The sequence below is a fragment of the Halobacillus dabanensis genome, assembly GCF_900114165.1.
In the GTDB taxonomy this organism is placed as follows: Bacteria; Bacillota; Bacilli; order Bacillales; family Halobacillaceae; genus Halobacillus; species Halobacillus dabanensis.
Genome location: NZ_FOSB01000009.1, coordinates 1 through 115,343, shown reverse-complemented (window position 1 = coordinate 115,343; position 115,343 = coordinate 1). Strand labels below are relative to the sequence as shown.

Here is a 115,343-nt window from a genome sequence, read left to right as displayed (position 1 = left end):
CGGTTACGGATGAGGACCTACGACCGACCCAATTAAATAGAAATGATCTTCACAATTGGCTACCCAATAGCGGATTGCTTCATTAGTTGCATCCTTCAAGGTTCCATTCCCACTAGATACGGGAACGACTTCCGCACCAAGCAGTTTCATACGGAAGACATTCAGCTCTTGTCTTCGAATATCTTCTTCCCCCATGAAAACTTTACATTGAAGACCGAATTTAGCGGCAACGGTCGCTGAGGCTACACCATGTTGGCCTGCACCTGTTTCAGCGATGATTCTTTTCTTTCCCATTCGTTTTGCGGGAAGCGCCTGCCCAATAGCATTGTTCAGTTTGTGTGCTCCCGTATGGTTCAAGTCTTCTCGTTTCAAATATACTTTAGCTCCACCAAGGTGTTCAGAGATTTTATCTGCATACGTTAAAGAAGTGGGACGACCTGCATACTCCTTCAACACATGATGGTATTCTTCTATGAAAGTTGCATCCGCCATAGCTTCATCCAATGACTGTTCTAATTCTTGCAGTGGACCCATTAGTGATTCCGGTACATATTTTCCACCAAAGTCCCCAAAACGTCCTTTTAGGTCAGGAAATGCTTGCAACATTTCGTTCCACCCCTTTCATGATTGCTTGAATTTTGCTGATATCTTTCTCCTCGCTAACCTCAATCCCACTAGATAGATCGATTCCTTCTGGTTGATAAGCTAATAATGCTTCAAGGTTATCCGGTTTGATTCCACCAGCAATTAAACACGGGACGCCTTGTTCATAAGCTTTATCTCGATAAAGCGGGACTGCTTCCCAATCAAAACTGATGCCTGTCCCGCCCGAAACACCATCCACCTTACTGTCCACGATATAGCCATCTGCAACTCCACTAAAAATCTCCATCTGTTGAAGTCCATCTGTCTGATGATGGATTACTTTCCAAACAGGTAAACCAAAGGCTTCCTTGATTCCTAACAATTGCGAGACTGTTTCATTTCCATGAAGCTGGATGACATCCAGCGGAACAAAATGAAGAACCTCTTCCAGCTCTTCGATCGTCGGCTCGATAAATACCCCGACAAGTTTTTGCCTCGGCCGGACCTTTTTCACCCAGCGTCCAACGTGTTCAGGGCGAACATAACGTTTTGTCCTCCCCACAAATATAAAACCGAGATGAGAGGCATCCGACGATGTTGTCTTTGCCAAATCTGAAAGGGATCGATTCCCACATAGTTTTACAATCGGTTCTCTCATGACACATTCACTCCTTCCAACAACTGACGGACCGCATCTTTGATATTTTCTTGACGCATCAAAGATTCCCCGACAAGGATACCTTCTGCACCGTATTTAGCAACCTGAAGCAAATCCTGGTGGGAGGAAATACCACTTTCGGAGACAAGTAAGCACTCTTCAGGGGTAAACTTCGCCATCCGCTCTGTTTGGGAAAGATCTGTTTCAAATGTATGAAGATTCCAATTGTTAATACCTAAGATTTGAGGTGTGAACTCGTTCAATACTTTTTCCAAAGTCTCTTCACTATGAACCTCAACCAGTACTTCCATACCGAGTTCATGAGCCTGGTTATATAATTCATGCAACTTCGTGGCTTCTAAAGCTTCCCCGATTAAAAGGATAGCGTCAGCCCCTATATAGGCACTTTCCGCTACTTGAAGAGAATCGATGATGAAATCTTTTCTCAATACAGGGACATCAACCACCTTCTTAATCATTGTTAAATAATCCCTATGCCCCTGAAAGAAATGTTGATCCGTCAAAACAGAGAGAGCATGTGCGCCTGCCTGTGTATAATCACGAGCAATTTTTACAGGGTTGAAGTCACCACGTATGATCCCTTTAGATGGGGAAGCTTTCTTCACCTCGGCGATAAGCCCTGCTTTATGATTACTAGATTTCAAAGAGTCATAAAGTGAATAATGAGGGAAAGTCTGCTCTTCTGGTAAAAATAATGTATCAATCTCTTGTTTTTTTACAGCTAAAATGGTTTCAAGCATATTGGCGATTCTCCTTTTCCGCTACAATCGATTCAAAATATTTTTGCACAACTCCTTCTTGAATCGATTTTTGAACTAGTTCGACACCTTCACCTAGATCAGTTGCTTTGCCAGCGACATATAATCCGGCAGCTGCATTCATTGTTACGATTGTTGCAGCACTTTCATTTGCTCTTCCATAAAAGACATCGCGAATGATCTCCGCACTTTGTTCTGTCTTCGTTATCCGAATATCTTCCAGATTCCCAACAGGCAAACCAAAATCTTCTGGGGAAATGGTAAATCTAGTAATCTTACCGTCTTTCAACTCGACAACATCCGTTTTGCCTGTCACCGTTATCTCATCGAGCCCATCTCTCCCTGTTACTAATAAGACATCAGTGGATCCAAGTTCTCTTAAAGTCTCAGCCATTTTTTCTGCGTAACTAGTGTCATAGATTCCAATCAGTTGTCTTTTAGCATTGGCAGGATTGGACATCGGTCCAAGCAAATTGAAAACAGTGCGGAAGCCGAGTTCTTGCCTGGCAGGACCCGCGTGCTTCATTGCCTGATGGTATAGAGGAGCAAACATGAAGGTCATTCCTTTTTCAACGAGTGCCTTCGCTCCTTGTTCCGGCGTCGTATCAATTGGAATCCCTAATGCTTCCAAAACGTCCGCACTGCCACTTTTAGAAGAAACTTTTCGATTTCCATGTTTAGCGACCTTCACATCCATACTAGCAAGGACAATAGATACAGCTGTAGAGATATTGAACGTACTCGCACCATCTCCTCCTGTACCACATGTATCAACGATTGTTGGATCTTCAAGGTCCATCTTTGTCATGTTATCACGCATAGCCCGAACAAACCCTGTCATTTCTTCCACAGTTTCACCACGATAACGCATGACACTCAACATGCTCATCAATTGACCAGTAGTTGCTCCGCCTTTCATAATCTGGTCCATCGTATCGAAAGCTTCCTGTTCTGTCATCTTCTCTCCGGCTACCACTTTATTCAATGTCTCTTTCATCTCGTCTCCACTCCTTCTCCACTCTTCTCAAAAATTCTCTCAGCTAATTGAATCGTCCTCTTCAAAGCACTCGCTTTGTTTAATGTCTCTTGATACTCTGCGTGCGGATCGGAATCTGCGACAACTCCTGCTCCAGCTTGTATATAAAGATCATTTCCGACAAGTGTCATCGTGCGGATCGTAATACAAGAATCAATGTTCCCATCAAACCCTAGATAAAGGATTCCACCGCCGTAAAGGTTCCTGGGGGTTGGCTCTAGTTCTCGTAAAATTTGCATCGCTCGTACTTTCGGTGCACCTGATAATGTACCAGCCGGAAAAGATGAAATGAGGGCATCAATCGGTGACACTTCTTCTTTCAATTGACCGATCACTTTACTGATAATATGCATGACTTTCGAAAAACGGCCGATTGTCATATATTCACTTACTTCCACAGTGCCGTACTCAGCAACACGGCCGATATCGTTTCTAGCTAAATCGACAAGCATACGGTGTTCCGCAAGTTCCTTTTCATCAGCTAATAGCTCTTCTGCAAGCCGGTCATCCTCTTCTTTTGTCTTTCCTCTCTTTCTTGTTCCAGCTATGGGATGGATTTCAAGCTTTCCATTTTGAACTTCTAACAAACGTTCAGGTGAACTGCCAATCACTTCGACTTCTCCCATTTGCAAATAAAACATATACGGAGATGGATTCACTCTTCGCAATACTCGGTATAACTCAAAACCGCTTCGGTCTGTTACTGTATGAAAGCGTTGAGATAGAACTGCTTGAAAAATGTCCCCGGCGTGAATATATTCTTTTATTCTTTCTACATCTGAGCGGAATTTGTCTGGTTTATAATTACTATCTAATTGGAAGTTCTCTTCTTGTTCTGAATAACCTTCTGTCAGCATGAGGTCTGATAAGCTTTTGGCGTTCATTAACTGGCGCGTAATATCACTGATTCGCCCGCATGCTTCGTTATATACCTCTTCTAATGGTCGTTCTTTTTCGGGCCTTCCGAAAGAAAGGATCGTCGTTTCTTTTGTTTTGTGGTGATAAGCGACTAATGTCTGACAAAACAGCAAATGGTAATTGGATAAGTTCAGCGCATCATTACCAGCTCTCTCCACGGGCTCATAATCGGAAATCGCATCATAGCTGATGTAGCCGACACCGCCCCCTTTGAAAGGAAGATCAATGGGTGCCTGTTTCACTTTAAGTTCTTCTACTACTTTTTCATAAGCAGTCTTAAAATCTGATACATGCTGTACATGGCCTTTTTGAAAATCTTCTATTAGAAATTGTTGATTTTCTTCTTTGATCTGAATCATAGGATCTAAGCCGATGAAGGAAAAGTTAGACCAGGGAGATTCAGGATCTTGACTTTCCAACATGTATACAGCTTCATCACTTAGTGCATGAAACATGTGAATCGGTGTTAACGTATCCGTATAAAATGATTGGATGACAGGGATTGTTTGATGCTCTACAGCATCCTTTTGAAATGCTTCAAAAGTGGTCATTAGGCTCACCTCTCCATAAAATTTTATGAAGAATGAGACGTTGAGGGATGAAAACGAGTGGATAGATAAGGGGGAATTTGGTCAGGCAATCCATCAGCTCCTTACGTCCGAAGATTCCTAACTCACTCAGCTCAGCTCATCTCATCTATTCCTCAACTCAACTCATTCTCTACTCAACTTGCTTATAATGTTATGTGTTTTAATGAATAACAATGATTGTTCAAATGCATTCTTTAAAATATCTTTCCAATAGTCTATAAAATTCAGATAATAAAGTCAACCACTCTGTTTAAACATTTTCCAGAGAGGGCAGTATCCTTGAAGACTCGATTCCGAGATGTTTGTGGGGGTTTGGGGATACTGGAAACGGTTCGCCCCCTTGCCTATATGTATTTCTCGAAATCACCTTACCCTAAACCTGCCCTATGTGGATAAAGAATCATACTTTAACGTCGTGGTTATAGCATTTTCAGCATCCAAAGCTCATCTCCTGTGAAGGTAGTTTCGAGCATCTCTCTATCGTATGGTGAGTGGGGAAAACGGGGAGCCTCCTGCGGGAATGGATGGGCAGCCGAGAACCCTCAGAGCTCTAGGAGGCTTGCCGCCACCCCCGTGGAAAGCGAGTCATTCCCCCACAGCACCTATCTACTCACAAACCATCTCGAAACTGAGTCTTACACAATAGGAAGATTTTTGGAAGAAAAAAATTTTAATTTGATTTGAACGAAAGGATAAAAAGATACGTCTTATAAGTAGGCAGAAATGAGGGATGCTTATGGATTCAGAAAGAATCAGAAGAGCTCAGGCTGGTGATCAACAGGCGTTAGCAGCTCTTTTGAAAGCTCACTACAGCTTTATTGTTAAATACGTGTGGAAAATGAGTGGTGATGAACAACTAGCTTACGATGTCACCCAAGATACGATAGTCAAAGCAATACAAAAAATACAGCAATTCAAACACAAATCAACCTTTTCCACATGGCTTATCCAAATGGCTACACATACCTATATAGACTATAAAAGAAAACAAAAACGCAGCCGAAGGATCGATGAAAAAGCCATACAGGAATGGAAGAATCCTCAAGCTCAGAATACCCGTGACGAGTTGTATGATGTTCAGGAGGCGTTATGGGTTCTCGACGATCATTACCGTATTCCCATCGTATTGAAGCATTATTATGGATATGATTATCAAGAAATATCTAGCATGACGAACGTTAAGGCAGGGACATTGAAGTCACGCGTTCATTACGGTTTAAAAAAACTCAGAAAGGAGCTGCTATCCCATGAAAGATGAGCAATCACCAGAAGACAAAGAGCTTGAAAGCATACTGAAACAAGCTAATCTACAGACAGATGATCGACTGCATGTCAACGAACCTTCCCTAAGATATTTTGAAGGGCTTGTTCAAGAGCAGAATGATACCTGGCACCGTCGCCTTTTGGTCGAGTTAGCCTGTTTGTGGGGGATCGCCTTTATTTTCATTAGTTTCCTTGGTCTCACCCTTTTTTATGTTCCACTCTTATTTATCCTTATCCAAATGATAACCACTTTGATTCTCATCGGATACTTTCTTAGAGAAAGAAAAGAAATGGAGGTAATGAGGCAATGAAACATTACGGACCGGACGAGGTGCCTCTTTGGGGATGGATCCTTATAGGAATGATCCTTTTAATCCAAAGCTCCATTTTGTACATTCAAGCCAAAAAGATAGGAAAAGCACCCTGGTTATGGGGAATCCTAGGCCTTGTGCAGTTTCCTGTTCCTAGCATTATTTTTATGATCCTTTGGAAAACAGTATGGAAAAGGAGATAAATAATAACTTGAAAATTACTCTTGTATGACTCAGTCTGTTTTTTCAAGTCGTTGCCTATATCTTAATTTTCTTTTATCTATGGCCAGGGCTTGCACTATTATTAGGTTCTCATCTGTTATTGGCCATCATTTTATTGTTATTAGCAAGAGAAAAAAAGGAGGAATGCAATGATGATTATCGTGACTACTGATGACGTAGCAGGACATGAAATTAAAGAAGTAAGAGGGTTCGTAAGAGGAAGTACTGTCCAGTCCAAAAATATTGGACGTGACATTCTCGCAGGTCTAAAGAATGTCATCGGAGGCGAGATAACTGACTATACGGAAATGATGGATGAAGCTCGACAAAAAGCAATTGGGCGCATGATTAAACATGCAGAAGAAAAAGGGGCCGATGCCATCATAGCGGTAAGACTTGAAACGTGTGCGGTGACAATGCCGCTTCTGAAATCATTGCCTATGGTACGGCAGTCACTATCGAATAAAAGGCTGGGAAACGGTCGTGTGATTAATTATAGGAACAGGAGGATGTTAGACAGTGATAATGACCCAAGATGTTATTCAGACTATCAATGAACATATCGCAATTATCGCTCCGCTTTTGATCATTCAAGCAATTTTAATAGTCACTGCTCTGGTTAGTCTAATACGTACAGAAGTGACAAACGGACCTAAGTGGATGTGGGCTTTGATCATTCTTTTCATCAGTACGATTGGACCGATCGCCTATTTCATATTCGGAAGGAGGAATGATACATGATTAAGGCGAAAGAATTAACCAAGATGTATGATAAAGGTTACGCGGTGAAAAACGTCTCATTCGAATTATCACCAGGGAAATGTGTAGCCCTTTTAGGTCCTAATGGTGCAGGTAAAACGACCACGCTCAAGATGATTTCAGGACTTATTGCTCCTACAAAGGGGGAAGTGAAATTTTCAGAGAAAAAAGGTGGAGACATCCGTCAACACATAGGCTATTTACCTCAACACCCTCAGTATCATGGATGGATGACAGCCGTGGAATTCCTTGTCTATGTTGCCCAACTCTCTCATATTTCTAAAAAAGAAGCGATCAAGCAGAGTGACAGATTATTGAAGCGTGTAGGAATTGCTGAAGCCAAGAATAAACGGATCGCTAAGTTTTCTGGTGGTATGAAACAACGGTTAGGAATCGCCCAGGCTTTGATCCACAAACCTAAGGTGCTCCTTTTAGACGAACCTGTCTCTGCCCTCGACCCCATCGGTAGACGTGATGTTCTGAACTTAATGGAAGAATTGAAACAAGAGACGACACTTCTTTATTCCACCCATATTTTGAGTGATGCAGAAGAAGCAAGTGATGAAATACTGCTAATGCATAAAGGTACCATTGTTGAATCAGGCCCCCTTCACCAGGTGAAGAAGCAGAATCAAATAGACAAAATATCACTAAGGTTCACAGAGAATATGGAAGTGTATGCAGATCAAATAGCTAATATGGAAACCGTCACTAAAACAGAGGTAAAAAAACAGGTCCTCCATGTGCATGTAAATAATATCCATTTAGCGCGTGAACAGTTATTAGAAAAAGCAAATGAAGAGAAATGGCCCCTCTTGCAATTTGAAGTCGGCCAAACGACGCTTGAAGATTTATTCATGAAGGTGGTGAACGAACATGCAATGGAGGACAATTTATAGAAAAGAATGTGTAGAATCTGCGAGAAATTTCAAGTGGATCTGGGTCCCTCTCGTCTTTATACTTTTCTGCATCATCGACCCACTCTCCACTTACTACCTGCCACAGATTCTCGAGTCTACGGGAGGGGTACCTGAAGGCGCAACATTTAATATCCCGACACCTCCTCCCTCCGAAGTATTCATGATGAGCATTTCACAGTTGAATACATTAGGTCTGCTCGTCATTTCTCTAATTACGATGGGGACTATTGCCGGTGAACGTAAATCGGGTGTTGCAGAACTCATCCTAGTTAAACCAGTTTCCTACATGGCCTACATATCAGCTAAGTGGGCGGCTCATGTGACTCTAGTGGTCCTATCTATTTTGATTGGCTTTCTAGCTAGCTGGTATTATACCCAACTCCTTTTTGGTGAACTCCAATTCTTGCATGTTCTTATCGCTTTCTTTTTTTACGGATTATATATGGTGTTCGTTATAAGTATTAGTATATTCATGAATACTTGGACGAAAATCCCAGGGCTTGTACTCTTCCTTACCCTCTGCACTTTAATTCTCATAAATCTTTTTACGAATTTACTCCCCCATTTCCTGGAGTGGAGTCCAACGATGATTACATCCTACCTGCCAACGGTACTCATGAATGGTGATATCGCCCAAAACCTTTGGATGGCTAGTGTGATGACCATCATACTCACAGCTCTTCTCCTTATGGGAGCAAAGATTGTACTGAGTAAAAAAGAAATCACATAGTGCTAGTATTTTATTGTTAGAGACTTGATCATCGATATTTTTGAATGGTCAAGTCTCTTTAAATTTGTACATCTTGATAGTTGGGTATAGACTGTTATCATCTATAACAAGAAAGAAAAAGGAGAGATTTTGATGAAACCAACTGCCCTTATTACCGGAGCATCTGGTGGGATTGGCTATGAACTTTCCCACCTTTTCGCTAAAGCTGGTTATAATTTAATTGTCATCGCGCGCTCTAAGGATAAATTGAATCAATTAAAAGAGGAATTAAATGGTCATCCGGTTACAATTATTCCACAGGACTTATCTGAACCAGGGGCAGCGGAAGTAGTATATGGCAAAGTTAAAGAACTTGGTCTTACAGTCACTGTTCTCATCAATAATGCCGGTTTCGGGCTGAATGGGATGTTTGCAGACTTGCCTTTAATTGATCAACAAAAAATGCTTCAAGTCAATGTAAATGCTTTAACGGAGCTTACTCACCTGTTCCTCCCAGAAATCAAAGCGGCTCGTTTCAGGTCAATCCCTAAAGGAGTAATGAATGTTGCGAGCACTGCTGCTTTCCAACCAGGCCCTAAAATGGCTGTGTACTATGCGTCTAAAGCATATGCCTTATCTTTATCCGAAGCTCTCGTGGAAGAGTTAAAAGATACGAGTGTAACCATTTCCACCCTCTGTCCAGGGGCAACTAAGACTAATTTCTTTAAAACAGCTCAAGCAGAACATACGAAGCTAGTCTCCAATATGATGTCACCTGCATCAGTAGCTAAAACCGGATTTTTAGGTTTCGTCAAAGGAAAACGGGTGATCATTCCAGGAACTATGAATCTAGGAATGGCTTATGCAACTAAGTTAATTCCTCGGTCTTTAGCAGCTAAATTAGCCAATTATGTCGATAGTTGAAAAGAATATTTATGAATACTACGTCTTCCTTCCTGTTTTGATCCCCTCCGACTTGCTTTATAATAGTAATAAATGGAAGACTAATGATCAGGAGGGGGCTATTCATGAAAAAAGTGATCTTTTTGCTATCAATCTGTCTATGTATCGGCGTTGCAGCAGGTGCTTACTTATACATTAAAACCCAGGGTCACTCCGAACAAGCTGTTGCAGGTACCATCAATGCTGAAGAATTACAAGCATACGAAAAAGACGGCAAAAATCCTTTCGGAGGAATGATTACTGGGTCCGAATTGACAGACAAAGAATATCAGAAATACATTCATGGTATGGCTCATCAAAAAGTGAAAGCGGATGAAAAGTGGACTTTTTTTGAAATTCACCCAGTCCGTATCTCCTGGCTGCTCGAGCATCTAGAAACAAATGAATTGGAACATAAAAATTTATACAAAAGTATATTATCCAGATGGGAAAAGGGTGACTTTTCCCGTGCTGTCCATGACCATAATACCATTTGGGAAATGCAAAGAGGGACAGTAGGAAAAGCGAAACGCCTCCTTTCTCCTGAAGAAGAATCGACCTACCTAAAAGAAAACAACTGACCTGGGACATCCAGATCAGTTGTTTTTCACATTTCTTCAGCAGATTTACGAAACCCGTAAAAAGCGCGAAATCCATTGTGGAGATAATACTCCTGGGAATCTTTCGATGCCAGCATTTCCACACGCGTACTCGGATAGCATTCATGTGCCATCCGGACGAGGCGCTCGGCGATCCCCCTTTTCCGATAGTTTTCTTTCACAAGCAGCTCACAGATGTACAAGGTAACTGTTCCATCTGTCAAACCTCTTAAATAACCGATGACTTCTCCTTCGTTAAGAGCTACGAATGCCGGCTCAGAATTCAACCAGGAACTAAGTGTTTCCTCCTCCCGCTCGACGAGCCCATGCCATCCCTCTTTCTTATTCAATTTTTGGATGGCGTCCATATCATTTGCATGAAACGTTCGGATTTGAATATTTTCCATGTCATCCTACCTTTCACCTTTAGGAAGTTTCCTCCCACCGCCTTAATACCTACTCAAATTTAAGTATCTTTCTCTGTATATTCACTTTTACGTTTAATTTCCATAAATGTTTCAAAATATGTGAGAAATTCGTCTATTCTTGATAAATAAGTATGATAAAATATGAGCGGAAGTTTTTTCTCTATCATTCAAGGAGTGGAATATATGAGGAAACACACCCTGTTTTTTATAATACTGCTTTTTTTAGCCGCTTGCTCATCTCAATCTCTTTCCTTTCAAGATCTAAAAGAAGCCTATCCTGACACATTTGCCGAACCAGTAGAATCCTTATCAGAAGAGAAGCAGGAAAAGGTCGGACTTCCCGATGACCTTCCATTCGAAGTCACAAACGTCCAAGCGGAAGCAACAGAACAAGAGGTTATGGTTCACTACCAATCGGAAAGTGAAGAAGAATTGACAGTCAAGACTCTTTATGCACCCGAGAACATTCTCCAAGATTCTGAGTTACAAATACCCTTGAATTCAGGTTCTGTGGCAGGTGTCCAAGAAAAAGAAGATTATGTGTTTGTTGAATGGTATGAATCGGATCTAGATGTAATCTATCAGCTCCAATATTACGGTTCTACGGAAGAACGAGCAGAAAAAGCACTTGAAGCCGCAAACGCTATATAAATAAACCTCTTTCTCCAATTCAATTACATTCAATTTAATGGCAATATGCTTGAAGACTCGATTCTGAGATGTAATTGAAATATGAGAGAAAAGCCTCTAAACACACCTGCAACAAAAACTTTTCATGAAAACTACTTCTCTTTGTTCTCACTGCGGTTTTCATCTACACTTATGGTAAGGGGCTAAGATGGGAGAGGGTTGATATGGAACAAAGAGGCAGGGACATAAGCAAAAAACAACTAGTTAGCAGTTCAATTCATGAAAATAAAAAACGCATGAAATCAAGATTTCACATCAGATTTCATGCGTTTTATTCATTTTAAAATAATTTTGTCCCAGCCTCATGTTTGTTAGAGTTTTTCAAGATTTTTAAAATTCCGGCTAATCGGTCTGGGTGCTTTCAATTGATCAAAGAAAATCATATAATTATTCTTCTTTTCATCGACTTCCTGAATCGTACCTTCACCGAAAACCGGATGTTTGACTCGGCTGCCGCTTTCATAAGAGGTTCCGCCTGACGTTTTCTCTATTCTATTTGATGCACGGATATAATCCTTTGTCTCTTCTATCAGAGCTTCATCCAACTCTCCCACCCGCTCATAGAGGTCATCCTCTACTTCAAAAATGAAGCGGGAAGGATACTTCTTCTGACCACCGTTTTGGAACCCTTCTGATTCCGTTAAATACAGGGCCCGCTCTGCTCTTGTCACGGCAACATAAGCAAGTCTGCGTTCTTCTTCTAATCCTCTTTCTTTTCTTTGTCTTAATGCTCGGACATTGGGCAGCACGCTTTCTGTCATACCGATAACGAAAACATAAGGGTATTCCAGACCTTTAGCCGTGTGAATCGTCATCATCTTGACAGAATCAAATTGATCTTGTCTATCATCATCCGTGTAAAGGGAAACCATTTGCAGGTACTCTTCTAAGTTAATCCCTTCCCCCAGTGTCTGCTCATACTGAACGATCGAGTGTAAAAGCTCCGCCATGTTATCCAACCGCTCCTGATCACCATCTTCTCGCCGATAAGCTTCATAACCCGTCACTTGCATCGATTCTTGAAGTAGTTCAGATACTTTCCGTTCTTTTCGGATGCTTTTCAAATACTCGATACTGTCTATAAACCCTTTCGCACCTGTCCTCCGCAAACGCTCATGTTCCACATATTTTTTCATGGTGCTATACAATGAAAGCCCATCTTCTTCTGCTTTTTGTCTGAGGAAGGCCATACGTTTTTTACCGATTTGACGCTTTGGGACGTTAATAATACGGCTGAATGACAAATCGTCACTGAAAGCGACCATTCTCAGGTGAGCAATGGCATCCTTAATTTCCATCCGGTCAAAAAACTTGAACCCTCCAAATATCGTGTAATCGATATTTTCGGCTATCAACTCTTGTTCAACGGAGCGTGAGAGGTAGTTTGCTCTATAAAGAATCGCAATATCGCTTAAATTTCGCTGTTTTTCTGCCATGATCTTTTTTATTTGCTGAACGATCCAGTTGGCTTCCTGTATCTCATCTTTACCATGGTAATGGGTAACTTTGACACCAGACGGATTTGTCGGCAACATGTCCTTATCCACTCTGAAATGATTATTTTTAATAAGAGCATTCCCTAACGAAAGGATCTCCGGCGTTGAACGGTAATTTTCTTTGAGGTAAATGGTTTGGGCATCAGGAAAATACTTTTCATAATCCACCATATACTTCGGGTCAGCTCCCCGCCACTCATAAATCGTCTGATCAGGATCACCGACGACGAAAAGATTTCCTTGTTTTTCAGAAAGCAACTTAACTAATTCAAACTGTTTTAAACTACTATCTTGAAATTCATCTACTTGCAAATAAAAAAGACGATTTTGCCATTTGGTCAAAACTTCTTCATATTGATCGAAAAGAGTGAATACAAAGTTGAGTAAATCATCAAAATCCAGGCCATATACTCTCTTCTGCTTCTTTAAATATCGCTGGATGATTTGACTGTCAAGATCGCCTGACTCCTCTACAGATGGCATTACCCCCCGTATGATCATCTGTTGTACGTAATGAGTATTACCTTTCAGAACTCCGATTCTATCCAAAATACGTTTGAATGTTTTATCATTCATTTTCAACTCCATATCTTCGAAAATCTCTCTTAAAAGGATTTTTTGATCCTCCACATCAAGTATTACAAAGTTTTTCGGATAAAACAGACGATGAATATCTTCGCGCAATACCCGTACGCAAAATCCATGATAGGTCGTAATGAAGCCCGTATCTTGTTCTCCTCCTATTAACTTCTTTACTCGACGTCTCATTTCATGAGCAGCTTTATTTGTAAAGGTTACCGACAAAATATTGGCAGGATCGACCCCTAATTCGTTAACAATGAACGCATATCTGTGAGTAAGTGCTCGCGTTTTACCCGAACCTGCACCGGCGATTACTCGCACATATCCTTCCGTAGAAACGACCGCCTCCTGTTGAGACGGATTGAGTCCGTCCAATAGTTCTTCCATATTACTCACCTTCCAAGAACATTTGTTTGTATTATAGCACATCATTACAAAGAGAGTGGGTCAAATTGCAGGTATGATAAAAAGCAGAAAAACAAGCCACCATATACACAAGATATATGGTGGCTTGCCTCCCTTCTCTATTCAAACCGGGGTTTCAGCCCGGTTTCTAAAAAATATTTCGTCGCTTGTTGTATATTCATAAAAGTACGTACCCCATCAAGTCGAATATGATTTTGAGCAAATTGCATCACTACTTCCGGCCTCATGCCTGCAAGGACTACTTCGATACCTAACAATTTTAAACTTATCATTAAGTCCTTCAGAAGGTCGGCCCACTCCTCATCAATAGAAGCGATTCCTGAAAATTGTATGGCTAACCGATCGACTTTTTGTTCCTGACACAATACCGGCACTTTTTCGATAAGAATATGCCTCTGTTCTTCTCTTAAAATCGGCTGAAGTGGAAGTAAAGCATAACCTTTGGCTATAGTCACGATATTCGCGGTCATTTCTTCAATCATATTAATCAATTGTTTCTCTCGTTTTGCTTGCTCTGTGATGTCGAAAATACGGATCATCGTATAATCCTCACCTTCATAGGTGAACCGCTTCGTAGAAATATGAAGCACCATGTCTTTTCCACGCCAGTGAAAATCCATTCCTTCATAATTAATATTTTCCTTTTGCTCTACCGACTTGGATAGTATTCTCTTTTCCGGAGCAAGGTCGGGATAAATGTCATTAAGTTTCTCTCCGACGATCCTCTCTTGTTCTAACTGAAACATCTTCACATAAGCAGGGTTGACGTAAGTGATCGTGAATTCCTCGTCCGTAATCACAACACCTTCTTCTAACAGGTCTAACGCATTTCGTAAAAGCATCAACATCCCCCCTGTACGATTCAACTATCTTACTATTATTATGATGCTATAATAAATAAAATCAAGATAATCCCACATTATTCTCAAAAAATTATATATAATCTATAATTTCATAACGATTTTCTTTAAACTTTATATCTCCCCCCATTATCTCCAATTAAATGGCAGTATTATGGAATGTAAGAACAATTAAAAAGAAGTGCGTGAACGGTCCAGAAATGAACCGCTGACGCACTTCTTCTTATGCTTTCTCCATCTTATTACACTTTGGAATAATGGCAACATGCTTCAAATTACCAATAGCATCAAATTCAATTTCCACATAGTCCCCAGGCTTAACAAAGCTGATCAATCTTTCTTTTAACACAGAGAGTTCATTCTTAAACTCGGATTCTTCTACCAAAATCGCATATGCACCTTCGTATCGCTCCAATTTGTATTGGTTCACCGATTGATTCCCCTTCAGTGTGTGTTTATTCATAAAGCTCCATACAAAGTTAAATAGCTCCACCTATTCAAAGCATTCCCTTACCCTTTTTTGCCTAAACATGTCGAATGCGTAACGGTTGGACAGTACCTATGCAATATGCTAAAATATACTAACGAACGTTAGTTAGTCAACAAGAGGTGATTTAATGACCAAAGAGAGAATAATGGAAGAGAGTCTGAACCTCTTCGCCAAGTACGGATACGAAAACACAACACTTGCAAACATTGCTAAGGCTGTTGGTATTAAAAAGCCATCCATTTACAATCACTTTAATAATAAGGAAGCTATTTTCCTGCATGTATTAAATAAAGTAACAACGAAAGAAAAAGACTTTTGGATGGCTTATTCAGAAGCTTCCTCCACACGATCTATCGCTGATCAATTGCACCACATTTATCGTGTGTATTTGGATCATATGGCAAATTCTACGGAAGGTTTATTTTTCAAGCGTGTCACCTTGTTCCCTCCCGAAGAGTTTGCTAGTGAAATCAAGGAAGCCTTCTGGTTGATCGAAGAATGCATGACAAGTATTATCTGCCCGGTTTTTGAACAAGGAATCGATCAAAAGTTAATTCGCCCCCTTTCTACAGATACGCTCACATCTGCTTTTTATACGTTAGTAGATGGATTGTTTCTTGAAGAGAATTTTTATGATCAGGATGTTTTCGAGCAAAGACAACAAGCAAGTTGGGAAATTTTTTGGCTTGGCATTCGAACTCCGGAAGATAAGGAGGGATAGGTCATGGCATGGATTTATCTATTTTTCGGTGCTTTATTCGAGATTGGATGGGCCATTGGTTTGAAGCTTTCAGAAGGATTTACAGATCCTCTCTTTTCCACTTTGACGATCATTTTTATTTTTATCAGTTTTCTTTTTTTCACAAAAGCATTGAGAGATATTGATATTGGTACAGGATACGCCATTTTCACCGGGATTGGCGCGGCAGGTACAACATTAATCGGTATGATCTTTCTTGGCGACGGAGGTGGAGCTGGGAAAGTCTTTTTTATTGGACTTTTGATTGCTGGAATAATTGGATTGAAAATGTCTGAGACAACATCAGAAAAGGTACAACAGGAGGGTTGACGATGGCATGGGTATTCTTATTATTAGCTGGTGCAGCTGAAATGACAGCAATGTTCTTTTTAAAACTTTCCGAAGGGTTTAAGAAATGGAAACCTTCGATACTTGCTATATTAGTAGGGTCTGCAAGTTTTTATTTCTTATCACTCTCTTTAAGAGAGCTTCCTATAGGCACAGCATACGCCCTATGGACAGGAATTGGTTCAGCAGGAACAGTCCTTCTGGGTATCTTTTTCTTCAAGGAAAAAGCAAATCCTAAGCGTATCATATTTATCCTTTGTATTATTACTGGAGTCATAGGTTTGAAAATGGTCTCATAGTATTATATTAGGCTTGCCATCTAGTATTTGTACGCTTACAATAGAATATGCAATAAACTACAACATTCGACAAAATCCACTTTTTTATGTCGTTTTTGTAGTAATGGAGGAAATGTAATGAGAAAAATATTACTTGCAATTCTTATGTTAATTGTTATTAGTTTCAGTTATGTAGGCTTTACAAACATGGATACAGATGCAAATCCTTCCATTCCACAAGAGACTGAAAGTTATTGATTGAATATCTTAACCCCTTCATTTTTTAACGAAGGGGTTTGTTTATTTCTTTGGAATTCTCGCCTAACGGTCATCTATTGATATGACTTCTAAATACCATCTCGATCAAGAGGTACCATAAGGAGGTTTATCTAATCGATGGGCACTGGATCCAGGTAATCCCTACTTAAATAGGGGATCCACCATTCACTTTTATCTTATAATTTTCCAGACTATAAAAAGCTACGACTGCAAATAAACAGTCATAGCTATAGCATACGTTCTTTCATTGCATTTGCCCCTCTAAAGGGAAGCTAATTAAATACAGGAACCTTCTTATGCTATTTCACAGAAACAAGTGTATCCCTTAAATACCAAACACTTCTGTTAGTTGATTTATATCCATACTTTTTGTTTCAGCGGATAAGGAACGTTTCATAATCCTAAGTGCATTGGCATTATCTTCCGATTGTTCAGAAGCCACTCCATCTTCGGGCACCCATAAATTATATTCGCGCATATACGCATCATTAGCTGTGAACAGGACACAAATATCTCCTGCTACACCTGTCAAAATCAGATTTTCCACACCCAATTGATTCAAAAGTATACTTAACTGTGTCCCAAAGAAACCGGAATGCTTCGGTTTTATAATGAAGTAATCATCTTCTTCTGGAATCATCTGCTCAATAACAGGTTTTCCGATTCCCTTTTTACATTCGTCTATTAAATCAGAAGCGTTGTCCTGCCAAAGGCCGAAGTTATCATTTACATAGATGACTGGAATACCTTCCTTTTTTATATCTTGTTTAATCGATTGCAAATTTTCTGTTATAGGTAAGGTGTTTTTGAGTAAGTTTTCTCCGCCTTCGAAATCCATTTTGTTAATCATATCAATTATGATTAAGGCTGTACTATTTCCCATAACCTGAATTCACACTCCTTCAAACTTATCCGGTCCTGCTGGTATCTGACGTTTATGTTCAGTTCTCTTATGACGGGCTTTCAAGTTCTTTTCATCTTCAGAATCGATAGCTTCCCCTCTCAAGTAAGCATCAATAGTATCGTAGGACATACCTAATTCTTCTTCATCTGTTTGCCCTTCCCAAAGCTCAGCGCTAGGTTTTTTATGAATAACCGAGTTAGGAACACCCAGAACCTTTGCCATTTCCCGTACTTCTTCTTTCTGAAGGTTTATAAGTGGTACGAGATCTACTCCACCATCTCCATATTTAGTGAAATACCCTGTATAATATTCCGGCGCGTTATCTGTACCAACAATCAGGTAGTTATAATTATTTCCAACAGCATAAAGGGTACTCATCCGAAGTCGAGCTTGAAGATTCGCTCCTCCTAACTGAGATTTACCTTCTTTCCAGTCCCCTTTTTCATCTAACTGCTTCTTTATCGCTCCATAAGTAGTTTCATATGCATCTGTTAATTCTATACCTACATAATCAAGGTCAGCTCCTTCTACCACATCAAGAGCATCTGTTTGATCTTCTACCTCTTGATTGATAGGTAATATGACTCCTAAAGAATTTTCAGGAAAAGCACGCTTAATTAAATACGAAACTACAGCTGAGTCGATACCTCCGCTTACCCCGACTAGTAAGCCATCCGCGCCTGCTTCTTTCGTTTTATTTCGTAGCCATTCCGTTAAATATTCGATTCGTTTTTCCATGAATAGAAGCTCCCTTCTTTTTACATTCTAAATATTGCTTTCCTTTAAAAGAGGAAAGATAAACCTCCCTTCCTAAATGAGCACTAATCCAGTTCTTTGATGTCGCAGTATACTTGAAGACTCGACTTCGGGATGTTGGGGAGTTTAAGGGTCGTTGGGGAAGGGCTCACTTTCCTGCGGGGGGGAACTGCGAGACCCCTGTGGGATGAACATGATAGGTGAGATTCCGGAAGACGATGTCTAAGGAAAGCTCACCACATGCCGACGGAAAGAGACACTGAGTCTTTAAGAATAGGGAGCTTAAATGATAAAAGAAACTTCACAACCCTTATGGAATGGTAACAAAACAAAATACTTTTCATTTTCCTTCATTTAAGCAATAATGAAAAATAGTGATCCTTTTAAAGGAGTGAATACAATGATTAAAAATGAAAGACATGTACTCGTCATTTTCCCCCATCCCGACGATGAAGCTTTCGGGGTTTCTGGAACGATTACATCTTATATAAAACAAGGAACTCCTCTCACATATGCGTGTCTTACGCTTGGAGAAATGGGAAGGAATCTCGGTAAACCTGCTTTCGCAACGAGGGAATCTCTACCAGAAATCCGCCGAAAAGAATTGCTTAAAGCAGCAGATGCTATGGGAATAGAAGACTTGAGAATGATGGGGTTGCGTGATAAGACTCTTGAGTTCGAGGACGACACTCAAATGAAAAACATGGTATTAGATTTAATTAAGGAATTAAATCCATCTCTTGTCATAAGCTTTTATCCAGGTTATGCTGTCCACCCTGATCATGAAGCTACTGCCCGTGCAGTTGTGAGAGCACTAAGGGAAATTGATGAAGGAAAGCGTCCTGATTTTCAAGCTGTGGCATTTGCCAATGACACAGAAGAAAACCTCGGTCTTCCAGATATCATAAACGATATCAAAGATGTTCAAAATGAGAAACTAAATGCTATGCGAGCTCATATTTCTCAAACGGCCCATATGCTGGAAATGCTTGAAGAAGGTATTAGGGTCAATGACCCAGAAGCGTTAAAATGGGTTACAGATGAAAGGTTTTACACATACGATTGGAATAATGACGAAGTCAAATAGAGGCCAGCTTTTGTAGCTCGGCCTCTTTCTATTGTCCTAAGAGTCATTTTGTCACAGGATAGTCTAAAAAAATCCCTCGATGGCTAAGCTGAAAATGATATCCTAGGTTTAGGCTTATGTAAAGGAGATGTCTTATGAAGAAAATTTTGCTATCTATTCTTTTATTAATACTAATGAGTGCGTGTTCTGGAAACAATGAGGAAAACAATACATCCGATCAGACCGACCAGACCAACGCAGCCACAGAACTTCCTGAGGTAGAAGTAGAATTTGAACATGAACCTATCCCAGTTAATGAAGAGACCACAATAAAAGCGATGGTCACTCAAGGCGATGAACCTGTACCAGATGCGAAATATGTAGAATTTGAAATTTGGAGCACTCAAGACGGACAAGACACATCAGAAACACTTGAAGCAAAACACGTGGAGGCTGGATCCTATGAAATTCAGTATACGTTTGAAAAAGAAGGCACCTATCAAGTTATTGCGCATACCCAAGTAGATGATCTTCATACTATGCCACAAAAAGAGGTGAATGTAGGACAAGAAGGACAAGCTAGCGGTCACGATCATAGTGATAACAGTGGTAAATTCATGGTCCACTTAATGACGGACCAACCATTTAAAGCAGGTGAAAATTCAACCCTCACTACTCATATCAACCATATGGAGGAGCCTTTCTCTGATGGAGACGTCAAATTTGAAATCAGCTCAGACCAAATGGATAAACACATCTATGTAGATGCTGAGGAAAGTGAACTAGGAGAATATACGGCTACCTACAACTTCCCTGACCCTGGCACATACAGAATAAACATCCACTATGAAAAACCAGAAGAGGATATTCACGGACATCAAGAACAACGAATAGACGTTGTACAATAAAGACCTGAAGCGCAAGTGCCCTGATAGACACGACAAGCATAAGCAAAACGGACGAAGGAAGTGAACTCCCCTCCCACAGGCCGGGTTGCTTAGTCGTGGTGGATGGCCGCTGGTACTACTGCCCCACCTCACAATTATAGTGATCACAATTAAAGATTTTATAATTTTCCAGACAACGAAAACGGCCGTCCCTAGAGGGACGGCCGTTCTTTATTATACTTCTGTATTTTGAAGCTTCTTCTTCTTCGCCATTTTTTCACGTTCATTCTTGTTCAAGTATTTCTTGCGAAGTCGTACGCTCTCAGGCGTTACTTCACAATATTCATCATCATCTAAATACTCGATGGCCTGCTCTAGCGTCATCTGGCGTGTCTTTTTGATTGTATTTGTTGTGTCTTTGTTTGCGGAACGAATGTTTGTCAGGTGCTTTTCCTTCGTGATGTTTACAGTAAGATCGTTTTCACGGTTGTGTTCGCCCACAATCATACCTTCATACACTTCTGTACCTGGTTCAACAAAAATTGTCCCACGATCTTCCAAGTTCATGATTCCATAAGTCGATGCTTTCCCTTTATCCAGAGATACCAGGACACCTTCACGACGGCCACCGACTTGTCCTTTCGTAAGTGGCGCATAGCCATCAAACGTATGGTTCAAGATTCCATATCCGCGTGTCTGGGTCATGAATTCAGTTGAATAACCAATCAAGCCTCGTGATGGAACTAGGAATTCCAGACGCACTTGACCATTTCCATCATTGACCATGTCCTGCATTTCACCTTTACGGTAACCGATCGATTCCATGACAGCTCCCTGATATTCTTCGGGAGTATCAATTTGAACACGTTCGACAGGCTCACTAACGACTCCGTCAACCTCTTTCAAAATAACTTTTGGCTTAGAAAGTTGTAGTTCATATCCTTCGCGTCGCATGTTCTCGACCAAAATGGACAAGTGAAGTTCACCACGACCAGAAACAGTGAAAGCGTCCGGAGAGTCTGTAGGCTCTACACGCAAACTGACGTCTGTTTCCAGTTGTGTCATTAAGCGTTCTTCAATTTGACGTGCGGTAACATATTTTCCCTCGCGACCCGCAAATGGGCTGTTGTTAACTAAGAACGTCATTTGAAGGGTTGGCTCATCAATTCTTGGAATTTCCATCGCTTCCTGGTGTTCAGGCAAGCAGACAGTCTCCCCGACGTTGATGTCTTCCATACCAGCCAATGCAATAATATCCCCTGCTTTTGCTTCTTCGATTTCAACACGCTTCAAGCCAATGAAACCGAAAAGTTTGGAGACACGGAAGTTCTTCACAGAGCCGTCTTTCTTCATCAGGGACACTTGCTGACCGACTTTGATCGAACCATTGAAGACACGTCCCACTCCAATACGACCAAGGTAATCATTATAATCAAGTAATGTTACCTGGAATTGCAATGGATCTTCCTTCGTATCTGCGGGAGCTGGAATGTTGTTCATAATCAATTTGAAAATTGGGTCCATTGTTTCTTGCTGATCCTCTGGTTCGTCTCCAGAAGTTCCATTCAATGCAGAGGCATAGACGACCGGGAATTCCAATTGTTCATCGTCGGCACCAAGTTCAATGAATAGATCCAACACTTCATCCACCACTTCATTAGGGCGAGCATTCGGGCGGTCGATCTTATTCAAGACAACAACAGGAGTCAATTTTTGTTCTAACGCTTTTTTCAAAACGAAGCGTGTTTGAGGCATACAACCTTCATATGCATCAACGACAAGTAGAACACCATCGACCATTTTCAAAATTCGTTCTACTTCCCCACCAAAGTCGGCGTGACCTGGTGTATCAAGAATATTTATACGCGCATCGTGGTAATTGATGGCGGTATTTTTAGCTAAAATCGTAATGCCGCGTTCTTTTTCCAAATCATTAGAGTCCATAGCGCGGTCATCGACATGCTCATTATCACGAAATGTTCCGGAATAGTGTAGCATTTGGTCGACCAAAGTCGTTTTTCCATGGTCAACGTGGGCGATGATCGCTATATTACGAATATCATCTCTGTGTTGCATGAAGCACACACCTCTTTCGTATCACAAATTATTCAACCCTTCTATTATAACACAGATGTTATTGTGTAGATACAAGTTTAACATAGAGTTAATATTAATATCACAAGTGTTATTAAGAAGGACATACAAAAAATACCAAAATCCCTTCTTTTTTCCTTATACGTAGTTATAAATAAAAGACGTCTCGTTGCGTAAACAATACATAAGCGAGTAGAATAAAGGATAGTTTGTACTTGGTATCATTATGTCTTCTATAGTGCCAAGTATTCAGTATTGAAAGAAATTGGGTGTAGTAATGAAAACAAGACGTATGGGAGATTGGCTTGAAGTCGTCATCCCTCATAAATGGGAAGGATACACGATAGAAAGAATTTTAAAAAAAGAATGGAACGTGCCAAGAAAGCTGATGCATAGTTTCCGCTCTAATCGAGAAGTTACCTTGAATAATGAAAACCCCCATTGGAAAACAACTAAAGTTAAAGCAGGGGATCAATTACGCGTACGTTTGTTCCGGCCCCAACCGCTTGAAGTCACTCCGACCTTCATGGATATCGACGTAATCTACGAGGACGATCATATTCTCGTTGTCAACAAACCCGCCGGTGTTTTCACCCATCCGAACACACCAAAAGACCATAATACCCTCGTCAACGGGGTTGCTTTTCACTTCCAAATGAATGGCATTGAAGCGACACCGAAATATGTCCACCGCTTGGACCGCGATACTTCTGGGGCTATTCTTTTCGCAAAACATGACTTAGCAATTGCTATGCTAGGGAAAGAACTTCAGGAAAGGAAAATAAAGCGGACATATCTCGCCTGGGTACACGGCAAAATGAAGACATCTCGTGGAAAAATCGAACAACCGATTGGGAAAGATCGTCATCACCCTGTAAGAAGACGAGTATCCTCTGGTGGTCAACATGCCGAAACCCATTATGAAGTTCTATTTTATGATAAGGATAAGGATCTTTCACTGGTTAAGTTACAGTTACAGACAGGCAGAACCCATCAAATACGTGTCCATCTCAGTTATATAGGGCACCCACTACTTGGCGATGATATGTACGGAGGAAAAGGTAGTATCAACTACAAGCAAGCTCTTCATGCAGCGCGCCTCACGTTGATCCACCCTTTCACCGAGGCAGAAATACACTGCTTAGCTATGCCTGCCGATCACTCTCCTTTGTTTACAAAACAACAGGTAGAAGCTTTGAGCAAACACGATTAAGGTGCTAGGGAAATAAAATCATAATAAGATCTCACCCCCAAAGCATAAGTCGATCATCATAGTAACATTTTTTCGCCGTAGGGAAGAAAACCATCAAAGAATATAAAATCTCTTACCATTAGAAAAACCGCTCCATATTCGGAACGGTTTTTCTAATGCTTTTAATTTGTAATGGAATCATATAATACATCATATTTCTCAGCACAAGAGAGATCCAGTTCAGTCAACCCTTTCGCATTCCACGAGGTGAGCTTAAGGGTGACCATCTTGTAATCGATACTGATAAACGGGTGATGTTGAATCTCTTCGGAGTACTCAGCAACATTGTTGACAAATTGTACTCCTGTCAGAAAATCTTGGAACCGATATCTTTTGGTGATGAATTTTTCATTCGACAATTTCCATCCATTCAACTGAGCGACACGATCTTTCTTTTCTTCTTCTGATAACAGCTTTTCTTCCATAATTCATCCCTCCATAATTAAACTAGAGACATAAACTCCTTAAGATCGCCTAAACATAAATCAAGTGCGTGTTCCCAGAATTCTGGTTCCTCCACATCGACACCGAGATGTTTTCGGGCCAAATCCTCCACAGTCATCCGCCCTGTATCTTGTAATAAAGCAATGTATTGCCCTTCGAAATCCCGGCCAATTTCCAAAGCTTTGGAGTATATACCCATACTGAATAAGTAGCCAAATGTATATGGGAAATTATAGAACGGAACATCAGTAATGTGAAAGTGAAGCTTAGACGCCCAGAAAGTAGGGTCATATTCTTCCAAAGTTTCCATATAAGCTTCTTTCTGGGCTTCCGTCATCAAAGTATTCAGTCGTTCTGCAGATACGACTCCTTGTTTTCTTTCTTCGTAAAAACGAGTTTCAAACAAGAACCTTGCGTGTATGTTCATAAAAAAAGCTACACTACGTTGAACCTTGTCTTCAAGAAGGGTCAACCTCTCCGCTTCATCAACAGCTTGTTTAACCGCCGCATCCGCGACAATCATTTCTGCAAATGTAGAAGCTGTTTCTGCGACATTCATGGCATACCCCTGGTTGAAGATCGGCAAACCATTCATGACATGCTGATGATACGCATGACCAAGTTCATGGGCGAGCGTGGCGACACTGGAAGGACTCCCTGAATAAGTCATAAATATCCTTGTTTCCCCACTATCAGGAAAACTTGTACAAAAACCTCCCGGCTGCTTTCCTGGTCGATCTTCCGCTTCAATCCAACGTTTTTCAAATGCCATTTCCGCAAATTCAGCCATTTTCGGACTGAACTTTCTAAATTGTTGAATGATGAGTTCTGCGCCTTCTTGGAAGCTCATTCGATTCTCTGTTTGTCCAATTGGGGCTTCGACATCGTAAAAGCTCATTTGATTAATGCCTAACTTTTCAGCCTTTTTCTTCATGTATGGAATGTAATGCTTTTTATATTCCGTAATGGTGTTCCACATGGCGTTTAAGGTTTTCTCACTCATGCGATTATATTCCAATGGTTCTTTCAGCACATTTTCCCAACCGCGGTGTTTATATGTCTGTAGTCTGAAACCAGATAGATGATTCAATGTTTCGCTGAAAAGATCAGCATCATTCCCCCACGTTTCTTGTAACTTCTCAAAAGCTTCTTTTCTTACGTTACGATCGGAGTCATCCAGCTTATTGGATGCTTGACCAACGGAAAGCTTTTCTCCATCCATGGTGATAGACAACTTGGCGACAATACTGTCATACATTTGTCCCCATGCATGGTATCCATCCACGCTCAGGTCGTTAATCAGTGATTCCCTTTTCACTTCCAGTTTGTCTTTAGCAAGTTGTCTTCTTTCGTCCAGAACAAAAGAAATGACTTTAAATGGCTTTTGATTAAGAATGGACTTCCAAACATCGTTATCTACTTGTACAAAAACCTGATCCAGTTCTGTAAGAGCATTACTCAGACGTGCGCCTAATTCACTCCTCTTGGATTGCCAAATATTCGCCTTTTTATCGTGCACGTTCTGTGCACTTAAACAACTGACAAATGCTCCGAATTCACTCAACTCTTTCGTGACTAGCTGCACCTTATCAAGAATTACGGATAAGTCCTCTGTTTGGTCTGTGTTTCTAGGTGGAGTGAAGGTATCAATGAGTTGTTCCAATTCATCAAGATTCTCTTCTGTTTTATGTACATACTTCTTTAACTCACCGGAATCACTTCCGCCTTCAAAAATGCTATCCAGATCCCATGTTAAGCGATAATTCGCCATACGCAATCCCCTCTCCGTTATGTAAAATCTTCAAAGTCTATTATCTCTCCTTATTATATCAGAATTTTCGTACCTTCCGAATCCTACTCCCTATTACTAATTTATAATGCTCGCAATTTGTCAAATTTGGTTGAAATAAAATTGATATGTTATTGTAATAAAAATGAAACCTTTCTGACTATTCAATCGTCTTAATAAGTAGAAGAAATAAACCGCCCGCTTTGATTGTTATTTCTAATATTTGAAAGGGGACTCAATATGAAAAAAAGAATTGAGTATGATGCGACCGAGATTGTTAGTGTAGCCGGAGGTTCTGCCTTTTTAACTTTTATCCTTTACTTAACTATTTATATCCTATAATTTATTTGTAAACGCCCTCCATGATGGAAGGCGTTTTTTTATTGAAACTGTTCTATTAGAATTACTGTTTTTTTCTCCTTATAATAAGACATACACGAACATGCAGAAGGAGGAAGCTTTATTGTTTTACAATCATCAGGGTTACCAGTCTATGTTGAAGGAAGATCATATCACATTCGGGCTTACTGTTCCTATGGATAATTACGATCAATCTCCTCCCAGCATGAGTGAACAAGTAAACAGATCCATACTGGCAGAAGAATTGGGTTTTCATTGCTTATGGTTACAGGATGTCCTTTTAGAAGATCCTACATTTGAAGACCCAGCCACCGGTCAAATTTATGACAGTCTCATTTATCTGACCTACTTAGCTTCACATACCAAATCGATCAATCTCGGGACAGCAGCTTTAGTCATGCCGCTGCGTCACCCGTTAAGGACAGCGAAAGAAGTAGCAAGCATTGAAAATCTTTTCCCTGAGCGATTAATGTTCGGTATTTCTTCAGGCGATCGGCGAAAAGACTTTGAAGGACTGAACATTCCCATTATGGAACGTAGTGAATGGTTTCGGGAAGCTTATTCCACTTTTAATGAAGCAATTTATAAGGAATTTCCTAACCTGAAATCACGCTTTGGGACATTAGAAAAATCCAACATTGTTCCTAAGCCTGCGAAACGTATTCCAACATTCATGACAGGTTATTGTCAGCAAACATTGGACTGGGTCGCTGAACATGGAGACGGATGGATGTTTTATCCTCAGCGTCCTGAACAGCAAAAGAGAACGATTCAAGAATATCGCACAAAAGTTAAACACTATCATGGCGACGTATTCCGTCCATTTATCATGCCGTTACCATTACAGCTGGAAGAGAATTCAGATGCACCAGTAGAAAAAATTCCTGCCGGCTACAAAGTTGGGCGAAATGGTCTCTTGCAACTGATTGAGCAATATCGCTCGATCGGAGTAAATCACTTGATGTTCGGTTTATCTAAAAACAAGCGACCAGTAGCAGAAGTTATGCAAGAACTCGGAGAAGAAATTCTCCCCCATTTCCGTAACCCTTAATCTCACAACGGATAAATAAGGAGAATTAGAATGAACAAACCTGAAATCATGCTATTAGGTACTTTTCACATGTCCATGGACCCTGCAAAAGTGAATGATCAACAAGAAGAAATTCACCAAGTAGTCCAATCCTTAAAAAAGTATCGACCAACAAAAATCGCAGTGGAAAAATCTTTTTTAATAGAAGAAGAGTTGGACCGGAAGTACCGTGAATATCAGCAGGGTCAGTTGATCCCAGCATACGATGAAGTCGAACAATTCGCTTTTCGTTTAGCTCATGAAATGGAATTGCCAGGGGTGCACCCGGTCGATGAAATCGTAGATATGTCCAATCCATCCTTAAACCAGGTGTTCGAATGGGCAAAAGAACACCAACCTAAACTTTTTAAAGAAATTCTAAATGTCCAAATGCGCTTAAAAGAGAAAGAGCAGGACCATTCAATCAGAGACATTCTTCATTACGTCAATGACCCGGAATATATAAAAGAAATGCAAAGAATTTATATGAAACTCACTCGTGTCGGCGACCGCCAACATCAAATCGGAGTGCAGTGGATAAAACAATGGCATCACCGTGACTTAGCAATTGCTGCAAATATATCAAGGATAACCAACCAGCAAGACAGAGTCTTAGTTATGATCGGCGGAGATCACTTGCACTTACTTCGTCAATTTTTAGAAGATAGCGGTGATTACCACCTTCCATATGTACAACCCTACCTTACTAAGTAGGAAATGGAACAAATAGCTGGACTTCGGAGCAGACCCACCAGCAAGATTTTATAATTTCATGGACGACAAAAACCCAGCCTTGAAGGCTGGGTTTTTTGGTTAATCTTGATCTGGTTTATCTTCAAGAGCCTCGAGTGCCGAACGCTTTTTCTTCTTCTTCCGTACTTTCCACCGTTTAATGTGAATCGTACTAGGCTCATAATCATCCGACTCGCGGATGTCGGTATTAGATGCTCTCATGAACGACCATGCCAATAAGAACATAATGAACAGGAGCGGGAATCCTCCCACAATACTTGCCGTCTGAAGTGTATCCAGCCCACCCAGGAACATTAGCGCTAATGGCATCAAGCACAACGCAAATGCCCAGAAAAGACGGTTCCAGCGCATCGGCTCTCCTTCTACGTTTTTCTGCACCACAGAAGCTAAAATATATGAGGAGGAATCGAAAGTTGTTGCTAAAAAGATAATAGCTAATACCGTAAAAAGCAAAACCATAAACTTAGCTAAAGGCAGCTGATGAATGATTTCTATGATTGTTGCAGGAGCACCATTTGCATCCATAAACGCTATGGCATCAAATTGGCCTGTCAATTGCATATACAATCCGAAGTTCCCCATGACACCAAAGAACAATACACAACCTAGCGTTCCATAAATCATTGTTCCGAGTACCATTTGACGGATCGTTCGCCCTCTGGAAATTCTGGCTACAAATAAACCGACAAATGGCGCGTAAACTAACCACCAGGCCCAATAGAAAACTGTCCAGTATTCAGGGAAGCTTGTCTTTTCGAATTGACCTAAGTCCCCGAATGGTTCCATCCATGTCGCCATTTTAAAGAAGTTATCAGCCAGAATACCAAGTGAGTTGAATGTGGTTTCACTAATGAATTTTGTCGGGCCGAAGATGAAAATAAAAGCTAACAAGAAAATAGATAGCCAGAGGTTTACGTCACTCAGTACCTTGATTCCACGTTTAAGACCAGAATAGGAACTGATTGCAAAAATAATGGTACACAGCAACATGATTACGGTTTTCATTCCTAAATTAGCTGGAATACCTGTCAAACTAGTAATCCCCTCAGCGATCATTGGTGTTCCAAGAGCAAGAGTCGTTCCTGCTCCCCCAAGCAAGCCAAACATAAATAGTACATCAATGATATTACCTAAAGGACCGTCGACAGATTTACCTAAGACAGGGCGCACAGCCTCGCTAACTTTAAGCACAGGTTTTTTTCTTACATAATAGAAATATGCAATCGGTAGTGCTGGCAGGGTGTAAATCGCCCATGCTATCGGCCCCCAGTGAAAAATACCATAAGCGGAGGCCCACTGGATCGCCTCTTTCGAACCAGGTTCTATACCAAATGGAGGACCTTGATAGTAATACACCCATTCAATAACTGCCCAATATAAGATACTAGAACCAATACCAGCAGCAAATAACATCGCTGCCCATGAAAATGTATTGAACTCTGGTTTCTCCCCTTCGTCACCCAATTTGATTGCTCCATTTTTGCTAAAGGCAACAAAAACCAGAAACGCAAATATGACAAAACCCATGATCATATAAAGAACGCCAAAATTCTCAGTCATGAATGTGTTCGCTTCTGCTACAAACTCTTTCCCTGTCTCAGGGAATAAGATGAGCGGTAACGTCACACCAAGTAAAAGAATTAATGCTCCGATAAACGTAGGCCAATCAATTAGTTTCATTTTCAAATGATATACATCCTTTCTACTTCGTCGATATTTAGTTTGTTCCTGTAACAAATAAATAATGCAATCTTACGAAGATATGTAGTACGGGAATTAAGACACAAGCTTCATTGTAGCATGTAGACAGAAGGCAAAAAAGGATGTATACCTTTCCCCCTGCTTTAAAAGGCGTACAGGAAACAGTTTCGAAGTTTGACATGTGGAAACAAAAAGAGGAAAGTAAATGAAGGATAAAGTAAAAGGAACGTTTGGAAAACAAATTATTCTTAAAGGGGATTGCTGGATGAGCGATAAGAAGAAGACATGGGATGATAAATTAAACCCGTTATATTTTCCGTTATTAACCGCCTTCCCGATTGGAGGATGGTTGTTATTTAAGTCTCCCCCAATGACAGGGGTTGAAATCACATTACATATTATTACGTTTCTGTTCTTGATTTTTTCTGGCACGGTGGAGACATACAGTGAAGAAGCGAAACAGCAGGTGTTCGGATATATCTATCTGTTATCTGCATTAATCTTCGGGGGAATCAGCCTTTTCCGTTGGCTCATTTAAGTCAAATAAAAAACAACCATGGTAAAATCATCGGAATCAGAATAATGATGGTTACAACTAGCCAAGCACTAGGGTTTTCACTTATTAATTGTTTACGATAAGACATTGTCCATGCTAATAAAAGCAAAAATGTCATCACAATACTTCGCAAGTGAAGTTCACCGTCTTTGTTATTCATAAAAATATAAACTGCCCCCTCTAGGACAATCAAAATACCAACAAGGATATTAAAAATATGGGTAAACCATCTACTCATTAGTTTTCCTCCTTTATAAATACGTAGGTAATCATATCCTTTCCAAGTATATTACAACCTCATCCGTTAAGAAAGTAACAAAAATTCAAGCCTAAGCAGGATAGCAAAAAGCTCCCCGCCCCATTCATTTCCTCTTCATAGTTCTCGAAGGGCACCTTCTGGGGAAAAGGACCTTAACGAAGGAATAGGTGTTTTACTCACAAAAAATGAAGGTAGAGGAGAAATCTCCTCTACCTTCGATCATGTCATCACCGATTATTTCGGATACCCTAAAATCGTTTTCACTTCCAGATATTCCTCAATTCCATAATCGCCCCATTCTCTTCCGAATCCAGATTGTTTATACCCACCAAATGGAGCTGCAAAATCAACTTCTGCATCATTGATCTTCACACGACCTGCTCTGATTCCAGAAGCCACTTTTGTCAACGTTTCTGTATCTTCACCAAATACGTAACCAGCTAACCCATACTTGGTATCATTTGCAATTTCAATTGCTTCATCTACGGAACCATAAGTTAGAATACATGTTACAGGACCGAATATTTCTTCTTGTGCAATGACCATGTCATTTTTAACATCCGTAAACACAGTAGGTTTTGCGTAATAGCCTTTTTCCAATCCTTCTGGCTTTCCGGTTCCACCTACAAGCAGAGTGGCACCTTCCTCTTCCCCTTTTTCGATATACGATTGAACAGTATCCCACTGTTTCTGGGAAACTAAAGGACCAACTTGGTTATCTTCACGTGGATTCCCAACGGGGAATTCAGGCAAGACTTTCTTGACAGCTTCTTCGAAAGATTCTTTCATAGCAGAAGGCACTAATACCCGTGTAGCCGCTGAGCAGACTTGCCCAGTGTTTTTGGCAATATGAGATACTGCTGCTCGTGCTGCTTCTTCAACATCAGCATCTTCAAGGACGACAAGTGGTGACTTTCCCCCCAGTTCAAGTGCTACATTAGCAATCCGTTCAGACGCGTATTGCATTATTTTTTGACCGACTGCTCCGGAACCAGTAAAGGAAACGAAGTCGATATCCGGATGAGAACTAATGCCGTCACCGATGACAGATCCAGAACCATTTACTAAGTTGAAAGCACCCTTTGGCACACCGACTTTATCAAAAATTTCTGTTAAGATGATGGCAGCGAATGGTGTCAATTCAGCTGGCTTGGCGACGACCGGGCTCCCTGCAGCAAAAGCGCTGGCAATTTTTGTTGATATCTGATTTGTGGGGAAATTCCACGGTGTTATCAACCCACTGACACCAGTCGTATCTTTCATCACTGTGTGCCCTCCGCGGTGTTCGATAAAGGAAAAATTTCTGAGAGATTCAGCTGCTTGGGAGAAATGGTTGTATCCCATCGTATAGTGCACATTCTCAGAGATTGTCACAGGTGAGCCTAACTCTTCAGTAATCGTGTCAACAATTTCCTGTTTACGGTTCTCATACTCTGCTGCTATTTTTTCTAGTAACTCAATTCTTTCTTCTTTTGTTGTTTGTGAAAATGAAGGAAATGCAGCACGTGCCGCTTTCACGGCTTTATCCAGATCTTCTTTAGTACCGAGACTGATTGTACCTATCACTTCTTCTGTAGCTGGATTAATAACTTCTTCCGTTTCGTTACCTGTAGATTCTACCCATTCACCATTTATATAATGCTTTAGATGGTTTTTCATATAATAGGATCTCCTTTTTATTAGAAGTTTTTATTTTTTCGTTACGGTTAGAATGTAACCTTATTTCAACCTTGTGAAACATCGATAAACTTTCCAAACAATTCCGGCTCTACTATAATTATGACTACGATAAGGAAGGATGATGGAAATGGATTCTAACAATCAACAAATAAAACAATACTTAAACACGAATGAGGATAAAGCTCGTTTGCTCGTCAGCTGCCCAGACCAACCTGGAATCATTGCCAGTATTTCAGCATTTTTGTATGAACATAAAGCTAACATCGTAGAGTCTAACCAGTTCACCACTGATCATGAAGAAGGCGTATTTTTTTTGAGAATTGTTTTTGCAGCGCAGGATATGAAATCCAAAGAGGAGAGGTTGAAAAAGGATTTTGAAGCACTTGCAGAAGAATTTCAAATGACTTGGCGTATGACTTTCTTACATGAATTGAAGAGAACCGCGATTTTTGTTTCCAAAGAACTTCATTGTTTGCGTGAGCTTTTGTATGAGTGGGAAAGTGGGGATCTCGTCACTGAAATCCCTTTAGTGATTAGCAACCACGAAACCGCACGAGATATTGTCGAATCTTTCGGCATTCCTTTTCACTATATCCCAGCGAACAAAGACATTCGTGAAGAGGTGGAAGCAGAGCAATTGAAATTATTGGAACAATACAATATCGACGTGATTATTCTTGCAAGATACATGCAAATTCTCACACCAAACTTTGTGGAACAACACCCATCGAAAATTATAAATATCCACCATTCGTTCTTACCCGCGTTCATTGGTGCCAACCCGCATAAGCGTGCTTATAAAAGAGGTGTGAAGCTGATTGGTGCAACATCTCATTACGTGACAGACGACCTTGATGAAGGACCGATCATTGAACAGGACGTCATTCGTGTAGACCATCGTAATAGCGTCAACGACCTAAAGAAAAAAGGAAGATTGATTGAACGGAGTGTTCTGAACCGCGCTGTCAAGTGGGCTCTCGAGGACAGAGTCATCGTTCACAAAAACAAAACGATTGTCCTGTAATTTTTCAGTGGAAATATAAAAGGATGAAAGAAGATTTATGAAAACTAGTTAGGGATGGACCGAAGTAGGTGGTCGATCCCTAACTCTAATTCAAAAACCGTGCTCCCTTCGATGATCAAATCGTTTTCACGAGCCTCCCCCGTAAACAATCCAGCAAAAAATTTACTCACTTACATAAAATGTGGTAAACCCTTTCATTGAGGTGAGTGTATGATTCATATTGTAAAAACGAAGGAAACCCTTGCACAGATTGCCAGAGACTACAGAACTCCATTAAGAGATATTTTGGCCGCGAACCAAATCGCCAACCCTAACCTGATCTACCCAGGACAACAAGTGGTCATCCCTGGATTACCAAACCCTGCGGATCTCCCCTATCAGATAGAAGTGTCCATAAACAACCGTCGTCTCCGGTTGTATAAAAGTGGATCCTTACAAAAAGAATATCCTATAGCTGTTGGACGCATGCTTCAAGGCACTCCTACAGGGAACTTTATTATTATAAATAAAGCTCCTGAACCGGGAGGACCATTCGGAACAATGTGGATGAGTTTATCAAAACAACATTATGGCATCCACGGAACCAATAACCCTAGTTCGATCGGTAAAGCTGTATCGAAAGGATGTATCCGCATGTACAATAAGGACGTAGAAGAATTATCCAGGACCATCCCCATCGGTACTTCCGTAAATATACTCGCCTGATATTAGTGCCAAACCTATAAATATATAAGCAAACGATATATGCATCTGTAAGAACATAAGTAATCTTTACGATGATGTGCATTTAAACCTCATGATTTGCTTTAAGAATTTTCAAATGAAAAATGGAGCGCCTCCTGAAAAAACAAAAGCGCTCCATTTTTCATTTTCTCTCTGTATTACTTGTAACTTCCGTACCTTTCAATGCCTGAGTAGCTAGCCGATCCGCCTCTCGATTGTCCTTTCGTGAAATCACTTCAAATGTGGGGGAAATTCCCATCTGTTCAATTTTCTTTTCAATACGCTCTGCCCAGTCATTTAAAGATGGTTCCATCGTAGGCCATTCATCATTTAGTTGGTTGATTACCACTTGCGAATCTCCAATAAAAAGAACCGGTATATGATGGACGCCCAAAAGGTCTAATTCTTGGAGAGCCAAATGGAGAGCTGCATATTCTGCTTCATTGTTAGAAGCAAGTTCCTCTACCGCAGCATTTTTTCTTAAACGCATGGACTTGCCATTTTGGTCGTAATAAATGGAACAACCCAATCCTGATTTTCGATCTTCGATATTAAACCCACCATCAAAATATACGGTAATATCATGGGGTTCTGTTTCTAAATCATCCATATACTTTTGGAGATCCTTTCTTTTCCAAGTCGTATCATACGTATCTATGAAGGTTAAATTTTTGGCCCTTCCTGTCTTTTCTAAGTCATCTGAAATCAAGAGTGCTTCCCCTATGGTCATTTCCTCTGATTTGAAGAAAATTTCCGTTTTTTTCGGTGTTTTATATGTAACCTCTATCCTAACTTTCATAATGAACCTCCTTCTACACTAATTATTTACCTTTTCTGACCTCCTTATTACTATATCTTTCTAATGATTACCTACAACGATTTATAAAATCCTGTAGCTTTCCCCTCAAAACCAAAGTGACGATAGATATCATGTGTATCCTGTCTTTCTTCCCTGTTTCCACTGTTTAGCATAATCGTCTTTGCCCCTCTCTCCTCTGCCCATTGTTCCGCTTTTTCCATCAACCCTCGCCCGATGCCATTTCCATGTTTCGATTTTTCAACGACAAATGCTATGATGCGTACATGAGATTCATCTGTGTGATAGGCTTCACTGTAACACATTCCAATCATGCCGTTCAGCCTACCATCTCCTTCCCATACGAATGTCTGAAAATCATCTTTTTCTAAAATCCTTTTCATTCTTTCTTTCATTTGTTTCCCGCTCGTAGGATACCCCAAATCTCCCATCAACGGCACAAGATCTTTCGCATCCTCTATCACTGCTTTACGTATCATGATTCTCCTCCTTTTTCTACTCCAACAAAGTTCTTATTACCCTTCATTCCAATAAAGCTCCCTATTCTGTAAGACTCAGTTTCGAGACTTTTTATGGGTGGATAGGTGCGGCGGGGAATAACTCGCTTTCCGCGGGAGCGCGGTGAGCCTCCTCAGGCTAAAGCCTTGCGGGGTCTCACCAAGCACTTTTTTCCCGCAGGAGTCTCGCCATTCCCCTCTGCACCTTGCGAAAATCGATTCTCGAAACCACTCCAACAAAAAGTAGGAATTTATGGGAGTGGGCTGATGAGAATAAGGTACTCCCATGATGGAAACCTTGCTATAGAGCGTTATATTCCCCCATAGGACAAGGATGCTGGAAGACGCTCCTTCCTGGTAAAGGGATTCGTTTCTCATTAACTTCGAATGGGGTGGTGGAGAAGTTGCGAGACTCCCGTGGGAGAAGGAGGTAGGCGAGTTCCCGTAGTACGGCAGACCGCCCGAGGAAGCTCGCCAGGTCCCCCACAGGAAAGTGTTCAAATGCTCCATCGTCCTGGTAGACTCGACTGGCATAAGCAGAACATCAACGGAATGTGCTTTTTCATTCCGTTGATGTTCTGCTTATGACGCGGGTGTCTGGACGATGGAGCTAGACGAGTAGCTTCCCCACCACTCCTGACTCTTCATATGGCAACAGATCTATTATCTCGAAATCGAGTCTTCCAGGATACTGCCATTTTGTTTAATATGTAATTAGAATACTGAAAAACCTGAAGATCCAGGGGGGACCTTCAGGCTCAGGGTACATTTACTTCGGGACATTTTCCTTTTGCCGCAGCTCAACACGTCTGATTTTCCCAGAGGTCGTCTTTGGCAGCTCTTTTATGAACTCTATCTTTCTTGGATACTTATATGGCGCAGTCAATTTTTTGACATGACCCTGCAACTCAGTGACCAGTTCTTCATTAGCTCCCACCCCACTTTGAAGAACGATAAATGCTTTGACAACATTCCCTCTTACTTCATCCGGACTTGCCACTACTGCACACTCCTGTACTGCTTCATGTTTCACAAGAGCATCTTCCACTTCGAAAGGACCAATGGTATAGCCAGAACTAATGATAATATCATCACTACGGCCCTCAAACCAAAAATAGCCATCTTCATCTTTGGTCGCCTGATCACCCGTCACATAATAATTCCCTCGTCTCGACATTTTTGTACGTTCAGGATCTTTATAGTATTCCTTGAATAAAGCCGGGGTGTCCAAATGTACTGCAATATCGCCAACCTCCCCTGGTTCCACAGGGGTTCCCATTTCATCAATGATCTCTACTTGATTGCCCGGAGTCGGTCGCCCCATGGATCCTGGGCGAATTTCCATATCTTTCATAATACCGACAAGTAGTGTGTTTTCCGTCTGACCGTAGCCGTCACGAACGGTAACATTAAAATGGTTTTGGAAGGTGTCAATGACTTCGCGGTTTAATGGCTCACCGGCTGACACAGCACTATGAAGCCCCTTCAGCTTATATTCGTCAAGATTATCCACTTTCGCCATTAATCGATACTCTGTAGGTGTACAACACAGAACATTGACATGATGTTCATCCATTAAACTTAGATATTTTTTCGGTTCAAATTTCCCTTGATAAATAAGTCCTTGAGCCCCTGTCCCCAGTACAGAAAGAAATGGACTCCAAATCCACTTCTGCCATCCAGGTCCAGCAGTTGCCCAAACCGTGTCGCCATCCTGAATTGCAAGCCATTTATCAGCGGCAGTCTTTAAGTGTGCATACCCCCATCCATGTGTATGAACCACCCCTTTGGGATTACCGGTCGTCCCAGAAGTGTATGATAAGAATGCCATATCTTCTCGGGAGGTATCGGCTAAATCAAAGTCTTCCCTATGGTCTTCCATTAATGAATCTAAATCAAGCCACCCTTCTTTTGGACCACCGACAGAAAAAGGGATGAGTTTTTTAAATTCCTTCACCTCATGGAAGCGATCGGTGTAGGGATAATAACTGACAACTGCACTTACTTCTCCATGGGTAACTCGGTATTGCAGGTCCTTCGTACGGAGCATTTCAGAACTCGGAATAACGACGAGCCCAGCCTTAAGAGCAGCTATATAAACCTGGTAGGCTTCAATTAATCTTGGAATCATTACAAGTACTTTGTCGCCTTGTTTGAGACCTTGTTCGCAGAAAGCGTTTCCAATTCTATTCGCATTCTTCATCAACTCATCATATGTAACACTCTTTTGTTCACCTTGTTCATTTAACCATAACAAAGCTTTACGTTCTGTCCCTTGTGCATACTTTTCCATTTCAGAAACAACATTGTATCTTTCAGGAGCGATCAATTCTTCTCTTTTCATTGTTCATTCCTCCTTCTTTTGTGAGCGACTGTTCAGTTTGTCCCATTTCAATTATAGCAAGTTTTCTAAATCTTTCAAATACTATATTGGAGGACAGAAACATCATTGACCGCATAAAATTGACAGATTATTAAATCTATTCATATAATACCAATAACCATGAACGAGGAGTGAGCCCTTTGGAAGCACATCCTGAAAGAAAACAGGAAAACCTGAATCGATTTCATCTGCTCGTCGTCTCATTAATTATGATCTTAGCTTTTTTCTTCATTTCTATGGTTACAAATAATTTCAATTATACAGTGGCTTCCGTAGTTACTGTCCTCGTCATCAACTTTTCTATTATCAAAAAATCCATTCGTCCCTGAATAATAGATTTGTGACCCCGAGGTGCTAAAAATTTGTCTTGACGTCCTTTTTCACCATAAGCATTCTTAAGGCCTCGAGTGAGGCGTCACTAGAGATAGAGAAAGTCGATCTAACAGGGAATCCTTTTTTATTTTTCCAGTAATAAAAAAACCTTTGAATCCGGATATATATTATCCTGCTTCAAAGGCTTTTTTCGATTGCACGTCTCCTTTTATGCAAGACGTTTAAAGTTTTCGCCGAGAATTTCGTTCATAGAGTGAACCGTGATGAAAGCTTGCTCATCTATTGCTGTCATATATTTTTTCAGACGTGTATAATCTTTTCGACTTAAGATTGTTGTAATGACCTCTTTATCCTCCTGATTGAAGGCGCCTTTTGCCTGATGGATCGTTGCTCCTCTTCCAAGCTGGTTGACGATGAAGTAACGCACTTGTTCACTTTCACGGCTAATAATCACGATTTCTTTGTTGTCTTCAAATTGTTGTAGCATATAATCAATTACTAAACCATTCAATATGACACCGAAGAAAGCGTACATTCCTACTGTTGGGCCAAAAAGGAATATAGACGATGTTGCAATAGCGATATCAGAGAACAGAACACCCTTTCCAACTTCAATGGAAAAGAATTTATTAAGAATCATAGCAAGAATATCCGTACCTCCGGTGGAGGCTCCCTGGTGAAATACCAATGCCATTCCTGAAGCCGCAATGATTTGTCCGATAATCAGTTGGATTAATAAATCATCGCTCAGTGCTTCCTGCATTGGGAAGAAAGCTTCCAAGCCCCATACCATGAATGATAGAGCGAAACTTGCGTAAATCGTCTTCATCCCAAATTGAAAACCTAAAAATATGAAACCAACAATAAAAAGTATAATATTTAAGATAATCATAATCATTCCAAGTGAAAGGTCTGGAATGACTTTATCCATAACAATTGACAGTCCACTAACTCCTCCAGTTGCTAAATCGTTAGGGGACAAGAAGAAATGGACGTTAACAGCCACTGCAAGAGCACCTATATTCATCAACAAAAATGACCATATTTTTTTCAGCATCAGAAAGCCTCCTTTTATGCGGAAATCACGTATAATTTGTCGAACGAAAATTGTAGTACAATCGGGATTATAGAGCCCAGAACACGGTTTGTAAACAGCTTTGATCCTAAAAAAATATATATTTCCATGTAAGCGATTGAACCTAGAAAATTCGAACAATTAATCTTCGGGAATGAGAAAAAAGTTCGAATTTTCATGAATATTCACTATTTATAGGGAATCAGATAGATTTATGAAGATAAAAAATCCGTTAGTCTATTTTGTCGTAAATACTCTATTTACATAGCCATTAGTCCCTCTGAAAAATAAAAATAATAATCATCATAAACTACTAACATTTAATTAAAAAAATCATCATCCTGTAATAAGGATGATGATTTTTTATTCTTCTTCTTTTTTTATCCTATTTGGGGAGAGTCACTGTGACTGTCGTCCCTCTTCCCTTTTGACTTTCATACGTAATTTTACCGTTCAAGTCTGAAATGATTTTTTTTGTCACCATAACCCCTAAACCTGTCCCTTTTTCTTTGGTAGTAAAGAAAGGTTCTCCGATTTTAGCCAATTCTTGGGGAGTTAAACCAGGACCGTTATCTTTAACGGAAAGCGTTAGTTCTTGGGTTGACATTCGAATAATAACCCGAACTTCCCCTCCTAAATCGACAGCATCGATTGCATTTTTCACCAGGTTAATTAAGATCTGATTTAAGCGTTTTGGTTCTGTTTCAATATTATCTTGTATAGTGTCACACTCTAATAAAAGATAAATTTGTTTTTCGTTCGCTTCCGGTTCCAGTAACCTCAGCACATAAGACACTAATTGTTCAGGGTCTACCTGCTCGAGCTGTATGGAAGATTTTGGTTTAGACAACATCATGAAATCCTGCACAATAGCTTCAATCCTATTTACCTCATCAAGGATAATCTCCTGATAATTATCTCTAAGCTCAGGGTTTGCTGCACCGATTTGCAGAAATCCTTTGATTGCCGTCAAAGGATTTTTAATTTCGTGGGCAATACCTGCAGACATTTGGGTAATCGTAGAAAGTTGCTGTGACTTTTCCTTCAGTTCTAACATTTCCTTATATTCAGTTACATCTTCATGGATTCCCAGAACATAGGAATGTCCATTGTATTCAACAGGGAAACCTTTCGTTCGAATCCACTTCATTCGATTCTCTGAATCTTTTATACGGTATTCCACTTCATTTTCCTTAACGGACATTTGATCAAAAGCCTCTTGTAAGGCACTCTGATCAGCCTTATAAACATGTCTCATTAAAATTTCCGGATTAAGAAAAGCTTCTCTTCGAGAAATTCCGAACATCTTTTGAAATGATGGACTGACATAATGTAATTCTTTAAAATCCGGTTGGCTAATCCAAAAGACATCTTTGATATTATTAGCTAAAAGTGCAAACCTTTCTTCCGATTCTTTAAGTGCTTGTAAGTGACGTTTATATATTGTAATGTCCTGAACAAAGACGGTGATTCCTATTTCTGTCGGATGTACAGTCACCTGTACATTTGTATCGGTATTGGGAATGAACCCTTCAAACTCAACCGTTTCTTGGGTTTCCATCGCTCGTAAATATTGTTGAAAAAAATTATAATGCTCATTAACCGGGAAGATATCCCATAACTTCTTGAAATAGTTCTTTAAAAAAGAGAAACCTGTAACTTCTTCCATTTTTGGATTAGCATAAGTCAATTCCCAATCGTGATTGATTAAAGCGAGTCCATGTGGGAATTTATCCACGAGATGACCCATACGTGTTTTTAGCTGTGTGGACTCTGCATGAGATAAATGAGTCATTCTGCGCGATGAATGATTACTGATAGGTTCATTTAATGGAAGAGGCTTATTCTTTTCTTGGTCTGAAGACAGAGGGCTTGATTCCGAACAAGTAGACTCTTCACCCCTACCTTTTAACGAGAAAGCAATTTGTCCATTAGTAAGGTGCATCATCTTGCATTGATATTTTCGTGAGCTGTTCTTATCCATCAGCTGAACAGACTCTTCCTGTAACCCTTCTGTCAAAAGTTGATGCAACGCCCTCTGCAGGCGATGCTGTGCGGTGTGACGGAAGGATCGGATCCAATGGGAGAACGACATTTCTGTTTCTTTAATTTGCAGAGTTCTTTGCATTTCTTCATTAAGGGTAACCTTTTGCATCCGCAAATCGAGTAAACACGCAGGTGTACCATTCAAACTCAGAACATCTAATATCTCTCCGCTATGAACTTGGTCAGAATACCTCTCTTATCACCAATATTAAGACCTCTTTCCTTTTAGCCGTTCAATATTTTCCAGTACGGTTTTCATTATAACGTAACAATATCTAATTTTGAATATTTTCAAACGATTTAACCTTTATTTTTCGTTATGTTACATAATACGAGTATATAGACGAGCTTATGACTATTTTCTTGGATTAACCCTCGATGCTACGCCATAGTGTCAAAGATGCATAGCTCATATAGGGATGCCATTCCTTGCTCCAAGTCTCCATTTGTTCATATGACGGTTTTTTATCCATATCGAAATATATTTTGAGGGCGTTTTGAATTCCAATATCCGCTTTTGGTAAAAGATTCTCCCTTCCGACACCGAACATCAGCCAATTTTCAGCCGTCCACGAACCGATACCCCTGATTTTCACCAATTGTTTCATTATCTCACTATCCGCTTCCATTGCTAGTGCCTCTAAATCCAATTCCCCTTCAGCAATTAGGCGTGAAGTGTCAATCACATACTCTGCCTTCCTTTGGCTGAACTGTAATTCTCTTAACTTTTCATATGGGATTTCTGCAACAGTTTCAGGGGAAGGATAAAACCATACCCCTTTCTTTTTCATTCCAAATGTTTCTACAAACCGTGTACTCAACGTGTAGGCAAATTTCATGTTCAATTGCTGGTGAATAATAACTTTCATCAAGCAATCATAGAGATGAAAATCCTTAACGATGGGTGTTGCTGGGTGAGCGTGGAATAATGATTCTAGGTTTGTATCTAAGAAATGATCATGTACTACTTCCAAATCTTTATCCCATTGAAACAAGTCTCTGATATAGTGAAGCAACTCTCCCTTAACTTCTTCATTATCACTTGATACTTCAAAAACCGGTTGTGAGGTTGTACCCAGTCCCTGGACACGGACGATATGGAACTCATTTCCCATCTTTACCGGCACATCCACCCAACGCTCAGCACGGTCTAAATGAGTTAATGGGTCGAATGCCCATCGAAGTAAGGTATAATCAAAATCATAAAAAGTATTCGCTTTTAACTTTTCTTTCCACAAACAGTTTTTCCTCCCTTTTTCTTACGAATTAATAATTATTTGCAAAGAATGGGAATAATTTCTCATAGTACTTGTAAATATATTTCCTTTTTTCTTCCAACCAAAACATCTTTCCACATATATTACCATATATCTACACACTATGGGTTCCGACTTCTCTCAAGCCTATCCTCTTTTAAAAAGGTCCCTTATCCAGAGAGATATTTGATCGTTTTTCACAAACAGACCCAAGGAAGATGGGAAATTTTCATGAATGGTAAGCTTTAGAGCCTAAGGACATGGTCTTTAAAAACAGCAAAAAACCGCTCAAAAAGAGCGGTTTCCTATAGACAATACATTGTTTGTTCTAATGTCAATTTATCTTTGAGAACATTTTTATTTCCTATGAGTTTTTTTAGTCTCTCCGAAAATAAGCCCGTTTCCAATACTTTTCGCGCTGAGAGGAGTTATAATCCACACTCAAACTGTTTCGCTAAAAGAGTGCAAAAGCGTTCCCTACTTTTTCTCAACAAAATTTCAGGCACAACTGTAAAAACGCCCCTTATCCCCAGTAGACAGGTTAATTTATAATCCCCATACTGGTGCCGGCACCATTTGTTTTATCATTAAATCATTCAAGCTGCCAAAACGGTAGCCTCTCTTATTCAATTCATCAATCAACTGAGAGAGTGCTTCTGCATTATCCTGGGAAACAGTGTGTAGAAGAATGACGGCCCCAGGGTGGATTTGATCTATCACACTTTCATAAGCATATTCCCACCCCCGCTGTTTGTTCGTTTCCCAATCAACAAATGCAAGGGACCAAAAAGCATGAGTGTAGCCAAATTCTTCCGCCCATTTTAACGTCTTCTCATTAAATGTTCCTCTTGGTGGCCGCATGAAGGTCATTACCTCCTGATCCGTTAATTCCTTTACTGCTTCGTTCACGCGTTCCAGTTCTTTTTCCATCTTCGCTTTAGACACTTGTGTGAAGTCTGGGTGACTCCATGAGTGATTCCCAATCAAATGGCCTTCTTTTGCCATCCGCTTTAATAAATCAGGCGCACTCTCAATGTAATGCCCGGTGACGAAAAAAGTCGCAGGCACTTCTTTTTCTTTCAAAATATCGAGCACCTTTCCTGTATACCCTTGTTCATATCCATTATCAAAGGTCAAGTATACGACTTTATCACCAGAAGGATCCACATAGAACCCGTCATACTTTTCAAGCAATGGTCCATAACGGCCGACATCTGGAACAGAGCCATCATTCTTTTTATTAAAACCCCATCCATCTGCAAACACCTGGGAAGGGGAAAAACAAAGGCTCGCCACCATGATAATAGCAATATATACTTTCCACATAGAAACCACTCACTTTTTTCTTAGTATGTGTTCAGTCTCTGTGAATATAAAAAAAGATAAGTGGGAAAATTACCCACTTATCTTTTTATAAGAATAACGAAGCAGCCCACCCGAAGATAAATAGCGGTATATTAAAGTGTAAAAAGGTTGGCACACATGTATCCCATATATGATGGTGCTTACCATCAGCATTCAGTCCGGAAGTCGGGCCAAGCGTACTGTCAGAAGCAGGAGACCCTGCATCCCCCAATGCTCCAGCTGTTCCAATCAAAGTCGCTGTCGCCATTGGTGAAAAACCTGCCGTTAAACAGATGGGAACAAACAAAGCTGCCAAAATGGGAATGGTAGCAAAAGAAGAGCCTATTCCCATCGTAACGATCAAACCGACAAGTAATAGTAAAAATGCAATGATCGCCTGATTTTCTCCAAGGTAATCAGAACTCACTTCCACCAGAGCAGAGACCGACTCCGTTTCTGTGAGTACGTTGGCATACCCTCCAGCTATTAACATGACAAAAGCGATAAAACCCATCATACTTATCCCATCATTCACGATTTTGTCGCCTTTATTATATGGAACAACTCGGAAAACAAACATCAGAATGATCCCTGCAAGTGCGGCTAAAATCAAATTCTGCCATACGGCCTGAATAACTAACGTCACAACAATAGAAACAAGCGTCCATACGTGCTGCATATTAAAGGTGGGCGTTTCCACTTCTTCCTTTCCGAACCCTAATCCTTCGCTAGGATAAGAAGGAAGTTCACGCCTTTTTCTATACGTAATAAAAATAGCAATTAACAGTCCGATAATCATGCCAGAGCCAGGGATAATTAACGATATTGCAATAGAACTTATGCTAAGATCGAGACCATTACTACTCATAGAAGATTGGATTGTTTCGTGAAATAACAATCCAAACCCTACCGGAATCATTACATAAGGTGCTTTGAGACCAAACGTCAAAGCTGAGGCCACGGCTCGCCGATCCAATTTCATTTCATCAAACAATTTTAGTAAAGGTGGAATTAAAATAGGTATAAATGCAATGTGTACAGGTATGACATTTTGTGAAAAAGATGCCACAAGAGCAATAACAAGAACAAGAATCACACGCTTATCTTTTAATACGCGTAACAAATACCCCACAAGTAAAGATGTAATTCCTGTATAACTAATCGCAACGGCGAAAGCTCCCAATAATATATAACTTAAAGCCACACTTGCCTGTGCTCCCATGCCACCTACAAGCATTTCTAATGAACTAATCAAAGATTCCCCGTTCATTAATCCAGCAGTAAGTCCAGCAGCAAGAATGGCGATAATGACGTTCACTCGTAATAAACTCAAGACCGTCATTACGAGGACAGATACAACAACTGCCCATGCCATAGAACATTCTCCTCTCCCTCATTTTCATGCATTAGCGATTTACCATGATAAAGCACAAATGAAAAAAAATCAACCCTCCCAGAACAAGAGAGTCAATTCTGAATAAAAAAACTTATTTCATATTACGCTCTAACTCTTCCAACATAGAGATCAAACGGTCGATATCTTCGACAGAGGTTTCTTGTGGATCCAATTTCTCAATTCGCCCCATCACTTCAGCGAGACGTAATTTAAGATCTTCCATTCGTTGTTGCTGTGACATCGTTATTCAACCCCCTTATGATTTCATCCATGGTTTCAACCCTGTTAATCTTAGTACATGTGTTGCCTCCTGTCTACGAAGGAGAAAACAATATTGAAAACATGCTATAATGCTCCCATAGTTAAGTGAGGAGGCTAGTGCTTATGACAATAAAAGAATTCACTGATTATATAGATGACCAAACGATATTGAAATTAGTGATCATTGCATCCATCCTATTCGTCTCTGTACTTTTTTTCCGAAAAATTATCCATTCTTTTTTTATGAAAACGGATTTTATCGAAGAGCGGAAGGAAAAGACACTAGAATCGATGTTAAACTCAATAATTAGTTATACAGCAGTGATCGGCTTTATTTTAATCGCCCTCAATGAATTCGTAGAGATCGGTAATTTACTAGCTGGGGCAGGCGTCATCGGAGTGATCGTCGGTTTTGGAGCTCAAAGTCTGATTCGGGATTTTTTTGCCGGACTTTTCCTCTTATATGAAAAACAACTCCACAAAGGGGACTTCATTACATTAAATAATACATTCCATGGAACGGTAGAAGACATCGGCCTTCGCTTTTTGAAAATTCGACAATGGAGTGGGAAATTATTAACAATAAGCAACGGACAAATCAATACAATAGAGAATTACAACATTGACCATATGCGTGTCATTGAAAAAGTGACGACTAGCTTTTCGCAAAACCCGAAAGTTACCTGGGAGGTCCTAGAAGAAGCTTGTAAACGATTGAATGACGAAATGCAAGGGTACTTGAAGAAGGATTTAACAGATAAACCTATGGAACCCTTTCAAGTGTATGGCATGTCCTCTTTGAACCAGGCACATCGTGGTTATGAATTCACCGTTATTGGTCTGGTGGAAGATCTCGTTTACTGGGCAGCGGCAAAAAAAACGCGCCTGATTCTTGCTGAAGTGTTGTTTGAAAACAACATCTCCATGGCAGAGCAGCGCGTAGAAATGAACTCATTCAACAGTCGTGACAACAAGGATTACTTCACTTCAAATGAAAAACTAACATGATCTTGGATTGGAATCCATGCTCCAATTCCTTGTCTCGTAACATTTTTGACATTCAATGTTTTTTTAGAACCTTTTAGTTGGATATAGACATCCCCAAATGTAACTTCCCCTTTTTCATTAACGGCAGGGGCGTAAGCATGAAGGATTCCTACTTTATTTGTTGGAACGCCATATGTGTTATTCTGCTTCGTTCCTTTGCCAATGACCGTGTTAAAAGATAAGGGAAGTTTCGTATTCTTTTGTGCCTCTAACAAAATAAGCTTCATCATTTGGTCACTGTGACTGATTCTTGACGTTAAACCACCTTTGATTTGTTTCTCCTCTTTCTGCACGTAGCTTAGCTTTTCTGTCTGCTTGCCCCCATGATTACTCAATTCATTCGTGTTAATCTCCTGATATTCCCAGTTAATATTCGTTTCTTTAGATTCATAAGCAAGAGGCCATCGCCCTAAGAAAATCTCTCCCCGGTACCCAATGGCAAATGGAGAAGGCTTCAATGAAGTTTCATTTAACATCTCGATCAATTGAGGATTGGTAACACGGATATCCGTATTTTCCATCAATTCTTGTGTGATTTCCTCTGCTTCCAAAAGTTCTTGGTCATCCGTTGAATTTGGATACGTATTGTCTTTCGATATATTTAACACATGATTCGGAATCGCGCTTTCTTTTTCCGTTTTCTTATTTTCAGCAGAAATGGAACCAGCGCTTACTAACATAATAATCCCGATAAATATGATCAGTCCTAACCATTTTCTTTTCACATCATAGGCCACCTTTCATTTTTTTATATCTTGTGAAAAATGGCCCAGACTATACATGGAATTAAGAGAGCATCTTATTCATCACACGGTTCGCTTTTCCATCAAAAAACTGGATGAAAGGGCCGATTAAAACCAAAATAATTAAAGTACCAATTCCTATAGGACCACCTAAGACCAAAGCAAGAATAAGTGCGAAGGCCTCTGTCAAAGTTTTCGCTGTCGTTAAATTGAAGCCGAAACGCTTTTGTAACGCAACCATAAAACCATCAACCGGGTTCAAGGAGAATTTAGGTTGCAAATATAATGATACACCTACAGCAATAATGGCAATGCCACCGATCAGAACAGTAAATTGAAGCAAAAATTGGTCAACCCCAAACGAATCAAAAATAGTAAGCATCCAGAAGTCAATGAATTGGCCGATGACAAGGATTGTAATGACGGCAAATAAATCCGGTTTTTCTCTTGCAATCAGTGCATTCGTTAAAATAAGTGTAGCTCCAATGATCATCACCCATGTACCTACGGTAAGTCCCACCGTCTCAGTAAGTCCGACATTCACAGCGTCCCATGCACCAGCGCCGAGATCCGATTTAATCGTCAGGGTGATTCCAAGAGAAATAATCACCAATCCTGTAATATAAAAGAATGCTTTGATACTAATATTTTTCATCCTATCCCTCTTCTCTTTTCTGATAAGAAACCCTTTTCAATAATAAATCAATTTATCCAACAGCACTCTTCTCATTATACTACGGTAATTAAACAAAATGGCAGTATTCTTGAAGACTCGCTTCCGAGACTTTTGTGTAAGTGGATGGGGCTGCGGGGAATGACTCGTCCAGCTCCGTCGCCCAGACACTCGCTTCATAAGTAAAAGTAGCTTCCCAACCACCCCTGACGCCCAACAAGGCAACGAACCCCGAAAACATCTCGACACTGGGTCTTCAAGAATAGGGAGGTTTAATGACACAAAAAAAGCCTTATCCGAAGGTTGGATAAGGCTCTTTTTAGTTTACTTGCTGAGCTGAATGCACTCCAGTGTCTCTTCCACTTTAATACTATTTTGGACGGATTGAACCATACTGCAGTTATTGCGAGAAACATCTAAATTCTTTAATAGCTTATCCTGATTCAGATGATACCCTTTGATCACATAATGAAGCTGGACTTTCTCAATACGATTCGCTTCATCAGGGTTTCTCTCTACTTCAGCCGTTACCTTGATATCCTCATAATCCACTCGTTGCTTATCAAGAATCTTGCGGAATACTCCAATACTGCAACCAGCGATGGAAGCGACCATTAACTGATAGGGGCGAAAACCAAGTGTTTCGTCTCCGGAAATGTTCAATTGTCCATAATCAAACGATGTACGAACCCCATTATCTTTCAAATAAAAATCCATCATTCATTCACTCCTTCGACGGTTTGCTATCCCTTTACTTATATAATAACCTTTTCTACCAGGGAAATAACCCCCGATTCTCAGACAGAAAAACTTGTCCCCTGCTATAACTTTCTTATACTATAAGAAAGTATGGTAGAAAGGAGGTCATTCTATGGTTTCAGCACGAACAAGATTTTGGATCCTGATTGGTCTCGTGACCATTTCAGGATTTTCACAGGGAATGTTGCTTCCTTTAATTGCGGTTATCCTAGAACAGAACGGCATTTCATCGTCCATCAACGGTTTACATGCTACAGGGCTCTACATAGGGATTCTACTATCTTCGCCTTTCATGGAAAAACCGTTGCAACGCCTCGGGTATAAACCGGTAATTATGATCGGGGGAGCTTTAGTCGTCCTTTCCTTAGCCCTATTCCCTTTTTGGCAGGCGCTATGGTTTTGGTTCATCTTAAGGGTAACCATCGGGATTGGTGATCAAATCCTCCACTTTGGTACCCAAACATGGATTACCGCTACAGCTGATAGAAACAACCGGGGTCGCAGTATTGCTTATTATGGGTTATTTTTCAGCTTAGGTTTTACGCTTGGGCCACTGATGACTAACTTGCTTACATTCGGCATCGCGGTGCCCTTCTTGATTTCATCACTTTTAAGTATGATCGTTTGGCTTCTAATGTTTAGGGTAAGGAACGAAACACCTGAGAGAGACCATACCACAGCTTATGGAACAAGTTCAATGAAAAGGTTTTTAAAGGCAATTCGACTCGCATGGGTTGCATTCCTTCCTCCTCTTGCTTATGGATTCCTAGAAGCGACGTTACACGGAATTTTCCCAGTATATGGTATGAGGATCGGCCATGAGGTCAATATCCTTTCTTTAATCATTCCCTGCTTTGCTGCTGCCAGTCTCTTTTCGCAAATCCCACTCGGTACATTAAGTGATAAAATCGGTAGAAAGAAAGTCATCATGACGGTGGTGTCAGGGGGAACAGTGGCATTTGTCGCAGCCGCTCTTTTAGAGGATTCCGTCATTGCTTTATTTGCCACATTTGCTCTTGGTGGCTTATTCGTCGGCTCCCTGTTCTCGTTAGGAATATCCTTCATGACGGACTTGTTACCAAAGGAGCTTTTGCCTGCTGGCAACATTTTATGTGGAATGGCATTCAGTATCGGAAGTATTCTCGGACCCTTTTTATCGGGCTTCTTCCTTGATCTATGGCCAGGTTTATCTTTCTTTTATGTGATTGTTGCATTATTGATTATTGTATTCATAGCTACGGCTTATAAAAATGACCCCCTACTCACGGAATAGAATGAAGGTGCCCAGGCTATATACCCATCTTTGCATTCTTCCTTTCTTTTTTATTTAAAGAACAAAATCTAAAATTAATATCGGACCATCAACGTACAGAAAAAAAGAGTGAAATCACGATTAATAAAATCTGATTTCACTCTTTTTTTGAGGGAAGGGTGGAGGCATAGCCTCTTTTTTACTCGGCTAATGCTTGAGTTAACGCATCCAAGTTTTGTTTCATTAGAGAAAAGTAATCTTCCTCATTTTCAACGTCAGATTCTGTTAGAACGGACAGGTTATGAAAGCGAAGAGGTTCCGCACCGATTTCCTTCTGAATGACTTCAGCCACTTTCGGAGTGATATTCTGCTCAAAAATGACATATTTTAAGTCATGCTCTTCAGCCGTTTGGATGATGTCTTCTAAATCTTTTTGGGACGGTTCATTAGTCGGGCTTAAACCTGATACGGCAATTTGCTCAATAGCATACGCTTCTTCCCAATAACCATACCCCGCATGAGAAACGATAATTTTACTTTTCGCCTTTGTTTCTACTCGTTCATGAAAGGACTGATCTAATTCTTTCAGTTTACTCTCTAACTCTTGGAAGTTTTCTTTATAAACATTCTCTTTTCCAGGATTCAGTTCCACCAACTGGTCCTTAATGTGTTCAGCCAACTGTGATGCACGAATAGGGTCTAACCATACATGTGGATCCTGTTCCCCATGGTTATGGCCGGCATGTGCATCTTCTTCATGTGAGTCCTCCTCATGAGCATGTGCATCTTCTTCATGCGTCTCTTCCTCATGAGCATGTGCATCTCCTTCATGCGTCTCTTCCTCATGAGTTTGCTCACCTTCCCCCTCATGATTATGGACGTGTTCTTTCAAATCAATGGTTGATGCAGCTTCAAGGATGGTTACACCTTCAGGTTCGATAGATTCAGAGATTTTTTCAGCATAACTTTCCAAACCTGCTCCATTGTAGATGAACAAATCGGCTTCAGCCATTTTGACCATTTCTTTTGTTGTCGGCTCGTAGGTGTGGGCATCAGACCCTGGCGGAAGTATGGATTGGACTTCTACCGTGGCCCCGCCGATTTTTTCCGCAAAAAACTGCAGAGGATAAACCGTTGTATATATAGTAAGTGGTTTCTTGTCTGTATTGTTGTTTTCTATTTCTTCTTCACCAGACGTCTCTTCATTTCCACAAGCCGCGGTGAACAAGGTTATAAGAATAAGTAAAAATAAGATTGCTAGTTTTCTCATTACGAACCTCCTCATCATGACACTCATCAGATTATATCGTAATGATTACTTTTTGTAAACAGTAACGATTACTTTTTGATTCTGACATAACAATAACCTGCGCCTATACAACGCAGGCTATTATTATTAATGACATTGTGGGCACTTCCCATAGATTTCGAATTTGTGATTCTCTACATCATATCCATTCAAACTTTCATTAATACTATCCATCGGACAAAACTCAATCGACTTCGTTTTCCCGCAATCTGTACAAATGAAATGGTGATGATGACCATGAGTATCACAACACAATCGAAAGTGTTTTTCTCCCCCAAGTTCTGTTGCTTCTAAAAGGTCAACGTCGGTAAGCATATATAAATTCCGGTAGATCGTATCATAGCTGACACCAGGAAAATCGGTTTGAATCTCTTTCAATATTTCCTTCGCAGCAATATATTGATCTTGGTTGACGAATATTTCTAAAATTCGTTCCCTTTGCTTTGTTCTTTTATAGCCTTTTTCTTTCAGTTTCTGCAAAGCTGTCTCTACATTCATTAAGCTTCACCCTTTATCCATTGCTGAGCTCGTACTTTTTTGTAAAGAATCGACATAATCAAAATTAAAATCGCTGTTACAACAATCGTCCCGCCAGGCGGTACACTTAAGTGATAAGAAGAAAATAGACCGACAAGCACGGATGTTTCACCAAAAGCGATGGACAAACCAATGGTTTGCTTAAAACTTTTCGCGATCCTTAAAGCAGAAGCGACTGGTAACGTCATCAAAGCAGAAACGAGCAAAATACCCACCACCTGCATCGATGAAGCAATAACAAGTGCAACCATCACGATAAATAATAGATGAATCCAACGCCCATTTACGCCGGATATAGAAGCGTGTTCTTCATCAAAAGATAATACAAACAATTCTTTATAAAATAGGATAACAATCAAGACGACCAGGGTGGTAATCATCAATACTGTCCACATACTGTCTCTGCTCACTGCTGTCACACTACCGAATAAATAACTGAATAAATCCGTATTAAATCCATCAGCGAGGGAAATTAGGATGACCCCTACTCCAATTCCACCGGAAAGAATGATAGGTATAGCAAGTTCTTCATAATGCTTATATACTTTTCTTAATCGCTCGATCAATATGGCACCAATGACAGAAAACACCATCCCCATATAAATAGGATTCCATTCACTAACAGGCGATACCCTCTTTTCAAGCAAGAGACTTGCAGCAATACCAGTTAAAGTAATATGAGATAATGCATCAGCAATCAATGATAATCGACGTACAACGATGAATACCCCTAATAAAGGAGCGACGATTCCTATTAGAATACCAGTAATTGCGGCATTTTGTAGAAATTCATATTGAAAAAAACTCTCAATCATAGTGGTTCACCTCATGATGGTCATGGTTGTGAGTCAGCTGTTGAACGGGATGTCCGTACAATTGGTTCATGTCCTCATCACTGAATTCTTTATATTCCTCAGACGCCCCATGGAAATGGACCGTCTTGTTCATACACACCACATGTGTCGCGTGATCCGTAATCGTTCCAATGTCATGGGTGACCATCAATAACGTAATGCCTTGCTCCTTATTCAAACGGGCAAGCAGTTCATAAAACTCTGTCACATGTTTTGCATCCACCCCGACTGTCGGCTCATCTAGAATCAACAAACCAGGATCGCTGACGAGCGCACGTGCAATGAATACGCGCTGTTGCTGTCCACCGGAAAGCTCCCCGATATTTGAATAAGCATAATCTTCCATTCCTACAATTTTCAGAGCATCCATGGCTTTTTCTTTATGTTTTTTGTTGAAAAATTTGAATGCACCAATCCTTGAGACGAGCCCTGTCTTCACAACTTCAATGACTGTTGCTGGAAAACCTGAATTAAAACTGTTCGCTTTTTGTGATACAAACCCGATTTCCTGCCAGTCATCATATTGTTTCAGCGGCTTCCCAAATAACTGAACGGAACCTTCAACAGGCTTGACCAATCCAAGCATCAATTTTATTAAGGTGGACTTACCAGATCCATTCGGCCCAACGAGTCCAAGAAACTGCCCCTTTTCAATTTCCAGGTTCACATCTTTGACGACCCATTCCCTATCGTATTTAAAAGAAACATTTTCTAATTTTACAATCGTTCTTTCTTTCATACCCAATCCCTCACAAATAAGAATGATTACGAATTAAATTATAGACCAAGCATGGATGGATGTAAAAAAGCAGGCTCCTTTCCATTACCAAAAGGTAATCCAAGAAAAGTGCTTCACTTTCATCAGCTTTATAAACTCCTGTAGAATTTTAAGACTGGCTCCCTCTATGGACTCCCTAACCCAACTCAACATAATCCATAACGATTACGATTTAAAAACCAACCTATATCATAAACGAGGATTACTATAGAATCAAGCCCCTTGCTCCACACTCCATTAAAAAGCCAGAGCAGGTAAATCTGCTCCGGCTTCCGAATGTTATAAATATCTATTGTGGCGTTTTTCCAGATAATCTTGCAAAGCTGAGAAGATCATTGTCAAAGGCCAATATATCAAAGCAGCTGTAATGTACATCGTCATTGAGTCTACCGTCCGCCCTGCTGCAATTTGAGCTTTGTTTAAAATCTCAGGCACGGAAATCATAGCTGCCAGTGAGGTCGCCTTCAATAGGTCAAGGAACACATTTCCAAGCGGTGGAATAGCTATCCGTGTAGCCTGTGGCATAATAATCCTCCTAATTGTTTGCCAATAAGTAAACCCTAAAGCTCGTGAAGATTCCCATTGACCGTTTGGCACACTGTTCAAAGAAGCTCGATTGATTTCTGCAATGTAAGCAGCACTGTTCGTACCAAAACCGATAACAGCAGCTACTGTTGCCGGAAGTTTAATGCCTACGACAGGAAGTCCGAAATACAAAACGAATAAGTAAACAAGTATCGGTGTTCCCCGCATAAAGGATATATAAAAACGTGCGGGCCACCGAAGCCAAACATGATCAGAACCTCTAGCAAGAGCAAGAAAGAAACCGAGTATTAGTCCGATCAACATGCCGATTAACGCAACCATAAGGGTCAACGGTACCCCTTCTAGGATAAAAGGTAAATTGGACCAAGCACGCTCGGCATTAAAAAGCTTTTCGATTTGGATTTCGTTCACTTCAATACCTAACATATAAAGCTCCTTACAAATCTAAACCTTCAATTTCGCGAATATCAGCTTCTGGCTCTTTGGAAGCGTCCTTTCCACCGAAAAATTCTTTTGAAAGTTCCGTCAATGTACCGTCATCTCGCATCTCTTGAAGCACCGCATTAATTTCTTCCGTCATTTTGGTTGCTTCCTTAGGCATAACAATCGCTGAATTAGTCGGATGGAATTTCAAATCCGGATGAAGCTTTACTTCAATATCAGTTAAAGCTTTCAAAGCAAGGGATTGCAAGTAATAATCATTGATGATGAAATCCGTGTTCCCGTTTTCTACATCACGAAGATAAACATCGTTTGTCACATTACCATATGTTTTTGTTTCTGCACCAAAGTGTTCGGCAATTTGAGAAAATACAGTGGTTGCTCCACCGCCATGTGTCTTCCCTTCCAGATCTTCCAGTGTTTCAATTCCAGAAAGATCGGATTCACGGACAATCATCGTTGAATAAGAATATTTGTAAGGGTCGCTGAAGGAAAATTGCTCTTGACGGTCCTTAGTAACTTCCATGTCGTTGATAACAGCGTCGATACGGCCACTGTTAATTGCAGAAAGGAGTCCATCTACACCATATTCTTCAAACTTGAGTTCAAGACCCAGACGATCTGCCACTTCCCTCATAATTTCCACATCATACCCTGTCATTTCATCGGAGTCTTCAGGATAGTAGGAAGCAGGGAAAAGTGTACCTGAAGTTCCAACTACTATTTCTCCTTCCTCTTGGATTTCACTCCATTTGCTATCGGAAGCTTCTTCGCCTCCATCACTATTTGAACTGCTCTCTCCTTCGTCGCTTGAACCACAAGCAGCAAGGAACAAAGAAAGCACAAGCATAAACATAAGTATAAAACCTTTGCGCATTGATTTTTCCACCTTCCATTTGTTATTAGCACTTGTCTAATATAGCAACTTGACACGTGTAATATCAACTGCCTAGCTTACTTTTTATAAAATGGTTCTTTGCTACTTGAACATCGGTGGTTTCATGGTATTATAATAATATATATCAAATTATAATTATTTTAATTTGAAAGTACAGTTGATGTAAGGATAATGACTTTCATTCTCAATTATAAAAAGGAGTTGAAAATAAATATGGATCAATTACGAGCTATACTACCCAATCAGTGGTTAAAATTACCAGACCGCTTCACTTACCTTAAAGAGCATATAGAACTTATAGCAGCTATCATAAGTGGTTTTCTCATCTTGGCAGCCTGGTATGGAGAGAACAATTGGGGTACGACTGTTTACACCCTGTTATACATTAGTGCGTTCATTATCGGAGGTTTTGCTAAAGCGAAAGAAGGCATAGTGGAGACAATCCATGAAAAGTCCTTGAACGTGGAATTGCTTATGATTTTGGCAGCCATTGGATCCGCTTCTATTGGATATTGGACAGAAGGAGCCATCCTTATTTTCATATTTTCATTAAGCGGAGCACTGGAAACCTATACGATGAATAAAAGTCAAAAAGAAATCTCATCGTTGATGAATATGCAGCCGGAGAAAGCACTACTCGTCACTGCGTCTGGATATGAATGGACCTCCGTAAAGAACTTAAATGTCGGTGACCAGATTTTAATTAAAGCAGGGGAACGTGTCCCTGCTGATGGCGTTATTAAAAAAGGGCAATCCTCCTTGAATGAAAGTACCATCACAGGAGAGTCCTTACCTGTCACAAAAGAGATAGAGGGAGAAGTTTTTGCAGGGACTATGAATATCGACGGAAGCTTAGTGGTTACCGTCACAAAAAAAGCATCTGATACCCTCTTCCAAAAAATCATAACAATGGTCCAAAACGCACAAAGTGAAAAATCACCGTCCCAACTTTTCATCGAACGATTTGAGGGGACATATGTAAAAGTTGTACTACTCGTCGTTGGCCTTATGCTGTTCCTTCCCCACTTCTTACTGGGGTGGACTTGGCAAGAAACCGTTTATCGGGCCATGATTCTGCTTGTCGTCGCTTCCCCGTGCGCTCTCGTTGCTTCCATTATGCCCGCTACCCTTTCAGCTATTACGAACGGAGCCCGTCACGGCATTTTATTTAAAGGGGGCGTACATCTTGAACATCTTTCTCACCTACAGGCCATTGCATTTGATAAAACCGGAACACTAACGAAAGGGCAGCCGGTTGTTACAGACTTTATCAGCCTTGAAGAGCAGAATGACGCAAACGTTCTTTCTATCGTCGCTTCCATCGAGCAACAATCAAACCACCCCTTGGCCAAGGCTATAGTCAGATACGCCGAGAAATCAGGCGTACCATTTGTACCTGTTGATAATGTCCAGAACAGTAGTGGTAATGGGGTTACTGGGGTCTTCAAAGAGGAAACGTGGATGATCGGTAAAGCAGAGTTCATCGGTAAAGAAGCAGCTGTTACTTTTCATGGAGGGAAATTTGAAGAGCTGGCTTTAGAGGGTAAGACCGTCATCTTTGTAAAAGTGGGAGAGTCAGTCATCGCTCTCTTCGCTCTCAAAGACACCGTAAGGCAAGAAGCAAAAGATGCGATCCAATCTCTGAAAGAACAAGGAATCTATACAATCATGTTGACAGGTGACAATCCTACAACCGCCAGATCCATTGCTGTTGAGGCAGGACTTGATCAGTATATTCCCGAATGTATGCCAGAACAGAAATTGGAAGAAATCAAAAAATTAAAAGAGCACTTCAGCCATGTCGGGATGGTAGGGGACGGCATTAACGATGCACCAGCGTTAGCCGAATCAGATGTAGGTATAGCTATGGGAGAAGGAACAGATGTTGCTCTGGAAACAGCGGATGTCGTCTTAATGAAAAATGACCTTCCTAAAATCGGGGATGCAATTAATGTGTCAAAAAGGATGAACCGAGTAGTTAAACAAAACATCATCTTTTCTATCAGTATTATCATGCTCCTCATCATCAGTAACTTTTTGCAACTCCTTGATTTACCACTCGGAGTCATTGGCCACGAAGGTAGCACAATCCTCGTTATCCTTAATGGCCTTCGTCTATTAAGATAACTGTATTAAGTCAAATATACGATTTCCGCCGGGCGTGAGTTGTTCCTCCTGAAACACTGTCTTACTATTCCAAGAGGACTCCTTTTGACCATAGCAAAACAAAGGACGAAGTCATAAGAGATATCGTCCTTTGTTTTTTCTCCCCAAAATAGGATCCAAGGTCAGAGGGGTCTCCTTTTCATCCCCATGTGTCTTCCGTACGGCGATGATGGGCCATAGCATTTATCTCTCCACCTAGAATGATAACGATTCCGGATATATAGAACCAAATCATCAGTACGATTACGCCCCCTAAACTCCCATAAGTGGCAGAAAAATTACCCAAGTTGCCCACATAAAAGGAAAACATCAAAGATACCAACTGCCAACTAAATGTCGCAAAAACAGCCCCTGCAACTGTGTCACGATATTTCAACCGTTTATTGGGCGCTGTGACATATAGAAACGACAAGACAATGAAAAAGATAATGGACGAAATCACCCAGCGAAGGCCATTCCACAATGAGAGAAAACTTTCCGATAAACCAAAGAAAGAAAAAAGATAGACGCCAATCGTATGCCCCAGTACCGGAAGCAAGAACGCAATAGCAATTACTAATATCATTGCTATTGTAAGGATAATAGCAATCAGTCTTGAAACGATAAAAGAGCGGTTCTCTTCCACGTCATGGGCACGATTAAAGGCACGCATGATTGCATTAACTCCATTAGATGCTGCCCAAAGAGTACCTACAAGACCGATGGATAACAAACTCCCGTTCTCACTCCTCAAAAGAGAGGAAACGTTACTTGTAATCATATCGAAAGTTTCTGGGGGAGCATAGGTGCTCACAAACGCAAGTACCCGATTTTCATCGATATGTAAGTACCCTAATAGGGTAAGTAGGAATATCATAAACGGAAACAAAGATAGTAAAAAAAAGTAGGCAAGTTGAGCAGCCATTCCTCCCACATCATCCTCTCCGAAGCGGGTGAAAAGCTCTTTGCCGAAATTCTTGATGACTTTCATGATATTCCATCACCTCTTGGTATCAAGAAGCTTCTTTTGAATCATCCACAGCTTTAAGTTGCTGCTTCACTTCTTGATTGATTTCTCCAACTTTATTCAGCATACTCTCTGCTTTCTGTAATAATGCCAGAAGATCCTCCACTCCTTTGTTTATTTGAGAAGAAAAAGACTCGTAACTTATTCTCAAGTTGTGAATCGCTTCAGAAGGATGCTTCACGTATCCCTGGCATTTTGTACCTGCCGATTTCGACTTCTCCCCTACTAACGCTCTAGTATCTTTATCCACTAAAGCTACAACGCCCCCAATGACTGCACCTAGAAATATACCCTTCCACAATTTATTCTGTCCCATATCTTCATCCTCCTTAAAGATTATGTTTTTTCTTCATTTCTCCCAGAAGCCTTTTACACCCTTCAAGCACCAGTTCATAGACATGATTAAAATTACCTGTAAGGTAGGGATCAGGAACATCCCTTTCCACCGCTTCGGGAACATAGTCCATAAGCTTCGCAACTATTACATCATTCTTTTCTCTGATGCCCCTCAAATCTCTAACATTCTCTTCATCCATAGCAATTAAATAATCGAAATCATCCCAGTCCCCTTCTCTCACTTGCCTTGCAAACATCCCATCATAAGAAATCGAGTGTTTATCAAGAATCCTTCTTGTTCCTTCATGAGGTTCTGAACCTTCATGCCAATGACCGATTCCTGCAGATTCGACCATTATGGAATCTTGAAGTTTTTCTTTCTTTATCAGGTCCTTGAAGATTGCTTCTGCCATCGGTGAGCGGCAAATGTTTCCTAAACATACGAATAACACATGAATCATTGTTAGTCCTCCATTATTAGTGTTTCTAATTCTTTAATTTCTATGAAACGTCAAAAAATCCTTCTAATTAATAGTATTTCACACCTATATCTTCCCATTTTATGTCGAATCGAACCCAGTTTTTTATGTTTGTTTACAAATTACCTTGACATTTGTTTTAAATTTTCGGAATATTTTATATATGGACTTTATTAAAAGGGAAAAGGGGGAAAATGATGGACGAACAAAGTGCACTACACAGTTTTCTTAGTGAGCTTAGTGGTATTGTTTGGGGGCCCGTCCTACTAATTTTGTTAGTTGGAACAGGAGTTTATTTAACACTCCGTCTGGGGTTTCTTCAGTTCAAAACACTGCCATATGCCTTGCGTTTAGCATTCAAACCAAGTAAGAAAAACAAAAATGAAAAAGGAGACATCTCTCATTACCAGGCTCTCACCACTGCCCTGGCAGCCACGATCGGGACCGGGAACATCGCTGGTGTCGCAACAGCTGTCGTATTAGGTGGTCCAGGTGCTGTATTTTGGATGTGGATCACGGCCATTTTTGGTATGGCGACAAAATATGCAGAGGCTGTACTAGCTGTAAAATACCGGATAGAAGGTAAAAATGGCGAAATGGCCGGTGGTCCAATGTATTACCTCTCTCGTGGACTGAAAACAAAATGGCTTGGGAAACCACTTGGTTTTCTATTTGCTATTTTCGGCGCAGTAGCCGCATTCGGTATCGGTAATATGGTACAATCCAATTCAGTTTCTGATGTGATGGAGGCAACATTCAATGTTTCCCCATGGGTAACAGGAATACTTCTGACCGTTCTAGCCGGACTTGTTTTGCTGGGTGGTATCAAGAGTATCGGGAAAGTTACAGCCTTTTTCGTTCCTATTATGGCCATTTTTTATGTGATTGGTGCTTTAATTATACTTATCCTCAATTACGACATGGTTCTTCCAGCTCTTGGCCTTATTTTCAATGATGCATTTACAGCAAGTGCTCTCGGTGGCGGGCTTCTTGGTACCGTGATCCGTTACGGTGTTGCACGCGGAGTATTTTCAAACGAAGCCGGTCTCGGTTCTGCTCCGATTGCTGCCGCAGCTGCACGTACCGATTATGCCGGACGTCAAGCATTAGTTTCCATGACCCAGGTTTTCATCGATACGATTATTGTCTGTACAATGACAGGCTTGACAATTGTAATGGCTGGACAATATCAGGGCGGTCTGGATGGTGCTGACTTGACGTCTACATCCTTCCAGATTTTCTTAGGGGATGTTGGGGCTTATATCGTAACGATCGGTCTAGTCTTTTTTGCTTTCTCAACCATCGTCGGCTGGTCTTACTATGGTGAAAAGTGTTTCGGTTATTTAACGAAGCAGCGTTTCATCGGTTCCTATAAGATTGTATTCGTTGCTTTTGTATTAATCGGAGCAGTCGCTCAGCTGAACACTGTTTGGGTATTTGCTGATGTAATGAATGGATTAATGGCATTCCCTAACTTGATCGGACTTTTACTCTTATCTGGTGTAGTAGCTGCCGAAACCAACAAGTTCCTGAAAGTAGCAAAAAAAGAACGGCAACAAGAAAGAGAACAGCGACAAGCTGGATAATACTGGTGTTATATCGTGTCTATATAAACAAAGAACCTCTGCAAATTTGCAGGGGTTCTCTATATTTATTGGTATTTTTCTTTCTTGGATAAATAAGACTCCATCTCTTCAGCTGGTACCGGTTTACTAAAGTGATACCCCTGATAGTAAGAACATTCATTTTCTCTAAGAAAACCAAGAACTTCTTCTCTTTCGACCCCTTCTGCTACAACTTCAATTTGGAAGGCATCCGCAAGCTGAATCATTGCTTTTACGATCTCTGCATCGCTTGGCTCTGTCAGGACTCCTTTAATGAAGGCTTGATCAATTTTTAAGTAATGAATGGGAAACTCCCTGAGGTAACTGAGGGAGGAATAGCCTGTTCCGAAATCATCAATAGATAAAGAAACACCCAATGCTCTCAAGTCCTGCATCGTACGTATGCATTGTTCTGTATTTTGCATGACACTATCTTCTGTCACTTCAATTTCCAAGTACCTGGGATCAAGAAGAGTTTCACTTAAAATATTACGAACTTTTTCCGCATAATCCCGGCGTTGAATTTCTCTGGCAGAGACATTGACAGCAATCCGTTCTGGTGCATACCCTCTGTCTATCCAAACCTGGGACTGTTTACAAGCTTCCCGTAATACCCAATCATCTAATTGGGTAATGACGCCTGTCTCTTCAGCTATAGGAATAAACTCTCCAGGAGAAATCATTCCTTTTTCCGGATGCTTCCACCGAACCAATGCCTCCATCCCACTAATATAACCTGTCCGGACGTCCACTTTAGGTTGATAGTATAGAGACAATTGGTTCTTACTGATCGCCTCTCGCAAGTCCCCCTCCAGGGATAGCAGTTGGTTATAGTCACGATTCATTTCCGGCTTATAAAAAGATAACAATTGTCGACCATTCATTTTAGAATATTGTAAAGCAACATCTGCACACATGATTAAATCCGTTGATTTAGAAGCATCTGAAGGATATTGGGCAACTCCAATACTGCCCGTAATAAAGAATTGTTTTCCGAAGGAGTGGATAGGGAGACTTAACTTTCGTATAATCTGATCACCATGAGTGCGAACTTCCCGTGGAGAGTAATCGCCACAAAGTGTGATGATAAATTCGTCTCCCCCCACACGGTATAATCGACCACTTTCAGGAGTAAGACTACTAAGCCGCTCAGCCATCATTTGAATAACCTGGTCACCCGCGAAGTGACCAAAAGCATCATTGACATACTTGAAGCGGTCTAGATTACAGAAAATCACCGTAAAAGAGGAAAAACTTTCAATTATCACACTGAGATCTGAATGCAGTTTCATTCTGTTTGGAAGATCTGTCAAAGGATCATGTGAAGCCATATGTTCGATTTTACTTGTTGCTTCTTCATAAGTTGTGATGTCTACAGCACTCCCGATAAGTTCTTCCACATTTCCACTTATTCCTGCAGGAGACAAAGTAGTGTAAAATGTACGCCCTTGATAATAATGTTTATAGGAGACTACTTCCCCTGAAAAACCTAAAGAATATTTATCTTTATAAAAAAGAGAGCCATCACTTCCAAAAACCTCTTCAGGAGTCCGGCCTTTTACATTTTTTGTTGTTAAACCGATACCTTGTGCTAGTCTTCCTTCAAACATACTGTAACGAAAACTTCCATCTTCTGCTTTTATAACTTTAAATACTAGGTTGATCAAAGCATCCATCCTTTGAGAAAAGTCTTCATGAATCTTTACTGAACGTTTTGCTAGTTTTTCGGTTTCTATCAGAAGTCTGATAGAAACCGAAAAACAGTCGGAATGATTCACCTATATCATGAGCGGGAATAAAGTACCCTCTTAACCAGATTGACTCTTTTTCATTAGTTGTGAAGCACAGTTCATATTCATGGAGATCTTTTTGACCATTAAAAGGGGATCAATATGTAAAATAGGAGATTCTAGTGAGTGGCTATGCATCTGATCGCCCATGTCCTCAATCAGATCACGAAATCGTTTATTAGTATAAACAACTGTCTCAGAAGAATCGATCACAAAAAAGGGGAGCACCTTCATTAATTCCTTATAACTCGATAAATGAGAAAACGGTGAAAAAGCAAGGTGATCTGCTTCTTCACCGTTTCTATCCCTCATAAAATCAATCCAATATTTCGTAAATATATGCGCCTTAATATCCATGTACGCAAAATAACTCCCTTAAAATGACATTTAGAAATATTATACTGGAAAAGAGATTAAAATAAAAGAATGTTTACATCCATAAGATTAAACTAATGGTTGTATACACTCTTCGCCCATGTTTTTGGGAGAATTCACATAATCACTTACTTCATAATAAGTCAAATCTTCCATTGTCAGTTGTTCCACAAAATCTTTAGCTTTATGAGGAGCCCATTTCACTGGTTCAATCCATTGGTTTTGTTTTTTTCTAGGTAATATGACAGGCATCCGATTATGAATCGGTCTCATAAACTCGTTTGCTTCCTGAGTCAAAATAGTGCAAGTGAAAAGAGATTCATCTTCGCCTTCCCAGCGATCCCATAGCCCAGCAAAGGCGAACAAAGAACGTCCTGCAGGTTGAATCCGGACAGGCTGTTTCCCATTATCTGTTTTCTTCCACTCATAGAAACCATCAGCGATAATAAGACAGCGTTTTTGGCTCATCAACTTTTTATAGCTAGGTTTCTCATGCGCCGTCTCACTTCGGGCATTAATCATTTTGTAACCAGCTTTAGGTTCCTTTGACCAGGACGGAACGAGCCCCCACTTCATAAAGCCCGCTCTTCTTTGTTTTCCGTCATCGATGACAGCAACCACCTTTTGCCCTGGAGCAATGTTAAAACGAGGTTGAAATCCCTCGATATGGCTTGTAATGCCAAACTCTTTTAAAATCTCAGCCTCTTCAGCAAGCAACGTATATCGTCCACACACATAATCGCCTCCTCTGAATCTACATCTAGCAATTCCCCAACAGTTCTATAAATACACTATTAAAACAGTAAATGAATGATGTGGCTGGTCACTAAAGGAGTACATCAGAAACCGAAATGGCGGTCGATTTTATGCTGATATTGCCTGAAAGCATTGGACTGGTTCAGCTTTCTCTTTTCCATCAGCATGTCAAAACGCAGCTTTTTTTCTTTCCATTCTTTTCTATAATACGAGGAGAGTTGTGGGTCTTTAACTTCTGCAAGTAATTCTTCCAATTCGATGATTTCTTTTTTCACTACCATCTCTTCTGGAAGCATATTAGCATTTTTTAGAATTCGATAGCTATTCCTTAATTCTGAAGGCAAGTGGGTGAATTCATCTTTAGGAAGTGGTTTCCCTTTACCTGGCAGGTTGTCAAAATCCCCCTGTTCTATTGACTTTTTGATCTTTTCTTCAATTAAATGACCAAAGTCCATTTTGTTCGCTCCTTCATTTATTTTTTCTTTAAGCAACACTTTCACTCATTCTAAAATAGGTCAAGACACCGAATTGTCCCTTACTTTCGAAAAGTTATATTTCACTCAGCGTCCCGGCTCTCCATTGTTCGATCCAGTTAGGAAGGTAATCATATTTCCAAGCATCCATCGGGTAATCAACGAATACGTCTTCTCCATTTTCATATAAAGCCTGGATCAATTCATTAATACTTCCAAAATAAAAATTATATAGAAATTCATAACTGAATGGTTCTTTCGGCATGTGATGATCTTTACAGACTTGCGGATCACTATAGTTCAAATACGTACGACAAGGAATCGGCCGCACTTCATAAGCCATACACAACCGAGTCTCTGGATTCAACATCGGGCAAGGTAAATCAAGCTTCTTATATTCGAGTTTCGTTTCTGGTGCTTCATAATCCATTGCAGTAGCTTGTCTCAACTTGTCTTCTTGTTGTACAAAATAGTGGTCCCAATGTTCATATAGTGCTTTTCTCCGGTCCTCAGAAAAGTTTTCTATCGATCGAAACATCATCTTTGCTTCCATTTTCGTAATGACGATCGGGAAGTAACAACAAAAGGCACACCCCATAAAACAATTCGGTTTCATAGATGTGTATTCCTCCATACGCCCGATCTCATGATCTACTTCAGCAAGCAACCCCTTGAATCCCTTTAATATCACAGTTTCGGTATCCTGTTCACTATCTAATAAATCATCCACAATTCTATCGAAAAATTCTGGTTCAATTTCGTATGATTGGTTGATCTTTTCACAACGTTTAATAATTTCTTCATGTTTCAAAAAACTCATTTAGAAAAACTCCTCTACCAATAACTAGACCCATTATACATTGGGTGCGCCCGTTTATACCACCACTTAAGAAAAGCGTAAACAACCTTGCTCTCCTCCCGGTAAGCAAAGCTCCTCTCAATTTTTATCTATAATACCCCAAGGATAGGAAAGTGGATATATCTACACAAGACTATTGGATGATCCGAATTATCAAATGCAAACTTCCAAACTTTCGTACTACCCACGAATTTCCTCTTGTCCAACCCCCAGAAAACTCCTATGATATGAGAAGACATATAAGAGAATCTGTCATCTTTGGAGGTACGTCTACATGTTATCTAACGCAGAAATCGGTATCGATCTTGGTACTGCTAATATACTTATATACTCGAAGACTAAAGGAATTTTATTGAACGAACCGTCCGTTGTCGCTTTTAATACCGAAACGAAAAATGTCGTCGCAGTCGGAAAAGAAGCAAAAGAAATGGTCGGAAAGACGCCCCGGAATATTATCCCGGTCCGTCCACTCCGTGATGGGGTCATTGCTGATTACGATATGACAGCCCAAATGTTAAAAGAACTATTAAAGAAAGTCTCTAAGAAATCTGGGCTCTCCATGCGTAAACCAACAGTCGTCATATGCACCCCATCAGGATCCACATCTGTGGAGCGCCGTGCCATTCATAACGCTGTGAAAAGTTATGGCGCTAAAAATGTTCACTTAATCGAAGAACCCATTGCAGCTGCCATTGGTGCTGATTTGCCTGTGGACGAACCCATTGCAAACGTGGTCGTTGATATTGGCGGTGGAACCAGTGAAGTCGCCATCATATCCTTTGGAGGTGTAGTCTCCTGCAAATCCATCCGTACAGGAGGGGACGTCATGGATGAAGAAATCATTCAACACGTCCGTAAAGCCTACAATGTTCTCATCGGGGAAAGAACAGCAGAACAAATTAAAATGGAAATCGGATACGCTCTCATTGACCATCCAGAAGAAACGATGGAAGTTCGAGGACGAGACATGGTGACAGGACTACCGAAAACAATTGAACTAAAGTCCACGGAAATCCAGGGCGCCTTAAAAGAATCACTTGAACAACTACTAGAAACAATCCGTGCCACACTAGAAGAATGCCCACCAGAATTAAGCGGTGATATCGTCGATCACGGTGTAATCCTAACTGGAGGCGGAGCCCTTCTTAACGGCATGCAAGATTGGTTGTCCAACGAAATTTCCGTACCCGTACACATGGCCCCAAGCCCACTAGAATCCGTAGCCATCGGAACAGGCCGCAGCCTGAAAATGATCCAAAAACTACAAAAAGCAAGTAAGTAGAATCGAAATGCGGAAACGCATCAGGAAGCCCGACAAGTATAAGACAAACAGCGCCAGTGGAGCGCTCTTTCTCCACGGAACAATGGACTGAAAAATAAATACGGACCTTGCTTCCAAAGTCAATAATCCAACTCAAAAGCTCTCTCTTACCTTTGTAACTCTTGTTGCAAAGGTTTTTTCATACCTTTATTCACCGTTGGGTTCCGATTTTCTATAAGTTATAACAAAGTTCATCCTTTCTTTCTCAATTTTTTATGTAAACAAAGGATAACCGAAGCCTTTTGTCGAAATACCGAATACAGGAGAGAATCTTTTCACGCTTTTGGTAAAATGTTTCATAGCCACTGATTTAGTGAAAATATTAATTAGAAACTTAGAACAAGGAGTAGAATTGTATGAAATTATCCACAATATTAAAATGGCTGACAGGAGGGTGTGAAGCATTTTTAGCTATTCCTATTGCTGGAGGAGCTTTCATTTTCAGCAATGCCTGGTTACCTTTACTATTTATGTTTGTCTTCCACTTAATCACCCTAGTCATTTCTGCTAAACAGAAACGTTCTTATATTGGGAGTATCCTCGGAATGATCACTAGCGCAATTGGTGCCATCCCATTCGTTGGTTGGGTAATGCACACGGTTTCTGCTATTGTGCTTCTAATAGATGCAGGGCGTTCTACTAAACTGGAAAATCAATCATAAGAAAAACAGGGCTCAAAGGGGGAACTAAAACTGTACACGATTATTTGCATTTTCAGAGTCAAAGATAGAAACTTGGACGATTTTATGAAGATCACAAAAAAATCAGGTGAAATTCTCCAATCTCATGGAGCATTGGACCACAATATTTACTATTCCAATGAACTCACCGGACGTCAAGGATCCTTGGGATTTCTCAATTTTATTGAAATGGAAGAGGATGAAGAACTTCTATTAGGTCAGTCTTTATTCAAAAACGAAGACCATTATTATGAAATCATGAAAAATGTCGGTTCCGACGATATCATCCAATACCTTGACGGACATATTAAAGATATTGTTGAAATGAATCGTGTAGTAACTTCGAGCTTTACATCCGTTAAGGCTTCACAAGCGAATGCATAATATTATTGGAGGTGCGGAAATATGAAGATTGTTGTTTTAGGTGCAGGAGCGTTAGGGGCTTATTTTGGAGCTCGATGGCAAGAAGCTGGACATGAAGTCATCAACCTGGTGCGAGAGGGGCGAGCAGAGCAAATCGAAAAGCACGGGTTGAAATTACATAGTGAAATGGGCGATTACGAAGTCAAAGAACCAGTAATTGCACGCAGTCCTGAAGAGATCAGCAAGCCGGACCTTGTTTTCTTAGCTGTCAAAGGGTATCATCTGCACGGTACCCTGGAGTGGTTGAAAGCTTTAGTAAACAAAACAGCTAAAGTATATCCTGTGCTGAACGGCATGGAACATATCAGTATTTTACAGAAAGAACTCGGAGAAGAAGCGGTGATAGGAGGGCTATCTTATATCATTGCGACACTGGACGAAGTTGGCCATGTTGTGCATTCCAGCCAGTTCCATGACCTTGTTTTCGGCCCGCTCCACCCTTCCCAGCAAGCAATTTGCGAGGAACTTGCACTAGCCTGTAATCAAGCGAATATGTCTGGCACACTCAGTCCTAACATTTTGGAAGATATGTGGAAAAAATACATGTTTATAACAGCCTTTTCCGGTATTACTACAGCTGTTAATCAGCCGATTGGCGTTATACGCAGTTATCCGCAAACATTCCGCATTGCTGAACGAATGTTGCAGGAGATGAAAATGCTAGCCAATGCTCATCAAATCAATCTAACCGATGAGCATGTGGACACCGCTTTTGAGAAGCTGCGCGGATTAGACCATGAAATGACTTCGTCCATGCATCAAGATCGCAGGAAAGGTCTGGCCCTGGAAGGAGAACACCTTCACGGAGGGGCTTTACGATTAGGAAAGGAAGTCAATTTGCCGATGCCATACATTGAAACCATACACGCGGTAATCAAACCATATGAAGAATATCAAAAATAAAACGTTTTGTTTTACCGGAATCTCTTTATTGACCATAAAAAAATACTTCCTTTAAGGAAGTATTTTTTTATGGTATCCAACTATCTCAGGAAAAATCCCTCACAATTTATTAATCCTCACCTACGTGTTCATCCACTTTTGGCCGTTTTCCATTTTTTAATTCTCTAATGGATAAACCAAAATCCATTTGCAAATGAGGATAGTCTTTAAAATTCTCCCAATCTCCTCCCCAATGAAAACCCAGGTCCCTGGCAATTTCAACAATCTCCAGCCAGTCTGATTCACCATTTCCATTCCCGTCATATTCGGTATCCCAAATCACTTGTCCCTGATCTGTTTTTAGAGCAAAATCAATTGCGAGCCCGTAATTATGATACGATTCCCCTCCTTCCGCATAAGTAACTATATTCCCCTCTGTAGAACGACCTTGTTCATACAACTTATCTTGTCTCTCCATGGAACGATGACCTTCTGTTATGACAATATTGATTCCTTTTTCCTCGACAGTGGTTACAAGCTCTTCTTTCCGCTCTTCGACAACGGGATGTAGACTGGTCGGCATAGGGACGTCTTTTTTATAAAACAACCCTTGTGGGTCTTCAAACTGAATTCTGGTTATCAAATAATAAAGCAAAAGAGCAACAACACTGACAGTAAAAAGAAAAGTCATGATGTTTGATAAAGTGCGCACTTTTATTACCCTTTCATAGATAAGTTAATTCGAGAATACCACAGGTAGATCGATAGACAAATCATATTCTCTTACTTCTTAAAACCAATATGTGAATATCCAACTAGTTGAAGGGGATAAAAGACTGGTTACCTACGTCACACTTGGATGTTCTTTTTATATATGAATGATATAATAGAATCATTCGACAAAAATAGCGTAAGGGAGAAGAACCATGAAACTATTAAATAGAAAACCTGGCAAAACATTCTATGAAATACTCATGGTGGGGCTTGCCTCTCTTTCTGTCGCTACCATATGGAAAAAAACAGGGTATGATAGCTATATTATTTGGGGAACATGGTCGATCTTTTTTTTAGATTTCCTATACCGTCTTTACAAAAGCGAAAGCAAATGGGGATTCGTAAAAAAACACCCATTCATCGTCATTGCCGCTATCCCTCTTGATGCTGTTTTTCAGTTTGCTCGATTTGCGAGGATTATTCATTTACTGAGATTAAAATCCATAACAAAATATTATACGATGCCTTTTATCCGCTTTTTGAAAAGGCAACATCTTCTCACCGTAACAGGAGTCACATTCATCCTGGTATTCCTTTTAATCATTCCTCTAAATTTATTAGAAAACGAACTTGATTCCTATAGTGATGCCTGGTTAAGCGCTATTCTTTCGCTAACTTTTTTCGGGCGTTCTGGTTTCGAACCCGAAACTGCGGCCGGGCATACCATCTTAGTGACCTTCACCATTCTGGGTGTCATTATTCACGGACTGATTATCAGTACAGCCTTTGATTACTTATGGCAATCTTCTTTCATTAAATCCTTCAAAAATAAATTCACCAACAAATGAAAGCCATCCATTCTCTGGATGGCTTTTTCTAAAGCACCTGTTTTTATAGCTCTCTTATCTGAAAGACTCCCAAAAATCGGGAAAGTAACTCACTCCTCCTAACAAGAGCCGGATTTCGTCCAATATTTTTTATACCCTTAAAATACGTTTAAACATTCAAAGAAAAAGGAACGTTATCAAGGAAACATTTTTGGAGGTGAAATAATGTCTGATCAAAAACGGAATAGACTAGCCGAAAACGACCAAAGCTTCCAAGAAAAACTAAAAAAAGAGAAACTGGAACACAAATTACCTGATGAAGAAATAAAGAAAGAAGAGCGAGAACAGAAAAAAGGAAGCAAAAGTAAACAGGACTCTTTAACAGAAGAAGATTACGATGAGGATCTTAGACCTTAAATAAATGAGGTGAAGCATGTGACTAAATTCAGAGCTTACAGTATGGAGAAAACAAATGACAGTGTCGAAGGGAGGATAACATCCCTTTCCCATAATGACTTGCCTTCCAGTGATGTTTTAATTAAAGTCCATTACTCTAGTATAAATTATAAGGATGGGATGGTTTCCCAACCAGACAACCCTTTAGTTAAAGAATACCCGATCATTCCAGGTATAGACTTATCAGGTGAAGTCGTCCACTCGGATGATAACCGTTTTAAAAAAGGCGATCCTGTTATTGCCACCAGTTATGAAATAGGGGTCAATCACCATGGCGGATTCAGCGAATACGCCAGTATACCCGGAGATTGGATTGTTCCCCTTCCAGAAGGATTGACTTTGGAAGAAGCTATGATATATGGCACAGCAGGTTTTACTGCCGCCTTGTCTATCCACAGACTTGAAGAGAACGGCCTCACGACAGAAGATGGACCAGTTCTTGTAACTGGAGCTTCCGGAGGCGTGGGAAGTATGGCTGTTGCTATGCTAGCTAAGCGCGGCTATCAAGTGGATGCTAGCACGGGTAGTAAAGAACATGAAGAATACTTAAAAGATTTAGGCGCTTCAAAAGTTATATCAAGAGAAGACGTTTATGATGGAAATTTACGCCCCGTCGGTAGCAGTAGGTGGGCTGCGGCTGTTGACCCTGTCGGTGGAGAGCAGCTTGCCTCCCTTCTCGGACAATTAAAATACAGTGGTGCAGCTGCTGTCAGTGGTCTTACAGGAGGAATGAAAGTCCCAACACAGGTTTACCCCTTCATCTTAAGGGGTATCAGCCTTATAGGTATTGACTCTGTTAATTGTCCAATGGATACACGAAAAAAAGTGTGGCACCGTTTAGCCAATGACTTAAAAACGAAAGATTCATTCGACCGGATAAAAGTTGTCCATTCCTTAGATCAAGTACCAGAAACCCTAGAGAAAATTTTACAAGGAAAAACACGTGGCCGCTCTATCGTAAAAATGATAGATTGATGGTAGTTTATGATTCAAAGCACATACTATTGACATGCACAGTTTTAGGGATTATAATGTTTTATTAGTGCCTTAAAAAAGGTAACTCGGAAAAGAAAAGAGTGATTAGTATGAGACTGGCATTCTGCTATGTTTTGATACAGCTTAATCACACTGGATCAGCTTCGGAGCTGTAAGGATGCAATAGAGGTAGGGATTGCGTCGTTTAAGTTGCTAAAAACTACCATGTAGAATTAATGAACCGCGGCAATAACATGGACCTAGTTCCAAAAACTTGTGAGTACACACAAGTTAGCATAACTTGATATTTTCCGAAACAACAAAAGTGGATGCATCATGGTAAAACTATGACGCGGAAGCGGAACTCTAATAAAAGCGAGTTGGACGACGGTCCGGCTCGCTTTTTCCAATTCTATGAAGTTTATTCAGTCTCTTTCATGGTAATATAAGCCTTAAGAGCTAAGAAGGAGGTTCTTTATGTCACGATACTTAGATAATTTTGAACCAGAAGATGTTCGTTTTCTCATGGACTTATCCGAGTTCAAGGAATTCATCGTAGACATGTTAGGTGACACCCGGGATTCCGTGGATATCAGAATCGATTTTGACTATATTGAAGAACCCGGTGGAGCGTCCCTTGTCCGCCCTATGGTTCACCTCACAGAAGCGAGCCAGCTTACAGAAGAAAAGCAACAACATTTGCGTGATACCGGGTTTAGCATTGGTGACGAACCCTATGCCAATGGGGACTATGCGATGGATAAAATTTTCGGACCTCATTACGTTATTCTTGCGGCCACCGAAGATGAAGACGGCGCTTTCTTTACAATTGAAATGCCTTATCGCCATTATATCCATCAAAAAAATACTGTTTAAATACAAACCTCTATTTGCAAAATGGCTTGAAGTAGAGGCCTTCCTTCCCCACAACGGATGGCTTACGATATAAGGGACCGTTTGGAATGGGTGTCACTGTCCATGACATTCCGTCCACATTTTCACATTTGCATGTAATAATTTCCGGCTCATAAAACACCCCCCTCTTTTGGATAAGCGAGGGGGGTTTCTTTTCATTCGTGGATTTGTTTCACTCTCCCGACCTGACCATCTTCTAACCGTACCTTTATACCATGAGGGTGATTAGGAGATTTTGTTAAGATATCTTTAACCTTACCTCGTGTCAGTGCACCACTTCTTTGATCTTTCTTCAATACGATATCTACTTCTGCACCAATACGTATATCGCTTCTTGTTTGTCCAGTCATGTAGCTCCCTCCAATCATTTGGCTCCAAGCCTATATTACCACATTCCGTCGTTAACAGGGCCAGCCCCAAACCTCCAGTAGCCTCGTTCACGACCGTACCGGTTCCTTGTTACAAAGATGATTTCATACTCTTCAAAGCTATGGATTCCGTTAATACTTACTTCTACCAGGTGAATATTATTCCTCTCATCACCTTGGCATAAAGAAAAGCACCATTAAAAACAGGTGCCTTCCATCTCATCTGACCTATTGTGATTTTAATGATCTTAAATTGTTTCCTTTTACTGGCTATATAGACGTTTTTTTAAAATTGTACGGTGTAATTCTTATTTAGACGAGACTTTCTCCTGAATACTTCCATCTTTCTTATGAATAATAACTTGAGTCCCTTTATTATCAGCAATCTCTTTGGCTCTTTTAACTGCCTCATCTTTATTATCAAATACCTCGGATGGCTTTTTAGCATCTTCTGTCTTTACTGCCCATCCGTCTTTATGGGAAACAACATGCTGCCCCTTGTCGAGAAGTTCAGGTCGGCTTTCCGATTTATCCCGATCTTCATCTCTGCTTCTCAAAGCCTGATCACTCATTTGCTTTACGCTATTTATTTCTTTTTCATCCGCATTGCTATACCATTCTTTTGCTTGCTCTGTTGCAATTGGAATAGCCCGATTCTCGTCATATCCTTCATCAATCATGGCATTTGCTATATCAATGGCCTTCTTTCTGATCGGCGTTTCTAAATTCTTTAAGGAACTTGGATAATCTTCTGTATCCCAAGGCATATTTCCATCCTCCTCCATATTAGTCATTCATCTATACTATTCCTTCTTTCTAAAGCTCTTAAACCCGCCATGGAACTAACTACAAATTGAAAGAGAGTATAGAATAGGATACGATAAAGGAAGAATAATTTTGGGAAGTATGACACGATTCGACAACCAGATGTTATTCACAAAGGAGGTAGATGAATGGAACAGACTATGCACCCACTAGGGGATCAAGCACTCATCATTGATTTCGGGGATAGGATTGATGAGGAAACCAATTATGAAGTAAGAAAGGTCGCCAGCCATTTAGATCGAGAAAAGCCGGACTGGATGGTGGAATACATTCCAGCTTTCACCACAGTGACCATCTTCTATGACCCTTTTTACATAGCTAACCACATATCAAAGGCAAACCAGCTTCCTTATGATTGGGTTCAAGAGGAAATGCGCCATATGCTTTCTGAACTTAAAGACCATGGGCAAACTAGCCGGTCAATAGATATTCCTGTTTGCTATGGTGGAGAACTTGGGCCCGACCTCCCCTACGTAGCAAAACGGAATAACATGACAGAAGAAGAAGTGATTGCCACTCATATGGAAGGTGAGTATCTCGTCTATATGATTGGATTTGCGCCAGGCTTCCCCTATATCGGAGGCATGGATAAAAAGATTGCCACACCAAGAAGAGATGACCCTAGATTAACCATCCCAGCTGGGTCTGTAGGAATCGCAGGAGAACAAACCGGCGTTTATCCAATTGAAACCCCAGGAGGTTGGCAGTTGATCGGGCGTACACCTGTGAAATTATTCGATCCTAAAAAGGAAACACCCTCCCTCCTTCAAGCCGGCGACCGGATACGTTTTACTCGTATCAACGCAGAAGACTATAAAGAGATGAAGGAGGATGAAGAATGATCTCGGTATTAAAAGCAGGATTGATGACTACAATCCAGGATCAGGGCCGCTATGGAAATCAAAAGAACGGTGTCATTGCCAGTGGAGCTATGGATCAAGACAGTCATCGGATTGCCAACCAGCTAGTTGGTAATACTACAAATGTTCCCACAATGGAAATTACCTTGATGGGTCCCGTTCTTGAATTCCAGCAAGATACCTGTATCGCTATATGCGGCGGCCACCTTACCCCTATGATTGACGGTGAACCCGTATCCATGTGGAAGCCTGTCTACATAAAAAAAGGGACCGAATTGCGTTTTGGCCAACCAAAGAGTGGTTTCCGAAGTTATTTAGCCATAGCGGGCGGGTTTGAAGTACCGACTGTTATGGGAAGTGCTTCTACTTATATCCGGGCAGGAATTGGTGGCTACAAAGGCCGACCCCTGGAAAAAGGCGATACTTTGACCATTGGGAGACAGAGCGAAGATTCACAATACTTAATGAAAAAGCTTACCCCTTCCGATCCAAAAGAACGGTTAAGGGAAGCCCCTTGGTTTGTAGACTCATCATTCACCGATTACATTGGAGCCAAACACCCTATTCGCGTTATGCCTGGTCGGGAATACGACCTGTTTGAGACTCAAAGTCAGTATGATTTTTTCCACACTCCCTACACGATTGATTCTAAGTCTGACCGGATGGGCTATCGTTTGACCGGTTCTACTTTGAAACTTAAAGAAAAGAAGGACATTCTTTCAGAAGCTGTAGCGTTCGGCACAGTTCAGGTTCCACCAGAAGGTAACCCTATTCTCCTATTAGCTGACCGTCAAACAACTGGTGGCTATCCAAAAATCGGACAAGTGGCCTCTGTTGATTTACCAAGAATAGCTCAAATGCGACCCGGGGAGAGCTTAACCTTTGAACAAATCTCTCATGATGCAGCTCAAAGACTGCTACTTCACCATGAGACTAAACTTAAGCAACTTCAAAGAGGAATAAAAACAAAGTACTTATAAAAGGGGAGAAATACATGCACATCGTTGATTTGAATTGTGATATGGGAGAAAGTTTTGGCAATTATAGGATTGGACGTGACGATGAAATACTGAAGTACGTCACGTCTGCCAATATTGCTTGTGGGTATCATGCTGGTGATCCTTCCATTATGAAAAAAACAGTGAAAATGGCTATAGAACACAATGTCGGCATAGGCGCTCACCCTGGACTCCCTGATCTTGCTGGTTTCGGCCGTCGCCCTATGGACGTTTCCGAGGAAGAAGTTTACGACATGGTCGTTTATCAAATCGGTGCCCTTAAAGGATTCGTCGATACAGAAGGTGGAAAACTGCAACACGTCAAGCCACATGGAGCTTTATTCAACATGGCCGCTAAAGATAGTTCTTTAGCAAATGCAATCGCTAAAGCTGTTTACGATATTGATCCTGAATTGATTCTCTTCGGCCTCGCCGGAAGCGAACTGGTCAACGCCGGGAAAAAACATGGACTGAAAACGGCCAGTGAAGTATTCTCCGATCGTACCTATCAGCAGGACGGTACACTAACATCAAGAAGAGAACCAAATGCATTAATTACAGATCATGAACAGGCCGTCAATCAAGTCATACGCATGATCAAAGAAAACAAAGTACAAACCCTCCAAAATGTAGATATCGATATAGACGTCCAAACGATATGCATCCACGGGGATGGGGAAAGTGCCATAGAATTCGCCAACTATATAACAAAAGCTTTGAAAGAGTCGGAAATAGAACTCCAACCCATAGCTAAATTCATCTAACTAATAATACTACTTACTTAGAAAAGGAGCTGCCCCATGAAGGAACAATCAACTAGAAGTCTCTTGTTAGGAGCTGCATTCCTGATGGCAACTTCCGCCATCGGCCCAGGTTTCTTAACACAAACGACTCATTTTACTCAACAACTCGCAGCAAGCTTCGGATTTGTTATTCTGATATCGATTATCATAGATATAGGCGCTCAACTTAACATTTGGCGGATAATCGCGATTTCCGAAAAGCCAGCACAAGACATCGCTAACAGCCTTTTGCCAGGACTTGGTCTCCTCTTGTCGATTCTTATTGTAGCTGGCGGCCTAGCCTTTAATATAGGAAATATCGCAGGTGCCGGTTTAGGTACGAACGTCCTCTTTGGCATTTCCCCCGAAATGGGAGCACTGTTCAGCGGCATTGTCGCAGTAGCCGTGTTTCTTGTTCGGGAAGCCGGAAAAGTGATGGACCGCTTCGCACAAATCGCAGGTTTTATTATGATTGGCCTGACTATTTTCGTCATGTTTTCGGCTCAACCTCCTGTTGGAGAAGCTGTAGCTAAAACATTCGTTCCGGATACCATTGATTTTCTTGCCATTATTACTCTAGTCGGCGGAACAGTCGGAGGTTATATCACTTTTGCCGGTGGTCACCGCCTTTTAGATGCAGGGGTGAAAGGAAAAGAGTCACTACCGCAAGTAACAAAAAGCTCCGTATCAGCTATTGGTATCGCTTCAGTCATGCGGATTTTCCTCTTCCTTGCATCTCTTGGTGTCGTAGCCTCAGGATTTACTTTAAATCCGGAAAATCCACCAGCTTCTGTTTTCCAGGCAGCCGCTGGTAATATCGGGTATAAAATTTTCGGAATCATCATGTGGGCCGCTGCTGTGACCTCAGTCGTCGGTGCCGCTTATACATCCGTTTCTTTCATCCGTACATTCAGTAAAACAATTAACAAATATCACAAGTGGTTCATCGTTGGATTTATTGTCATATCAACAACTGTGTTCGTATCAGTCGGCAAACCAGTAAAAGTTTTGATTCTCGTGGGATCGTTGAATGGATTAATATTACCGATTGCCCTCGGCGTCATGTTGGTTGCTGCATATAAACAAAAAATTGTCGGGGATTACAAACATCCCCTTTGGCTCACCATTTTCGGGGTACTGATCGTTATCGCCATGTCTTATATGGGTGGTATGTCATTAATTCAAGGAATACCAAAACTATTCAGCTAAGTTTCAATAATAAAAAGGCTCAGGGTAAAAATACTCTGAGCCTTTTTATTATTGAACTCCGTGGAATAAGGAGTACTCATCCCGCCAGCCTGAGAAGAGGAAGCTCAGCTTGAGAAAAACGACCTGCCTGCTGCTTAATATGTCACAAATCAATAACTTATCGCTCGTGTTTTTAATGGAGGAAGCTTAAAATAAAAGAAAGAGTACATAAGGAGAGATTCATATGAGTTCATTAGAAACGTGGAAAAAAGTTGACGATTATTTCGTTGATCAGTTAATACCAGAAGACCCTGTCATGAACCAAATCTTGCAAGCCAACAAAAAAGCAAACCTGCCTTCTATTGATGTCTCTGCCACCCAAGGGAAATTACTTCAGCTTTTTGTGAAAATGAAAGGGGCAAAGAATGTGTTGGAAATAGGTACACTAGGTGGCTACAGTAGTATTTGGATGGCGAAGGCTCTTCCTGCTGAAGGCCATCTTACTACCCTCGAATTCAGCCCTAAACATGCAGAAGTCGCTTCCAAAAACATGGAAACTGCCGGAGTGAAGGATAAGATTGAAATAATTGTCGGACCAGCTGCGGAGTCTTTGCCCACTTTAGAAGGACGTGAACCATTCGATTTTGTTTTTATCGATGCTGATAAAAACAATAATCCGCGATATATAAAAGAAGCTCTAAAATTATCAAAGTCAGGAACAACTATATTAGTGGATAATGTTGTCAGAGACGGAAAGCTTTTAGATGAAGAAAGCAACGACCCAAGCATCAATGGAATCCGCGAAATGTTCGATCTCTTGAAAGACCATCCCCGTCTGGATTCTACAGCATTCCAGACGGTAGGAAGTAAAGGATATGATGGTTTCGTGCTGGCCGTTGTACAATAGAAAACCCATGCTGCTCCCTAGTCCCCATGATATACATTGGACTCCATTTAAAATTAGACATCTTTATCGAACAAAGCCTCTTCCTGTCTTAGGAAGAGGCTTTGTTCCACTCTGATTTCAGCATACCATAAACGACATGGTCCGTATATTCATCGTATAATTTAGCTGCTTGTCTTATGATTCCTTCTTGACGGAACCCAAGCCTCTCAGGCACACCACGACTTTTCACATTTTCTGTAGCAGCCCTAATTTCAATTCGGTTCATTCCTAGCTCATCAAAAGCATAACTGAACAGAAACCGGCAAGCTCTTGTAAGTAATCCCCTCCCTTTGTACTCTGCTCCCATCCAGTAGCCGATACTTGTTACTTTATTCTTATCATCGATTTCATGAAAATCAACAACCCCTGCAATCTTTCCATGAAACAGAACACAAATGGTGAGTCCGTCATTTTCAGCATATCTTTTTAAACTGAATTTTATATAGTTTCTCGTGTCTTCTACTTCATTAGTAAAGTTGATCCAGGGCAACCACGTTCGAATATGGTCTCTCGATTGATCTGATAACTCAAACAACTCCTCCGCATCTCTATGGTCAATCATTTTTAATGATAGTTCTTCATCAATCTTATGTACAAACAATTCTTAGACCCTCCTTCCCCACTACTATTCGACAAATTCCTCCTCTCTTCCTTCAAAAAGTACGACAGAGAATAATCTGCCGTACTTTTCAATTCTATGGTTTCAGAACAATCTTTCCTTTCGTCTTTCTCTCTTGCATCATTTCGTGAACATGGGCGGCTTCCTCCAAATCGAACACTCCACCAACAGTCAGCTTTAGGCCCCCAGTATTCACCATTTGCAATAGCTGATTCAAGCTCTTCTCAAACAAAACTGGTTTTTTCATAATTTGCGGTAAAAAGAATCCTATGACAGACAAATTACGATTCATCAAGCCGGATGGATACATACTTGCAGGATCTCCACTTGCTACACCATAAACGACGACTCGACCGAACCCTCTCATACACTTGACGGTTTCGTGAAAAACATTCCCTCCGGCCATTTCAAGAGCAACGTCTACTCCTTTTCCATCAGTAGCCTCCATGACTTCTTCCCGCCAGTTTGCATTGGTGTAATTGATTGCATGATCGGCACCTAAATCAGCGGCCAGCTTTAACTTTTCTGAAGTACTGGCTGTAGCGATGACCTTGCCAGCACCGAAGATCTTAGCCAATTGCACAGCTAATGATCCGACACCACCTGCAGCAGCATGAACAAGAACCGTTTCTCCTTTTTCCATCCTCCCCATCGTTGTTAGGACATGATAAGCCGTCAACCCTTGAAGAGGTAGTGCCACGGCTGTTTCATCCGAAACACCAGCGGGAATTGGAATCAGGGTATTTTCTTTTGTCTTCACATATTCTGAGTAACCTCCTGAACCGATCAACGTTACGACCCTGTCTCCTTTTTTGAAACGAGTAGATCCTTCGCCTACCTCCTCTACGGTACCTGCTACCTCTGCTCCTGGAATAAACGGCAGAGGGGTCGGGACTACGTACGCCCCTTCTCTCCTTGCGGTATCTGCATAGTTCACGCCAATAGCAGACACTTTCACAAGCACTTCTCCTTCTGCCAGCTCTGGCTTTGCCACATCAACCTTTTCTAATACAGAAGGATCCCCGAATTCTTTGAATTGAATCGCTTTCATTATTCTCCTCCTTAGTTCCCTATAAAGTTTGGTCTGCGTTTTTCCTTAAATGCTTGGACTCCTTCCTTGTGATCTTCAGTCGCTGCCATCATCGTTTGAGTTATTCGCTCTTGTTCCAGGATTGTCGCTAAATCTGATTTGTCAGCTTGATCCACTATTTTCTTCATCATTCCCATCGCACGTCCTGGTCCCTTAGAAAGCCTAAGGGCATAATTCATTGCCTCTTCTTCCAATTCCCCTAGAGGGAAGACGCGATTCACCATGCCCCATTCGACAGCGGTCTCTACTGGAATAGGCTCGCCATGGAACAATAACTCTTTTGCTCGATATGGCCCTATCAATTTCGACAAAAAGTAATGCCCGCCTCCATCAGATACGAGACCCACTTGTGCAAAGCTAAGGACAAACTTACTCTTTTCTGCGGCTAAAATCTGGTCACATGCAAGAGCCAAGTTGAAGCCGGCCCCCGCTGCGTACCCATGCACGACAGCAACCACAGGCTTAGCTAAGTCCTTGATCTTCAGAATTAATTGATTCAATACACCAATGTGATTATAAAGATGTTCGGCCGATGCCGTCCCCATTGTTTTCACATCACCACCAGCGGAAAACGAACGCCCTGCACCAGAAAGGATGACAACTTTCACCTCATCATTACGTTCTGCTTCCTCCAATGCTTCTTGAAGTCCAGTAATCATTTGATTGGAAAAAGCATTTAACGCATCTGGTCTATTCAAAACACAAGAAAGGACAGGACCTTTCACATCTACAGTTAAATGGTCGTTACCTAATTTCATAAATCTCATCCCCTTTTTATGATACGTACTGGCCAGCCTCTAACATTTCATCAGCAATTTTCCTGTTCCGCTCAAGTGCCCCTTCGAACTGATATTCACTTATTAGTGTTGCAACCTTCCTCAATGCCTGTCTTCTTTCCTCCCCCTGAAGAAGAGAAGAAAACAATGCCACCACAGATTTGTAAACAGTGAAGGTGGACTGTTCTATTACAATCAATGTCAACATTTCCTTCAATTCTTTCTGTGCATCATTCTGGTCAATGGCTTTTTCCGTACGCAAAACAGCTGATTCGGTGCGGTAGATTTCAATAGTGACATCCGCAAGTTTCATCAATGTTTCCTGTTCGTTTTGTATGGAATTTCCAAATGTCCGGTAAGCAGTCCCTGCCGTTAAGAGAAATAGGTCTTTGAATAACGCAACTGCTTCCTTGCACTTTTCTAACTTTCCATCTCCCCGCTTGTATTTACCTTTTTGGAGAGAGTACTCCGCTTTTTCCATCAAGGATGGTGCATCAAACTCTCCTTTTGCCGCTTTTTGAAAGAAAGCACCTGGGATTAATAAGCGATTGATTTCATTCGTCCCTTCAAAAATGCGATTAATCCTTGAGTCACGATATGCCTGTTCTATCGGATACTCTTTAATAAAACCAGCCCCTCCATGAAGCTGTAGAGCTTCATCCACGACATCATTAAGCGTCTCAGATCCAGCCACTTTGCAAATGGCAGATTCGAGTTTATGCTCATTCATCGCCTTGGCCGTTGCAATAAGGTCCCAAGACTCGTAATAACTTCCGAGTGAGGATTCTATATGGCCGGCTGTTCTGTACAGAAGAGATTCTGTACCGTAAATTTGTGCTGCCATAGTAGCGAACTTTTCTTTACTAGCATAAAAATCAGCAATCTTTCTCCCGAACTGTTTCCTTTCCTTTGTATGTTCAAGGGCCATCTGGAAACAGTGTTTAGCAGCTCCACTAGTTGCAAACCCAAGATTAAAGCGACCGAGATTAAGCACATTTAAAGCGATCAAATGCCCTTTACCAATCTCACCGAGGAGATTTTCTACAGGCACTTCACAATCCTCCATCACCACTGAACAAGTGGATGAACCTTTGATCCCCATCTTGTCTTCTTCTGGTCCAATAGAAAGGCCAGTAAAATCTCTTTCTACAATAAAAGCTGTAAAGTGTTCTCCATCCACCTTCGCATAAACAATGAACGTATCAGAGAATGCCGCATTGGTGATATAAATTTTCGTTCCATTCAATAAATAATGTGTTTCCGCTTCATTTAAACTGGCGGTCGTTTTAGCCGAAAGAGCATCTGAGCCTGCCTCCGGTTCTGTTAGACAATATGCCCCGATATATTCCCCTGAAGCAAGCTTGGGCAAGTATTTTCTCCTTTGCTCAGCTGTCCCGAAATAAGTGATCGGCAACGTAGCAATACAGGTGTGATTCGAGTGAGCGACACTATACCCGCTGGCATTTCCAAGAGATTCACCTACAATCCCTTTACTAATCTTATCAAGTCCCAGACCCCCATAAGTTTCGGGAATACTATGACCAAGCAGACCAAGACCTCCTGCTTTCCTCATTTTTTCTGCTACTAAGTCGTAATCACCCTCCTCTATACGTTTACGATGTGGGTGGATTTCCCGGGTAATAAATTGTCGAGCGGTGGCAGCAATCATTTTATGTTCATCTGTCCTATCCTCTGGTGTAAAGATAGAGTCTGAAGCAATTTCAGCTATTAAAAACTTTCCTCCACTAACCTTTTGTTTAACAGGTTGCATCTCTTACCTCCTTGATTTGCCCATTTTTATTGTTATAAGCAAGTACAGTGTCAAACAAGCCTTCCTTTGCGACAAAGTCGATTTCCTTTGGGTTCAATCCTGCTTCCACTAGTAAACGGCCAATACGACAATTCCTTAACACTTCTCTCGCTTCGCTACATCCCGTAAAAAAATGGATCGCCGTAGTCGCAGCATCGGATAATTCCCATTCTCCTTGACGAAGTAAATGGTTGATCAAGCTCCCGGCCCCATAAAAATCTTCTATCGTATATCGTCCGCTAGATCCGGAGCACACCAATACAATAGTTCCACTTTGGTGGTGGTCATTCAGAAACCTGGCCATCGCAGGGTTATTAAGTAACGAGGCTGCATACAAATGGGATGCTTTTCTAGATTGATGTAAAGCAACTGTTCCATTCGTTGTCGTCAAAATAAGGTGCTTATTTTGGATAACCGGGTTTAAGTGAGTACGGAGAGGAGGATGAAATCCATCAATCCGCTTTCCCTGATCCTCACCAGCCATAAGAAAAGGATGGGGGAAATTCTTTGCGGTTTCCCGCGCCTGCTCGGGACTATACACAGGAATTACACTGGCAGCTCCGTCTGCAATAGCTGCGGTAATGGTTGATGTAGCAAATAAAATATCAAAAACTACAACCACCTTACCCTTCAAGTCTTCCGGACGGATGTCTTCCTTTTTGAAGATGACCTGTATTTTTCCCATATTAAAGTCCTGCTGTATCTTCTGCATGAGTGATTAGATTATTTACGAATACATTCATTCTAGAAAAACGAGGATCATCTGTCTGTCCTTGCTTATAACGGTAATATATTTGCTGAACTATACCTGCAAGTTTGAAATAGGCGAATGTCAAATAGTAATGAATCTCACTACTATCACGCCCACTCTTTTCTGAATAACGTTGAATGAACTCCTCTCTCGTATAGAACCCTTCTTCAACTGTGACGGGAGGCTTACCGAGTCCAGTTTGTAGCAACTCAGGATCGTCCTTTTGAATCCAATAACTCATCGCAGCCCCTAAATCAGCGAGAGGATCTCCTACGGTCGTCATTTCCCAATCAAAAAGTCCGACCATTTTCGAAGGTTCTTCTTTACTAAACAAGGCGTTATTCAATTTATAATCATAATGAATGACCGAAGCTTCCTCGGAATCCGGTATATGATCTAACAACCATTTTTTCAACCTTTCTCCAGAAACAACATCATCTGTTCTTGCTCGGTCATAGCGTTTGATCCAACCGTAAACTTGTCTTTCCATGAATCCTTCTGGTTTCACCATATCCTTAAGCGCTGTCTTCCGATAGTCGATAGAGTGGAGTTCTACTAAACGATCAACCATCGTCTCTGAGATCTCTCTTCCCAGTTGAATAGATTTTTCTACTTCTTCTGGGAACGTTTGGTTGAAAATAAGACCTTCTCTTCTTTCCATGAGGAAAAATGGCCGGCCAATTAGTTCACCTGATTCATATAAATAAGGTTTAGGGGCAAGAGGGAACACAGGGTGGAGCGATTGAAGAACCCGGAATTCACGTTCCATATCGTGTGCCTTCGGAGCTACAGGTCCCATCGGCGGGCGCCGCAATACCACTTTCCACTTTTCCCCTACAGAAAGTTCGTAAGTAAGGTTTGAATGACCAGCTCCGAACTGTCTCACCTTCAAGGCACCAGTCGGGACTTCCATATTTTCACGCAAAAAACCCTCTATTTTTTCTGCGTCTAACTCTTCTCCCTGGCGGACTGGCCTTGTATCTTTCATGTATACCATGACAATCCTCCTTTACTTTGTTGCCAACTGAAAAGATTCAAGTGATTCTCTCATCTTTTGTGATAAAGGGCTGCTCTCTTGGTGTTCAAAATCGAAGTGGACGACGACAGATAAACCTTTAGCGACTAGTTCCCCAGAATCCTTCTCAAACATTTCCTGTTCTAAATGAAAACTAGAATTGCCGATTCTCCCAACGTGACTGCGGATCAATAGCGTCTGGTTGAAATATACCTGTTTAATGAAATCACACTTCGTTGAAGCAATAATGAAATTCCAATCATCACCAACTAAATCTAAATCCTTAAAAAAATTGATGCGGGCATCTTCCATATATACAAAGAAATTATTATTATTGACATGCCCCAATAAATCGGTTTCACAAAATCGTATATTCACTTCGATTTCATGCATTTTCTTTCCCCCTCCACTTTCCACTGTTTTATTGTAATTCTGTATTAAATGAAATTTTTGAAAGGTTTCCTTCCATGATATCCATAAGCATCGTCTGTGCCATGGTCCATGCATCCAGGGCTAATACCTTGAAGCTTTTTTTCATATCCGTCTAATGCCATCAATCATTGCAATCATTTGTTCTTTCATGACTATCGTCCTAACTTAAGAGATTACGTTTAACAGGATGCGTGCATGCCACCATCCACGACGAGGACATCTCCCGTTACATAATCGGATGCCCGACAAGCCAAGAAAAGAGCGGCACCTTTCAGATCTTGCTCAGAACCGAATCTTCCAAGCGGGGTTCTATCCAGAATGAAATTTCCTCCCTGCTCCAGTACTCCTTTAGACATCTTTGTAGGGAAAAAACCTGGAGCTAAAGCGTTCACCTGTATGTTATGTTTTCCCCATTTAACAGCTAAATCTTTGGTGAAAGTAATGACTGCACCCTTACTCGCGTTGTAGCCTACCGTTTCCATAAAGCGTGGATCTGCCCCCCCTAGACCAGCGACAGAAGCAATGTTGATAATTTTCCCTGATTTTTGATTCAACATCACCTCCCCCACTCTTCGGGACATGAGAAACGTACCAGTCACATTGACATTCATCACCTTTTGAAATGCTTCCAAAGGCATTTCAAGTGTTGGAGCTCCCCAAGTCGCCCCACTATTATTTACTAAAATATCAATTGTTCCAAAGCGCTCCACTGTTTTATTGACTACCTGTTCGACTTCTTCCTGGTTAGTGACATCACAGGCGACAGCAAGCGTCTCCACACCACAGTCGCTTTCCAGCCTTAAAGCGACTTTTTCACATGCTTCCCTTTTCCGGGAACATACAACGATATTCGCGCCTGCTTCCGCTAATCCTTCTGCAATCTGTTCCCCTAAGCCACGGCCACCACCGGTAATAAGGGCCGTTTTTCCTTTTAGATCAAACAGTTCTTTCACATGCATGATTCTGTTCACTCCTCATATTTTGATAACTCGAGTTTAGCTACTTGTCTTCTGTGTACTTCGTCCGGTCCATCTGCAAGTCTTAGTGTTCTTGAATTCGCCCATTGAGCTGCGAGAGTAAAATCTTCACTCACACCAGCAGCTCCGTGGGCCTGAATAGCACGATCAATCACTCTCAAAGCCATGTTTGGAGCTACAACTTTAATCATAGCTATTTCTGACTTCGCTTCCTTATTGCCTACCGTATCCATCATATACGCTGCCTTAAAAGTCAACAGCCGCGCCTGTTCCAGCTCAATCCTTGAATCAGCAATCCATTCCCGGATCACCCCTTGCTCAGCCAGAGGCCGATGAAATGCCGCCCGGTTTTGTACACGCTTACATAAATCTTCAAGTGCTCGCTCTGCTGCACCGATTAAACGCATACAATGGTGAATACGGCCAGGACCAAGCCTCCCTTGGGCGATTGCGAATCCTTTTCCCTCTCCCCATATGATATTTTCTTTTGGTACACGTACATTTACAAAGTCAATCTCTGCATGTCCATGTGGCGCATGATCATAGCCGAAGACAGGTAACATCCGGGTAATGCGTACGCCTTCCGTATCCATTGGCACAAGAATCATAGACTGTTGTTCATGACGTTTTGCTTTAGGATTTGTTTTCCCCATAAAAATCGCAACCTTGCATCTCGGATCCCCGGCTCCAGATGACTACCATTTTTTTTCATTGATAATGTAGTCATCTCCGTCACGTAAAATACTAGATTCAATATTCGTCGCATCTGAAGAAGCTACATCTGGTTCTGTCATTGAAAAACATGAGCGTACCTCACCATTAAGGAGAGGTTTCAACCACTTTTCTCTTTGCTCTTCATTTCCGTATCTTGCTAGAACCTCCATGTTCCCTGTGTCAGGAGCATTACAATTAAACACTTCCGGACCAATGATTGATTTACCCATTATTTCACAAAGGGGTGCATACTCGAGATTGGTTAACCCTGCACCATATGTATCATCAGGCAAAAAGAGATTCCAAAGTCCTTCCTCCCTTGCCTTCCTCTTCAGTTCTTCCATGATTGGCGGTACTTTTGAAAAACGGTCATCTTGCTGATTCAATTGCTCCTCATATAGCGATTCATTCGGGAAGACATGTTCATTCATGAATTGCTGCAATTGTTGCTGATAACCTTTCACGTTATCTGAAAAATCGAAGTTCACTTGACCTTCTCCTCCCCTCAACATACCAAACGGTTAGTATGCATATATTTTATACCTGCTATTCAGAAAATTCAACATATATGAATGGTTATTCATTAGTGTTGAGAGATAGTTGTCCAAAATTGTTCATTATTAAAAAATATAAAAAGGTCGCCTGAACAGACAAAACTTATAAGGAAAGGTTTACACGCTGGGGGTGGACGCAGCAAAACTGAAAAATGGATCTAAATCCTGGACAAAAAAAGATGCCAGTGTACGCTGGCATCTAACCGTAGGGAAAATTTCCATGGCGTGGTCAACCATGTACCTCAAGTTTCAATAAACTATCGGTAATATAAAGTATGTGTACAAATGATAATTGTCTTGGCGGATGTCCTCTACCATCCGTCCATTTTCTATAAGGGCCTAAGATTAAGTAGGTTCTAAACAAGCAGTCAACCTTTCGTTCCAAAAGTGTATAAAGGGGACATAGCCTTCAGGGGCACATCCCTATCCTCAAAAGAGTAAGTTAGTTATATATATAAACAATAAGGTCGCCCGACTCCATGGATAGCTACTAACCAAGCTATAGCAAAGGTCTTGTTTCATCGGATGGATAAACGATTATGTGTATGGCCCCCTACATTACCGTAAAATATAGAGGGTAGTAAACAATAGTCCGCACTTTATTCTCTTTTTCCCATAATGCTTCCATCACGTACAACTTTTTTGTCCCATCAAGTCCAAAAACCTCAAAACTCTTCCCTTCTAAAGTTCCTGCTTTAACCGTAGCTGTTTCTCTCTCCGTATAAGAGATTCGGTCAGGTTCCCTTGTTGAAAAAGACAAATCCACCGTCGTTCCTCTCTCTACCTCATATTCTGGTATATCCACTTCCTCTTTAAGCTTCTCCACACTGCGTTCTTTTTCAGAAGCCGTACAATCCTCTTCTTCCATGCAAACGATTATTCCTTCCAACTGGTGGGACTGACCACCTATCTCTACTTTGATTTCCTTAATCGAAGATTTCTCAAAAGCTTTCTGGTGATCTTCCGCCTCAATGAATAAATTAATGATTAGTAAACCTATTAAGGCCCCAATAATGGCGAGATATTTTTTCATAAAAATCTTATCCTTTTACAACAGGATTCATTCCCCACCATCCATTTTGCTTCCTTATTGTTACAATTTGTCCGATATGGTACGCATTATGCATAAATAAGTTGGATAGCGTCTCCCCCCAGGCTTTTAATTTTTCTTCGTTACATGACTCCAGCTCTTGTTTAAAAAGGCTCATAACCATTTGAAAGTCTGTAACTCTCTCTTCCCACCCTATATTTCCATGATTTTGAAAAGTGTCGTAATGCCTTGGTTTCTCAGGTACTTCTTCTCCTTGGAATCGGCTTAAATACCTTTCATTATAAAAGTAAAGGTGTTGGACGATTTCAGAAATGGAATGGTATTGATCCTGCTTCTTTTCTGTTGCTTGTTTTTCATCAAGGTTTTTAACAGCATAATTAAAGCAAACAAACCAGCTATTCTCATCATGTACCGTCTTTATTTGTTCGATTAGTATCTCTCTGGTGCTCATACTTTCACTCCTTCTATCCTTATTTAAGTATTAAGTACAACTATCACATCTCAAAATAAAACACTGAAATTGGAAATGGAGAGTTAGACCATATATAATAGATTTAATTATGACCCTCTCCTTTTACTCCATTAGAGGTTCAAATATCGAGAGGAGCGTGAACAATGAACCCGAACCAGGCATTACATGATTTTCTGTTGGAAAAAGCCTCCACTCTAACGGAAGAATGGTATAATTCTTTGGATAAAAACAGCACATCCGGAGTCTATGCTTCTCAGGATATCGATACGATCATTAATCTTAAAGCACAAAATTTTGAATTTCATAAGTATTTATCCCAACTTTTCATCTTAGAAACCAGTGAATTCTATGAACGAATGAACCAATGGATCACTAAAGTCGGGAAAGATCCTGGGCATATTGAGACGCCTACCCATGACATCATACGTGAATTCATCCGTGTCCGCGAACAATACTTAGATTTTCTCCCGGAATTCATTAATAAAAGTGAAATAGAGATATCCAGCTCTTTAGAGAATGAATGGGAACGTCTGTTAATTGAAGCTTTTGACCAAATCATGTTAAAAGTTACAGAAGAAAAGTCTAATCAATTTAATAAGCAAATTGAGCAACAAAAAGCAGTGATCAATGAGCTAAGCTCACCACTTATTCAACTATCAAATGACCGGGCACTCCTTCCATTAGTAGGTAGTATAGATACAGAACGCGCTACCACCATTATGGAAAACACCCTCCGAAACTGTACAGAGCAAGACATTGATGCCATTTTCATCGACCTTTCCGGTGTTTACCTCGTCGATACCATGGTAGCTCATCAGATTTTCCAATTAATTGATAGCCTGGGATTAATCGGAGTCTCTTCAACAGTTGTGGGCATCCGTCCCGAAGTAGCTCAGACAGCTGTACAACTGGGTGTCGATTTTAAACAAGTGAAAACAACCGCAACACTCGCACAAGCGTTAACCGGAGAGTCATTCTAAACTAGAACTCCCTTAGTTGGGTGTTCTAGTTTTTTATTTCTCTTATCATTCTTTTCAAAAACGGAAGGGTGAAGTTTTCATTTTCCCAGCAACCACTTAACCATTCTAACTGTTGTTCAGCAATTAGAGCCATTGTACTGACTGCTTCATTGTGACTCGTAAGAGATAGATTCAAATACACTCTTTTCATAGATGCTGAAACCTCTTTTGGCAAGGTTTGATCTAATGCTTTCAAACCAAGTTGAGCACGCTCGGGGCAATATTTCTGTAAGAGTACCTTCGCTAAGTTTACCCCGATATCATTCGCGACTTTCACTGCCCACAGGTCATTGCCACGATCTGCTGCTTTTTTATATTGTAAGAAAAAGAAAGCCACATCTTCCACTGCATCCAAAAAATCTTGCTCTGACAATCTCAAGTTTTGATGCTGCTGGTGTTTTTTCAAGCGTTCTTCTGGATCATAGAGAACCCGGATATAGTCTTTATGTATAAGCGTCTCTTCTGTAACAGTGAAGAGGTCGACATGAAGCAAGTTATCAAACACAACAATGATCTGCGGTGCTATGATAAAAATGTCATCATAGAAAATGATGGATTGATAACTCTCGAGATGTTTTTGTCTATTTTTCAAAAACTGTTCCTTCTCTTTCTCTTCCACCAATACGTAAATATCGACGTCTGAGTGTTCATCTTCCTCGCCTCGCCCCATTGACCCTTTAAGGAAAACTGCTTTTACGGATGGATCTCGCTTTAAACTGCTAGTAATTACTTCGACAGCATCATTTTGTCTCAATTTCATCCCCCCTAAAAATAAATATTACATCATCATATAATAGAATGAATTTTTTGTAAAAGGAGATTAAAAATGCCACGAACGAAATCAATAGAAATATGGACAATAGAGTTTCTCATTAACAGGATAGTTCCCTGTCACCCAAACAAAGAAGAAAATGCTATTACTTAGGTAAGCTAACTGCTTGGTAATTGGGGGAGACAATACCAGATCATTACTTATGATACCTTAGTGAAAAATCTCTTCATGATGTAGTATTCGACATTGCCAATAGAGAATTCTCAAAAGTATTTAATAATACGACAACCACAACCAAAAAGAATATCCCCACAAATCAAAAAGAAGGGAAACTCATGCGAGTTCCCCTTCCAATTTACCAACTTATCTGATTTGGCCAGTTCCCTTCATCAAGAACTTCACTGTCGTTAGTGCGGGAAGTCCCATTGGGCCTCGCGCATGAAGTTTTTGAGTGGAAATACCGATTTCTGCTCCGAACCCTAATGCTCCCCCATCAGTAAAACGAGTGGATGCATTGTGATAAAGAGCGGCAGCATCAACAAGTGCAAAGAACTTTTCTGCTGCCTCGGAATCTTCTGTGACGATTGCTTCCGAGTGCTTTGTTCCGAAAGTTTCGATATGAGCAATTGCTTCTGTTAAGTCATCCACAGCTTTTACTGCAATATCTGTGCTCAAGTATTCGTTCGCCCAATCCTCTTCGCCTGCAAGCACGGAGCCTGGAATGATATCAAGAACATACTCGTCACCGTGGACAGCGATATTGTTTTCTTTTAGTGCAGCAATTAACGCATCTTTATGATCTGCCAACCATTCTTTATGGACCACTAGCGTTTCCGCTGCGTTACATACTGCTGGACGGTCCGTTTTGGCGTTCACAAGAATATTGATTGCTTTTTCAACTTCCGCGTTTTTGTCGACGTAGATGTGGCAGTTTCCAACACCAGTTTCAAGTACAGGTACGGTCGCATTTTCTACGACAGCCTGAATCAACTTGCCGCCACCACGAGGAATTAATACATCAATGTGTTCTTTCATAGTGAAAAGCTCATTAGTCGCCTCACGATCGGTAGAGGCAATAAATTGTACGGCTTCTTTAGGGATTTTCGTTTCTGCAAGACCACGGTGCATCACTTCAACGATAGCTTCGTTGGAGTTGATAGCAGAGGAGCCACCTTTCAACACAATGGCATTGCCAGATTTCAAGGCTAGACCTGTCGCATCCACCGTAACGTTCGGGCGCGCTTCATAAATCATACCAATAACGCCTAAGGGAACGGTTACTTTTTCTACTTGCAAGCCATTATCCAATGTCCAATCCGTAAGCACCTTGCCAGTCGGATCTTCTAACTGTGCAACGTCTCGCAGCCCCTGGGCAAAATCAGCGATACGCTCCTGGGATAGGGAGAGGCGATCCATGAAAGCTTCTGTGAAACCTTTTTCCCGTCCATTATCCAAGTCTTTTTCATTTGCAGAAAGGATCGTCTCGTATTCACGTTCCAGTACGTCTGCTAAATGAAGCAATGCTTGGTTTTTCTCTTCTTCAGATAGAATCAGTAGCTTTTTAGAAGCTTTCTTCGCTTCTATTGCTTGTGCTTCAACGTTCACATTTTTTGTTAGTGTCATCAAAGACCTCCTTGAGTATTTTAAACGCCTACGGGCATGGCAACTTCTAAATGGCAAACAAAGTCTTTACGTTCGATAGCGGCTTTTTCATATGATTCTAATTCCGGTTCTGTCAGACTGATCATTTCTTTCATTTCCTCAGAAGAATAATTCACAACACCGAGGCCGATTTCATCTCCATCTAAGTCATGGATACGAACAACCGCTCCTTCTTCAAAACGACCTTTCACATGGTGAATATTCATAGGAAGCAGACTCTTCTTCATTTCGACAATAGATTCTTTCGCACGGTGATCAATGATCACTTCTCCCTCTGGCCCTGAGTTAAAGGCGATCCATTGCTTCTTCTGGTCAAGGTTTTCAGCATCTGTCGCTGTTTCGAAGTACGTTCCTGTTGCATTACCGTATACTGCGTCATACACAATGTTCGGTGTATTGGCTTTTCCTAAGAAGGAGGAAATGCCAGAAGCCATAGAAATTTTGAAAGCATCTATTTTGGACTTCATGCCGCCTGTACCGACAGCACTTCCTGGATCGCCAGCTGCAGCTTCAATTTCTGGGGTGATTTCGTGGACTTTATTGAGTAGTTGGGCATCCTCATTTTTTCTAGGGTCTGCATCGTACAGTCCATCGATATCCGATAAAATGATCAATTGGTCTGCATCCACAAGGCCTGCAACTTTAGCAGAAAGTGTATCATTATCACCGAATTTCAGACGATCGATCGTTATCGTGTCATTTTCGTTGACAATCGGAATGATGCCACGTTCAAGCAAAACATTGATTGTATTACGTGCATTGTTATAACGATCTTCATCCGAAAAGTCGCTACGAGTAATGAGGATCTGAGAACCCATATAGCCATGAGATAAGAAGAGATCAGAATAGGATTCCATTAACAATCCTTGGCCGATGGATGCGGCTGCTTGTTTTTCTGGTAACGTACTAGGGCGTTCCAGGCATCCGAGTTTACGATACCCAGCGGCAACTGCTCCCGAGGATACGAGTAAAACTTCATGACCATCGTCTTTCAATTGAACGACTTCATCTACTAATTTTTCTAATTTACGGCGACTTACCTCCCCGTGCATACTAGTGAGAGAACTACTCCCTATTTTAATTACTACCCTTTTCCTATCGTGACTCAATATATCACTCCTGTTTAGCATTTTCGCGTCTATTTGCATCGATTATTTACTGCCTACGAGTAGTCCTTCCAATTCTTTACTTAGCTCTTTGGATCGACTAGCTGCACCTTTGATCGCTTCTGAAATCGCATAGCCTCCTCCAGCATTATCGAGAGCATTCAGTCCTGCCGCTGTTGTACCGTTAGGAGAAGTTACGTTTTGGCGAAGCTCTGTCGGGCTTTCTTCACGCTCAAGCATCATTTTGGCAGCGCCAAGCAATGTTTGGGCTCCGATTTCTCGAAGTGTTTCGCGATCCATACCTTCTGCGCGGCCAGTTTCCTCAATGTGTTCCATCAAATAGTAGAAATATGCCGGTCCGCTTCCTGCGATTCCTGTAAATACGTCCATTTTATCTTCTTCGATAACAAACACTTCACCTATTGATTGAAGCAATTCTTTAGCTACAAGTACATTGTCCATATCTGTGTAACGCCCTGGGCTGATTGCTGTCGCGGATTCACGAAGCATGCTTGAAGTGTTCGGCATCACGCGGATAACTTGCTGTCCGTCATTCAAACGATCTTCCATATAGGTTGTTGAAATACCAGCAAGTACAGAGACAAGCACTTGGTTTGGTGTCAATTTATCTTTCAAATCAGCAAGTACAGCCTCAATATCTTTAGGCTTCATTGCCAAGATAAGTTGATCGATTTCCGCAAAGTTTAAATCATCTTTTAAGACAGTGCGTACACCATATTTTTCGTTAATTGTGTTTAAACGTTCTTGATTACTTCGATTGGTCACGATGATGTTCTCAGCTGGAATATTACCGGATTCCACCATGCCTGAAATCATCGCTTCAGCCATAGAGCCTGCACCTAGAAAAGCAATCGTCTGTTTAATCATTTGGGTTAATCTCTCCCGTTCGCATTTTTTGTTCGCTTTAATTAAGACGTTTTTCATCATAACACTGGGCAAAACTTATTCAAGGGGTTTTTTGCAAGTCGGGTCTATATAAGCCAATTAGTCCGTGTAAACGGTTTCACTCGGAGGTATTTCACCTTCATCGCTTCTCATCGCAAATAATCTCGTCTCATTCATCTATTTGCGCATTGGATTTTCAAGAAAAGCCGGATAATCCCAAATTGAGGGAAAAATCTGACTTTTTATCACTTGAAACACTTTCCCTTTCTGTAGCCCTGATCATATTCCCAAACGGTTCCCCAATCTGGGGCATCTGGCAGGATATAAAGAGCAGTCAGTTTATTTTTTTGAATTAGAAAAAATTACTTAGCTATCGCAGATAATTTCCAAGTCAAAAAAACACCTGTTGAATCAATTCAACAGGTGTTTTAATCTTCATTAATGAAATGGTTCAATTTAGCTAGTTGTTGATTCAGCTCTCCTATAGGGACGAAACGCGCTTTTCGGAATAACTCCTTACCTTCCGAGTAAATCAGAACAGCAGGAACTGTCATAACTGAAAATTCCCCAGCCACCTGTGGAACTTCATCAGCATTCACCTGCCTGGCCTTAACAGCGGGATAACCAACCAATAGGTCCTCTACTTGTGGTTGTAGGCCATGGCAGACGGAACATCCTGGCCGGGTAACATATACGATAGAAAGCGGAGTTTCTTGCACGAATTTGTTTAAATCTTCAATAGTTTGTACGGATTCCACTTATCTCACCTCTATTTTTTATTATACCAAGAGGTAGGCTAAAATGCCTTCTTGAAAGCTTGCCTAATTTAAGCGGTCAGGATGCATTTGTTGATGATTTTTCGTTTCCACTTCTTTAAACAAATCTTCACCAGGTGGCACTGGAATCGAAGCCTGATCTGCCTGATTCGGATTTAACATTTTTCTTAATGATTGGAGCTGCTGATTCAGATCATCCATATCTTTTTTAGTTGCGGGTCTCTTCTCCTCCTTAAGCTCATAACCGACCTGTCCATTCGGCTCAAGGGTAGCTGACTTAAGGTCCTCTATGGAAGTGATGTTCATTTGTCTTAACTTCATTTCTAACTGATCGACAGTGAAGCGTAGTTTTTTCAAGTTCTTTTCATTCAATTGGCCATTTTCAATGATAGGTACAGACCTTCCTGTCAGGAAACGCTCCACGAAATCAAACTTTACTTGTGAAAATTCCATTACCATCAATGTAAGGACAAGCACACCACCGACACCGAAGGTCACCCAGATGTTTTTCCCTGCCACCGGCTGAATCAGTAGAGATCCAATACCAACCATAATTACTGTTTGCGACAGGGTCATCTGCGAGATTGACTTTCTCCCTGCAATTCTTAGTATTATTGTACCTACAATGATAATTAATACCGCTTTCCATATCCAGTCCATATCTTTCACCTCTTTTTGTATGTTCACCTAAAAATGGGAGGATATTCTTTTATATTGATTTTAATGAAAAGTAAAGACCCACCCTCTACTTTTTAAGAAAAAAACGCGGAACAGATGAGAAAAGAGGAAAAGTTTTCGCTTCATTGTTATCTTCTATTATAATAAAAGTAATACTTGAAGCTTGGGAGTGATCTTATGTACCCCATCTATTACGGCATTGTCATCATTGTATCGATCGCCGCTTTGCTCAGCACCATCGTCATCGCTAAAGGGGTTTCCAAACAGGACAACACAATATCAGCGGAAGATGATATAAAGAAACTGAAAAGCGATGAGAATAGATCAAACAGCATTCCATTATTAACAACCATTTATTCCATCACTTTTGCAATTACTATCATCCTCGTCGGTATTTTCATATTTTGACAAGGGTTAAAAACAATAGGAGAGCTCCTAATAGAAGGGCCCTCCTATTGTTTTTTAACACTTCAAGCGTCGAACGATTCCCTGGCATGGATTTTGAGGCGTTATTAGTAGAAGATAAGTGTTATTTAAGAATAGGCTATTTTTATTTGAGAGCAGCCTATTCTTATTCAAGTATCCGACACCGCTAATCAGGAAATGAACAATGTAATTTAAATATTCGGCAATATTGGGAATCCGACACTCACAAGACTAGATCTGCTTTTCTCTCTGGGTTCACTGTTTTCATATAATAATCTTCTGCTTTCCAGTATCGGTCTAGGAATTTTTCTATTTTCTCTTGCGTTTCCTGACTTTCTCTATTAAAACGCTCCACTTTTGAACACTTTAAATAGACCACATAGTCTAAATAATCTCGCCATTCTGCCCGTTGCAGGAATACTCCTTCAATAATTACGAGTGCTTTTTCTGATTCTTTCCTCAAATGCTGGAACAACTCTTCCTGAAGTCTTTTAACATCCCATTGCAAATGATAATATTCATACCACTCCTCATAACCTGTCTTGTAACGGCTGGAGCGGTCGACGATATAATCATCTATATGATAAGTAAGGACAGGCTTTTCTAAAGCTTCCACCAACTTTTGTGTAAAACTTGTCTTTCCAGAACGGCTGAGTCCATCAATTCCGAGTACAAATCTTTCCTCTTGTTTTAAAGTTTGTATGATGTCTAAAACTTTCTCTACATTCATCGCTCTCCTCCTTTTTGGTTTGCCGTGGCCTATACATCGGAACGCTTCTCTCCCTTGCTATACCATCCATTCGGAAATAACACTCATAGAATTGTTCAAGGAAGTTTTTTATAAAAAATTATAGGCAAAGGACTTCTCCATTGTCTTCCATCCCTTTGTTATTGATAAAATTACATAAAAACTTCCATCCTGACACATACTCTCCGTAAATTAGTGTTATCTTTCGCATAGGTCTATGAATATCCTAATAACAGAATGGTCACAAGCTTATTGCCGTCCACTGTCCCTTTCTTTGAAAAAATAAAGGAGTTGGCTAATGTGAACCCATCCGATGGTTTTCAAAACCTCACCCATAAAAAATGAATTTCACGGAAGTGTTTTCTCATATTTTAACCTTCATGAAAAGAGAGCCTACAGGGAATTACAAGTTAATGTTAGGAACAGATTCACAAGTCCATCCTTCCCACACCTTATTCATTACAGGTATCGTAATTCAAAATGTCGGGAAAGGAGCCTGGGCATGTTTTCGTAAAGAAATTGTCGATCGTCAAATGACAACATTACATGAGCGGATTTCCTATGAAACCTCATTGACTGAACAAGTCGCCTCTTTCTTCACGGAAAAAAGAAAAAACGAACTGATTGAAGTTGTGCTGCCCCATATATATAAGGGCGCGACTTTTACAATCGAGGGTCATATCGATATCGGGAGTGGAGACCGAAACCGGACAAGAGTTTATGTTAACGAAATGGTCTCCCGCATTGAATCCTTAGGTATGGAACCGAAAATCAAACCTGATTCCATTGTTGCGAGCAGCTATGCTAACCGTTATACAAAATAAGATAAAAGAGCTCCAATATTAACAATGTGGAAGTTTCTGGGAGGGTCGATTTCGAGGTGTCTGTAGGAGTTTAATGGTCGTGGGGGAAGGACTCGAAATCACACAACAATAACCCTGCCATAAGTATAGGGAGAATAGCACTTCAAGCCTGTAATCACCGCACTTTCACTTACATTATGCTCCCTTTACTTGAAGGTGGTTTCGAGATACTTATCAAGGGAAACGGTGAGACTCCTATTGTGAAAGCGTAATTGCCCTTATTAGCGGTGTATGAACTGGACATTCCAATGTGGAGGTGCCTTGGTCAGCCTCGACAAGCTTAAGAACAATCATTACAGGGAGTGCTCTTCTTCCTGAAATAACTAGTAAAGAAGTTCGGTTAAATTCGCAACGTCCTGTTGCAACACCGAACGACCACTGGAGCTGGATAACACTCGTATGGTTTAAGAGCTCCGAATAAAATTTAACCTCAAATGGTTTAAGAACTGGGATCTGCAGAACAGGTGAGCCGATAAAAATTCTACAATGAGAAAAGCGTCCTTCATAGCGGAGGGCGCTTTTTTCAATTGTATGAATCTCTCTTTTCAGCGCGAAGTGATTTAGTGGTTCTCGTCATCCAAAGAGCTAATAAAACGGCAAGTCCACCAGCTGTCAGCTTTCCTATCACCATGGGCAAAATCATTTCTTTTTCCACTCCAGCTACAAATGCAAAATGGCTTCCGACGACAAAAGCTCCACTGACAGCGAAAGCTGAATTCACTATTTTCCCTCGTTCATCCATATCTTTCATCGTTGCAAGCATAGGCAAATGGTGGGCGGTCGAGGCAATGATGCCTGTTACGGAAGTGGTGTTCATTCCTATTTTCTCACTAAGAATCGAAAAGTACTTCTCCCCCCGTTGATTGATAAAAGCCACTAAAGGATAAGCTCCAGCCAGGGTGACAGTGATTCGACCGACAATTGTAATCCCTTCAGATAAAGGAGCCATTCCAGGGAGAATAACCATTCCTGTCAAAGTTTCGATGATGATAAAACTTAAACCTGTAATAATGACGATTTCAATCATCTTGCCAAAATAGGAGAATAGTCGGATTGTTACATTTGTGAACAACCATAGACCTCCCCCTATGACTACGGATAATAAAATCGCCGGAACCAAATTGCGGATCATCCATCCCCATTCATAACCCGCAAATGCCCCACCGATCAGGCACCCGACCGGAACTGTAACCAAACCTGCCAAGATCCCCTTCGCAAAATAAGGCCGGTCCTTTTTTTGCAGAACTGTCAAGGCAACTGGAATCGTAAAAACAAGAGTCGGTCCCATCATAGTTCCTAACAAAGACCAGGAAAAAACAGCCGCTTCCTTCTCAAGTGCCAGGGATTCCGCAAGGGGATAGGCCCCCATGTCAATGGCGAGCATCATGGAAGCAAACATAGAAGGGTCAGCACCAAACCATAAGAAAACAGGCGATATTACTGGGGCCAGCCATTGAGATAAAACAGGAGCAAGGGAAATGATACCCACCATCGAGAGAGCCAACGGTCCCATCGTCATAAAGGCCTCATAAAAGCGCCACCCCAGTGATAAACGATGATTAAGTACATAATAATCCAGAGCTCCCAGCACCATAAACAAACACATGATGATTAAAATAGCATCATTAAACCACATATCCCCACCTCCACATTCAAAAATCGAATAATTTTTCCCCTTCTTTTCTTCATTCCTATATGAAAGATCTAGTTTATCTTAACTTTGAAGACGGGTAGGTTACTTGAGAAGAGAACCTAGCAGTACTTACTCTTTTACCAGCAGATAAAATAAAGGAGATGAAAGAATGACTCAAGCACTTTTTATCGGAGCCATCATTTTTATCCTTTTAAATTTGGTGTACTTTTTTGCTAATAAAACCTATAGGAAAAGTTATTTCAGCACGGCTCTTTTCTTAAATTTATTTTTTGTTTTAACAGGAGTCCTCATAGGATTTACTTTCATCTATTATCTCCTTTCATTAAACGGGACGATCTTAGTTACAAGTTTATCATCTAAAGAATCCGTAAACCCAAGCTTTTGGGACTTGCTTTATTTTAGTGGAGAAACTTTATTGAGTGTCGGTTACGGAGATATGCTGCCTGTAGGGATGGCACGTTTCTTCGCTTTAATTGAATCTGCCATCGGAGTCCTGCTCCCTACCGCCTACTTCCTCAAAGCGTTAGATTCCCCTAATGATGAGAAATGAACCAATAGAAAAAGCCCCCTTTTCAATAGGGGGCTTACTCTTTATCCTTTATCCAATCGAACACGCAGCAGACCCATGTTTTTGTAAATATTTCTGATGGTACTCTTCTGCTTCAAAAAATGTTGTCGCTGCTTCTACTTCTGTAACAATCGGACGCTTGAAGACTCCTTTTCCTTCCCATTCCTTAATCTTTTCTTCTGCAATGTACTTTTGACTTGCATCTAAATAGAAAATGACAGATCGGTATTGATGCCCAACATCAATACCTTGTTTATTGCGGGATGTCGGGTCGTGGGCTTCAAAGAAAATATTAATCAGTTCTGCATAAGTGATGACGGTAGGATCGTAATCGATCTTTACGGATTCTGCGTGACCTGTATTGCCTTCTTTCACTTCTTCATATGTGGGGTTTTCCAAGTGACCACCAATATAACCGACTTTTGTCTCTGTTACCCCTTCAAATTTTTCAAAAAATGCTTCTACTCCCCAAAAACATCCTGCACCGAAAATAGCTGTTGCCATTTGACATCTTCCCTTTCCTTTAACGCAACTTCTATCGAGAGCCTTGACGGTAATGGTTATTACACGAAAAAACCCCTTTTCTTATCCATTAAGAAAAGGGGTCGCTAATATCCGCACGATCCTCTCATCTCTTAGAATGTTTAACATCCTACAGGAATTGGCACCGTTCTAGTCAATCCTTAGATTGATTCGATGGTTGCCGGGCATCAAAGGGCCAGTCCCTCCGCCTCTCTGGATAAGAAGTTTCCGTTATTTAATTTATGTTAGTTATCATAATACAACGTTTTTGTAACGAAGTAAAGGATAACAGCGTAAAAAATCGAATGAATTTATAACCAGCTTTCTTGCTGTCATTATATTCGAATTCTAGCATCTTTATGCCTGTCTGTAAAAAATTTTGATTTATCCTTGTCCCCCCGTGGTGTATATTTCTTCAAATGGTTGGACAATGATAAAACCTTCTCCTTGGAATTCCATCTGAATCGATTCTCCACTTCCACGGCCAATCAATGTTTTGAAACTTATATCTGTTTTGAAGTTCGGCTCGAGGTGTCCAGACCATGCCACCGTTGCATGGAGATCTGTTATGACAGGTTCTCCAGGGCGGACGAGTAAAGTCAGCGGTTCATAATGGGAAGTTATGGCAACCCGTCCACTTCCGCTTAGTGTGACATTGAACAATCCTCCCGATACCATTCCTGCTACCTTTTTCATCAATTTAATATCCCAATCGATACTTGGTTCAAAAGCAAGAAGGTCATTGCCGTTGACTGTAATCGTTTCATTATCCAAATCGAAAATGGTAATTTTCTTCCCTTGGTCGGCAAGATAAAGGCGGCCACGACCAGTCGCCTTCATTAAGGCACTACCTTCACCGGTCATCGCTTTCTTAAACAGACGCCCTACTCCATGTTCCAAAATCCCTTCTCGCTCAAACTTGATATCTCCATTATAAGAAATCATGGCACCAGCCTTGGCCCATACCTGATCAAGCAAATTAACTTCCAGAATCCTCTGTGTCTCCAGTTCAAAATAGTCATTTTCGGAATAGTTTTGTTTCGTCTGTCTAATAAACTCATCAATAGAATAATCACTCATAACGTTTCCTCCTTTTTGTTTCTATGAACTATTATGCTTTCTAATTATGTTATACCACCATGAGTCATAAACAAGTCGTAGGTTTTGTTCATTTCATTCCTTGGATGTAGTTACAATTAGCATTCCATCTCCCTTAGCCGAAAACATCTAGCAATCGAGCATTCTAATTTCAGGAAGATTTATGTAAGAAAAGAACTTGTTTAATGGACAGACGCAAGGCATAACGAAAGAATTTATATATTCTCCTGTGTTAGACTCAAGTTAACCTACAATGAAGGGAAGAGTTACATGTATGGATTAGACGAAAAAAGAAACGAATTGCTCACTTTTATTGATAAAGTTCCTGAGAAAGAAGCTCTCGTTAAGCCAGAATCTGGTCGCTGGTCCATTCTTGAAGTACTCGAGCATTTATACTTAATGGAACAACTTATCGTACACCAAATCAACCAAACTCTCAAACAGGGCGATACTCAACAAGCTTCCGAAAAGCCGATTCATCTCTCAACCAACCGTGATTACAAAGTAGAAGCACCAGAATCTGTCCGTCCGAAAGGCGAATTCGTAACATTGGATGATGCAAAAGAAGGCTTAAAAAAATCCCGTGAAGCGACAATGTTCCTTATCCATAACAAAGACGTCGAAACATTGCGCAACCGTGTATTTCCCCACCCTTCTTTCGGGGACATGCACTTAGAACAATGGATAGAATTTATTGGTTGGCATGAACTGCGTCACTTGGATCAGATAAAGGAGATCAAGGCAGCTATTCGCTCTTCATAGGGAACCATAATGTGAGAAAAAGCATACAGATGGACCATAGAAAACGGAACGATCATTCTGCCCCCAAATTTTCATGAACTCTATAATAGTTTATTAAATAGAACAGCCCCTGGGTCCCAAATGACCCAGGGGCATTTATATAACATTAACCTTTATAATCTGCTGGTTTCACTTCTTCCCCATCTTTTCCAGAAAATCTTAGTCCCCAGCCTGTCCAGGCAGCTATAAACATAACAATTAGAAGCAGCCAGCCTTGGAAAACGAACGGAAACACTTCGCCTGGATTGACTACTGGAAGAAAATCATACTGTTCAGCAGCCCCACGGACGGTCGCCCATGCAAGGAGGACACCTCCGCTCCATGGAAAGATATAACCTAATGAAGAAGTGACCGTGTCCAGGAAGTTTGCTCTTCGATATGGGTGGATGTTCATTTGTGTTCCCAATTTCCTTACAAAAGGCGCTGCAGCAATTTCAGCTGCCGTATTAATAGTAATGAATAAATTCAGGAAAGCAACAATACCAAAAATCGCAAGTTCTGCACGGCGGACGACATTATTAATAAGTTTTAAGAAGAAATCCTTGATGACATCCATCGTTCCTGCTACTTCCAATAAGTATGCAGCAGCCAAGATAAATAAGATCAGGATTGCCATATTAAAATAGCCACCGATCCCGTCGATTAGGGCGCCTTCAACGACAGCTTCACCAGAATCATTTTTATAAATATGAATAGCTTCCGTTAATGATTTCCCTGTAAGGAAAATGAAAACCGCGGAAGCTAGGATACCCCAAGAAAGGGAAGTCAGTAAGTGATGACCGCTCAATGCTAAATATAAGACGAGTACAAATGGTATTAACATTAAAAGTCCATTCGGTGACACTTCATTCTGCAATGAGTTGATAACTTGTTGACTCCCTGTTTCGCCGCCTCCGCCGAAAATTACGAATAGTATAAGAGCTGGAACCGCAGCGGTGATGGAATATTTAAACCTTGAACGGACAACACCAGGTACATCAGCGTCCTGAGTAGTCGCAGAAACGATAGTAGTATCTGAAACAGGGGCCAGGTTATCTCCAAATACTGCTCCACTTAAAATCGCAGCTAGTAGAATCACCGGATCTGCTCCCAAAATTACACCAGCTGGATACATAAGTACTCCGAACGTAGCAACTGTCCCGTACCCTGTACCGACTGCTGTAGAGAACAAACCTGCCAACAAGAATGTAACACCAACAAATGCGCCTCCTTCAAGGCCTGATTGAAAGCCGAACCAAATGAGTCCATCAACCAAACCACCGGCTGAAAGCATGTTGGCGAACATTCCTGCCCAGAACCAGGCGATAACCGCCACGACACCTACAGGTTGAGCCATTCCAGAAATTAGACTTTGCGCATAATCTGCCCATTTTGATTTACAAAAGAATAGTCCGAGCGCAATACCAATGACCATTCCTAATACTAAAGCTTCTTCTGAAACAAGCTTTGTTACACTTAAGACAATTGCCCAAATGATAAAAAACACTAAAGGGATGGTTGCAGCAAAAACTCCACCACGGAATTCTAACCGTTGGACGTCTTTTTCCCCAAGCGCTTCATCAATGACTTGTTCTTGTTCTTTATCTTTATCTGCCACTAGAGTCCCTCCTCTACCAAATTCAACTGTACAATAGTTTATCACTGATTGTGTATAGATGTAATATCCTGAGTTTTTTCCCAATTTTTCAAAAATAATAGTACAGGATAAGCTGATACATTTTCCTATTATATCTTTCGTTCTCTCCTTTTGACAGCAAACTTTCTTCCCGGAATTCCTTGCATGTTTTAATGATCGCTTTATTTAATGCTTCCCTCTACAATATTTCTGCCTTAAATGAAAACAATGCTTCCACTCCTTATCCATGTTTTTTGCATTGATAAAGGTGATTATGTTGCTTCTCCATTATACTTTTGAGGAAAAGAATAAGGTTACACTAGGTGTCTGCACCTTTAACCCCTGTACTTCTCGATTATTAGGAACTCGGTTCTCTAAATGATCCTTTCCTGATAATCACTGGAAGATTTGAGCAATCCAAAGGTCCCGATGAAGGCCTGAAAAAAATGCATGGAAGAAGGACGAATAAAAAATCTATGAATACTCATCAATTAATCTTCTCTCATTTCCACTCTCTATTCAGGCAAGTTTCCTTATCTCTTTTCAGCAGGATTTATTCTGCAAAACAATAGTTGAGACTTCATTTTTGAATTTTAAAATTCAAAAAAATACAATGGATTTATGAAGAATAGTTTTTCAACAAAGTTAGCGCTTACATTGTCGGCCAATCTTACATTTACCATTTTTTACTTTATATTTAAATGGCGCAACTAATGATAGTAACACGGTTCGATGTATTTGACTATACAAATTATTCTGATAACATTATGAAACACATAGAAAAACCAAAATTACTTAAATGATCAGACAGGAAGGTGAAAGTGTGACTACCGTAAAAAACACGAACGATCATACTACTCCTTTACGCCATGACATCCGCGCCTTAGGGAAGATGTTAGGGGACATCCTGGTCCACCATGGCGGCGAGGAACTATTAAACAAAGTGGAAACGATTCGACAACTGACGAAAGATCTTAGGAATAATCCTGATACCACAACCTACCATCAACTGAAAGAAGAAATTCAAAACCTCGAACCACCAATGCGTTCACAAGTAATCCGCGCATTCTCTATTTATTTCCACCTTGTTAATATTGCTGAACAAAACCACCGTATTCGCCGTCGTCGCGAATATCAGCTGCGTGAGGATCACGGAGCTCAGCCCTTTTCTTTAGAGAGTGCTGTATTGAACTTGAAAAATAATGATTTTTCCAAAGACGATATACAGGATGTCTTGAATAAACTCTCCCTTGAGTTGATCATCACGGCACACCCTACAGAAGCAACGAAGCGAACCGTCCTGGAGATCCAAAAACGGATCGCCACCATTTTGAAAAAGCTCGATCACCCTCAGCTGACTCAAAGTGAACGAGAAAACTTACAGGATAGCCTCCAAAACGAGGTTACAGTTCTTTGGCAAACGGATGAACTTCGCGAAAGAAAGCCTACCGTAATGGATGAAGTGCGTAACGGTCTATATTATTTTGATGAAACATTATTCGATGTACTTCCAGATATCCACCAGGAGCTTGAAGCAAGACTGGAAACACATTATCCAGATGAAGATTGGTCGGTACCGAACTTCCTCCGCTTCGGCTCATGGATTGGTGGAGATCGTGATGGAAACCCGAATGTAACCCCAGACATCACTTGGCAAACATTACAAAAGCAGAGAAAGCTTGTATTGAAAAAGTATGACGAAGTGCTTGTCGAATTAATGAAGCGGTTCAGCCACTCTTCTGCACAAGTGACTGTGACAGACGAGTTGAAAAATGCTATTGAAAGAGAAGAAAGCATGCTTCCTGAAGGAAAGAAATGGCGTGTAGACCGGGAGATTTATCGCCGTAAATTTGCCATTATCCTTGAGCGGCTACGCCAGGTAGGTAAGTCAGAAATCGGTTATGAGTATGCGGACGAGCTACTTAATGATCTCCGCCAAATCCGGGATAGTGCTAAAACCCATCAACCGAATAAACGTGAGCTTAAAAAGCTGCGCAAATTGATTCGTCAAGTAGAACTATTCGGTTTCCACTTAGCTACCCTTGATATCCGCAACCATAGTGGGGAACACGAAGCGGCAGTGACCGAACTTCTTCGAAAAGTTGGAATTTCTGAAGATTATGCTTCCCTTTCTGAGGAGGAGAAACTGGAAGTACTGCAAGATGTATTAAAAGATCCTCGTCCCATTTCATTACTGAACGAAGACTACTCAGAATCAACCCAAGAAATGTTGAACGTATTCCAAATGATCCGTAAAGCCCATGTAGAATTTGGTAAACGATCGATTGAAGTATATTTAATCAGTATGACTGAATCAGCAAGTGACTTACTTGAAGTACTGGTCCTTGCCAAAGAAGCTGGCATTTATCGCCTGCATGCAGATGGCAAGGTCGAAAGCAATCTCAACATCGCTCCACTTTTAGAAACAGTGGATGATCTCGTAGCAGGTCCTGAAATTCTGAAAACACTATTCGAAATGGATGTTTATAGCAAACACTTGAACAAGCACGGTAATAACCAAGAAATCATGCTTGGTTACTCAGATGGTAGTAAAGATGGGGGCACATTAACAGCCAACTGGAGACTTTACAAAGCCCAACAGGAAATCCATGACATGGCTCACGATTACAATGTTGGCTTGAAGTTCTTCCACGGTCGTGGGGGATCACTTGGACGTGGCGGTGGACCATTGAACCGCAGTCTCCTCTCCCAACCTGTAGAAACCCTTGGGGATGGAGTTAAAATTACCGAACAGGGGGAAGTTTTATCTTCTCGTTACTTGTTAAGAGATATCGCTTACCGGAGCTTAGAGCAGGGAGCATCAACCATACTTGAAGGCGCGATGAATATTTCTCAGGAGTCTGAACAGGGGCACCACCGAGAGGATGTTTGGGAACAAGCGCTCGAAGATATCTCCGAAGTGTCCTTGAAAAAATATCAGTCACTAGTATTTGGAGACAAAGATTTCTTAACTTATTTCAATGAAGCGACTCCATTGAAAGAAATCAGTGAACTGAATATCGGCTCCCGTCCGATGAAACGTAAAGACAGTTCCAAGTTCGAAAACCTTAGAGCTATTCCCTGGGTATTCGCATGGACACAAAACCGCCAGTTGATTCCAGCATGGTATGCTTCTGGTACGGGCCTCACTCACTATGCAGAAAAAGACAACAACAATCTTGCTGTCCTTAAACAAATGTACGAAAACTGGCCATTTTTCCGCTCGACGATCAATAACTTACAAATGGCTCTGACGAAAGCGGACATCCAAACAGCCAAAGAGTACAAGGCACTCGTAAACAATGAAGAATTGGGAGAACGGATTTTCCAAAATATCGTAGAAGAGTACAATCGTACAAAAGATATTCTGCTTCAGATCACTGGAGATGGAGAACTATTAGACCATCAACCGACGATCAAAGAATCTGTTCGACTTCGTAATCCATATGTCGATCCATTGAATTTCCTTCAAGTCGAGTTGATTAAAGAATTAAGAGAAGTAGAAGATAAAGGGGACGATATCCTCACTGAAGTTCTACTAACCATCAGTGGTATTGCAGCTGGACTTCGCAATACAGGTTGATATTACGGAAAAAGCTGTCGGCACTTATGCCGGCAGCTTTTTTGATAACCATACATTAAATATTTATAGATTTCTTCCATGCCAGCTCTCTACCTTGAATACTTGATTTTAATCTATATTAGGCTAGTGGGTATGGATTTCCTTTCCGATGTAGAGCTGTTCTCCTCTTCTTGTTGCTATATGCAGAAAAAAACTCAGTCCAAATTCCTGGACTGAGTTTTCTTATCTTAATATAATTTACCTTGTCGATACATGATCGTGGACAATTTCATTACAGAATGAATATAACAATTTTGTCGTAACGGGAATGGATCTCCAAAGAATTGTGGCAAGATGGTATCCATTGTCACCCTCATTTTATTAAAGAGACGTTCAAACACTTCATCCTCTGTCAAAAACTGTGCTTCTCTTCCTTGTACCCATTCATAGTAAGAAACAATCACACCACCAGCGTTTGCTAATATATCCGGGATGATGAGGACACCTTTGTCAGCCAGATATTTGTCCGCTTCTTCCGTAATCGGACCGTTCGCCCCTTCGACAATAATCCTAGCCTTGATATTTTCCTTGTTCTCTTCATGAATTTGATCTTCAAGGGCTGCTAAAAAGAGGACATCGACATCCAATTCCAGTAAATCATCCCGATTTCTCACTTCTGCTTTCAGGTCATTTTCCTGCAAAACTTCTTCGGTTGTAGGTAAGTCTCCATCATTTTCCTTGGTGTATTGAATGAGACCAGGAATATCCAGCCCATCTTCATTATATAGCATTACATTCGCATCACTGACAGCTACGATACGATTTTGTAAATCATTACATTGATAAGCTTCAAGTGCAGCAACAGAACCTAGATTGCCGAATCCCTGGACAGCGACTTTCAACTTTTTGTCTGCATGATCCAAAGCTGTATGGGCGAAAGTGTTCTCCGTATCACGAAGCCACTTCCGGTTTTGGCTCACAAAGTTTTTAAGCAAATACCGGTACGTAAAATAGACACCTTTCCCGGTAGCTTCTCTTCGTCCTAATGATCCTCCATTCACAACACTCTTTCCCGTAAAACTATTTCGGTACGGCTCACCAGGATGGATATTCTTGAATTCTCCCATCATCCAATCCATTTCACGTTCTCCGGTACCTACATCGGGAGCCGGTATATCTTTATCCGGACCTAAAATATCATTGAAGTATTGGACATATTTCTTACATATTAAGTTTAATTCCTTGACGCTGTATTCTTTAGGATTGATGACAACCCCACCTTTTCCACCGCCGAATGGAAGTTCGTGCAGAGCATTTTTCAGAGTCATCAGTTTAGCAAGGTTTGAGGTTTCATCTTCATCCACCGTTTCATGAAACCGAATACCTCCTTTATAAGGTCCTACCGTGTCACTGTGTTGCACCCGAAATGCCGGGATTCTTACGATCGTTCCATTTTCCAATGTAATACGTAAAAAAGATTTATGTACATGGTTCGGCGTGGATAGCAATGCGACTAATGAAGAATAGGCCTGCTCCCTTGTCTGCGCTTTTAAATCTGGCAGGAATTCCTCATCTTCCATAATAGCTTTAAGCGATTCTTCGATAATAGTTTGTTGTCTGTGCATAGTTTCAAAGCCTCCGTTCTAATGATTAAGTCCTGTGATTTATTTCCTCCTCTAAAATCATCATACCCTAATCAATTACAATGAAACGTTTTCAACAAACAAAGACGTAAGCGCCTGGTAGGCAAGAAAAATATGCGAAACAGCTGTAGGATCAACAAAAAAAGCCTCCAAGAAAATGGAGACTCTTAACTACCCTAAAATATTGTACCCGGAGTCCACATAGACAATCTCCCCTGTCACGCCACGGGATAAATGACTCATCATCGCAAGGGTCATGTCTCCTACTTCTTCCTGTGTCACGTTTTTCTTTAAAGGTGATATTTCTTCTATTTTGTGTAATATTTCATTGAAGCTTGGAACACCTTTAGCAGCTAACGTTCGTATGGCACCAGCAGAAATAGCATTCACACGGATTTGGTGTTCCCCTAAATCTGCAGCCAAATAGCGAACCGTTGCTTCGAGTGAAGCTTTGGCAACTCCCATCACATTGTAGCCTTCAACAACTCGTTCAGCTCCGAGATAACTCATGGCAATCATGGCTCCACCCTCTGTCATATACGGTTGACTTGCCTTCGCCACAGCGATTAGTGAATAAGCGCTTGTATCCTGTGCAAATGCAAAACCGTCTCTTGAGGTATCGATAAAGTCCCCTTTCAAGTCCTCTGCATGGGCAAATGCAATCGAGTGGCATACTCCATGAATGACGCCCACCCTTTCACCAATCTCGGTAAATGCTTGTTGAATGCTCTCATCGTTGTTCACATCACACGGAATGATTGCTTTTGCTTCTAAACTATTATCTGAAAGAAGCTTCTCCAGTTTTTTTAAACTTCGCTCTTTCCTATATGTAAAAATAAGATTAGCCCCTGCTTGATACAGAGATTTTGCTACCCCCCAGGCTAGACTTCTTTGATTCGCCACACCCATGATGACAATGTTTTTATTTTTCATTTTTAATATATCTTCCATAGTGACCTCCAAAAAATTCATTTCCTTATTTATAACTTATCAAGATGACGGTTGTCTACTTTTCCTCCAATTCTACATGAATGAACTTCTCACCTAATGTTGAGAACCTTGTTCCTTGCTTAAAAGGGATCGGCCATTTGAATATGGGGCCATCATAGACGAAAGTATGAAACTCCCCCTTCTCACCGCAAGGATCAATAGATTCAGGTAATTCTTTGAGAAAAGAAAAATTGTAAATTTTCCCTACCCACTCTTCTCCTAACTTCTCACGGTCGACTGTTGTAATGACCGCATGAAATCCTTCAGAGATGATCATATTCCCAATTGAAGGTGAAGCTTTTCCCCATAATGGATAATACCCCTTCATCTTGTATTGATTCAAAAGTTGATCACGATAAGATTTTATATCTTCCAGAAAAAGATCGGCATAAACGACTATATCGACGCCTTTTTCTCGACATTGGCGAAAAAATGATCCTAAGCATTGTTCATATACTTCATTTGAAGCTTGCAAGGGGATTGGAATGATCGTCAGAGGAAGGCCGAGAGCTTTTGCTTGTTTCTGTAACAAGGAATCTTTTACTTCATGAATAGGAAGCCGCCCTTTTTCTTCGGAAATGGTAGAGAAAATTCCGCTCACTTCATAATTCGGATCTTTCATCACTTTATGCAATGCTAGAGCAGAATCTTTCCCTCCACTCCACGATACCATTACTTTCTGTACCATACACTTATCCCCTTTTTAAAGTTTTTAAATTCGGGTTTTCCTCGACGTTAAATCTAAAGTCATACGGAGCATGTCCTCACTTTTACCGTTCTTTCGGACATAATCAATAAAACAAGCTTCTTTTTGAAAGCCGAAAGATTCATAGAAACGGATGACTGTCGTATTCGATGCCAAAACATTCAACCGAATGATGTCGATATCTCCTTTGTGATTGCACTCATCTATCATTGCGGCCAAGAGTTTCTTTCCTATCCCTTTCCTACAGGCTGAGTGTTTTACACTAATACCGAATGTGCCTTGATGTTTGGTCGAATACAACTTACCAGGATCAAAATTTAAAAAGCCGACAACCTCCCCATCCATTTCTGCTACTAGAAAACACCTGCACCTTCAAAACTAGCAATCCATTTCTTCTCTAATTCTATCGAGTCATGGAATTCATCTGCATTCTTCATCCCGTATCCTTCCGAAATTAATTCTTTTCCAATACTCATCGTAAATCACGCATCTTCCTCTTTAGCAAAGCGAATAACACACTTATTAAGCATCAGGCTTCACTTCTTTCCGCTCCAATAAGCGCCATCCCCCATATGAACAAATGGGATATCTGTATCTACTTCTCCATGAATTTTATCGTCTTCTAGGTCTTTTCCTGATAACCACTCGGAAAAATCGAACTCCACTGGTTTTTGGTCGCCTCCCAACGCAAACCAAGCTTTGTTTTCCTTAGGTAAGTAACCAGATGTATGAATCGTTCCTGCCCAATTGCTGTATAGCTTCGAAAACACTCCCTGGTCCGTGTCATTCATTAAACGGAAGGCGTCTTCTGCACTTTGGATGCTGTTGCGCTTGTAATTAATCGCGTCCATTCTCTTCATCGAGTCTACCAGATGATTTCGGTTTTCTTTTTTCATGATCTCGAAATGGTTCGTACATACATCTGCTTCTCGTACTTCCACTCCTCTTGGCGAAGCTTCCACGACATACGTCTGATTGCTTCGGTCAAAAACCGTGTAACTAAAAGAATGACGGTGAGGGATTTCCCGAAGCATTGCGACGGCTTCTTCCACGTTTGCACAGGATTCCAACACTAACCGCCCAATCATACAACAGATAAAGCCATCCCCCGGACGTTTACGATGCATAAAATTGTACCCCATCACCAATCCTTTTTCATTCATTCCATCCATCCGCCCCGTAATGCGCTGTGTAGGACCGATAATACCATATCCTTGGTCAGTCGGCTGAAACAAACTATACCGTCCTTCGTAGGTCTTTGGCATATAATCATAATTACGAATGAAGTAGCCGTCCCCTGTCATAATCGAACAGCCGCTTCGTTTATAGTCATTGCGGTATCCACCATATTCCATCATCACTTTTTCCATTGACCATCCGAGAGCATCCCGAATACCTAATAACTCCTCCCACACACCTGGTGCAAAACGAGAAATCGCTTCTCTTACTTCTTGTTCCTCAACGGTAAAACGCGGTTTTCTTACCCTCCACTGCTTCTCACGATTTTTTACCGTCCATGAATCCTTCAACACCTTCCCCTGATAGAAGCCGAAGTCATAATGTGTTCCTCGAAATTGCATGATATCGCTATATATTTGTTTCATATGTAAGTCCTTTCCTTTTGCTTGTTTATGAATTAAATTTATCAGATATCGTTCCGAACAACAAAAAAGTGGTCCGCCTAAGTCTCCACTCCTTAGCCAAATATAAACTAAAAAGCAGACGAAAGGGGATGCTAGTAGCAAGAATTGTTCTTCACTCTTTTACAAATTGGGGATAAAGGGTATCGTCCAGTAAGAAAAGGTGAGAATATTTGCTTGTTTTTCTAGTTTTTCTATAGCAATTTTGGTACTCTAAAGGTTGTAAGAAATCAGAAAGCGTTTTCGAAAATGTGATTACCTGAGTGTTCAGGTATTAATTCTATAAAGGGTGGTGGAACAAAGATGAAGGAAGTCGTAATCTTGGGAGGCGGCTATGGTGGTATGAATACTTTGCATGGACTGCTCGATCAATTGCCTGAAGATGTACATATTACCGTCGTTGACCGGAATCCTTACCATTCATTAAAAACCGAATTTTACACGATTGCAGCTGGAACGGAGTCTGATCGTCATGCCCGTGTGGACTTTCCTATCCACGAGCAAGTCACTTACGTTTTTGATGAAATTGAAAAAATCGACACAGATAATGAAATGATCATCGTTAAAGGCGGTATCGAGAATATTCCTTACGATTACCTACTGATCGGTCTCGGTTGTGAGGATAATTACCATGGAATCGAAGGAGCTCGCGAATTTACGGAAAGTGTACAAACCTTCTCCAAAGCAAGAAGTGCGGGATTTGCTATTAACAATCTTGGAGCCTATGGCAAAGTCACTGTTGTTGGGGCTGGTTTAAGTGGGATTGAAGTAGCTTCAGAAGTTCGTGAAAGTCGTGGAGATTTGAATATCCGCCTTCTCGACCGCGGTGAAACTGTATTGAAAGCCTTCGATTCAAAGATTCAGAACTATGTGGAGAAATGGTTCAAAGATAACGATGTAGAAGTCATTCATGGTGCGAATGTCGAATATGTCGAAAAGGATGGAGTTTGCAATAATGGCGTCTGTTACTTGAATGACGTCACCGTATGGACAGCTGGTGTACGACCAAATTACCTCGTTCGCGAACTTCCCTTTGAAAAAGACGATCAAGAAAAGATTGTCATCAATGACTTCTATCAGGTCCCTACACACCAAAACGTCTATATCGTCGGGGATTGCGCCTCCTCTGAGCACTCTCCAAGCGCCCAGCTTGCTGGCCAGCAAGGAGAGAAAGTCGCTGAGGTCCTGAATGCCGTCCTTCAAGGGCGTGTACCGGAGCGGCCTGGTGATGTAAAATTGAAAGGCGCACTTGGTTCACTAGGAAAGAACGACGGGTTCGGCAACATGCTACAAAAGCCGATGACGGGTGTCCTTCCACGGTTAGCAAAGTCAGGTGTGCTCTGGTTAAGCAAACGTCACTAAAAAAGGTCGATCACATAAAACATGTGATCGACCTTTTTTATACATGCGTCTTTTCAAGAAGACCGCCAAGATACTTCGCCAATTCAAGCATGCCATATTTTCCTGCTCTTGTTTCAGCATCAGAATTATAATTTGTATTCGTATTGACATCATATGTGTACATCTTTCCATCCCTGTCCTTGATTGCCTCAATACCTGCGACCTGAATATTATTCTCTTGCAGAAATTTTTCATATTGATCGACAATAGGTGGCCGGTAGTCTTCTAAAACTTCAAACTTCGCTTTCGAGGCTTCCGCTTCCCCATCAGTTGGGCAATACATCTCTTCAATCGAACAAGCATCTGCAGGACAAAGCTCAAAACCTTCCGATGTATCAACTTTCACACCATAGACGAACTTCCCTCCGACAAACTCATGCCGGACTATATAAGGCTCTGGTGCTTCAATATATTGTTGAATCAAAGTTACACCGTCCACGGGTTCCTCAAAGGAGGGACCATCCAAATATCCACTCAAAGCTTCCAACGAATGGAAAAGCTGGACTCCTTGGCCTTTCCCCGCACGATTATGTTTGGTTATGAATGATTTCAAGCCCAATTGGCGTGCAGCTTCTGGAATATTTTCTTTTCCTACTACTGAAATCGTCTTCGGCGTATGAATGCCAGCTAGATTCAGTGCCATATATTGATTCACCTTACTTACTTCAAGACGTAATGCCCTACTTCCATTAACCACTGTACGCCCATGGCACTCCAGCCAGGCAAGAACCGCTTCAGTGAATTCGGGTGCATACCTATGATTCCTTGTATGTGAAGACGCGCTGATACGATTATAAAAAACACCTTCTGGTGGCTTGCTAGTCAAGTCAAGTATACCTTCATCCAAGTGCCACAATTCGTAGGGAAGGTTCAGCTCTTCCAGTCTTTCTGTTAGATGATCAGTCCATTCGTCATTTTCATGAAGGACATAAATTTTGCTCATCGAACTGACTCCTTTCTATTTCTTAGTACTTCCATTTTACCACAATAACCCGATAAGGTTACTAGGAATAACCATACTCCCTCCACCCTCTATTCCACTAAAGCTCCCTATTCTCGAAAACTCAGTTTCGAGACAATTGAGAGTGGATAGGTGCGGCGGGGAATGACTGAGGCCACTGAAAAACGCCTCCTAAAATAAGGAAAATGAAATAAAAGCATAAAAAAACCTCCAACTTTGGTAGAATTGAATTGACTAGAAACAAACACCAAATTGGAGGTTTTTATGATGCTCACTCAACATAGTCAAGTAAGCTTCTACACAGAATTATACACCAGAATCCCGGAAGATAACACCCTCCGAATTATACAAGATCATTTGGACTTCTCCTTTATCAATAATCTCCTTAAAAATTCTTATTCTCTTTATTATGGAAGGCCTTCGAAAGAACCTGAAATGATGGTTAAGCTTCTAATCCTCAAGAAATTCTACGGCCATTCCGATGAGAGTGTG

Annotated in this window: 119 protein-coding genes, 3 pseudogenes and 1 riboswitch (1 of these 123 running past the window's edge); of the genes and pseudogenes, 46 read left to right on the top strand and 76 right to left on the bottom strand. The window is 40.9% G+C overall.

The genetic code is table 11. The features are described 5' to 3' along the window. From trpB to trpE, 5 genes and pseudogenes are all read right to left on the bottom strand, one after another. Positions 1 to 606 (bottom strand): annotated as a pseudogene (trpB, locus tag BMZ58_RS15290) (tryptophan synthase subunit beta) (it extends 588 nt beyond the left edge of the window). Next, complete coding sequence (locus BMZ58_RS15285) at positions 587 to 1,243, bottom strand: phosphoribosylanthranilate isomerase (RefSeq protein ID WP_075037427.1); 657 nt, start codon at positions 1,241 to 1,243, stop codon at positions 587 to 589. The pseudogene trpB and the gene BMZ58_RS15285 overlap by 20 nt, the downstream one beginning before the upstream one ends. Then, positions 1,240 to 2,004 (bottom strand): indole-3-glycerol phosphate synthase TrpC, encoded by a 765-nt coding sequence (trpC, locus tag BMZ58_RS15280; protein ID WP_075037426.1) that lies wholly within the window; start codon positions 2,002 to 2,004, stop codon positions 1,240 to 1,242. The genes BMZ58_RS15285 and trpC overlap by 4 nt, the downstream gene beginning before the upstream one ends. Further along, positions 1,997 to 3,019, bottom strand: coding sequence for an anthranilate phosphoribosyltransferase (trpD, locus tag BMZ58_RS15275; protein WP_075037425.1), 1,023 nt, complete (start codon positions 3,017 to 3,019; stop codon positions 1,997 to 1,999). The genes trpC and trpD overlap by 8 nt, the downstream gene beginning before the upstream one ends. Further along, positions 3,016 to 4,527, bottom strand: a complete 1,512-nt coding sequence (trpE, locus tag BMZ58_RS15270; RefSeq protein ID WP_075037424.1) for an anthranilate synthase component I — start codon at positions 4,525 to 4,527, stop codon at positions 3,016 to 3,018. Before trpE ends, trpD begins: the two co-directional genes overlap by 4 nt. A 775-nt stretch (positions 4,528 to 5,302) precedes the next feature. On the opposite strand from trpE, the gene sigY reads away from it, so the two are divergent. From sigY to BMZ58_RS15225, 8 genes and pseudogenes are all read left to right on the top strand, one after another. Beyond that, the gene (sigY, locus tag BMZ58_RS15265) at positions 5,303 to 5,824 is read left to right on the top strand and encodes an RNA polymerase sigma factor SigY (RefSeq protein WP_075037423.1); all 522 of its coding nucleotides are present in this window, start codon (positions 5,303 to 5,305) and stop codon (positions 5,822 to 5,824) included. After that, positions 5,814 to 6,140 (top strand): YxlC family protein, encoded by a 327-nt coding sequence (locus BMZ58_RS15260; RefSeq protein ID WP_075037422.1) that lies wholly within the window; start codon positions 5,814 to 5,816, stop codon positions 6,138 to 6,140. Before sigY ends, BMZ58_RS15260 begins: the two co-directional genes overlap by 11 nt. A 374-nt stretch (positions 6,141 to 6,514) precedes the next feature. Continuing rightward, positions 6,515 to 6,828, top strand: a pseudogene (locus BMZ58_RS15250) (YbjQ family protein). A gap of 59 nt (positions 6,829 to 6,887) precedes the next feature. Continuing rightward, positions 6,888 to 7,103, top strand: a complete 216-nt coding sequence (locus BMZ58_RS15245) for a PLD nuclease N-terminal domain-containing protein (RefSeq protein ID WP_075037501.1) — start codon at positions 6,888 to 6,890, stop codon at positions 7,101 to 7,103. Beyond that, positions 7,100 to 8,020, top strand: a complete 921-nt coding sequence (locus BMZ58_RS15240; RefSeq protein WP_075037420.1) for an ABC transporter ATP-binding protein — start codon at positions 7,100 to 7,102, stop codon at positions 8,018 to 8,020. The genes BMZ58_RS15245 and BMZ58_RS15240 overlap by 4 nt, the downstream gene beginning before the upstream one ends. Further along, a complete protein-coding gene (locus tag BMZ58_RS15235) occupies positions 7,998 to 8,771 on the top strand; it encodes an ABC transporter permease (protein ID WP_075037419.1) in 774 nt (257 codons plus the stop codon). Before BMZ58_RS15240 ends, BMZ58_RS15235 begins: the two co-directional genes overlap by 23 nt. A 132-nt stretch (positions 8,772 to 8,903) precedes the next feature. Continuing rightward, complete coding sequence (locus BMZ58_RS15230; protein WP_075037418.1) at positions 8,904 to 9,674, top strand: SDR family NAD(P)-dependent oxidoreductase; 771 nt, start codon at positions 8,904 to 8,906, stop codon at positions 9,672 to 9,674. Between the two features lie 104 nt (positions 9,675 to 9,778). Next, positions 9,779 to 10,273: a DUF6241 domain-containing protein gene (locus BMZ58_RS15225; protein ID WP_075037417.1), complete on the top strand. Its 495-nt coding sequence runs from the start codon at positions 9,779 to 9,781 to the stop codon at positions 10,271 to 10,273. Between the two features lie 26 nt (positions 10,274 to 10,299). On the opposite strand, the gene BMZ58_RS15220 is transcribed toward BMZ58_RS15225, so the two are convergent. Continuing rightward, on the bottom strand, positions 10,300 to 10,698 hold the full coding sequence (locus BMZ58_RS15220; protein WP_075037416.1) for a GNAT family N-acetyltransferase: 399 nt from the start codon (positions 10,696 to 10,698) through the stop codon (positions 10,300 to 10,302). A 204-nt stretch (positions 10,699 to 10,902) separates the two neighbouring features. On the opposite strand from BMZ58_RS15220, the gene BMZ58_RS15215 reads away from it, so the two are divergent. Then, positions 10,903 to 11,370 (top strand): hypothetical protein, encoded by a 468-nt coding sequence (locus BMZ58_RS15215; protein WP_075037415.1) that lies wholly within the window; start codon positions 10,903 to 10,905, stop codon positions 11,368 to 11,370. 350 nt (positions 11,371 to 11,720) lie between these two features. Here BMZ58_RS15215 and BMZ58_RS15210 read toward each other — a convergent pair whose 3' ends face one another. From BMZ58_RS15210 to BMZ58_RS15200, 3 genes are all read right to left on the bottom strand, one after another. Beyond that, positions 11,721 to 13,874 carry an ATP-dependent helicase gene (locus BMZ58_RS15210; RefSeq protein ID WP_075037414.1) on the bottom strand — a complete coding sequence of 718 codons (2,154 nt, stop codon included), beginning with the start codon at positions 13,872 to 13,874 and terminating at the stop codon, positions 11,721 to 11,723. A gap of 137 nt (positions 13,875 to 14,011) precedes the next feature. Next, complete coding sequence (locus tag BMZ58_RS15205) at positions 14,012 to 14,755, bottom strand: PAS domain S-box protein (RefSeq protein ID WP_075037413.1); 744 nt, start codon at positions 14,753 to 14,755, stop codon at positions 14,012 to 14,014. A gap of 241 nt (positions 14,756 to 14,996) precedes the next feature. Continuing rightward, complete coding sequence (locus BMZ58_RS15200) at positions 14,997 to 15,203, bottom strand: hypothetical protein (protein ID WP_075037412.1); 207 nt, start codon at positions 15,201 to 15,203, stop codon at positions 14,997 to 14,999. 187 nt (positions 15,204 to 15,390) lie between these two features. Between BMZ58_RS15200 and BMZ58_RS15195 the strand changes: the two genes are divergently transcribed. From BMZ58_RS15195 to BMZ58_RS15185, 3 genes are read left to right on the top strand one after another with little or no spacing between them, the layout of a single operon-like run. Beyond that, complete coding sequence (locus BMZ58_RS15195) at positions 15,391 to 15,984, top strand: TetR/AcrR family transcriptional regulator (RefSeq protein WP_075037411.1); 594 nt, start codon at positions 15,391 to 15,393, stop codon at positions 15,982 to 15,984. Between the two features lie 3 nt (positions 15,985 to 15,987). Then, positions 15,988 to 16,332, top strand: a complete 345-nt coding sequence (locus BMZ58_RS15190; protein WP_075037410.1) for a DMT family transporter — start codon at positions 15,988 to 15,990, stop codon at positions 16,330 to 16,332. A 2-nt stretch (positions 16,333 to 16,334) separates the two neighbouring features. Next, positions 16,335 to 16,649 carry a DMT family transporter gene (locus BMZ58_RS15185; protein ID WP_075037409.1) on the top strand — a complete coding sequence of 105 codons (315 nt, stop codon included), beginning with the start codon at positions 16,335 to 16,337 and terminating at the stop codon, positions 16,647 to 16,649. Positions 16,650 to 17,232: 583 nt separating this feature from the next. Here BMZ58_RS15185 and BMZ58_RS15180 read toward each other — a convergent pair. Together BMZ58_RS15180 and nadE are read right to left on the bottom strand one after the other, a co-directional pair. Continuing rightward, positions 17,233 to 17,790, bottom strand: coding sequence for a cysteine hydrolase family protein (locus BMZ58_RS15180; protein WP_075037408.1), 558 nt, complete (start codon positions 17,788 to 17,790; stop codon positions 17,233 to 17,235). A 9-nt stretch (positions 17,791 to 17,799) separates the two neighbouring features. After that, positions 17,800 to 18,549, bottom strand: coding sequence for an NAD(+) synthase (gene nadE, locus BMZ58_RS15175; protein ID WP_075037407.1), 750 nt, complete (start codon positions 18,547 to 18,549; stop codon positions 17,800 to 17,802). A gap of 418 nt (positions 18,550 to 18,967) precedes the next feature. Here nadE and bshB2 point away from each other — a divergent pair, with 418 nt between their 5' ends. Then, positions 18,968 to 19,654, top strand: coding sequence for a bacillithiol biosynthesis deacetylase BshB2 (gene bshB2 / locus BMZ58_RS15170; RefSeq protein ID WP_075037406.1), 687 nt, complete (start codon positions 18,968 to 18,970; stop codon positions 19,652 to 19,654). A 134-nt stretch (positions 19,655 to 19,788) separates the two neighbouring features. Beyond that, the gene (locus BMZ58_RS15165) at positions 19,789 to 20,541 is read left to right on the top strand and encodes a FixH family protein (protein WP_075037405.1); all 753 of its coding nucleotides are present in this window, start codon (positions 19,789 to 19,791) and stop codon (positions 20,539 to 20,541) included. A gap of 213 nt (positions 20,542 to 20,754) precedes the next feature. On the opposite strand, the gene typA is transcribed toward BMZ58_RS15165, so the two are convergent. Beyond that, a complete protein-coding gene (gene typA, locus BMZ58_RS15160) occupies positions 20,755 to 22,596 on the bottom strand; it encodes a translational GTPase TypA (protein WP_075037404.1) in 1,842 nt (613 codons plus the stop codon). 295 nt (positions 22,597 to 22,891) lie between these two features. On the opposite strand from typA, the gene BMZ58_RS15155 reads away from it, so the two are divergent. Further along, positions 22,892 to 23,827 (top strand): RluA family pseudouridine synthase, encoded by a 936-nt coding sequence (locus tag BMZ58_RS15155; RefSeq protein WP_075037403.1) that lies wholly within the window; start codon positions 22,892 to 22,894, stop codon positions 23,825 to 23,827. Positions 23,828 to 23,988: 161 nt separating this feature from the next. On the opposite strand, the gene BMZ58_RS15150 is transcribed toward BMZ58_RS15155, so the two are convergent. Continuing rightward, positions 23,989 to 24,291, bottom strand: a complete 303-nt coding sequence (locus tag BMZ58_RS15150) for a 4a-hydroxytetrahydrobiopterin dehydratase (protein WP_075037402.1) — start codon at positions 24,289 to 24,291, stop codon at positions 23,989 to 23,991. 17 nt (positions 24,292 to 24,308) lie between these two features. Beyond that, complete coding sequence (locus tag BMZ58_RS15145) at positions 24,309 to 26,081, bottom strand: M3 family oligoendopeptidase (protein WP_075037401.1); 1,773 nt, start codon at positions 26,079 to 26,081, stop codon at positions 24,309 to 24,311. 460 nt (positions 26,082 to 26,541) lie between these two features. Between BMZ58_RS15145 and BMZ58_RS15140 the strand changes: the two genes are divergently transcribed. Continuing rightward, on the top strand, positions 26,542 to 27,510 hold the full coding sequence (locus BMZ58_RS15140) for a TIGR03571 family LLM class oxidoreductase (RefSeq protein WP_075037400.1): 969 nt from the start codon (positions 26,542 to 26,544) through the stop codon (positions 27,508 to 27,510). 30 nt (positions 27,511 to 27,540) lie between these two features. Further along, complete coding sequence (locus BMZ58_RS15135) at positions 27,541 to 28,242, top strand: DUF5694 domain-containing protein (protein WP_075037399.1); 702 nt, start codon at positions 27,541 to 27,543, stop codon at positions 28,240 to 28,242. A gap of 99 nt (positions 28,243 to 28,341) precedes the next feature. On the opposite strand, the gene BMZ58_RS15130 is transcribed toward BMZ58_RS15135, so the two are convergent. After that, positions 28,342 to 29,967, bottom strand: a complete 1,626-nt coding sequence (locus tag BMZ58_RS15130; protein ID WP_139207357.1) for a BCCT family transporter — start codon at positions 29,965 to 29,967, stop codon at positions 28,342 to 28,344. A 220-nt stretch (positions 29,968 to 30,187) separates the two neighbouring features. Here BMZ58_RS15130 and BMZ58_RS15125 point away from each other — a divergent pair, with 220 nt between their 5' ends. Further along, the gene (locus BMZ58_RS15125; protein ID WP_244151605.1) at positions 30,188 to 30,520 is read left to right on the top strand and encodes a hypothetical protein; all 333 of its coding nucleotides are present in this window, start codon (positions 30,188 to 30,190) and stop codon (positions 30,518 to 30,520) included. Position 30,521: 1 nt separating this feature from the next. Here BMZ58_RS15125 and BMZ58_RS15120 read toward each other — a convergent pair whose 3' ends face one another. Together BMZ58_RS15120 and BMZ58_RS15115 are read right to left on the bottom strand one after the other, a co-directional pair. Continuing rightward, positions 30,522 to 30,776 carry a hypothetical protein gene (locus BMZ58_RS15120; protein ID WP_075037398.1) on the bottom strand — a complete coding sequence of 85 codons (255 nt, stop codon included), beginning with the start codon at positions 30,774 to 30,776 and terminating at the stop codon, positions 30,522 to 30,524. Positions 30,777 to 31,031: 255 nt separating this feature from the next. Continuing rightward, a complete protein-coding gene (locus BMZ58_RS15115) occupies positions 31,032 to 32,456 on the bottom strand; it encodes an aldehyde dehydrogenase family protein (RefSeq protein WP_075037397.1) in 1,425 nt (474 codons plus the stop codon). 148 nt (positions 32,457 to 32,604) lie between these two features. Here BMZ58_RS15115 and purU point away from each other — a divergent pair, with 148 nt between their 5' ends. Beyond that, on the top strand, positions 32,605 to 33,501 hold the full coding sequence (gene purU / locus BMZ58_RS15110; protein ID WP_075037498.1) for a formyltetrahydrofolate deformylase: 897 nt from the start codon (positions 32,605 to 32,607) through the stop codon (positions 33,499 to 33,501). Positions 33,502 to 33,545: 44 nt separating this feature from the next. On the opposite strand, the gene BMZ58_RS21645 is transcribed toward purU, so the two are convergent. Beyond that, on the bottom strand, positions 33,546 to 33,671 hold the full coding sequence (locus tag BMZ58_RS21645; protein ID WP_279626140.1) for a hypothetical protein: 126 nt from the start codon (positions 33,669 to 33,671) through the stop codon (positions 33,546 to 33,548). 40 nt (positions 33,672 to 33,711) lie between these two features. Between BMZ58_RS21645 and BMZ58_RS15105 the strand changes: the two genes are divergently transcribed. After that, complete coding sequence (locus tag BMZ58_RS15105; RefSeq protein WP_075037396.1) at positions 33,712 to 34,206, top strand: L,D-transpeptidase family protein; 495 nt, start codon at positions 33,712 to 33,714, stop codon at positions 34,204 to 34,206. A 160-nt stretch (positions 34,207 to 34,366) separates the two neighbouring features. Here BMZ58_RS15105 and BMZ58_RS15100 read toward each other — a convergent pair whose 3' ends face one another. From BMZ58_RS15100 to mbcS, 3 genes are all read right to left on the bottom strand, one after another. Then, positions 34,367 to 35,023: a reverse transcriptase-like protein gene (locus BMZ58_RS15100; protein ID WP_075037395.1), complete on the bottom strand. Its 657-nt coding sequence runs from the start codon at positions 35,021 to 35,023 to the stop codon at positions 34,367 to 34,369. A 71-nt stretch (positions 35,024 to 35,094) separates the two neighbouring features. Next, positions 35,095 to 35,520, bottom strand: coding sequence for a GNAT family N-acetyltransferase (locus BMZ58_RS15095; RefSeq protein ID WP_083412823.1), 426 nt, complete (start codon positions 35,518 to 35,520; stop codon positions 35,095 to 35,097). A gap of 787 nt (positions 35,521 to 36,307) precedes the next feature. Continuing rightward, positions 36,308 to 37,882: an acyl-CoA synthetase MbcS gene (gene mbcS / locus BMZ58_RS15090; RefSeq protein ID WP_075037393.1), complete on the bottom strand. Its 1,575-nt coding sequence runs from the start codon at positions 37,880 to 37,882 to the stop codon at positions 36,308 to 36,310. Between the two features lie 179 nt (positions 37,883 to 38,061). Between mbcS and BMZ58_RS15085 the strand changes: the two genes are divergently transcribed. Next, complete coding sequence (locus BMZ58_RS15085) at positions 38,062 to 38,250, top strand: hypothetical protein (RefSeq protein ID WP_075037392.1); 189 nt, start codon at positions 38,062 to 38,064, stop codon at positions 38,248 to 38,250. Between the two features lie 212 nt (positions 38,251 to 38,462). Here BMZ58_RS15085 and BMZ58_RS15080 read toward each other — a convergent pair whose 3' ends face one another. The 6 genes from BMZ58_RS15080 to BMZ58_RS21205 form a co-directional block, all read right to left on the bottom strand. Further along, positions 38,463 to 39,311: a YitT family protein gene (locus BMZ58_RS15080; RefSeq protein WP_075037391.1), complete on the bottom strand. Its 849-nt coding sequence runs from the start codon at positions 39,309 to 39,311 to the stop codon at positions 38,463 to 38,465. Between the two features lie 403 nt (positions 39,312 to 39,714). Next, a complete protein-coding gene (locus tag BMZ58_RS15075) occupies positions 39,715 to 41,484 on the bottom strand; it encodes a PAS domain-containing sensor histidine kinase (protein ID WP_244151604.1) in 1,770 nt (589 codons plus the stop codon). Positions 41,485 to 41,743: 259 nt separating this feature from the next. Continuing rightward, the gene (locus BMZ58_RS15070; protein ID WP_075037389.1) at positions 41,744 to 42,613 is read right to left on the bottom strand and encodes a DNA-3-methyladenine glycosylase family protein; all 870 of its coding nucleotides are present in this window, start codon (positions 42,611 to 42,613) and stop codon (positions 41,744 to 41,746) included. 564 nt (positions 42,614 to 43,177) lie between these two features. Then, entirely contained in the window at positions 43,178 to 43,957 is a 780-nt protein-coding gene (gene pdaA / locus BMZ58_RS15065; RefSeq protein WP_075037388.1) for a delta-lactam-biosynthetic de-N-acetylase, read from the bottom strand. 85 nt (positions 43,958 to 44,042) lie between these two features. Continuing rightward, positions 44,043 to 45,350 (bottom strand): Na+/H+ antiporter family protein, encoded by a 1,308-nt coding sequence (locus BMZ58_RS15060; RefSeq protein ID WP_075037387.1) that lies wholly within the window; start codon positions 45,348 to 45,350, stop codon positions 44,043 to 44,045. Between the two features lie 112 nt (positions 45,351 to 45,462). Beyond that, positions 45,463 to 45,612: an SE1561 family protein gene (locus tag BMZ58_RS21205; RefSeq protein ID WP_167360095.1), complete on the bottom strand. Its 150-nt coding sequence runs from the start codon at positions 45,610 to 45,612 to the stop codon at positions 45,463 to 45,465. A 143-nt stretch (positions 45,613 to 45,755) separates the two neighbouring features. Here BMZ58_RS21205 and BMZ58_RS15055 point away from each other — a divergent pair, with 143 nt between their 5' ends. Continuing rightward, positions 45,756 to 46,640, top strand: coding sequence for a mechanosensitive ion channel family protein (locus tag BMZ58_RS15055; RefSeq protein WP_075037386.1), 885 nt, complete (start codon positions 45,756 to 45,758; stop codon positions 46,638 to 46,640). On the opposite strand, the gene BMZ58_RS15050 is transcribed toward BMZ58_RS15055, so the two are convergent. From BMZ58_RS15050 to BMZ58_RS15040, 3 genes are all read right to left on the bottom strand, one after another. After that, the gene (locus tag BMZ58_RS15050) at positions 46,610 to 47,404 is read right to left on the bottom strand and encodes a YfkD famly protein (protein ID WP_083412821.1); all 795 of its coding nucleotides are present in this window, start codon (positions 47,402 to 47,404) and stop codon (positions 46,610 to 46,612) included. The two genes, BMZ58_RS15055 and BMZ58_RS15050, sit on opposite strands and share 31 nt — an antisense overlap. 61 nt (positions 47,405 to 47,465) lie before the next feature. Further along, the gene (locus tag BMZ58_RS15045) at positions 47,466 to 48,077 is read right to left on the bottom strand and encodes a YczE/YyaS/YitT family protein (RefSeq protein WP_075037385.1); all 612 of its coding nucleotides are present in this window, start codon (positions 48,075 to 48,077) and stop codon (positions 47,466 to 47,468) included. A 342-nt stretch (positions 48,078 to 48,419) separates the two neighbouring features. After that, on the bottom strand, positions 48,420 to 48,812 hold the full coding sequence (locus BMZ58_RS15040) for an OsmC family protein (protein ID WP_075037496.1): 393 nt from the start codon (positions 48,810 to 48,812) through the stop codon (positions 48,420 to 48,422). Positions 48,813 to 48,966: 154 nt separating this feature from the next. Between BMZ58_RS15040 and BMZ58_RS15035 the strand changes: the two genes are divergently transcribed. Next, positions 48,967 to 50,127 (top strand): MFS transporter, encoded by a 1,161-nt coding sequence (locus BMZ58_RS15035; RefSeq protein WP_075037384.1) that lies wholly within the window; start codon positions 48,967 to 48,969, stop codon positions 50,125 to 50,127. A 178-nt stretch (positions 50,128 to 50,305) separates the two neighbouring features. Here BMZ58_RS15035 and BMZ58_RS15030 read toward each other — a convergent pair whose 3' ends face one another. The 6 genes from BMZ58_RS15030 to BMZ58_RS15005 form a co-directional block, all read right to left on the bottom strand. Continuing rightward, positions 50,306 to 51,376, bottom strand: coding sequence for a metal ABC transporter solute-binding protein, Zn/Mn family (locus BMZ58_RS15030; protein ID WP_075037383.1), 1,071 nt, complete (start codon positions 51,374 to 51,376; stop codon positions 50,306 to 50,308). 126 nt (positions 51,377 to 51,502) lie between these two features. After that, entirely contained in the window at positions 51,503 to 51,913 is a 411-nt protein-coding gene (locus tag BMZ58_RS15025; protein WP_075037382.1) for a Fur family transcriptional regulator, read from the bottom strand. Further along, a complete protein-coding gene (locus BMZ58_RS15020) occupies positions 51,913 to 52,767 on the bottom strand; it encodes a metal ABC transporter permease (protein ID WP_075037381.1) in 855 nt (284 codons plus the stop codon). The genes BMZ58_RS15025 and BMZ58_RS15020 overlap by 1 nt, the downstream gene beginning before the upstream one ends. Continuing rightward, positions 52,760 to 53,545, bottom strand: a complete 786-nt coding sequence (locus tag BMZ58_RS15015; protein ID WP_075037380.1) for a metal ABC transporter ATP-binding protein — start codon at positions 53,543 to 53,545, stop codon at positions 52,760 to 52,762. Before BMZ58_RS15015 ends, BMZ58_RS15020 begins: the two co-directional genes overlap by 8 nt. Before the next feature lie 318 nt (positions 53,546 to 53,863). Continuing rightward, positions 53,864 to 54,556, bottom strand: a complete 693-nt coding sequence (locus BMZ58_RS15010) for an amino acid ABC transporter permease (RefSeq protein WP_075037379.1) — start codon at positions 54,554 to 54,556, stop codon at positions 53,864 to 53,866. 10 nt (positions 54,557 to 54,566) lie between these two features. Further along, positions 54,567 to 55,448, bottom strand: coding sequence for a transporter substrate-binding domain-containing protein (locus BMZ58_RS15005; protein ID WP_075037378.1), 882 nt, complete (start codon positions 55,446 to 55,448; stop codon positions 54,567 to 54,569). A gap of 234 nt (positions 55,449 to 55,682) precedes the next feature. Between BMZ58_RS15005 and BMZ58_RS15000 the strand changes: the two genes are divergently transcribed. Next, positions 55,683 to 57,596 (top strand): heavy metal translocating P-type ATPase, encoded by a 1,914-nt coding sequence (locus BMZ58_RS15000; protein ID WP_083412820.1) that lies wholly within the window; start codon positions 55,683 to 55,685, stop codon positions 57,594 to 57,596. A 178-nt stretch (positions 57,597 to 57,774) separates the two neighbouring features. Here the strand turns inward: BMZ58_RS15000 and BMZ58_RS14995 are convergent, their stop codons facing one another. From BMZ58_RS14995 to BMZ58_RS14985, 3 genes are read right to left on the bottom strand one after another with little or no spacing between them, the layout of a single operon-like run. After that, positions 57,775 to 58,605 carry a YihY/virulence factor BrkB family protein gene (locus BMZ58_RS14995; RefSeq protein ID WP_075037377.1) on the bottom strand — a complete coding sequence of 277 codons (831 nt, stop codon included), beginning with the start codon at positions 58,603 to 58,605 and terminating at the stop codon, positions 57,775 to 57,777. A 22-nt stretch (positions 58,606 to 58,627) separates the two neighbouring features. Next, on the bottom strand, positions 58,628 to 58,957 hold the full coding sequence (locus BMZ58_RS14990; protein ID WP_075037376.1) for a hypothetical protein: 330 nt from the start codon (positions 58,955 to 58,957) through the stop codon (positions 58,628 to 58,630). 13 nt (positions 58,958 to 58,970) lie between these two features. Next, a complete protein-coding gene (locus BMZ58_RS14985; RefSeq protein WP_075037375.1) occupies positions 58,971 to 59,438 on the bottom strand; it encodes a low molecular weight protein-tyrosine-phosphatase in 468 nt (155 codons plus the stop codon). Positions 59,439 to 59,653: 215 nt separating this feature from the next. Here BMZ58_RS14985 and BMZ58_RS14980 point away from each other — a divergent pair, with 215 nt between their 5' ends. Further along, positions 59,654 to 61,042 carry an alanine/glycine:cation symporter family protein gene (locus tag BMZ58_RS14980; protein WP_075037374.1) on the top strand — a complete coding sequence of 463 codons (1,389 nt, stop codon included), beginning with the start codon at positions 59,654 to 59,656 and terminating at the stop codon, positions 61,040 to 61,042. Positions 61,043 to 61,107: 65 nt separating this feature from the next. Here the strand turns inward: BMZ58_RS14980 and BMZ58_RS14975 are convergent, their stop codons facing one another. The 5 genes from BMZ58_RS14975 to BMZ58_RS14955 all read right to left on the bottom strand — a co-directional run bounded on the left by BMZ58_RS14975 (position 61,108) and on the right by BMZ58_RS14955 (position 65,274). Further along, a complete protein-coding gene (locus tag BMZ58_RS14975) occupies positions 61,108 to 62,838 on the bottom strand; it encodes a putative bifunctional diguanylate cyclase/phosphodiesterase (RefSeq protein WP_075037373.1) in 1,731 nt (576 codons plus the stop codon). A gap of 30 nt (positions 62,839 to 62,868) precedes the next feature. After that, a complete protein-coding gene (locus BMZ58_RS14970; RefSeq protein WP_075037372.1) occupies positions 62,869 to 63,207 on the bottom strand; it encodes a hypothetical protein in 339 nt (112 codons plus the stop codon). An 87-nt stretch (positions 63,208 to 63,294) separates the two neighbouring features. Continuing rightward, positions 63,295 to 63,960, bottom strand: coding sequence for an SOS response-associated peptidase (locus BMZ58_RS14965; RefSeq protein ID WP_075037371.1), 666 nt, complete (start codon positions 63,958 to 63,960; stop codon positions 63,295 to 63,297). Between the two features lie 104 nt (positions 63,961 to 64,064). Further along, entirely contained in the window at positions 64,065 to 64,481 is a 417-nt protein-coding gene (locus BMZ58_RS14960; protein ID WP_244151603.1) for a DnaJ family domain-containing protein, read from the bottom strand. A gap of 49 nt (positions 64,482 to 64,530) precedes the next feature. Further along, positions 64,531 to 65,274, bottom strand: coding sequence for a YkgJ family cysteine cluster protein (locus tag BMZ58_RS14955; protein ID WP_075037370.1), 744 nt, complete (start codon positions 65,272 to 65,274; stop codon positions 64,531 to 64,533). Between the two features lie 313 nt (positions 65,275 to 65,587). On the opposite strand from BMZ58_RS14955, the gene mreBH reads away from it, so the two are divergent. The 4 genes from mreBH to BMZ58_RS14935 all read left to right on the top strand — a co-directional run bounded on the left by mreBH (position 65,588) and on the right by BMZ58_RS14935 (position 68,640). Next, positions 65,588 to 66,595 carry a rod-share determining protein MreBH gene (mreBH, locus tag BMZ58_RS14950; RefSeq protein ID WP_075037369.1) on the top strand — a complete coding sequence of 336 codons (1,008 nt, stop codon included), beginning with the start codon at positions 65,588 to 65,590 and terminating at the stop codon, positions 66,593 to 66,595. 395 nt (positions 66,596 to 66,990) lie between these two features. Then, positions 66,991 to 67,296 (top strand): hypothetical protein, encoded by a 306-nt coding sequence (locus BMZ58_RS14945; RefSeq protein WP_075037368.1) that lies wholly within the window; start codon positions 66,991 to 66,993, stop codon positions 67,294 to 67,296. Positions 67,297 to 67,326: 30 nt separating this feature from the next. Next, positions 67,327 to 67,698 (top strand): DUF1428 family protein, encoded by a 372-nt coding sequence (locus tag BMZ58_RS14940; RefSeq protein ID WP_075037367.1) that lies wholly within the window; start codon positions 67,327 to 67,329, stop codon positions 67,696 to 67,698. A gap of 21 nt (positions 67,699 to 67,719) precedes the next feature. Continuing rightward, positions 67,720 to 68,640 (top strand): ketopantoate reductase family protein, encoded by a 921-nt coding sequence (locus BMZ58_RS14935; protein ID WP_075037366.1) that lies wholly within the window; start codon positions 67,720 to 67,722, stop codon positions 68,638 to 68,640. A 109-nt stretch (positions 68,641 to 68,749) separates the two neighbouring features. On the opposite strand, the gene BMZ58_RS14930 is transcribed toward BMZ58_RS14935, so the two are convergent. Further along, positions 68,750 to 69,310: a M15 family metallopeptidase gene (locus tag BMZ58_RS14930; protein WP_083412829.1), complete on the bottom strand. Its 561-nt coding sequence runs from the start codon at positions 69,308 to 69,310 to the stop codon at positions 68,750 to 68,752. A 235-nt stretch (positions 69,311 to 69,545) separates the two neighbouring features. On the opposite strand from BMZ58_RS14930, the gene BMZ58_RS14925 reads away from it, so the two are divergent. The 4 genes from BMZ58_RS14925 (at position 69,546) to BMZ58_RS14910 (ending at position 72,467) form a co-directional block, all read left to right on the top strand. Continuing rightward, positions 69,546 to 70,181, top strand: coding sequence for a hypothetical protein (locus BMZ58_RS14925; protein WP_075037364.1), 636 nt, complete (start codon positions 69,546 to 69,548; stop codon positions 70,179 to 70,181). Positions 70,182 to 70,385: 204 nt separating this feature from the next. Continuing rightward, on the top strand, positions 70,386 to 70,577 hold the full coding sequence (locus BMZ58_RS14920) for a hypothetical protein (protein WP_075037363.1): 192 nt from the start codon (positions 70,386 to 70,388) through the stop codon (positions 70,575 to 70,577). An 18-nt stretch (positions 70,578 to 70,595) separates the two neighbouring features. Then, on the top strand, positions 70,596 to 71,591 hold the full coding sequence (locus BMZ58_RS14915; protein ID WP_075037362.1) for an acrylyl-CoA reductase family protein: 996 nt from the start codon (positions 70,596 to 70,598) through the stop codon (positions 71,589 to 71,591). 477 nt (positions 71,592 to 72,068) lie between these two features. Continuing rightward, on the top strand, positions 72,069 to 72,467 hold the full coding sequence (locus BMZ58_RS14910) for a hypothetical protein (RefSeq protein ID WP_075037361.1): 399 nt from the start codon (positions 72,069 to 72,071) through the stop codon (positions 72,465 to 72,467). A 194-nt stretch (positions 72,468 to 72,661) separates the two neighbouring features. On the opposite strand, the gene BMZ58_RS14905 is transcribed toward BMZ58_RS14910, so the two are convergent. Together BMZ58_RS14905 and BMZ58_RS14900 are read right to left on the bottom strand one after the other, a co-directional pair. After that, positions 72,662 to 72,856, bottom strand: coding sequence for a YwbE family protein (locus BMZ58_RS14905; protein ID WP_075037360.1), 195 nt, complete (start codon positions 72,854 to 72,856; stop codon positions 72,662 to 72,664). Between the two features lie 326 nt (positions 72,857 to 73,182). After that, a complete protein-coding gene (locus BMZ58_RS14900; RefSeq protein WP_075037359.1) occupies positions 73,183 to 73,641 on the bottom strand; it encodes a DUF2188 domain-containing protein in 459 nt (152 codons plus the stop codon). Between the two features lie 186 nt (positions 73,642 to 73,827). On the opposite strand from BMZ58_RS14900, the gene pxpB reads away from it, so the two are divergent. The 5 genes from pxpB to BMZ58_RS14880 all read left to right on the top strand — a co-directional run bounded on the left by pxpB (position 73,828) and on the right by BMZ58_RS14880 (position 78,434). Further along, a complete protein-coding gene (pxpB, locus tag BMZ58_RS14895) occupies positions 73,828 to 74,541 on the top strand; it encodes a 5-oxoprolinase subunit PxpB (RefSeq protein ID WP_075037358.1) in 714 nt (237 codons plus the stop codon). Next, on the top strand, positions 74,538 to 75,539 hold the full coding sequence (locus tag BMZ58_RS14890) for a 5-oxoprolinase subunit C family protein (protein ID WP_075037357.1): 1,002 nt from the start codon (positions 74,538 to 74,540) through the stop codon (positions 75,537 to 75,539). Before pxpB ends, BMZ58_RS14890 begins: the two co-directional genes overlap by 4 nt. Before the next feature lie 14 nt (positions 75,540 to 75,553). Continuing rightward, positions 75,554 to 76,321, top strand: coding sequence for a 5-oxoprolinase subunit PxpA (gene pxpA / locus BMZ58_RS20830; RefSeq protein ID WP_139207355.1), 768 nt, complete (start codon positions 75,554 to 75,556; stop codon positions 76,319 to 76,321). A 36-nt stretch (positions 76,322 to 76,357) separates the two neighbouring features. Then, entirely contained in the window at positions 76,358 to 77,548 is a 1,191-nt protein-coding gene (locus BMZ58_RS20825; RefSeq protein ID WP_139207354.1) for an NRAMP family divalent metal transporter, read from the top strand. Positions 77,549 to 77,771: 223 nt separating this feature from the next. Continuing rightward, the gene (locus BMZ58_RS14880; RefSeq protein ID WP_075037356.1) at positions 77,772 to 78,434 is read left to right on the top strand and encodes an O-methyltransferase; all 663 of its coding nucleotides are present in this window, start codon (positions 77,772 to 77,774) and stop codon (positions 78,432 to 78,434) included. A gap of 88 nt (positions 78,435 to 78,522) precedes the next feature. Here the strand turns inward: BMZ58_RS14880 and BMZ58_RS14875 are convergent, their stop codons facing one another. From BMZ58_RS14875 to BMZ58_RS14825, 11 genes and pseudogenes are all read right to left on the bottom strand, one after another. Further along, positions 78,523 to 79,074, bottom strand: a complete 552-nt coding sequence (locus BMZ58_RS14875) for a GNAT family N-acetyltransferase (RefSeq protein ID WP_075037355.1) — start codon at positions 79,072 to 79,074, stop codon at positions 78,523 to 78,525. A 94-nt stretch (positions 79,075 to 79,168) separates the two neighbouring features. Then, positions 79,169 to 80,143, bottom strand: coding sequence for a quinone oxidoreductase family protein (locus BMZ58_RS14870; RefSeq protein ID WP_075037354.1), 975 nt, complete (start codon positions 80,141 to 80,143; stop codon positions 79,169 to 79,171). Between the two features lie 11 nt (positions 80,144 to 80,154). Then, a complete protein-coding gene (locus BMZ58_RS14865) occupies positions 80,155 to 80,940 on the bottom strand; it encodes an enoyl-CoA hydratase/isomerase family protein (protein ID WP_075037353.1) in 786 nt (261 codons plus the stop codon). Between the two features lie 16 nt (positions 80,941 to 80,956). Beyond that, entirely contained in the window at positions 80,957 to 82,729 is a 1,773-nt protein-coding gene (locus tag BMZ58_RS14860) for an acyl-CoA dehydrogenase family protein (RefSeq protein ID WP_075037352.1), read from the bottom strand. Beyond that, positions 82,716 to 83,453 (bottom strand): 2-phosphosulfolactate phosphatase, encoded by a 738-nt coding sequence (locus tag BMZ58_RS14855; protein WP_075037351.1) that lies wholly within the window; start codon positions 83,451 to 83,453, stop codon positions 82,716 to 82,718. The genes BMZ58_RS14860 and BMZ58_RS14855 overlap by 14 nt, the downstream gene beginning before the upstream one ends. A 1-nt stretch (position 83,454) precedes the next feature. Next, positions 83,455 to 84,516 (bottom strand): phosphotransferase family protein, encoded by a 1,062-nt coding sequence (locus BMZ58_RS14850; protein WP_083412818.1) that lies wholly within the window; start codon positions 84,514 to 84,516, stop codon positions 83,455 to 83,457. A 12-nt stretch (positions 84,517 to 84,528) separates the two neighbouring features. Continuing rightward, positions 84,529 to 84,927: an acyl-CoA thioesterase gene (locus tag BMZ58_RS14845; protein WP_075037350.1), complete on the bottom strand. Its 399-nt coding sequence runs from the start codon at positions 84,925 to 84,927 to the stop codon at positions 84,529 to 84,531. A 218-nt stretch (positions 84,928 to 85,145) separates the two neighbouring features. Further along, a complete protein-coding gene (locus tag BMZ58_RS14840) occupies positions 85,146 to 85,925 on the bottom strand; it encodes an SDR family oxidoreductase (RefSeq protein WP_075037349.1) in 780 nt (259 codons plus the stop codon). Between the two features lie 8 nt (positions 85,926 to 85,933). After that, positions 85,934 to 87,145: pseudogene (locus tag BMZ58_RS14835) on the bottom strand (acyl-CoA dehydrogenase family protein). Positions 87,146 to 87,764: 619 nt separating this feature from the next. Further along, positions 87,765 to 88,244 carry a hypothetical protein gene (locus tag BMZ58_RS14830; protein WP_075037348.1) on the bottom strand — a complete coding sequence of 160 codons (480 nt, stop codon included), beginning with the start codon at positions 88,242 to 88,244 and terminating at the stop codon, positions 87,765 to 87,767. Between the two features lie 7 nt (positions 88,245 to 88,251). Further along, positions 88,252 to 88,713, bottom strand: coding sequence for a DinB family protein (locus BMZ58_RS14825; protein WP_075037347.1), 462 nt, complete (start codon positions 88,711 to 88,713; stop codon positions 88,252 to 88,254). A gap of 164 nt (positions 88,714 to 88,877) precedes the next feature. Here BMZ58_RS14825 and BMZ58_RS14820 point away from each other — a divergent pair, with 164 nt between their 5' ends. After that, positions 88,878 to 89,714: an STAS domain-containing protein gene (locus BMZ58_RS14820; protein WP_075037346.1), complete on the top strand. Its 837-nt coding sequence runs from the start codon at positions 88,878 to 88,880 to the stop codon at positions 89,712 to 89,714. A 25-nt stretch (positions 89,715 to 89,739) separates the two neighbouring features. Here the strand turns inward: BMZ58_RS14820 and BMZ58_RS14815 are convergent, their stop codons facing one another. The 6 genes from BMZ58_RS14815 to BMZ58_RS14790 all read right to left on the bottom strand — a co-directional run bounded on the left by BMZ58_RS14815 (position 89,740) and on the right by BMZ58_RS14790 (position 95,635). Beyond that, on the bottom strand, positions 89,740 to 90,507 hold the full coding sequence (locus tag BMZ58_RS14815; protein WP_075037345.1) for a nucleotidyltransferase domain-containing protein: 768 nt from the start codon (positions 90,505 to 90,507) through the stop codon (positions 89,740 to 89,742). 381 nt (positions 90,508 to 90,888) lie between these two features. Next, a complete protein-coding gene (locus tag BMZ58_RS14810) occupies positions 90,889 to 92,148 on the bottom strand; it encodes a glutamate-5-semialdehyde dehydrogenase (RefSeq protein ID WP_075037344.1) in 1,260 nt (419 codons plus the stop codon). Positions 92,149 to 92,168: 20 nt separating this feature from the next. Further along, on the bottom strand, positions 92,169 to 93,317 hold the full coding sequence (gene proB, locus BMZ58_RS14805; RefSeq protein ID WP_075037492.1) for a glutamate 5-kinase: 1,149 nt from the start codon (positions 93,315 to 93,317) through the stop codon (positions 92,169 to 92,171). A 21-nt stretch (positions 93,318 to 93,338) separates the two neighbouring features. After that, positions 93,339 to 94,181 (bottom strand): pyrroline-5-carboxylate reductase, encoded by an 843-nt coding sequence (proC, locus tag BMZ58_RS14800; RefSeq protein WP_075037343.1) that lies wholly within the window; start codon positions 94,179 to 94,181, stop codon positions 93,339 to 93,341. A gap of 446 nt (positions 94,182 to 94,627) precedes the next feature. After that, positions 94,628 to 94,957 carry a thioredoxin family protein gene (locus BMZ58_RS14795; protein WP_075037342.1) on the bottom strand — a complete coding sequence of 110 codons (330 nt, stop codon included), beginning with the start codon at positions 94,955 to 94,957 and terminating at the stop codon, positions 94,628 to 94,630. Between the two features lie 63 nt (positions 94,958 to 95,020). Then, positions 95,021 to 95,635, bottom strand: a complete 615-nt coding sequence (locus tag BMZ58_RS14790) for a DUF421 domain-containing protein (protein ID WP_075037341.1) — start codon at positions 95,633 to 95,635, stop codon at positions 95,021 to 95,023. A 195-nt stretch (positions 95,636 to 95,830) separates the two neighbouring features. On the opposite strand from BMZ58_RS14790, the gene BMZ58_RS14785 reads away from it, so the two are divergent. Then, entirely contained in the window at positions 95,831 to 96,061 is a 231-nt protein-coding gene (locus BMZ58_RS14785) for a hypothetical protein (RefSeq protein ID WP_075037340.1), read from the top strand. A gap of 241 nt (positions 96,062 to 96,302) precedes the next feature. Here BMZ58_RS14785 and BMZ58_RS14780 read toward each other — a convergent pair whose 3' ends face one another. Continuing rightward, positions 96,303 to 96,809, bottom strand: coding sequence for an AAA family ATPase (locus BMZ58_RS14780; RefSeq protein WP_075037339.1), 507 nt, complete (start codon positions 96,807 to 96,809; stop codon positions 96,303 to 96,305). A 398-nt stretch (positions 96,810 to 97,207) separates the two neighbouring features. On the opposite strand from BMZ58_RS14780, the gene BMZ58_RS14775 reads away from it, so the two are divergent. Continuing rightward, positions 97,208 to 97,651: a ribonuclease H-like YkuK family protein gene (locus BMZ58_RS14775; RefSeq protein ID WP_425268664.1), complete on the top strand. Its 444-nt coding sequence runs from the start codon at positions 97,208 to 97,210 to the stop codon at positions 97,649 to 97,651. A gap of 562 nt (positions 97,652 to 98,213) precedes the next feature. On the opposite strand, the gene eutH is transcribed toward BMZ58_RS14775, so the two are convergent. After that, the gene (eutH, locus tag BMZ58_RS14770; RefSeq protein ID WP_075037337.1) at positions 98,214 to 99,326 is read right to left on the bottom strand and encodes an ethanolamine utilization protein EutH; all 1,113 of its coding nucleotides are present in this window, start codon (positions 99,324 to 99,326) and stop codon (positions 98,214 to 98,216) included. Between the two features lie 166 nt (positions 99,327 to 99,492). Here eutH and BMZ58_RS14765 point away from each other — a divergent pair, with 166 nt between their 5' ends. Next, entirely contained in the window at positions 99,493 to 99,894 is a 402-nt protein-coding gene (locus BMZ58_RS14765; protein WP_075037336.1) for an ion channel, read from the top strand. A 48-nt stretch (positions 99,895 to 99,942) separates the two neighbouring features. Here BMZ58_RS14765 and msrA read toward each other — a convergent pair whose 3' ends face one another. Further along, positions 99,943 to 100,416 (bottom strand): peptide-methionine (S)-S-oxide reductase MsrA, encoded by a 474-nt coding sequence (msrA, locus tag BMZ58_RS14760; protein ID WP_075037335.1) that lies wholly within the window; start codon positions 100,414 to 100,416, stop codon positions 99,943 to 99,945. Positions 100,417 to 100,537: 121 nt separating this feature from the next. Further along, positions 100,538 to 100,658: riboswitch (SAM riboswitch) on the bottom strand. A gap of 160 nt (positions 100,659 to 100,818) precedes the next feature. Further along, positions 100,819 to 101,514: an AIM24 family protein gene (locus tag BMZ58_RS14755; protein WP_075037334.1), complete on the bottom strand. Its 696-nt coding sequence runs from the start codon at positions 101,512 to 101,514 to the stop codon at positions 100,819 to 100,821. A 288-nt stretch (positions 101,515 to 101,802) separates the two neighbouring features. On the opposite strand from BMZ58_RS14755, the gene BMZ58_RS14750 reads away from it, so the two are divergent. Further along, entirely contained in the window at positions 101,803 to 102,294 is a 492-nt protein-coding gene (locus BMZ58_RS14750; RefSeq protein ID WP_075037333.1) for a DinB family protein, read from the top strand. Between the two features lie 145 nt (positions 102,295 to 102,439). Here BMZ58_RS14750 and BMZ58_RS14745 read toward each other — a convergent pair whose 3' ends face one another. Then, positions 102,440 to 103,930, bottom strand: coding sequence for a Na+/H+ antiporter NhaC family protein (locus BMZ58_RS14745; protein WP_083412814.1), 1,491 nt, complete (start codon positions 103,928 to 103,930; stop codon positions 102,440 to 102,442). An 817-nt stretch (positions 103,931 to 104,747) separates the two neighbouring features. Between BMZ58_RS14745 and ppc the strand changes: the two genes are divergently transcribed. Beyond that, positions 104,748 to 107,531: a phosphoenolpyruvate carboxylase gene (ppc, locus tag BMZ58_RS14740; RefSeq protein ID WP_139207353.1), complete on the top strand. Its 2,784-nt coding sequence runs from the start codon at positions 104,748 to 104,750 to the stop codon at positions 107,529 to 107,531. Between the two features lie 227 nt (positions 107,532 to 107,758). On the opposite strand, the gene BMZ58_RS14735 is transcribed toward ppc, so the two are convergent. The 6 genes from BMZ58_RS14735 to BMZ58_RS14715 all read right to left on the bottom strand — a co-directional run bounded on the left by BMZ58_RS14735 (position 107,759) and on the right by BMZ58_RS14715 (position 112,453). After that, a complete protein-coding gene (locus BMZ58_RS14735) occupies positions 107,759 to 109,135 on the bottom strand; it encodes a Glu/Leu/Phe/Val family dehydrogenase (RefSeq protein WP_075037331.1) in 1,377 nt (458 codons plus the stop codon). A gap of 189 nt (positions 109,136 to 109,324) precedes the next feature. After that, entirely contained in the window at positions 109,325 to 110,104 is a 780-nt protein-coding gene (gene fabI, locus BMZ58_RS14730; protein WP_075037330.1) for an enoyl-ACP reductase FabI, read from the bottom strand. A gap of 55 nt (positions 110,105 to 110,159) precedes the next feature. Further along, positions 110,160 to 110,831 carry a Dph6-related ATP pyrophosphatase gene (locus BMZ58_RS14725; RefSeq protein ID WP_075037329.1) on the bottom strand — a complete coding sequence of 224 codons (672 nt, stop codon included), beginning with the start codon at positions 110,829 to 110,831 and terminating at the stop codon, positions 110,160 to 110,162. Between the two features lie 24 nt (positions 110,832 to 110,855). After that, positions 110,856 to 111,194 carry a GNAT family N-acetyltransferase gene (locus BMZ58_RS14720; RefSeq protein ID WP_075037328.1) on the bottom strand — a complete coding sequence of 113 codons (339 nt, stop codon included), beginning with the start codon at positions 111,192 to 111,194 and terminating at the stop codon, positions 110,856 to 110,858. An 8-nt stretch (positions 111,195 to 111,202) separates the two neighbouring features. Continuing rightward, entirely contained in the window at positions 111,203 to 111,325 is a 123-nt protein-coding gene (locus BMZ58_RS21640; protein WP_279626139.1) for a hypothetical protein, read from the bottom strand. 60 nt (positions 111,326 to 111,385) lie between these two features. Next, positions 111,386 to 112,453 carry a C45 family autoproteolytic acyltransferase/hydrolase gene (locus tag BMZ58_RS14715; RefSeq protein ID WP_075037327.1) on the bottom strand — a complete coding sequence of 356 codons (1,068 nt, stop codon included), beginning with the start codon at positions 112,451 to 112,453 and terminating at the stop codon, positions 111,386 to 111,388. A gap of 339 nt (positions 112,454 to 112,792) precedes the next feature. Here BMZ58_RS14715 and BMZ58_RS14710 point away from each other — a divergent pair, with 339 nt between their 5' ends. Next, positions 112,793 to 113,851 carry an NAD(P)/FAD-dependent oxidoreductase gene (locus BMZ58_RS14710; RefSeq protein ID WP_075037326.1) on the top strand — a complete coding sequence of 353 codons (1,059 nt, stop codon included), beginning with the start codon at positions 112,793 to 112,795 and terminating at the stop codon, positions 113,849 to 113,851. A gap of 37 nt (positions 113,852 to 113,888) precedes the next feature. Here the strand turns inward: BMZ58_RS14710 and BMZ58_RS14705 are convergent, their stop codons facing one another. Then, positions 113,889 to 114,833 carry an ATP-grasp domain-containing protein gene (locus tag BMZ58_RS14705; RefSeq protein WP_075037325.1) on the bottom strand — a complete coding sequence of 315 codons (945 nt, stop codon included), beginning with the start codon at positions 114,831 to 114,833 and terminating at the stop codon, positions 113,889 to 113,891. A 285-nt stretch (positions 114,834 to 115,118) separates the two neighbouring features. Here BMZ58_RS14705 and BMZ58_RS14700 point away from each other — a divergent pair. Then, the coding region (locus BMZ58_RS14700; RefSeq protein WP_167360094.1) for a transposase at positions 115,119 to 115,343 on the top strand (225 nt) is incomplete at its 3' end.

Coding starts and splice junctions, on each gene's coding strand:
- trpD (WP_075037425.1), bottom strand. CDS start 3,019: ATGAAAGAGACATTGAATAAAGTGGTAGCCGGAGAGAAGATGACAGAA.
- BMZ58_RS15220 (WP_075037416.1), bottom strand. CDS start 10,698: ATGGAAAATATTCAAATCCGAACGTTTCATGCAAATGATATGGACGCC.
- pdaA (WP_075037388.1), bottom strand. CDS start 43,957: ATGTGGAAAGTATATATTGCTATTATCATGGTGGCGAGCCTTTGTTTT.
- typA (WP_075037404.1), bottom strand. CDS start 22,596: ATGCAACACAGAGATGATATTCGTAATATAGCGATCATCGCCCACGTT.
- BMZ58_RS14780 (WP_075037339.1), bottom strand. CDS start 96,809: ATGAATGTAGAGAAAGTTTTAGACATCATACAAACTTTAAAACAAGAG.
- BMZ58_RS15235 (WP_075037419.1), top strand. CDS start 7,998: ATGCAATGGAGGACAATTTATAGAAAAGAATGTGTAGAATCTGCGAGA.
- BMZ58_RS14850 (WP_083412818.1), bottom strand. CDS start 84,516: ATGGTATACATGAAAGATACAAGGCCAGTCCGCCAGGGAGAAGAGTTA.
- purU (WP_075037498.1), top strand. CDS start 32,605: ATGGATTCTAACAATCAACAAATAAAACAATACTTAAACACGAATGAG.
- BMZ58_RS15055 (WP_075037386.1), top strand. CDS start 45,756: ATGACAATAAAAGAATTCACTGATTATATAGATGACCAAACGATATTG.
- BMZ58_RS14865 (WP_075037353.1), bottom strand. CDS start 80,940: ATGAAATTAGGTAACGACCATTTAACTGTAGATGTGAAAGGTCCTGTC.
- BMZ58_RS14825 (WP_075037347.1), bottom strand. CDS start 88,713: ATGAGCACCAGAGAGATACTAATCGAACAAATAAAGACGGTACATGAT.
- BMZ58_RS15195 (WP_075037411.1), top strand. CDS start 15,391: ATGACCAAAGAGAGAATAATGGAAGAGAGTCTGAACCTCTTCGCCAAG.
- BMZ58_RS14920 (WP_075037363.1), top strand. CDS start 70,386: ATGTCTGATCAAAAACGGAATAGACTAGCCGAAAACGACCAAAGCTTC.
- BMZ58_RS14855 (WP_075037351.1), bottom strand. CDS start 83,453: ATGGGAAAAATACAGGTCATCTTCAAAAAGGAAGACATCCGTCCGGAA.
- BMZ58_RS15080 (WP_075037391.1), bottom strand. CDS start 39,311: ATGCTGAAAAAAATATGGTCATTTTTGTTGATGAATATAGGTGCTCTT.
- BMZ58_RS14840 (WP_075037349.1), bottom strand. CDS start 85,925: ATGCATGTGAAAGAACTGTTTGATCTAAAAGGAAAAACGGCCCTTATT.
- BMZ58_RS15000 (WP_083412820.1), top strand. CDS start 55,683: ATGGATCAATTACGAGCTATACTACCCAATCAGTGGTTAAAATTACCA.
- pxpA (WP_139207355.1), top strand. CDS start 75,554: ATGCACATCGTTGATTTGAATTGTGATATGGGAGAAAGTTTTGGCAAT.
- BMZ58_RS14750 (WP_075037333.1), top strand. CDS start 101,803: ATGTATGGATTAGACGAAAAAAGAAACGAATTGCTCACTTTTATTGAT.
- trpE (WP_075037424.1), bottom strand. CDS start 4,527: ATGACCACTTTTGAAGCATTTCAAAAGGATGCTGTAGAGCATCAAACA.
- BMZ58_RS14925 (WP_075037364.1), top strand. CDS start 69,546: ATGAAACTATTAAATAGAAAACCTGGCAAAACATTCTATGAAATACTC.
- BMZ58_RS14935 (WP_075037366.1), top strand. CDS start 67,720: ATGAAGATTGTTGTTTTAGGTGCAGGAGCGTTAGGGGCTTATTTTGGA.
- BMZ58_RS14910 (WP_075037361.1), top strand. CDS start 72,069: ATGTCACGATACTTAGATAATTTTGAACCAGAAGATGTTCGTTTTCTC.
- BMZ58_RS21205 (WP_167360095.1), bottom strand. CDS start 45,612: ATGTCACAGCAACAACGAATGGAAGATCTTAAATTACGTCTCGCTGAA.
- BMZ58_RS14715 (WP_075037327.1), bottom strand. CDS start 112,453: ATGAAACAAATATATAGCGATATCATGCAATTTCGAGGAACACATTAT.
- BMZ58_RS14980 (WP_075037374.1), top strand. CDS start 59,654: ATGGACGAACAAAGTGCACTACACAGTTTTCTTAGTGAGCTTAGTGGT.
- BMZ58_RS15030 (WP_075037383.1), bottom strand. CDS start 51,376: ATGAGAAAACTAGCAATCTTATTTTTACTTATTCTTATAACCTTGTTC.
- BMZ58_RS15245 (WP_075037501.1), top strand. CDS start 6,888: ATGACCCAAGATGTTATTCAGACTATCAATGAACATATCGCAATTATC.
- BMZ58_RS15225 (WP_075037417.1), top strand. CDS start 9,779: ATGAAAAAAGTGATCTTTTTGCTATCAATCTGTCTATGTATCGGCGTT.
- BMZ58_RS15125 (WP_244151605.1), top strand. CDS start 30,188: ATGAAGGATAAAGTAAAAGGAACGTTTGGAAAACAAATTATTCTTAAA.
- BMZ58_RS14790 (WP_075037341.1), bottom strand. CDS start 95,635: ATGGACTGGATATGGAAAGCGGTATTAATTATCATTGTAGGTACAATA.
- BMZ58_RS15215 (WP_075037415.1), top strand. CDS start 10,903: ATGAGGAAACACACCCTGTTTTTTATAATACTGCTTTTTTTAGCCGCT.
- BMZ58_RS15240 (WP_075037420.1), top strand. CDS start 7,100: ATGATTAAGGCGAAAGAATTAACCAAGATGTATGATAAAGGTTACGCG.
- BMZ58_RS15045 (WP_075037385.1), bottom strand. CDS start 48,077: ATGAAAAATATTAGTATCAAAGCATTCTTTTATATTACAGGATTGGTG.
- BMZ58_RS15210 (WP_075037414.1), bottom strand. CDS start 13,874: ATGGAAGAACTATTGGACGGACTCAATCCGTCTCAACAGGAGGCGGTC.
- BMZ58_RS15165 (WP_075037405.1), top strand. CDS start 19,789: ATGAAGAAAATTTTGCTATCTATTCTTTTATTAATACTAATGAGTGCG.
- BMZ58_RS14930 (WP_083412829.1), bottom strand. CDS start 69,310: ATGACTTTTCTTTTTACTGTCAGTGTTGTTGCTCTTTTGCTTTATTAT.
- BMZ58_RS14785 (WP_075037340.1), top strand. CDS start 95,831: ATGTACCCCATCTATTACGGCATTGTCATCATTGTATCGATCGCCGCT.
- BMZ58_RS14775 (WP_425268664.1), top strand. CDS start 97,208: ATGAAAAGAGAGCCTACAGGGAATTACAAGTTAATGTTAGGAACAGAT.
- BMZ58_RS14735 (WP_075037331.1), bottom strand. CDS start 109,135: ATGCACAGACAACAAACTATTATCGAAGAATCGCTTAAAGCTATTATG.
- fabI (WP_075037330.1), bottom strand. CDS start 110,104: ATGGAAGATATATTAAAAATGAAAAATAAAAACATTGTCATCATGGGT.
- BMZ58_RS14725 (WP_075037329.1), bottom strand. CDS start 110,831: ATGGTACAGAAAGTAATGGTATCGTGGAGTGGAGGGAAAGATTCTGCT.
- BMZ58_RS14820 (WP_075037346.1), top strand. CDS start 88,878: ATGAACCCGAACCAGGCATTACATGATTTTCTGTTGGAAAAAGCCTCC.
- BMZ58_RS15035 (WP_075037384.1), top strand. CDS start 48,967: ATGGTTTCAGCACGAACAAGATTTTGGATCCTGATTGGTCTCGTGACC.
- BMZ58_RS14990 (WP_075037376.1), bottom strand. CDS start 58,957: ATGGGACAGAATAAATTGTGGAAGGGTATATTTCTAGGTGCAGTCATT.
- pxpB (WP_075037358.1), top strand. CDS start 73,828: ATGGAACAGACTATGCACCCACTAGGGGATCAAGCACTCATCATTGAT.
- BMZ58_RS15285 (WP_075037427.1), bottom strand. CDS start 1,243: ATGAGAGAACCGATTGTAAAACTATGTGGGAATCGATCCCTTTCAGAT.
- BMZ58_RS14755 (WP_075037334.1), bottom strand. CDS start 101,514: ATGAGTGATTATTCTATTGATGAGTTTATTAGACAGACGAAACAAAAC.
- BMZ58_RS14870 (WP_075037354.1), bottom strand. CDS start 80,143: ATGAAAGCGATTCAATTCAAAGAATTCGGGGATCCTTCTGTATTAGAA.
- BMZ58_RS15155 (WP_075037403.1), top strand. CDS start 22,892: ATGAAAACAAGACGTATGGGAGATTGGCTTGAAGTCGTCATCCCTCAT.
- msrA (WP_075037335.1), bottom strand. CDS start 100,416: ATGGCAACAGCTATTTTCGGTGCAGGATGTTTTTGGGGAGTAGAAGCA.
- BMZ58_RS15020 (WP_075037381.1), bottom strand. CDS start 52,767: ATGATTGAGAGTTTTTTTCAATATGAATTTCTACAAAATGCCGCAATT.
- BMZ58_RS14710 (WP_075037326.1), top strand. CDS start 112,793: ATGAAGGAAGTCGTAATCTTGGGAGGCGGCTATGGTGGTATGAATACT.
- BMZ58_RS15120 (WP_075037398.1), bottom strand. CDS start 30,776: ATGAGTAGATGGTTTACCCATATTTTTAATATCCTTGTTGGTATTTTG.
- BMZ58_RS14830 (WP_075037348.1), bottom strand. CDS start 88,244: ATGAAAAAATATCTCGCCATTATTGGGGCCTTAATAGGTTTACTAATC.
- BMZ58_RS14810 (WP_075037344.1), bottom strand. CDS start 92,148: ATGACACTAACAAAAAATGTGAACGTTGAAGCACAAGCAATAGAAGCG.
- BMZ58_RS15260 (WP_075037422.1), top strand. CDS start 5,814: ATGAAAGATGAGCAATCACCAGAAGACAAAGAGCTTGAAAGCATACTG.
- BMZ58_RS15135 (WP_075037399.1), top strand. CDS start 27,541: ATGAACAAACCTGAAATCATGCTATTAGGTACTTTTCACATGTCCATG.
- BMZ58_RS14860 (WP_075037352.1), bottom strand. CDS start 82,729: ATGCAACCTGTTAAACAAAAGGTTAGTGGAGGAAAGTTTTTAATAGCT.
- BMZ58_RS15010 (WP_075037379.1), bottom strand. CDS start 54,556: ATGTTAGGTATTGAAGTGAACGAAATCCAAATCGAAAAGCTTTTTAAT.
- trpC (WP_075037426.1), bottom strand. CDS start 2,004: ATGCTTGAAACCATTTTAGCTGTAAAAAAACAAGAGATTGATACATTA.
- BMZ58_RS15095 (WP_083412823.1), bottom strand. CDS start 35,520: ATGATACGTAAAGCAGTGATAGAGGATGCGAAAGATCTTGTGCCGTTG.
- BMZ58_RS15185 (WP_075037409.1), top strand. CDS start 16,335: ATGGCATGGGTATTCTTATTATTAGCTGGTGCAGCTGAAATGACAGCA.
- mreBH (WP_075037369.1), top strand. CDS start 65,588: ATGTTATCTAACGCAGAAATCGGTATCGATCTTGGTACTGCTAATATA.
- BMZ58_RS14765 (WP_075037336.1), top strand. CDS start 99,493: ATGACTCAAGCACTTTTTATCGGAGCCATCATTTTTATCCTTTTAAAT.
- BMZ58_RS15150 (WP_075037402.1), bottom strand. CDS start 24,291: ATGGAAGAAAAGCTGTTATCAGAAGAAGAAAAGAAAGATCGTGTCGCT.
- BMZ58_RS21640 (WP_279626139.1), bottom strand. CDS start 111,325: ATGAGTATTGGAAAAGAATTAATTTCGGAAGGATACGGGATGAAGAAT.
- BMZ58_RS14705 (WP_075037325.1), bottom strand. CDS start 114,833: ATGAGCAAAATTTATGTCCTTCATGAAAATGACGAATGGACTGATCAT.
- ppc (WP_139207353.1), top strand. CDS start 104,748: ATGATCAGACAGGAAGGTGAAAGTGTGACTACCGTAAAAAACACGAAC.
- BMZ58_RS14970 (WP_075037372.1), bottom strand. CDS start 63,207: ATGGATATTAAGGCGCATATATTTACGAAATATTGGATTGATTTTATG.
- BMZ58_RS15100 (WP_075037395.1), bottom strand. CDS start 35,023: ATGAAAGTTAGGATAGAGGTTACATATAAAACACCGAAAAAAACGGAA.
- BMZ58_RS14985 (WP_075037375.1), bottom strand. CDS start 59,438: ATGATTCATGTGTTATTCGTATGTTTAGGAAACATTTGCCGCTCACCG.
- BMZ58_RS15060 (WP_075037387.1), bottom strand. CDS start 45,350: ATGGCATGGGCAGTTGTTGTATCTGTCCTCGTAATGACGGTCTTGAGT.
- BMZ58_RS14905 (WP_075037360.1), bottom strand. CDS start 72,856: ATGACTGGACAAACAAGAAGCGATATACGTATTGGTGCAGAAGTAGAT.
- BMZ58_RS14890 (WP_075037357.1), top strand. CDS start 74,538: ATGATCTCGGTATTAAAAGCAGGATTGATGACTACAATCCAGGATCAG.
- BMZ58_RS15040 (WP_075037496.1), bottom strand. CDS start 48,812: ATGGATTTTTATTTGAAAGATAATGGGGTTCGTACATCGTTTGATTAT.
- BMZ58_RS15205 (WP_075037413.1), bottom strand. CDS start 14,755: ATGCTTTTACGAAATGCGTTAGACCTGTTAGAAGAAGGTGTTGTGATT.
- BMZ58_RS14955 (WP_075037370.1), bottom strand. CDS start 65,274: ATGAGTTTTTTGAAACATGAAGAAATTATTAAACGTTGTGAAAAGATC.
- BMZ58_RS15005 (WP_075037378.1), bottom strand. CDS start 55,448: ATGCGCAAAGGTTTTATACTTATGTTTATGCTTGTGCTTTCTTTGTTC.
- BMZ58_RS15180 (WP_075037408.1), bottom strand. CDS start 17,790: ATGGGAAATAGTACAGCCTTAATCATAATTGATATGATTAACAAAATG.
- BMZ58_RS15075 (WP_244151604.1), bottom strand. CDS start 41,484: ATGCAAAAGGTTACCCTTAATGAAGAAATGCAAAGAACTCTGCAAATT.
- BMZ58_RS15190 (WP_075037410.1), top strand. CDS start 15,988: ATGGCATGGATTTATCTATTTTTCGGTGCTTTATTCGAGATTGGATGG.
- bshB2 (WP_075037406.1), top strand. CDS start 18,968: ATGATTAAAAATGAAAGACATGTACTCGTCATTTTCCCCCATCCCGAC.
- BMZ58_RS15230 (WP_075037418.1), top strand. CDS start 8,904: ATGAAACCAACTGCCCTTATTACCGGAGCATCTGGTGGGATTGGCTAT.
- BMZ58_RS14900 (WP_075037359.1), bottom strand. CDS start 73,641: ATGCCTTGGGATACAGAAGATTATCCAAGTTCCTTAAAGAATTTAGAA.
- BMZ58_RS14845 (WP_075037350.1), bottom strand. CDS start 84,927: ATGCATGAAATCGAAGTGAATATACGATTTTGTGAAACCGATTTATTG.
- BMZ58_RS15140 (WP_075037400.1), top strand. CDS start 26,542: ATGCAGAAGGAGGAAGCTTTATTGTTTTACAATCATCAGGGTTACCAG.
- proB (WP_075037492.1), bottom strand. CDS start 93,317: ATGCTAAACAGGAGTGATATATTGAGTCACGATAGGAAAAGGGTAGTA.
- mbcS (WP_075037393.1), bottom strand. CDS start 37,882: ATGAAAAGAGAAGAATTGATCGCTCCTGAAAGATACAATGTTGTTTCT.
- sigY (WP_075037423.1), top strand. CDS start 5,303: ATGGATTCAGAAAGAATCAGAAGAGCTCAGGCTGGTGATCAACAGGCG.
- nadE (WP_075037407.1), bottom strand. CDS start 18,549: ATGGAAAAACGAATCGAATATTTAACGGAATGGCTACGAAATAAAACG.
- BMZ58_RS14880 (WP_075037356.1), top strand. CDS start 77,772: ATGAGTTCATTAGAAACGTGGAAAAAAGTTGACGATTATTTCGTTGAT.
- eutH (WP_075037337.1), bottom strand. CDS start 99,326: ATGTGGTTTAATGATGCTATTTTAATCATCATGTGTTTGTTTATGGTG.
- proC (WP_075037343.1), bottom strand. CDS start 94,181: ATGATTAAACAGACGATTGCTTTTCTAGGTGCAGGCTCTATGGCTGAA.
- BMZ58_RS14945 (WP_075037368.1), top strand. CDS start 66,991: ATGAAATTATCCACAATATTAAAATGGCTGACAGGAGGGTGTGAAGCA.
- BMZ58_RS15105 (WP_075037396.1), top strand. CDS start 33,712: ATGATTCATATTGTAAAAACGAAGGAAACCCTTGCACAGATTGCCAGA.
- BMZ58_RS20825 (WP_139207354.1), top strand. CDS start 76,358: ATGAAGGAACAATCAACTAGAAGTCTCTTGTTAGGAGCTGCATTCCTG.
- BMZ58_RS15145 (WP_075037401.1), bottom strand. CDS start 26,081: ATGGCGAATTATCGCTTAACATGGGATCTGGATAGCATTTTTGAAGGC.
- BMZ58_RS15015 (WP_075037380.1), bottom strand. CDS start 53,545: ATGAAAGAAAGAACGATTGTAAAATTAGAAAATGTTTCTTTTAAATAC.
- BMZ58_RS15025 (WP_075037382.1), bottom strand. CDS start 51,913: ATGAATGTAGAGACAGCTTTGCAGAAACTGAAAGAAAAAGGCTATAAA.
- BMZ58_RS14995 (WP_075037377.1), bottom strand. CDS start 58,605: ATGAAAGTCATCAAGAATTTCGGCAAAGAGCTTTTCACCCGCTTCGGA.
- BMZ58_RS15115 (WP_075037397.1), bottom strand. CDS start 32,456: ATGAAAAACCATCTAAAGCATTATATAAATGGTGAATGGGTAGAATCT.
- BMZ58_RS14720 (WP_075037328.1), bottom strand. CDS start 111,194: ATGGATGGGGAGGTTGTCGGCTTTTTAAATTTTGATCCTGGTAAGTTG.